This window comes from Sphingomonas sp. SUN019, assembly GCF_024758705.1.
In the GTDB taxonomy this organism is placed as follows: Bacteria; Pseudomonadota; Alphaproteobacteria; order Sphingomonadales; family Sphingomonadaceae; genus Sphingomonas.
Genome location: NZ_CP096971.1, coordinates 3,299,662 through 3,415,004, shown reverse-complemented (window position 1 = coordinate 3,415,004; position 115,343 = coordinate 3,299,662). Strand labels below are relative to the sequence as shown.

At 66.4% G+C, this 115,343-nt stretch carries 102 protein-coding genes (1 of these 102 running past the window's edge); 51 read left to right on the top strand and 51 right to left on the bottom strand.

The window, feature by feature from the left end; genetic code table 11:
* Positions 1-592 precede the first annotated feature (592 nt).
* The 6 genes from M0208_RS16415 to M0208_RS16390 are packed head-to-tail and all read left to right on the top strand — an operon-like array spanning position 593 to position 8,269.
* Positions 593-2,176: a hypothetical protein gene (locus M0208_RS16415; protein ID WP_258892741.1), complete on the top strand. Its 1,584-nt coding sequence runs from the start codon at positions 593-595 to the stop codon at positions 2,174-2,176.
* Positions 2,177-2,187: 11 nt separating this feature from the next.
* Positions 2,188-2,661, top strand: a complete 474-nt coding sequence (locus M0208_RS16410) for a biotin/lipoyl-containing protein (RefSeq protein ID WP_258892740.1) — start codon at positions 2,188-2,190, stop codon at positions 2,659-2,661.
* A 3-nt stretch (positions 2,662-2,664) separates the two neighbouring features.
* A complete protein-coding gene (locus M0208_RS16405) occupies positions 2,665-4,023 on the top strand; it encodes an acetyl/propionyl/methylcrotonyl-CoA carboxylase subunit alpha (protein ID WP_258892739.1) in 1,359 nt (452 codons plus the stop codon).
* A 3-nt stretch (positions 4,024-4,026) separates the two neighbouring features.
* The gene (locus M0208_RS16400; protein WP_258892738.1) at positions 4,027-5,481 is read left to right on the top strand and encodes a pyruvate carboxylase; all 1,455 of its coding nucleotides are present in this window, start codon (positions 4,027-4,029) and stop codon (positions 5,479-5,481) included.
* Positions 5,482-5,483: 2 nt separating this feature from the next.
* Entirely contained in the window at positions 5,484-7,040 is a 1,557-nt protein-coding gene (locus M0208_RS16395; protein ID WP_258892737.1) for an AMP-binding protein, read from the top strand.
* On the top strand, positions 7,040-8,269 hold the full coding sequence (locus M0208_RS16390; protein WP_258892736.1) for a thiolase family protein: 1,230 nt from the start codon (positions 7,040-7,042) through the stop codon (positions 8,267-8,269). The genes M0208_RS16395 and M0208_RS16390 overlap by 1 nt, the downstream gene beginning before the upstream one ends.
* 3 nt (positions 8,270-8,272) lie before the next feature.
* Here the strand turns inward: M0208_RS16390 and M0208_RS16385 are convergent, their stop codons facing one another.
* Together M0208_RS16385 and surE are read right to left on the bottom strand one after the other, a co-directional pair.
* The gene (locus M0208_RS16385; RefSeq protein WP_258892735.1) at positions 8,273-8,971 is read right to left on the bottom strand and encodes a GntR family transcriptional regulator; all 699 of its coding nucleotides are present in this window, start codon (positions 8,969-8,971) and stop codon (positions 8,273-8,275) included.
* On the bottom strand, positions 8,972-9,739 hold the full coding sequence (gene surE, locus M0208_RS16380; protein ID WP_258892734.1) for a 5'/3'-nucleotidase SurE: 768 nt from the start codon (positions 9,737-9,739) through the stop codon (positions 8,972-8,974).
* Between the two features lie 160 nt (positions 9,740-9,899).
* On the opposite strand from surE, the gene M0208_RS16375 reads away from it, so the two are divergent.
* From M0208_RS16375 to M0208_RS16350, 6 genes are read left to right on the top strand one after another with little or no spacing between them, the layout of a single operon-like run.
* Positions 9,900-10,652: a PEP-utilizing enzyme gene (locus M0208_RS16375; RefSeq protein ID WP_258892733.1), complete on the top strand. Its 753-nt coding sequence runs from the start codon at positions 9,900-9,902 to the stop codon at positions 10,650-10,652.
* Complete coding sequence (locus M0208_RS16370; protein ID WP_258892732.1) at positions 10,649-11,254, top strand: hypothetical protein; 606 nt, start codon at positions 10,649-10,651, stop codon at positions 11,252-11,254. Before M0208_RS16375 ends, M0208_RS16370 begins: the two co-directional genes overlap by 4 nt.
* A gap of 2 nt (positions 11,255-11,256) precedes the next feature.
* On the top strand, positions 11,257-12,723 hold the full coding sequence (locus M0208_RS16365) for a pyruvate, phosphate dikinase (protein WP_258892731.1): 1,467 nt from the start codon (positions 11,257-11,259) through the stop codon (positions 12,721-12,723).
* Entirely contained in the window at positions 12,716-13,099 is a 384-nt protein-coding gene (locus M0208_RS16360) for a hypothetical protein (protein ID WP_258892730.1), read from the top strand. Before M0208_RS16365 ends, M0208_RS16360 begins: the two co-directional genes overlap by 8 nt.
* Entirely contained in the window at positions 13,096-13,674 is a 579-nt protein-coding gene (locus M0208_RS16355; RefSeq protein WP_258892729.1) for a nuclear transport factor 2 family protein, read from the top strand. The genes M0208_RS16360 and M0208_RS16355 overlap by 4 nt, the downstream gene beginning before the upstream one ends.
* Positions 13,671-14,486 carry a glutathione S-transferase family protein gene (locus tag M0208_RS16350; protein ID WP_258892728.1) on the top strand — a complete coding sequence of 272 codons (816 nt, stop codon included), beginning with the start codon at positions 13,671-13,673 and terminating at the stop codon, positions 14,484-14,486. The genes M0208_RS16355 and M0208_RS16350 overlap by 4 nt, the downstream gene beginning before the upstream one ends.
* Here the strand turns inward: M0208_RS16350 and M0208_RS16345 are convergent.
* From M0208_RS16345 to M0208_RS16325, 5 genes are all read right to left on the bottom strand, one after another.
* On the bottom strand, positions 14,479-15,405 hold the full coding sequence (locus M0208_RS16345; RefSeq protein ID WP_258892727.1) for a glutathione S-transferase family protein: 927 nt from the start codon (positions 15,403-15,405) through the stop codon (positions 14,479-14,481). The genes M0208_RS16350 and M0208_RS16345 overlap by 8 nt on opposite strands.
* Before the next feature lie 147 nt (positions 15,406-15,552).
* Positions 15,553-16,521 (bottom strand): zinc-binding dehydrogenase, encoded by a 969-nt coding sequence (locus M0208_RS16340; RefSeq protein WP_258892726.1) that lies wholly within the window; start codon positions 16,519-16,521, stop codon positions 15,553-15,555.
* Positions 16,518-17,330: an enoyl-CoA hydratase/isomerase family protein gene (locus M0208_RS16335; RefSeq protein ID WP_258892725.1), complete on the bottom strand. Its 813-nt coding sequence runs from the start codon at positions 17,328-17,330 to the stop codon at positions 16,518-16,520. The genes M0208_RS16340 and M0208_RS16335 overlap by 4 nt, the downstream gene beginning before the upstream one ends.
* Before the next feature lie 17 nt (positions 17,331-17,347).
* Positions 17,348-19,846: a TonB-dependent receptor gene (locus M0208_RS16330; RefSeq protein WP_258892724.1), complete on the bottom strand. Its 2,499-nt coding sequence runs from the start codon at positions 19,844-19,846 to the stop codon at positions 17,348-17,350.
* Positions 19,847-19,878: 32 nt separating this feature from the next.
* A complete protein-coding gene (locus M0208_RS16325; protein WP_258892723.1) occupies positions 19,879-20,871 on the bottom strand; it encodes a phosphotransferase family protein in 993 nt (330 codons plus the stop codon).
* Between the two features lie 430 nt (positions 20,872-21,301).
* On the opposite strand from M0208_RS16325, the gene M0208_RS16320 reads away from it, so the two are divergent.
* On the top strand, positions 21,302-22,039 hold the full coding sequence (locus tag M0208_RS16320) for a helix-turn-helix transcriptional regulator (protein ID WP_258892722.1): 738 nt from the start codon (positions 21,302-21,304) through the stop codon (positions 22,037-22,039).
* A 132-nt stretch (positions 22,040-22,171) separates the two neighbouring features.
* Here M0208_RS16320 and M0208_RS16315 read toward each other — a convergent pair whose 3' ends face one another.
* Positions 22,172-23,356, bottom strand: coding sequence for a hypothetical protein (locus tag M0208_RS16315; protein WP_258892721.1), 1,185 nt, complete (start codon positions 23,354-23,356; stop codon positions 22,172-22,174).
* Positions 23,357-23,371: 15 nt separating this feature from the next.
* On the opposite strand from M0208_RS16315, the gene M0208_RS16310 reads away from it, so the two are divergent.
* Both M0208_RS16310 and M0208_RS16305 read left to right on the top strand, forming a co-directional pair.
* The gene (locus tag M0208_RS16310; RefSeq protein ID WP_258892720.1) at positions 23,372-24,541 is read left to right on the top strand and encodes an NAD-dependent epimerase/dehydratase family protein; all 1,170 of its coding nucleotides are present in this window, start codon (positions 23,372-23,374) and stop codon (positions 24,539-24,541) included.
* A gap of 8 nt (positions 24,542-24,549) precedes the next feature.
* Positions 24,550-25,335 carry a glutathione S-transferase family protein gene (locus M0208_RS16305; protein ID WP_258892719.1) on the top strand — a complete coding sequence of 262 codons (786 nt, stop codon included), beginning with the start codon at positions 24,550-24,552 and terminating at the stop codon, positions 25,333-25,335.
* Here the strand turns inward: M0208_RS16305 and M0208_RS16300 are convergent, their stop codons facing one another.
* The 3 genes from M0208_RS16300 to M0208_RS16290 are packed head-to-tail and all read right to left on the bottom strand — an operon-like array spanning position 25,336 to position 27,911.
* The gene (locus M0208_RS16300; protein ID WP_258892718.1) at positions 25,336-26,454 is read right to left on the bottom strand and encodes a hypothetical protein; all 1,119 of its coding nucleotides are present in this window, start codon (positions 26,452-26,454) and stop codon (positions 25,336-25,338) included.
* A 9-nt stretch (positions 26,455-26,463) separates the two neighbouring features.
* Positions 26,464-26,901 carry a hypothetical protein gene (locus tag M0208_RS16295; protein ID WP_258892717.1) on the bottom strand — a complete coding sequence of 146 codons (438 nt, stop codon included), beginning with the start codon at positions 26,899-26,901 and terminating at the stop codon, positions 26,464-26,466.
* Positions 26,898-27,911 (bottom strand): phosphotransferase family protein, encoded by a 1,014-nt coding sequence (locus M0208_RS16290; protein ID WP_258892716.1) that lies wholly within the window; start codon positions 27,909-27,911, stop codon positions 26,898-26,900. The genes M0208_RS16295 and M0208_RS16290 overlap by 4 nt, the downstream gene beginning before the upstream one ends.
* A gap of 37 nt (positions 27,912-27,948) precedes the next feature.
* Here M0208_RS16290 and M0208_RS16285 point away from each other — a divergent pair, with 37 nt between their 5' ends.
* From M0208_RS16285 to M0208_RS16265, 5 genes are all read left to right on the top strand, one after another.
* Entirely contained in the window at positions 27,949-28,770 is an 822-nt protein-coding gene (locus tag M0208_RS16285) for an SDR family NAD(P)-dependent oxidoreductase (RefSeq protein ID WP_258892715.1), read from the top strand.
* Positions 28,767-29,510 (top strand): SDR family NAD(P)-dependent oxidoreductase, encoded by a 744-nt coding sequence (locus M0208_RS16280; protein ID WP_258892714.1) that lies wholly within the window; start codon positions 28,767-28,769, stop codon positions 29,508-29,510. The genes M0208_RS16285 and M0208_RS16280 overlap by 4 nt, the downstream gene beginning before the upstream one ends.
* Before the next feature lie 229 nt (positions 29,511-29,739).
* The gene (locus M0208_RS16275) at positions 29,740-32,073 is read left to right on the top strand and encodes a TonB-dependent receptor (RefSeq protein ID WP_258892713.1); all 2,334 of its coding nucleotides are present in this window, start codon (positions 29,740-29,742) and stop codon (positions 32,071-32,073) included.
* Between the two features lie 160 nt (positions 32,074-32,233).
* Positions 32,234-32,971 carry a LuxR C-terminal-related transcriptional regulator gene (locus tag M0208_RS16270; protein ID WP_258892712.1) on the top strand — a complete coding sequence of 246 codons (738 nt, stop codon included), beginning with the start codon at positions 32,234-32,236 and terminating at the stop codon, positions 32,969-32,971.
* A 68-nt stretch (positions 32,972-33,039) separates the two neighbouring features.
* Positions 33,040-34,104 (top strand): alcohol dehydrogenase catalytic domain-containing protein, encoded by a 1,065-nt coding sequence (locus M0208_RS16265; protein WP_258892711.1) that lies wholly within the window; start codon positions 33,040-33,042, stop codon positions 34,102-34,104.
* Here M0208_RS16265 and M0208_RS16260 read toward each other — a convergent pair.
* Positions 34,096-35,331: an N-acetylmuramoyl-L-alanine amidase gene (locus M0208_RS16260; RefSeq protein WP_258893288.1), complete on the bottom strand. Its 1,236-nt coding sequence runs from the start codon at positions 35,329-35,331 to the stop codon at positions 34,096-34,098. The two genes, M0208_RS16265 and M0208_RS16260, sit on opposite strands and share 9 nt — an antisense overlap.
* A gap of 467 nt (positions 35,332-35,798) precedes the next feature.
* On the opposite strand from M0208_RS16260, the gene M0208_RS16255 reads away from it, so the two are divergent.
* The 5 genes from M0208_RS16255 (at position 35,799) to M0208_RS16235 (ending at position 42,632) form a co-directional block, all read left to right on the top strand.
* Positions 35,799-38,444 (top strand): ribonuclease E/G, encoded by a 2,646-nt coding sequence (locus M0208_RS16255; RefSeq protein ID WP_258893287.1) that lies wholly within the window; start codon positions 35,799-35,801, stop codon positions 38,442-38,444.
* A gap of 370 nt (positions 38,445-38,814) precedes the next feature.
* Complete coding sequence (locus M0208_RS16250) at positions 38,815-40,149, top strand: M48 family metalloprotease (RefSeq protein ID WP_258893286.1); 1,335 nt, start codon at positions 38,815-38,817, stop codon at positions 40,147-40,149.
* A gap of 10 nt (positions 40,150-40,159) precedes the next feature.
* Positions 40,160-40,882: a DsbA family protein gene (locus tag M0208_RS16245; protein WP_258892710.1), complete on the top strand. Its 723-nt coding sequence runs from the start codon at positions 40,160-40,162 to the stop codon at positions 40,880-40,882.
* Between the two features lie 62 nt (positions 40,883-40,944).
* The gene (locus M0208_RS16240; RefSeq protein ID WP_258892709.1) at positions 40,945-41,874 is read left to right on the top strand and encodes an ABC transporter ATP-binding protein; all 930 of its coding nucleotides are present in this window, start codon (positions 40,945-40,947) and stop codon (positions 41,872-41,874) included.
* Complete coding sequence (locus tag M0208_RS16235; RefSeq protein ID WP_258892708.1) at positions 41,871-42,632, top strand: ABC transporter permease; 762 nt, start codon at positions 41,871-41,873, stop codon at positions 42,630-42,632. The genes M0208_RS16240 and M0208_RS16235 overlap by 4 nt, the downstream gene beginning before the upstream one ends.
* A 162-nt stretch (positions 42,633-42,794) precedes the next feature.
* Here the strand turns inward: M0208_RS16235 and M0208_RS16230 are convergent, their stop codons facing one another.
* The 4 genes from M0208_RS16230 to M0208_RS16215 are packed head-to-tail and all read right to left on the bottom strand — an operon-like array spanning position 42,795 to position 45,965.
* A complete protein-coding gene (locus M0208_RS16230) occupies positions 42,795-43,490 on the bottom strand; it encodes a CPBP family intramembrane glutamic endopeptidase (RefSeq protein WP_258892707.1) in 696 nt (231 codons plus the stop codon).
* Between the two features lie 2 nt (positions 43,491-43,492).
* Positions 43,493-44,461 (bottom strand): class II fructose-bisphosphatase, encoded by a 969-nt coding sequence (gene glpX, locus M0208_RS16225; protein WP_258892706.1) that lies wholly within the window; start codon positions 44,459-44,461, stop codon positions 43,493-43,495.
* A 26-nt stretch (positions 44,462-44,487) separates the two neighbouring features.
* The gene (gene dapD / locus M0208_RS16220; protein WP_258892705.1) at positions 44,488-45,303 is read right to left on the bottom strand and encodes a 2,3,4,5-tetrahydropyridine-2,6-dicarboxylate N-succinyltransferase; all 816 of its coding nucleotides are present in this window, start codon (positions 45,301-45,303) and stop codon (positions 44,488-44,490) included.
* On the bottom strand, positions 45,300-45,965 hold the full coding sequence (locus M0208_RS16215) for a pyrimidine 5'-nucleotidase (RefSeq protein ID WP_258892704.1): 666 nt from the start codon (positions 45,963-45,965) through the stop codon (positions 45,300-45,302). The genes dapD and M0208_RS16215 overlap by 4 nt, the downstream gene beginning before the upstream one ends.
* Positions 45,966-46,222: 257 nt before the next feature.
* Here M0208_RS16215 and M0208_RS16210 point away from each other — a divergent pair, with 257 nt between their 5' ends.
* Complete coding sequence (locus M0208_RS16210) at positions 46,223-47,221, top strand: LLM class flavin-dependent oxidoreductase (protein ID WP_258892703.1); 999 nt, start codon at positions 46,223-46,225, stop codon at positions 47,219-47,221.
* Between the two features lie 144 nt (positions 47,222-47,365).
* Here the strand turns inward: M0208_RS16210 and M0208_RS16205 are convergent, their stop codons facing one another.
* Complete coding sequence (locus M0208_RS16205; RefSeq protein ID WP_258892702.1) at positions 47,366-48,730, bottom strand: sensor histidine kinase; 1,365 nt, start codon at positions 48,728-48,730, stop codon at positions 47,366-47,368.
* Between the two features lie 63 nt (positions 48,731-48,793).
* Here M0208_RS16205 and M0208_RS16200 point away from each other — a divergent pair, with 63 nt between their 5' ends.
* Entirely contained in the window at positions 48,794-49,048 is a 255-nt protein-coding gene (locus tag M0208_RS16200) for a hypothetical protein (RefSeq protein ID WP_258892701.1), read from the top strand.
* A 4-nt stretch (positions 49,049-49,052) separates the two neighbouring features.
* Here the strand turns inward: M0208_RS16200 and M0208_RS16195 are convergent, their stop codons facing one another.
* The 3 genes from M0208_RS16195 to M0208_RS16185 are packed head-to-tail and all read right to left on the bottom strand — an operon-like array spanning position 49,053 to position 51,160.
* Entirely contained in the window at positions 49,053-49,718 is a 666-nt protein-coding gene (locus M0208_RS16195; protein WP_258892700.1) for a response regulator transcription factor, read from the bottom strand.
* Between the two features lie 43 nt (positions 49,719-49,761).
* Positions 49,762-50,046, bottom strand: coding sequence for a hypothetical protein (locus tag M0208_RS16190; RefSeq protein ID WP_258892699.1), 285 nt, complete (start codon positions 50,044-50,046; stop codon positions 49,762-49,764).
* 58 nt (positions 50,047-50,104) lie between these two features.
* Positions 50,105-51,160: a mannose-1-phosphate guanylyltransferase/mannose-6-phosphate isomerase gene (locus M0208_RS16185; RefSeq protein WP_258892698.1), complete on the bottom strand. Its 1,056-nt coding sequence runs from the start codon at positions 51,158-51,160 to the stop codon at positions 50,105-50,107.
* A gap of 177 nt (positions 51,161-51,337) precedes the next feature.
* On the opposite strand from M0208_RS16185, the gene M0208_RS16180 reads away from it, so the two are divergent.
* The 5 genes from M0208_RS16180 to M0208_RS16160 are packed head-to-tail and all read left to right on the top strand — an operon-like array spanning position 51,338 to position 58,913.
* Positions 51,338-52,726, top strand: coding sequence for a TIGR03013 family XrtA/PEP-CTERM system glycosyltransferase (locus M0208_RS16180; RefSeq protein WP_258892697.1), 1,389 nt, complete (start codon positions 51,338-51,340; stop codon positions 52,724-52,726).
* Positions 52,727-52,730: 4 nt separating this feature from the next.
* Positions 52,731-54,779 carry an XrtA/PEP-CTERM system histidine kinase PrsK gene (gene prsK, locus M0208_RS16175; RefSeq protein ID WP_258892696.1) on the top strand — a complete coding sequence of 683 codons (2,049 nt, stop codon included), beginning with the start codon at positions 52,731-52,733 and terminating at the stop codon, positions 54,777-54,779.
* The gene (gene prsR / locus M0208_RS16170; protein ID WP_258892695.1) at positions 54,776-56,119 is read left to right on the top strand and encodes a PEP-CTERM-box response regulator transcription factor; all 1,344 of its coding nucleotides are present in this window, start codon (positions 54,776-54,778) and stop codon (positions 56,117-56,119) included. The genes prsK and prsR overlap by 4 nt, the downstream gene beginning before the upstream one ends.
* Complete coding sequence (locus tag M0208_RS16165) at positions 56,103-58,097, top strand: tetratricopeptide repeat protein (RefSeq protein ID WP_258892694.1); 1,995 nt, start codon at positions 56,103-56,105, stop codon at positions 58,095-58,097. Before prsR ends, M0208_RS16165 begins: the two co-directional genes overlap by 17 nt.
* Positions 58,098-58,106: 9 nt before the next feature.
* Positions 58,107-58,913 carry an ATP-binding protein gene (locus M0208_RS16160; RefSeq protein WP_258892693.1) on the top strand — a complete coding sequence of 269 codons (807 nt, stop codon included), beginning with the start codon at positions 58,107-58,109 and terminating at the stop codon, positions 58,911-58,913.
* A 1-nt stretch (position 58,914) separates the two neighbouring features.
* Here M0208_RS16160 and M0208_RS16155 read toward each other — a convergent pair whose 3' ends face one another.
* Positions 58,915-60,147: an acyl-CoA dehydrogenase family protein gene (locus M0208_RS16155; protein WP_258892692.1), complete on the bottom strand. Its 1,233-nt coding sequence runs from the start codon at positions 60,145-60,147 to the stop codon at positions 58,915-58,917.
* Between the two features lie 95 nt (positions 60,148-60,242).
* On the opposite strand from M0208_RS16155, the gene lpdA reads away from it, so the two are divergent.
* A complete protein-coding gene (gene lpdA / locus M0208_RS16150) occupies positions 60,243-61,637 on the top strand; it encodes a dihydrolipoyl dehydrogenase (RefSeq protein ID WP_258892691.1) in 1,395 nt (464 codons plus the stop codon).
* Positions 61,638-61,908: 271 nt separating this feature from the next.
* Positions 61,909-62,592 carry a GPI inositol-deacylase gene (locus M0208_RS16145; protein WP_258892690.1) on the top strand — a complete coding sequence of 228 codons (684 nt, stop codon included), beginning with the start codon at positions 61,909-61,911 and terminating at the stop codon, positions 62,590-62,592.
* 76 nt (positions 62,593-62,668) lie between these two features.
* On the opposite strand, the gene M0208_RS16140 is transcribed toward M0208_RS16145, so the two are convergent.
* Entirely contained in the window at positions 62,669-62,950 is a 282-nt protein-coding gene (locus tag M0208_RS16140; protein WP_258892689.1) for a hypothetical protein, read from the bottom strand.
* Positions 62,950-63,933 (bottom strand): glycerophosphodiester phosphodiesterase, encoded by a 984-nt coding sequence (locus M0208_RS16135; RefSeq protein ID WP_258892688.1) that lies wholly within the window; start codon positions 63,931-63,933, stop codon positions 62,950-62,952. Before M0208_RS16135 ends, M0208_RS16140 begins: the two co-directional genes overlap by 1 nt.
* 115 nt (positions 63,934-64,048) lie before the next feature.
* On the opposite strand from M0208_RS16135, the gene M0208_RS16130 reads away from it, so the two are divergent.
* The 5 genes from M0208_RS16130 (at position 64,049) to M0208_RS16110 (ending at position 69,343) form a co-directional block, all read left to right on the top strand.
* Positions 64,049-64,540 (top strand): 2Fe-2S iron-sulfur cluster-binding protein, encoded by a 492-nt coding sequence (locus M0208_RS16130; RefSeq protein ID WP_258893285.1) that lies wholly within the window; start codon positions 64,049-64,051, stop codon positions 64,538-64,540.
* Positions 64,537-65,505, top strand: a complete 969-nt coding sequence (locus tag M0208_RS16125; protein WP_258892687.1) for a xanthine dehydrogenase family protein subunit M — start codon at positions 64,537-64,539, stop codon at positions 65,503-65,505. Before M0208_RS16130 ends, M0208_RS16125 begins: the two co-directional genes overlap by 4 nt.
* On the top strand, positions 65,502-67,703 hold the full coding sequence (locus M0208_RS16120) for a xanthine dehydrogenase family protein molybdopterin-binding subunit (RefSeq protein ID WP_258892686.1): 2,202 nt from the start codon (positions 65,502-65,504) through the stop codon (positions 67,701-67,703). Before M0208_RS16125 ends, M0208_RS16120 begins: the two co-directional genes overlap by 4 nt.
* A 121-nt stretch (positions 67,704-67,824) precedes the next feature.
* Complete coding sequence (locus M0208_RS16115; RefSeq protein ID WP_258892685.1) at positions 67,825-68,745, top strand: XdhC family protein; 921 nt, start codon at positions 67,825-67,827, stop codon at positions 68,743-68,745.
* The gene (locus M0208_RS16110; protein WP_258892684.1) at positions 68,732-69,343 is read left to right on the top strand and encodes a nucleotidyltransferase family protein; all 612 of its coding nucleotides are present in this window, start codon (positions 68,732-68,734) and stop codon (positions 69,341-69,343) included. Before M0208_RS16115 ends, M0208_RS16110 begins: the two co-directional genes overlap by 14 nt.
* Before the next feature lie 207 nt (positions 69,344-69,550).
* Here M0208_RS16110 and M0208_RS16105 read toward each other — a convergent pair whose 3' ends face one another.
* The 15 genes from M0208_RS16105 to M0208_RS16035 form a co-directional block, all read right to left on the bottom strand.
* Complete coding sequence (locus M0208_RS16105) at positions 69,551-70,759, bottom strand: ABC transporter permease (protein ID WP_258892683.1); 1,209 nt, start codon at positions 70,757-70,759, stop codon at positions 69,551-69,553.
* Between the two features lie 169 nt (positions 70,760-70,928).
* A complete protein-coding gene (locus tag M0208_RS16100; protein WP_258892682.1) occupies positions 70,929-71,645 on the bottom strand; it encodes an ABC transporter ATP-binding protein in 717 nt (238 codons plus the stop codon).
* Positions 71,635-73,041, bottom strand: coding sequence for an efflux RND transporter periplasmic adaptor subunit (locus M0208_RS16095; protein ID WP_258892681.1), 1,407 nt, complete (start codon positions 73,039-73,041; stop codon positions 71,635-71,637). Before M0208_RS16095 ends, M0208_RS16100 begins: the two co-directional genes overlap by 11 nt.
* Positions 73,041-74,495 carry an efflux transporter outer membrane subunit gene (locus M0208_RS16090; RefSeq protein ID WP_258892680.1) on the bottom strand — a complete coding sequence of 485 codons (1,455 nt, stop codon included), beginning with the start codon at positions 74,493-74,495 and terminating at the stop codon, positions 73,041-73,043. The genes M0208_RS16095 and M0208_RS16090 overlap by 1 nt, the downstream gene beginning before the upstream one ends.
* Before the next feature lie 231 nt (positions 74,496-74,726).
* A complete protein-coding gene (locus M0208_RS16085) occupies positions 74,727-76,796 on the bottom strand; it encodes an acetyl/propionyl/methylcrotonyl-CoA carboxylase subunit alpha (protein WP_258892679.1) in 2,070 nt (689 codons plus the stop codon).
* A 7-nt stretch (positions 76,797-76,803) separates the two neighbouring features.
* Entirely contained in the window at positions 76,804-77,010 is a 207-nt protein-coding gene (locus M0208_RS16080) for a hypothetical protein (protein WP_258892678.1), read from the bottom strand.
* On the bottom strand, positions 77,007-77,267 hold the full coding sequence (locus tag M0208_RS16075) for a DUF2442 domain-containing protein (RefSeq protein WP_258892677.1): 261 nt from the start codon (positions 77,265-77,267) through the stop codon (positions 77,007-77,009). The genes M0208_RS16080 and M0208_RS16075 overlap by 4 nt, the downstream gene beginning before the upstream one ends.
* A complete protein-coding gene (locus tag M0208_RS16070) occupies positions 77,251-77,484 on the bottom strand; it encodes a DUF4160 domain-containing protein (RefSeq protein WP_258892676.1) in 234 nt (77 codons plus the stop codon). The genes M0208_RS16075 and M0208_RS16070 overlap by 17 nt, the downstream gene beginning before the upstream one ends.
* A 1-nt stretch (position 77,485) precedes the next feature.
* On the bottom strand, positions 77,486-78,511 hold the full coding sequence (gene bioB / locus M0208_RS16065; protein WP_258892675.1) for a biotin synthase BioB: 1,026 nt from the start codon (positions 78,509-78,511) through the stop codon (positions 77,486-77,488).
* Positions 78,499-78,942, bottom strand: a complete 444-nt coding sequence (locus tag M0208_RS16060) for a lysozyme inhibitor LprI family protein (RefSeq protein WP_258892674.1) — start codon at positions 78,940-78,942, stop codon at positions 78,499-78,501. The genes bioB and M0208_RS16060 overlap by 13 nt, the downstream gene beginning before the upstream one ends.
* Positions 78,939-81,080: a methylmalonyl-CoA mutase gene (scpA, locus tag M0208_RS16055; protein WP_258892673.1), complete on the bottom strand. Its 2,142-nt coding sequence runs from the start codon at positions 81,078-81,080 to the stop codon at positions 78,939-78,941. Before scpA ends, M0208_RS16060 begins: the two co-directional genes overlap by 4 nt.
* Before the next feature lie 135 nt (positions 81,081-81,215).
* The gene (locus M0208_RS16050) at positions 81,216-82,004 is read right to left on the bottom strand and encodes an enoyl-CoA hydratase-related protein (protein ID WP_258892672.1); all 789 of its coding nucleotides are present in this window, start codon (positions 82,002-82,004) and stop codon (positions 81,216-81,218) included.
* 137 nt (positions 82,005-82,141) lie between these two features.
* Positions 82,142-82,561, bottom strand: a complete 420-nt coding sequence (mce, locus tag M0208_RS16045) for a methylmalonyl-CoA epimerase (protein WP_258892671.1) — start codon at positions 82,559-82,561, stop codon at positions 82,142-82,144.
* Positions 82,562-82,732: 171 nt separating this feature from the next.
* A complete protein-coding gene (locus M0208_RS16040; RefSeq protein ID WP_258892670.1) occupies positions 82,733-83,320 on the bottom strand; it encodes a TlpA disulfide reductase family protein in 588 nt (195 codons plus the stop codon).
* Positions 83,301-84,827 carry an acyl-CoA carboxylase subunit beta gene (locus tag M0208_RS16035; RefSeq protein WP_258892669.1) on the bottom strand — a complete coding sequence of 509 codons (1,527 nt, stop codon included), beginning with the start codon at positions 84,825-84,827 and terminating at the stop codon, positions 83,301-83,303. Before M0208_RS16035 ends, M0208_RS16040 begins: the two co-directional genes overlap by 20 nt.
* A gap of 103 nt (positions 84,828-84,930) precedes the next feature.
* Here M0208_RS16035 and M0208_RS16030 point away from each other — a divergent pair, with 103 nt between their 5' ends.
* Positions 84,931-86,283: a short-chain fatty acyl-CoA regulator family protein gene (locus M0208_RS16030; protein WP_258892668.1), complete on the top strand. Its 1,353-nt coding sequence runs from the start codon at positions 84,931-84,933 to the stop codon at positions 86,281-86,283.
* Positions 86,284-86,403: 120 nt separating this feature from the next.
* Here M0208_RS16030 and M0208_RS16025 read toward each other — a convergent pair whose 3' ends face one another.
* A complete protein-coding gene (locus tag M0208_RS16025; protein WP_258892667.1) occupies positions 86,404-87,420 on the bottom strand; it encodes an NAD-dependent epimerase/dehydratase family protein in 1,017 nt (338 codons plus the stop codon).
* A gap of 107 nt (positions 87,421-87,527) precedes the next feature.
* On the opposite strand from M0208_RS16025, the gene acs reads away from it, so the two are divergent.
* Complete coding sequence (gene acs / locus M0208_RS16020; RefSeq protein WP_258892666.1) at positions 87,528-89,465, top strand: acetate--CoA ligase; 1,938 nt, start codon at positions 87,528-87,530, stop codon at positions 89,463-89,465.
* A 7-nt stretch (positions 89,466-89,472) separates the two neighbouring features.
* On the opposite strand, the gene M0208_RS16015 is transcribed toward acs, so the two are convergent.
* The 4 genes from M0208_RS16015 to M0208_RS16000 form a co-directional block, all read right to left on the bottom strand.
* Positions 89,473-90,309, bottom strand: coding sequence for a hypothetical protein (locus M0208_RS16015; RefSeq protein WP_258892665.1), 837 nt, complete (start codon positions 90,307-90,309; stop codon positions 89,473-89,475).
* 59 nt (positions 90,310-90,368) lie between these two features.
* Positions 90,369-91,154 carry a DUF1206 domain-containing protein gene (locus tag M0208_RS16010; protein WP_258892664.1) on the bottom strand — a complete coding sequence of 262 codons (786 nt, stop codon included), beginning with the start codon at positions 91,152-91,154 and terminating at the stop codon, positions 90,369-90,371.
* Between the two features lie 178 nt (positions 91,155-91,332).
* Positions 91,333-91,761: a CoA-binding protein gene (locus M0208_RS16005; protein ID WP_258892663.1), complete on the bottom strand. Its 429-nt coding sequence runs from the start codon at positions 91,759-91,761 to the stop codon at positions 91,333-91,335.
* An 87-nt stretch (positions 91,762-91,848) separates the two neighbouring features.
* Positions 91,849-92,790, bottom strand: coding sequence for an Mrp/NBP35 family ATP-binding protein (locus M0208_RS16000; protein ID WP_408988113.1), 942 nt, complete (start codon positions 92,788-92,790; stop codon positions 91,849-91,851).
* 66 nt (positions 92,791-92,856) lie between these two features.
* On the opposite strand from M0208_RS16000, the gene hflK reads away from it, so the two are divergent.
* The 4 genes from hflK (at position 92,857) to M0208_RS15980 (ending at position 98,282) form a co-directional block, all read left to right on the top strand.
* Complete coding sequence (gene hflK / locus M0208_RS15995; RefSeq protein WP_258892662.1) at positions 92,857-93,984, top strand: protease modulator HflK; 1,128 nt, start codon at positions 92,857-92,859, stop codon at positions 93,982-93,984.
* Complete coding sequence (gene hflC, locus M0208_RS15990; RefSeq protein WP_258892661.1) at positions 93,981-94,853, top strand: protease modulator HflC; 873 nt, start codon at positions 93,981-93,983, stop codon at positions 94,851-94,853. The genes hflK and hflC overlap by 4 nt, the downstream gene beginning before the upstream one ends.
* Before the next feature lie 139 nt (positions 94,854-94,992).
* Complete coding sequence (locus tag M0208_RS15985; RefSeq protein WP_258892660.1) at positions 94,993-96,528, top strand: Do family serine endopeptidase; 1,536 nt, start codon at positions 94,993-94,995, stop codon at positions 96,526-96,528.
* A 110-nt stretch (positions 96,529-96,638) separates the two neighbouring features.
* Complete coding sequence (locus M0208_RS15980; protein WP_258892659.1) at positions 96,639-98,282, top strand: DUF853 domain-containing protein; 1,644 nt, start codon at positions 96,639-96,641, stop codon at positions 98,280-98,282.
* 37 nt (positions 98,283-98,319) lie between these two features.
* Here the strand turns inward: M0208_RS15980 and M0208_RS15975 are convergent, their stop codons facing one another.
* Positions 98,320-99,996 (bottom strand): amidohydrolase, encoded by a 1,677-nt coding sequence (locus M0208_RS15975; RefSeq protein ID WP_408988112.1) that lies wholly within the window; start codon positions 99,994-99,996, stop codon positions 98,320-98,322.
* A complete protein-coding gene (locus M0208_RS15970) occupies positions 99,993-100,832 on the bottom strand; it encodes an NAD(P)-dependent oxidoreductase (protein WP_258892658.1) in 840 nt (279 codons plus the stop codon). The genes M0208_RS15975 and M0208_RS15970 overlap by 4 nt, the downstream gene beginning before the upstream one ends.
* A 58-nt stretch (positions 100,833-100,890) precedes the next feature.
* Between M0208_RS15970 and M0208_RS15965 the strand changes: the two genes are divergently transcribed.
* Together M0208_RS15965 and M0208_RS15960 are read left to right on the top strand one after the other, a co-directional pair.
* Positions 100,891-102,135, top strand: coding sequence for a threonine ammonia-lyase (locus tag M0208_RS15965; RefSeq protein ID WP_258892657.1), 1,245 nt, complete (start codon positions 100,891-100,893; stop codon positions 102,133-102,135).
* Between the two features lie 176 nt (positions 102,136-102,311).
* Positions 102,312-103,097 (top strand): arginyltransferase, encoded by a 786-nt coding sequence (locus tag M0208_RS15960; RefSeq protein WP_258892656.1) that lies wholly within the window; start codon positions 102,312-102,314, stop codon positions 103,095-103,097.
* A 114-nt stretch (positions 103,098-103,211) separates the two neighbouring features.
* On the opposite strand, the gene M0208_RS15955 is transcribed toward M0208_RS15960, so the two are convergent.
* The 4 genes from M0208_RS15955 to M0208_RS15940 form a co-directional block, all read right to left on the bottom strand.
* Positions 103,212-104,009 (bottom strand): transglutaminase family protein, encoded by a 798-nt coding sequence (locus M0208_RS15955; RefSeq protein WP_258892655.1) that lies wholly within the window; start codon positions 104,007-104,009, stop codon positions 103,212-103,214.
* Complete coding sequence (locus M0208_RS15950; protein WP_258892654.1) at positions 104,009-104,944, bottom strand: alpha-E domain-containing protein; 936 nt, start codon at positions 104,942-104,944, stop codon at positions 104,009-104,011. The genes M0208_RS15955 and M0208_RS15950 overlap by 1 nt, the downstream gene beginning before the upstream one ends.
* Positions 104,944-106,416: a circularly permuted type 2 ATP-grasp protein gene (locus tag M0208_RS15945; protein ID WP_258892653.1), complete on the bottom strand. Its 1,473-nt coding sequence runs from the start codon at positions 106,414-106,416 to the stop codon at positions 104,944-104,946. The genes M0208_RS15950 and M0208_RS15945 overlap by 1 nt, the downstream gene beginning before the upstream one ends.
* Positions 106,417-106,483: 67 nt before the next feature.
* Entirely contained in the window at positions 106,484-108,505 is a 2,022-nt protein-coding gene (locus tag M0208_RS15940) for a protein-disulfide reductase DsbD (protein ID WP_258892652.1), read from the bottom strand.
* A gap of 46 nt (positions 108,506-108,551) precedes the next feature.
* Between M0208_RS15940 and M0208_RS15935 the strand changes: the two genes are divergently transcribed.
* A complete protein-coding gene (locus M0208_RS15935; protein ID WP_258892651.1) occupies positions 108,552-110,192 on the top strand; it encodes an alkaline phosphatase family protein in 1,641 nt (546 codons plus the stop codon).
* Between the two features lie 131 nt (positions 110,193-110,323).
* Here M0208_RS15935 and M0208_RS15930 read toward each other — a convergent pair whose 3' ends face one another.
* Positions 110,324-111,256 carry a right-handed parallel beta-helix repeat-containing protein gene (locus M0208_RS15930; protein WP_258892650.1) on the bottom strand — a complete coding sequence of 311 codons (933 nt, stop codon included), beginning with the start codon at positions 111,254-111,256 and terminating at the stop codon, positions 110,324-110,326.
* 218 nt (positions 111,257-111,474) lie between these two features.
* Between M0208_RS15930 and M0208_RS15925 the strand changes: the two genes are divergently transcribed.
* Positions 111,475-112,899, top strand: coding sequence for an aldehyde dehydrogenase family protein (locus M0208_RS15925; RefSeq protein WP_258892649.1), 1,425 nt, complete (start codon positions 111,475-111,477; stop codon positions 112,897-112,899).
* A 61-nt stretch (positions 112,900-112,960) separates the two neighbouring features.
* The gene (locus M0208_RS15920; RefSeq protein ID WP_258892648.1) at positions 112,961-113,263 is read left to right on the top strand and encodes an EthD family reductase; all 303 of its coding nucleotides are present in this window, start codon (positions 112,961-112,963) and stop codon (positions 113,261-113,263) included.
* A gap of 3 nt (positions 113,264-113,266) precedes the next feature.
* Here M0208_RS15920 and M0208_RS15915 read toward each other — a convergent pair whose 3' ends face one another.
* Complete coding sequence (locus M0208_RS15915; protein WP_408988111.1) at positions 113,267-115,081, bottom strand: SLC13 family permease; 1,815 nt, start codon at positions 115,079-115,081, stop codon at positions 113,267-113,269.
* Positions 115,082-115,128: 47 nt separating this feature from the next.
* Here M0208_RS15915 and M0208_RS15910 point away from each other — a divergent pair, with 47 nt between their 5' ends.
* Positions 115,129-115,343 carry the 5' portion of a hypothetical protein gene (locus M0208_RS15910; RefSeq protein ID WP_258892647.1) on the top strand. It continues 46 nt past the right edge of the window, so 215 of the gene's 261 nt are visible here — the first part of the coding sequence; the start codon lies at positions 115,129-115,131; its stop codon lies off the right edge, out of view.

Below are 115,343 nucleotides of genomic sequence, written 5' to 3'. Positions count from 1 at the left end.
TCCGGCAATGCATATCGCAAGCCAAGGTAGGAACGATTGAACCTGGACTCGAAGGCGCTACACACTCGCTACGCAGAGTGATGAACCCCTCGTGTTCGGCGCCACGAAAGTTCCCCGAGCCATGTCTTGGGTATATGCCAAACTAAGTCACGCTGCATCGGCAAATGCGGCGCGATAGCGCTCGACTATTTTGTGAGATTCTATCGAAGGAAGTTGGAAAAAGTTCGAGACGCTTTCAATCCAGGTCACCAGGCGATTTCAATGACTGCGCGAGCGATTTGGCCCTCGCTACTGGCGGTCAGTTCGAAAATTATCGATCGACTCAACTTGATCAACGCTGCCGCCCTCGATCGTCCAACGCTTACCGGCCAGGACTTGAAACCGGCAAGTGCTTCGATGACGCAGCGCTGCATGCGGCCGTTGCGCGCATCGTGGCGCTACTGATTTCTGTCTCTTGCGAGAATCGGTGCGGAGAAGGCACGCCGTGAAGCTGCGGCGTCGCAAATATCCGCCAATATTGTCCAACAATACCGATTGACAATATCGGTAAAAAGAAGGCAGTTTCCGGCATCGGTTCGCAGGAGATGGATGGATGGGCGCAGAAGAGGGACCACCAGACGCATCGCCTAGGCGCATCACCTATCGCCAGGTGCTGGAGGCGAACAACGCGCTGCAGACGATCGGCGACGACACCTATTGGCTGTGCGTGACGCGGACGGTGCAGGAATCGAAGCTGTTCCCCGTCCCGGCGTATATGCTGCTGTCCTACCTCAATTGCTTCTACCGCTACCCGACGCTTCTCAGGAAGATCGAGGCGGTCATGCCCGCCGAGGAGATCGGCGACCGCGCGCGGATGATGGCGGGGAAGTTCGGCAATCTGCCCGGCTGGGCGCTGCCGTGCTTCTTCCTGCTGGGGCGCGAGATGCTGATCAATTTCGGCGCGCTGCGGCCAGAGGATGCAGCGGCGGACACGATCTACGTGCTCGATTTCTGGCGGCGCTTCAAACTGGCGCAGCAGCGTGAGGACGGGCATCTGAACGCGCGTGAATTCGGCCAGCGCGTGCAGTTGCTGCCCGAACGCCGCGTGCAGGTTTTCCACGCCGACCTCAACGCCTGCGCGCCGGGCGATCGGCTGCACAAGGCGGCGCACGCATTCCTGGCCGCCGCATCGCAATACGGCTTCATGATTTCCTGCGAGAGCCGGGTCACGCTCAACAATTCGGGACCATACAAGCTCGCGCCCGACCGCGAACTGATCGTGCGCGATTTCAACGATCTGGCGCAGGGCGATTTCCCGTGGCTCGACGGCGTGGGGGACGACATCGCGCACAACAATCTGACCGTCACGATGGAAGTGAAGGACTGCCACTTCTACCTGATGGACGATTGGGGCAGTTTCGAATCGCGCCCCGAATTCACCGCCGACAAACTGGTCGGGGTCGGCCTCTACACCTCGGACGTGTTGAGCGAAGGGTATCAGCCGGTCGGCATGGGCTCGGCGGACGAACTAACGGAAACTTTCGAGGCGCTGACCGAGCAGATCCGCACCGCGATCGCCGCGCTGTGGCGGCGCGTCGCCACTTGGTCGCGCGATCAGATGATGGACGCGGGCGCGATCGTCTATTTCTCGATCGTGAAGGATTTCGCCCACGTCGCGGGGGTCTATGACGTCGGCGACTGGATGACGATCGACGAACGCGCCGATCGTTTCCGCCCGCTGCTGAACGACGAATTCGGCCGCGATTTTCTCGGCTCTCTGGTCGGTCTCGTCGATCAGCAATCGCAGCAGCTGCAGGGCTATGCGATGATGCAGCACAACAACCAGCCTGCGCGTTACTGCACGCAGGTGCCCCCGACCGTGATCGACGGCGACGGTGTCGCGCAGCCCGACGGCATCGCGCCGGGCGTGTCGAGCCTGGGCGGCAAGGTCGATCGCTACACCACCACCGCGGGCGCGCTGACGCTGGCCGATTACAATGCGCAGGCGCGCGCCTTCCGCCCGGCGCAGCTCGACCCGCAATATGCGCATCTGTCCGACGGCTGGCTGAAATGGAACGCCGGCGATCCGCGCGCCGACGCGCTGTACCGGATCGAACAGGCCACATCACGCACGCTGAAGGATCGCGGCATCGGGCTGACCCCGGCGGCGATCGAGGCGCTGCGCGCGGCGCGCTGAGGAGAACGGGGATGAGCGACACCGTCCGCACCGACGACATCGCGGCGCTGCTGCAACAGTTCCGCGCGTCCGACCTCACCGAACTTCACCTGAAGACCGAAGGGTTCGAACTGTTCGTATCGAACGACCCCGCCGCCGCTGCGCCGCAGTCCGGCACGGCCGCGAAGCCCGCGCAAACCGCGCCGAAGCCGCCCGCGGTTTCGCCGACAGCGGAACCCGCCGCAGCCGAGATACCCGAGGGTTTCGACGTGGTGCGCGCCCCGTACCTCGGCCATTTCTACCGCGCCCCGAAACCGGGCGAACCGAATTTCTGCGAGGTGGGCGATACGGTCGAACCCGGCGCGGAGCTGTGCCTGGTCGAGGTGATGAAATTGTTCACCGCGGTGCGCGCCGAAACCCGGGGCGTGGTGCGGAACGTCTATGCGGTCGACGGACAGATGGTGGTCGAAGGCCAGCCGTTGTTCGCGCTCGAACCCGCACGCTGACCGATGGCGTTGAAACGGCTCTTCGTCGCCAATCGCGGAGAGATCGCGCTGCGCATCGTCCGCGCGGCGCAGGCGCTGAACATCGAAACGGTGATCGGTGTATCCGACGCCGACCGCGACAGCGCCGCTGCCCGGATGGCGGATCGCGCGATCGTGATCGGTCCGGGCGCGGCGGGGAAAAGCTATCTCGACCCGCGGCTGATCGTTCATGCCGCGCGCGCGAGCGGGTGCGACGCGGTGCATCCCGGCTATGGTTTCCTGTCCGAACGCGCCGCACTGCCGCGGCTGTGCGCGCAGCACGGCCTGATCTTCGTCGGGCCGGAAGCCGACACGATCGAGGCGCTGGGCGACAAGCTCTCCGCCCGCGCGATGGCGCGCGACGCAGGCGTGTTTTTGGTCCCCGGCAGCGACAAGATCGCGAGCGCCGCCGACGCCGCGCGCGTGGCGGACGACATCGGCTATCCCGTGCTGCTGAAGGCCTCGGCCGGGGGCGGCGGGCGCGGCATGGTGATCGCAAACGACCGCGCCGAGGTGGAGGCGGGATTCGCAAAGGCCAGCGCGGAGGCGCAGGCCGCGTTCAACGACGGTACGCTCTTCATCGAACGCTTCGTACCGCGCGCGCGCCATGTCGAGGTGCAGCTGATGGGCGACGGCCACGGCAAGGTGCTGCATTTCGGCGAGCGCGACTGTTCGGTCCAGCGCCGCTACCAGAAACTGGTCGAGGAAGCGCCGTCGGTCGCGATGCCCGACGACCTGCGGCGGAAACTCCACGACAGCGCGGTCGCGCTGGCGGCGAGCGTCGATTATCGCAGCGCCGGGACCGCCGAATTCCTGTTCGACGTCGACCGCGGCGAAATCTATTTCATCGAGGTCAACGCGCGCATTCAGGTCGAACATCCGGTTACCGAACAGGTCACCGGCGCGGATCTGGTCGGGTGGCAATTGCGGATCGCGGGGGGCGAGGCGCTCGACCTCGACCAGTCCGCAATCCGCCTTTCCGGCCATGCGATCGAATGCCGCATCAACGCCGAGGATCCGGCGCGCGATTTCCTCCCCTCCCCCGGCACGATCCGCCGCTGGCACGTGCCAACCGGCGACGGCATCCGCATCGACACGCACATGACGGAGGGCGCGACGATCCCGCCGTACTACGATTCGATGGTCGCCAAGTTGATCGTCACCGGCGACACGCGCGACCACGCGATCGAGCGACTGGAGCACGCGCTCGCCGCGTTCGAGGTGGAGGGCGTGCCGACCACGATCGCGCTCCACCGCGCCATCGTCGCGCATCCCGATTTCCGCGAAAACCGCATCCACACCCGCTGGCTGGAGCAGGTGCTGCTCCCGACGTTCGGAGCCTGACCCATGACCCACATCAGCTTCCTCGATGAAACGATGCGCGACGGGCAGCAGAGCCTGTGGGGGATGCGGATGCAGGCCGGGCAGGCCTATCCGGTCATCCCGACGATCGATCGCACGGGATATTCGACGATCAGCCTGGCGGGATCGTCGCTGTTCGAGGTGCTGGTGCGCAACTGCCGGGAAGACCCGTGGGCGGGCTTCGACCTGATGATGAGCCAGATCAAGCGAACGCCGGTGCGCGGCGGCATCCGCTCGAACGGGTCGGTGACCTTCGGCTTCACCCCCGACGTGCTGATGGATTTGTGGATGGAGCGCCTGTGCGTCCACGGCGTCAGGTCATGGTGGATCTACGACGTGCTGTTCAACATCGACAAGATGGCGCGGCTGGCGAAACTGGCGAAGACATACGGCTGCAAGGTCGCGGGGACGATGCTGTTCACGCTGTCGCCGGTGCATGACGATGCATTCTGGGCGGACAAGGCCGACAAGCTTTCCGCGCTGCCCGACGTCGACAGCCTGCTGCTGTACGATACCGGCGGCGTGCTCGATCGCGAGCGGATCAAGACTTTGGTCCCGGCGATCGTCGCGAGGGCGCGCGGCAAGCCGATCGAGATGCATTCGAACAACATGCTCGGGCAGTCGGCCAAGGCCTATTGCGATGCGGTCGAATTCGGCGTGACGGTGCTCCACACCGCGGCGCGATCGATGGCGAACGGCCCGTCGATCCCGTCGATCGACATCATGGTCAAGAACATGGAGACGCTGGGCCACACGCACGACATCGACACGTCGTTGCTGCAACCCGTCTCCGACCATTTCCGGCAGGTCGCGAAGGCCGCGGGCTACCTTCACGACCAGCATTACGAATACGATATCACCTCGCTGACCACGCAGATTCCCGGCGGCATGATGGGGACGTTGCGCAACCAGCTGATCCAGCAGAACATGCTCGACAAATTGCCCGAGGTGCTGACTGAAGTCGCCGAGGTCCGCCGCGAACTCGGCTATCCGGGGATGGCGACGCCGTTCGCGCAGCTGGTCGGCACGGTCGCGGTGCTCAACATCGTCACCGGCAAACGCTATGGCACGGTCCCCGACGAGGTGATCCAGTACGCCGCTGGCTATTACGGCGACCCGCCCGCGCCGATCGACCCGCAGGTGATGGACCGCATCATGGCCGCGCCGCGCGCGAAGGAGATCGTCAACAACCCGCCGCCGCAACCCGACGTCACCGACCTGAAACGCCAGCACGGAACGGATGACGAGGACGAACTGATCCTGCGCGCCCTGGTCCCCGCCGCGGATATCGAGCGGATGCGGCGGACCGGCCCGCCCGCGCGCGATTTCCCTACCCTGTCCTCCCCCGAACTCGATCAAGTCGCGCGCCTGATGACGATTGCCGCCGCCCCGGTCGTGCGGCTCAAGACCGAGACGCTCGACATGACGCTCAGGCGCTGACCATGCGAATGATCGATTTCTTCGATCGCGGCGCGCGCAACGCCCCCGACCGCGCGTGCATCGTCACGGATACCAGCGTCAGCAATTACGCCGCGGTGCGCGCGCAATCCAACCGCATCGGCCACGCGCTGATCGCCGATGGTTTCGGCCCCGGCGCACACGGCGCAGTGCTTTCAGGCAACTCTCCGATCGCGTTCGAGGCAGTGCTGGGCATCCTGCGCGCCGATGGCGTGTGGACGATGGCCAACCACCGCGCGAGCGTCGATGAGAACGCCTATCTGCTCGACCTGCTCGACGTCGACACATTGTTCTTCGCGACCGAAGTCGCCGATCGCATCGCCCGGTTTCGCGCCGATTGCCCCAACATCCGCCGCTACGTCTCGATCGACGCGCCACACCCGGCAGCCGACACGTACCTCGGCGACTGGATCGATCGGTATCCCGACAGCGAGGTGCCGCAACGCCGCGACGGCAAGCCCGACGAACTCGCCTTCCTCGCCAATACCGGGGGCACGACGGGGCGATCGCGCGGCGTGATGCTGACCAACCTCGTGTGGCAGTCGCTCGTGTCCAGCCTGGTCGCGTCGATGCCGATGAAGACCCCGCCGGTGAACCTCGTCGCCGCGCCGATGACTCACGCCGCAGGGCCGCTGGCGCTGGCCAGCATGGCGCTGGGCGGGACGGTGGTGGTGCTGCCTGCGTTCGATCCGGGCGCGGTGCTCGACGCGATCGAGCTGCACCGCGTGACGTATATGTTCCTGCCGCCCACCGCGATATATATGCTGCTTGCGCATCCCGACGTCCGCCGGCGCGACCTCTCCAGCCTGGAGTATATCTCCTACGCCGGCGCGCCGATGTCGCTCGATCGGCTGCGCGAGGCGATCGCGGTGTTCGGCCCGGTGATGAACGCCAGCTTCGGCCAGACCGAGGCGCCGATGTGCGTCACCGCGATGCCGCCGCACGCGCATCTGAACGAAGCGGGCGACCTCGCGCATTCCGGTAGTTGCGGGCAGGCGAACCTGTTGTCGCGGGTCGAGGTGATGGACGACGACGGCCATCTGCTGCCGCCGGGAGAACGCGGTGAAATCGTCGTGCGCGGGCCGCTGGTGATGGCGGGCTATTACAAGAATCCCGAGGCGACCGGTGACGTTTCACGCTTCGGCTGGCATCATACCGGCGACATCGGATATCGCGACGACGGCGGCTGGTTCTACATCGTCGACCGCAAGAAGGACATGATCATCTCGGGTGGATTCAACGTCTATCCGGCCGAGGTCGAACAGGCGCTGCAGGCGCATCCCGCGGTGCAGGACTGCGCGGTGTTCGGCGTGCCCGACGACAAATGGGGCGAGGCCGTGACCGCGGTGGTCGAATGCCGCGCGGGAACCGAACCGCCCCCAGCCGTTGACCTGATCGCCTTTGCCCGCGAACGATTGGGGGCGGTGAAGACGCCGAAGACGCTGACCTTCATCGACAGCCTGCCGCGCAGCAACGCGGGCAAGGTGCTGCGCGCGGCGCTCCGCAAACCCTATTGGGAAAACCGCGGGAGCGCGATCTGATGCGCGGCGTCGACGTGATCGGCACCGCGATGACGCCGTTCGGCCGTCATCTCGATCGCACCCATACCGATCTGGCGCAGGCCGCGGTGCGCGGCGCGCTGGACGATGCCGGGATCGCGCCCGGCCGGCTCGATACGACGATCTACGCCAATGTCACGCAGGCGTTCGTTGCGGGAGAGATGTCGATTCCCGGCGAATATGTCCTCCGCCCGCTCAGCATCACCGGCGTGCGGACATTCCGGGTCGAGGCGGCGTGCGCCAGCGCGACGATGGCGTTCCACCTCGCCTTCGACCTGATCCGCAGCGGTCTGGCCGACGTCGTGCTCGCGGTCGGTGCGGAGAAACTCTACACGCAGGACCGAGAGAAGCGTTTCGCGGTGTTCCAGCAACCGCTCGATATCGGTGTCGCGGCAGATTATCTGAAACGGACCGAAGGCCGTCTGGCCGCCATACCGCCCGGCCTCGACACCGTCAGCCCCAACGTCCTGATGGAGGCCTATGCCGCGCAGGCGCGGCTGCACATGGCGACCTACGGTTCGACGCAGGAGCAGTTCGCCGCGGTCGCCGCCAAGAACCACATGCATTCGGTCGACAACCCGCTGTCGCAATACCGCAACCCGATGACCGTCGCGGAAGTGCTCGCCGCGCCGGTCGTCGCCTGGCCGCTGACCAATCCGATGTGCGCCCCGATCAGCGACGGCGCGGCGGCGGCGATCCTGTGCGCCGCCGATCTGACGGCGGCGCTCGGCGCGACCGACCGCGCGATCCGCATCCTCGCCTGCCGATCGCGCACCGGCAGCGACCGCGATCCTGCCGACTACGCCGCGCACGTCACCCGGCAGGTGTCTGACTTGGCCTACGTCGACGCGGGCCTCGGGCCAGCCGACGTGGACGTAGCCGAGGTGCATGACGCGAGCTCCTCGGGAGAGGTCGTGCAGGTCGAGGCCTTGGGTCTATGCAAACCCGGCGAAGGCGGCGCGGATGCCCTGAACGGCGCGACAGCGCTCGGCGGGCGGATACCGGTCAACGTATCGGGCGGGCTGGTGTCGAAGGGCCATCCGCTCGGCGCAACCGGCCTCGCGCAGATCCATGATCTCGTCCTGCAACTCCGCGGTACCGCAGGGAAGCGGCAGGTGCCCGACGCCCGCATCGCGCTCGCCGAGAACAGCGGCGGTTTCTACGGTGTGGAAGACGCGATGTCCTGCGTCACGATCTTGGCTAGCCGCTAGCCGCTAGGCGCTAGCCGCAAACGCATAACCGGGCAGCGCCTCGACCGTCTTGCGCGTCGCCGCGAAATGCTTGCGCACGGCGCGTTCGGCCTTTGCGGGGTCGTTCTCGGCCACCGCCTCCGCGATCTTCGCATAGCCGTTAGCATGACGCTTGCGCTGGTCCTTCGTCTGCGCGGTCTCGAACTGCGCACGGAACAGATCCGTGCGCGCCAGCGGGATCACCTTGCCCAGTTCGCTGTTGCCGCCGATCTCGATCAGCCGGTCGTAGAACAGCCGCCGGTTCTCGAGATAGTTCGCGCGCGCGCCCCCGTCGGCGATCGCGCCGAGTTCGGCCGCGATCCGCTTCAGTTCAGCCTTGTCGCGATCGTTGCGGCATTCCTGCGCCGCCAGCTTTGCGGCAAGTCCGCACAACGGCTCCAGCACGTCGAGCAGGTCATGCACGCTCTTGCGATCCAGCGCGGCGATGAACGCGCCGCGAAAGCGCGTCAGTTTCACGATGCCGATCGACGACAGCTGTTTCAGCCCCTCGCGCAGCGAGCCGCGGCTGACGCCGAAGCGCCGCGTCAGGTCGCCCTCGACCAGATGCTGCCCCGGCGCCATCTGGCCCGACCGGATGCAGTAGATCAGCCCTTCGGTGACCCGCTGGATGATGTCGCCCTCGGGCGGCGGACCATCGTCCGCTTCTGCAGTTCGTGCGGTCATTCAGGCAAACCTTCGCGACAAATCCTCAACCAGCGATTCGCAGGTCATGTCCAGATGCATGGGCGTGACTGATACAGCATTGTTCGCGGTGGCGTAGAGGTCGGTTCCGGCCGCCGGATCGGCCGCCTGCGGGCTGATCTTGATCCAGTAATAGGGCACGAAGCGTTCGTCCTCGCGCCGCACCGGCACGAACCCGCCCGCCGGACGCCGCCCCTGCCGCGTGACTTCGATGCCGGTGATCGCCTCCGGCGCGACGTTGGGCACGTTCACGTTGACGAACGCGCCCGGCGGCCAGTCCATCGCCAGCAGCCGGTCGATGATATCGGGCAGGTATGCCTCCGACGCGGCCCAGTTCGCCGGATTGCCATAGGATCGCATCTGGCTGAGCGCGACCGAAGGAATGCCCAGCACCGCGCCTTCCTTCGCCGCCGCGCATGTGCCCGAATACAGCACGTCCTCGGCCAGATTGGGGCCGTCGTTGATCCCCGACAGCAGGATGTCGGGCCGCCGCCCGTCGCCCATCAGTTCGTAGATGCCGAGCAATGCGCAGTCGGTCGGCGATCCGCGCACCGCGAAATGACGCTCGTCGCGCCGCCTGGCGCGGATCGGGTGGTTGATCGAGATCGAATGGCTCGCGCCGGATCGTTCCTCGTCGGGCGCGACGACCCAGATGTCGTCGGTGAAGCGTCGCACCATCTGTTCGAGCAACTGGATCCCACGGCCGTCGATTCCGTCGTCGTTGACGATCAGGACGCGTTGTTGCGCCATCGGCGATTCTCCCCTTCATCCTGCCGCATATCATGCCACGATATCCGCAAAACAGTCCAATCATATCGTTCGACGAAATCATCCGGTCACGAGTTGACAATCCAGGCCTCTTTGCGGATGATGAGATTACAAAACCGCTCGTGGAATCGAGGGAGAGGCCATGGCGTATCTGCCGATCGACACCATCCGTCACGCCCGCCCGCCCGCCAGCCCGATCGTTGAAGCGACGCTGGCGCTGGTCCGCGCGCGCATCCGCGACGCTTATGGCGAACATCTGAAATCGGGCGGCGCGGGTTTCGACGATTTCGTCTTCGCCGCGCCCAATGCCGGGATCACTCGCGCCGATTTGGAGGCGGTCGAACAGGCGCTGCTCGACGCCGGACACCGCTTCGACTGGTCCGCCGCGATCTCGGTCGCCGAACGTCCCGACGCGTACAAGGGCGGCGCGGATTCGGGCGCGGACTTCATGTTCGATCATGCCGAGGCGGTGACCGAAGCAGCGGACAGCGACGGCCGCACGCGCGTGGGTCAGGGCGACAACGTCGTGCGCCACGACGCCGACGTCAGCGGCACTGCGCGCTATATCCGATCGAACGACCGCGTGCTCGCCTATCTCACCGACGGCGTGCCGGCGGGCACGATCGCGATCATCGACGATTCGGGCGGTACGCTGACCGCGCCGATCATCGACCAGTTCGCCGGTATCCTGTGCGCCGGCGGCACGGTGCGATCGCATCTCGGCATCCTGGCGCGCGAATTCGGCATACCCTGTTTCATGAACGCCAAATTGAGCGGCATCCGGGACGGCGACCGCGTGCTGATGGAGACCACCGCCGCCCCGCGCACGACCGAGGATTATCAGACCGCGACCGAACGCACCGGGCGCGTCTGGCGACTGGAGGGCGCGGCATGATGGACGACCGCACGCTCGCCTTCCACGGCCTCGCGATCAAGCGCCACGCAGACGCCGCGGCGGTCGCGGCGCTGACCGGGCAATCGATCGACACGGTGACGCAGGAACTGGCCGCCGCGGTCGCGACCGGCCGCGCGATCGAGGCGCGCGGCGGTTACACGCTCACCCCGCTCGCCCGCGTCGCGCTGCAGGCGAATTACGCGCTGCACTTCGCCGCGCCGCGCGCCGACGACGCGTTCATCCAGGCGTACCACGGGTTTGAACGGATCAACCCCGACCTGAAACAGATCATCACCGATTGGCAGACGATGGAGGTGCGAGGCGAACGCCGCACGAACGACCACAGCGATGCGGCGTATGACGACAAGGTCATCGACCGGCTCTCCACCTTGCACGAACGCGCCGAACCCGTCCTGACCGGCCTGTCGCGCGGCATCCCGCGGCTGAAGATCTACGCCGATAAACTGGAAGCCGCGCTCGACAAGGCGGAAGGCGGCGACCCCGCGTGGGTCAGCGACATCCACCGCGACAGTTACCACACCGTCTGGTTCGAACTGCACGAGGAACTGCTGCGCATCATGGGGCGGGAGCGCGAGGAGTGACGATGCGCTGGACGCTGCGGCTGGACGGCGCGACCCTGCCCGATCGCGCGATGGTCGGCGGGAAGGCGTGGTCGATCGCGCGGATGCTGTCGTTCGGCCTGCCCGTTCCGCCCGCGTTCGTCGTCACGACCGAAGCGTGCCGCGCGTATCAGGAGGGCGCGATGCCTCCGGGTCTCGAAGCCGAGATCGACGCCGGACTGGAGTGGCTGGAGGAAGAAACCAGGCGGACGTTCGGGCGCGGGCCGTCGCCGTTGTTGCTGTCGGTGCGGTCGGGAGCGGCGATCTCGATGCCGGGGATGATGGACACAGTGCTGAACCTGGGCGTCGGCGACGCGGTGGAGGCGGCGTTGGCGGCGGAGACGGGGCTGCCGGAATTTGCGCGCGATACGCACCATCGCTTTCTGGACCTGTACAGGACGATCGTGCTGAAGGGCGAAGACGCGCCGCTTCCCGAGAGCCCACGCGAACAACTGATCGCGGCGGTGCGGGCGGTGTTCGACAGCTGGAACAGCCGCCGCGCGCGCAAATATCGCCAGCACAACGGGATCGACGACGCCATCGGCACCGCCGTGACCATTCAGGCGATGGTCTTCGGCAACCTGGACGACGCCAGCGGGACCGGCGTCCTGTTCTCGCGCAACCCCTCGACCGGCGAGCGCGTGCCGTTCGGCGAATATCTCGCGCGGGCGCAAGGCGAAGACGTCGTATCGGGTAAGTTCACGCCGCAGCCGCTGAGCGCGATGCAGGCGCAATCGCCGACCGCTTACGAAGACCTGCTGCGCGCATCAGAGAAACTGGAAACCGAGGCGCGCGATATTCAGGACATCGAATTCACCGTCCAGCGCGGGAAATTGTGGCTGCTCCAGTCGCGTAGCGCAAAACGCGCGCCGCTGGCGGCGGTGCGGGTCGCGATCGAAATGACCGACGAAGGATTGATCGATCAGACCGAGGCGGTCGCCCGCGTCACGCCCGAACAGATCGCAGAAGTGCTCCGTCCGCGTCTGACCGCCGACGCCACCGACGGACTGACCCCGGTGGCGACCGGCGAAGGCGCGTGCCCCGGCGTGGCGAGCGGCGTCGTGGTCGCCTCCTCCGACGAAGCCGAGCGCCGCGGCGAAGCGGGCGAGGACGTCATTCTGGTCCGCCAGACGACCAGTCCCGAGGACGTCCACGGCATGATCGCGGCGCGGGCCATCGTGACCGCGCAGGGCGGCGCCACCTCGCACGCCGCGGTCGTCAGCCGATCGCTCGGCCGCCCCTGCGTCGTCGGGTGCGGCGACGGGGTGATGGCGTTGGCGGGAACGGTCGTGACGGTCGACGGCGACGGTACGGTGTGGCCCGGCGCGCTGGCGATGGAGGTGCCGACGATCGATGATCATCCCCTGCTAAGACGGCTCGCCGATTGGGCGCGCGCGGCTGGCGATGCGCGGTTCGACCGACAGCCAGCCAGACAAGCTGCGCATGGCTGACCCGGTCACCGAGGCGCGCGCGCTGCTGTTTCAGTTTCAGCGGTCGTCGCTGAAGGCGTGTCACGTCGTTACGCAATCGTTCGAACTGTTCGCGTCGCGCGATCCTGCGATCCGCGCGCCGTCAACTTCGATGGAGCCGACGGTCGAGGCGGCCCCGGTCGCCGAAACGATCGTAGAGGCACCGCACGTGGCGACGCTCGTCACGCTCGAAGCGCCGGGCACGATCGTCGCGGCGGGGGGCGCGGTCGGGCGGATCGCCTTGCTCGACGAGACGATCGATCTGGTCAGCGACACTGGCGGCACGATCGTCGCGCATCGCGCTGCGCCGGGTACGCTGGTCGAATATGGCGAGCCGATCTTGACGATCGCTGCATGACCGTCGACGATCTGATCGCGCGCGAGGAAATCCGTCATTGCCTGCTACGTCATTTTCGTGCCGCCGACCGGCTGGATATCGAACTCGAAAAGGCCGCCTTCTGGCCGGACGGCCATTTCATCGGCGGGCCGCTCGACGGGCCGATGACCGACTTCGCCGGGCCGCTGTTCGAGGAAATGCTGCCGAAATCATTCGACCGCGTGATGCACTACATCGCCAATATGCTCATCACGCTGGACGGCGACCTTGGCCGCGTCGAACTGTACGGCGTCGGCTATCACCTGCTGGCCGACGACGCCGCGACGATCGAGGGCGTTATCGGCGCTGCGCGGTTCGACGACTTCGACCGCGACAGGAGCAAACGGTACGAACTGCTCGTCGGCGTGCGCTATGCGGTCACGATGCAGCGCCGCGACGGCGAATGGCGCATCCTGACGATGCAGCCGATCGTCGAATGGACGCGCGTCCAGCATCATGCCGGAATCGTCGACGGCGGTCTGCCCTCGGCGATGCCGACGATCCCGATGCGTGACCGCAGCGATGCGAGCTATTTCGGCGGCGACTGGCGGCCGTGACGCTGTTCCTTTGGGAAACGCCGCTTTCCCCGTTCGTGGAGAAAGTGAAACTCGCGCTGCGCGAAAAGGGCCTGCCATTCGAAGGGCGCATCCCCGGCGGAATCGGGGTCGGCGTGTCTGCAGAACTGGTCGTCGCGAATCCGCGATCGGAGGCCCCGGCGCTGGTCGACGGCGACGTGACGATCTTCGATTCGAGCATCATCCTCGACTATATCGAGGACAAATGGTCCGATCCGCCGCTGCGCGCCGCGACGGCAGCGGGCCGCGCGCGGGCGCGGATGATCGAGGAGGTGTGCGACACGCATTACGAGGCGATCAACTGGGGGCTGTACGAACTGAACTTCTTTCGCCGCGGACAGGCGCAGGGCATCGCCGGCGAACTGCTGGCTGCGGCACGGGCGGACACCGCGATCCTGCACGACTGGCTGGAGCGTCAATTGGGCGAGGACGACTGGTTCGGGGGCGCGGCGTTCGGAATGGCGGACATTGCGGTCGTGCCATTCGTCGCAGGATCGGCGCTGCATGGCATCCGGCTTGATCAGGGTCGCCCGCTCGGCCGCTGGTATGCGCGGATGTTCGAGCGGCCGTGCGTGGCGGAGACGTTCGCGCAGTCGCATGGCGATCTGTCGCTGATCAACAGCGTGGCGGACGTGCTCGATCAGGGCCTGCTGAAACGCCACTACCGCGACCATCGCTTGGAATGGATGATCCGCGCTGGGGGGCTTTCGGTGGTGACCGATGGGCTGGCGGCGGACAATGTGCGCTTTACGGACCTTTCGCGGCTGCAGGATCAGTCGCGCCTGGCTAGGTGAGTTCCCCCGCGCTGCGCGGCAGATGCACGACGACGTCGCCGACCTCGGGTGCGGACCACAGCACCGCGATCCTGCGCGGGTGCGCTTCGATGAGTTCGCCCGCCAGCTCGATCGGGCTGTACGCCGCCCATTTCACGCGCACGCGATCGCCGGGTTGCGGTCCTTCCGCAATCGTGGATACCGGCGCGATCGTCGGTGTCGCAGCGCGGGCGACGGCCAATGCCCCCGCGCGATCGATCGGATGCCGCCGTCCATGCCCGATCGCGGCGACACGGATCATCCATGCGGCGATCGCCGGATAATCGTCCGGAATGCGTTCGTTCCCGTTGCGGCAGTGGCGCAGGAAATCGAGCGGGAAGTAGAAGGAGATGTCGGCGAGATCGGGCGCATCGCCGAACAGGAAAGATCGACCGTCGGCCAGCTGCCGTTCGAGCAGATCGAGCTGCGCGCGCAACAGCGGCACGTTGACGGACAATGCGGCGCGCATTTGCTCGACGTCGTAGATGCCCGGCAGCATCTGTTTCCGGTCAGCGTCGAAATCCGGCCGCGTCGTCGATTCGAACCCCGATCCGCAGACAATCTGCACGATCAGCCAGAACAGATTGTCCTCCGCCCAATAAGCGAGCCCGCGTCCGATCCCTGGGCCGCTCGCACGCGTCAGAGACGGTTGAGGGACGCGCGCCTCCAGCTGGTCGAGCACGAGCTCGCTGCCGCAATAGATGTCGGCCCCGACCTGCAGCACGGGGATCTGCCGATACCCGCCGGTCAGTGCGGCGAGTTCGGGTTTGGGCAGGATCGTCGAATGATCGCAGGCGAACCATTCGGCGCTCTTGAACCCCAGCATCAGCCGCGTCTTGACCGAGAAGGCGGGCTCGCGGCTGTATTGGTGGACGATCAAATCGGTCGGGCCGGCGAGCATGAAAATCACTTCCTACGGCAGATGCTTAACAAAGGCCCTCCCCTTCAGGGAGGGGTTGGGGTGGGGTCCATCCACGAGCGATCCGCCAGCGGAGAGACCCCACCCCCGGCCCCTCCCCTGAAGGGGAGGGGAGCAGCGCGGCGCGTGTCATGGGATCAGCAGCACGCGTCCGAGCGGTCGGTTTTCCTCGACGAAGCGATGCGCCGCTGCCGCCTCGGCCAGCGGGAAACTACGCTCAATCGGCATCGTCAGTTCGCCCGTCGCGGCGCGCGCGAACAGCTCTTCGATCATACTCCGCCCGCGCGGCGTCCCCATTTCGATCCCGAACAGGACGCCGCGGACGGTCATGTTCTTCGGCACGATATCCCAGAACGCAACCGATGGGGCCGATCCGCTTGCAAGCCCGACCACCGACAGCCGTCCCTTGTACGCGACGGTCGAGATCAGCTTGGACACCGCCGCCGCATCGCCGCCGACGAGGTCGACGACTAGGTCGGCCCCCCTGCCCTCGGTCAGCCGCAGCACCTCCGCCGCATAGTCGGTCCGGTCATAGGTGATGACGTGGTCGCACCCCAGCGCCTGCAACCGCGCGGGATCGACCGACGATGGCGCGGTCGCGATCACGGTCGCGCCGGCCGCCTTGGCGAGCTGGATCGCGGCGATCCCGACGCCGCCAGCGCCGCCCTGGATGAATACGGTCTCCCCGGCCTTCAGCCCGCCAGCCTCGAACAGCGCTTCGTCCGCGGTCCCGAACGCGACCGGCATCGTCGCAGCGATGCCGATGTCGAGCCCGTTGGGCACGACGAAGGCTGTTGCCGCAGGAGCCAGAAACTTTTCCGCGTGTGATCCGGCGAAGTTGAACGCCGCGACGCGGTCGCCAACCTTCAACTGCGTGACCTTCGCCCCCACCGCTGCGATCCGCCCCGCCGCGCCATAGCCAACGATATGCGGAAACGTTTCGACCGGCAGGATCGAGCGGTTGAGCAGGTCGCCGCCCTCCAGACTGATCGCCTCGACGTCGATCACCACGTCGTCCGGCCCCGCGACCGGATCGGGCATGTCCTGATACTGCAGAACCTCGGGCGCGCCCTGTTCGTGGATGACGGCGGCCTTCATGGCGAGATCGCCGCGTTCTTCGTATAGTCCCAGCCCTTGCCTTCGAAGAACGCGGCGGTCGGGCCGAACCACGTCTGCGTCGCCATCGCCTCCGGCACCGCGATCGCCTCCACCGCCTCACCCTCGGTCAGGCTTTTCTGCCAGATCGCGCGGAGGCATTCCTTGTGCCATTTGACCGACACGGGCGCGCAGCGCTTCAGCCGGTCGGTGACGTTCTGCACCTGCGCATCGAGCGCGGCGCGATCGGGCAAGGATCGCGTGACGAGGCCCCATTGCTCCGCGGTGCGCCCGTCGATCTCTTCGCCCAGCAGCAGGAATTCCTGCGCCTTGCGATGCGGAATCAGCCGCCCGGCCCATTGGGTGCCGCCCCAGCCCGCGACCAGCCCCAGCGTCACCTCGGGAAAGCTGAACCGCGCCGCATCGGTGGTATAGACCAGGTCGGACCGGCACAGCAGTTCCAGCCCGCCACCCAATCCTCCCGCCGCCGCGACGCCGATCACCGGCACGTCGAGCGAGGCGATGTTGCGCCCCAGCCCGTGCCCAAGGTCGATGATCCGGCGGTAATCGGCGCGCGTCAGGTCGGGCCAGTCCTTCCCCATCTCCCCCAGCATCACCGCGCCGTTATGAAAGCCGTCGCCGCCCGCATCGATCACGACGCAGCGGATCTGCGGATCGTCACGCACGCGGTCCATCGCCTCGCCCAGTTCGGCGATCACCGCCATACTGACGCCCTGCCGCGTGTCGGTGTTGACCTTCGTCAGGCGCAGGATGCCGTCGTCCAGATGTTCGTCGATGTGACGATCAGCCATCGTCCGCTGCTCCCGCCTTAGAAATCGTAGCCGAAGGTGATGCCGTAGGTGGCCGGCCGCTGCGGATAGCGCACCAGTTGGTCCTGCCCGGCGACGACGTTGGTCCAGTAATATTGGTTGGTCAGGTTCTTGCCCCAGACCATCGCGCGCCACCCGGCGTCGGAGCGTACGCCGACCTGCGCATCGACCGTGACGTAGTCGTTGATCTCGAACCCGCGCGCCAGATTGCGCTGCGGATCGAAACTGCCGCCGATCGCGGCGAAGGTCTTGCTGCGGTGGTTGACCTGCCCCGCCAGGAAGAAGCTCATGTCGCCCGAGAGCGGCGTTTCGTAGCGGCCGTTCGCGCCAATCTGCCACTTCGGGGTGAACGGGATGACCGTACCCTTGAAATCGGCGACGACGCCGCCCGCGTTGATGCCGGTATATTCGTCGATCTCGGATTCGATATAGGTCACCGCCGCGCCGAAATTCCACCCGCGCGCGGGCGTCACGTTCGCCTCCAGCTCGAACCCCTGGATGTGAGATTTGGGCACGTTGTTCAGCGCATCGATGATCCCGAAGATGGGATTGATATCCTTCGTGCGGAGCTGCTTGTCCTTGTAATCCAGGTAGAAAGCCGCGCCGTTGATCGTCAGGCGGCGATCGTCCAGCTGCGCCTTGAACCCGGCTTCATAGGCCAGGATCGATTCCTGCACGACCGGCCTGAACTGGAAATCGATCGCGGCGTTGATGTTGCCGAACCCGCCCGCCTTATAGCCCTTCGACACGTTGGCGTAGAGCAGCAGTGTCTCGGTCGGCTTGAAGTCGATACCGCCGCGCCACGAGATATTGTCCTCGTTGATCTCGGAGGTGAACAGCCCCGGCTGCCACGGGCCTTGCTGATTGAGGTTGGGGTTGCGCGGATCGGGATCGTTCAGGTTGAAGCAGCCGCCGGGCAAGATGTCCGGGTAGGTGTTCCCCGGCGCGAACAGGTCGGCGAGCAGATCGAACAGCCGGTTCGCGCCGCCGACCCGGAAATTGCGGTTCGCGGGGCCGCCGTCTGGGGTCAGCGTGCCGTCCACGTTGCAGATGTCGGCGCGGCGTTCGGCCTTCGTGTAGCGCACGCCGCCCTTGATCGAGAATTGGTCGCTGAGATCGAGTTCGCCGTTTGCGAAGACGGCGTAATTGCGCATCTTCTGGTCGCTGAAATTCTCGCTCGATTCGATCTGGAACGGCGGCACCTGATTGTTGCCGCCCGATCCGTCGCCGTAGACGATGTTCTCGCGGTAGAAGACCTTGTCGCGGCTGTAGTTCGCACCGACGATCCAGCGGAAACTGCTGGGACCGACGTTGGCCAGCCGCAATTCCTGCGAGAAACTGGTGATCTTGCCGCGGAAGAAACGCAGGTCGATGTCGTCGAAATTGATCCCGTCCTGATCCAGCGCGCCGCGCTGCTTGAAATCGACATACGACGTGATCGAGGTCAACTGGACGCCGGGAATGAATTCCCAGTCAGCCCGCAGCGACGCCTGCGCGAAGCGCAGGTTGCGGAACATCCGGTTGTTTTCGCTCCAGTCCGCCGCACGCGGTTTGTTCGGGGAGAGCGGGTAATTGCGCACGTCGTCCGAGACGTTGGTGATCGCCTGCTGATTGAACTGCGAATATTGCACCGCGGTCGGCTGGTTCTTGTCCTTCCAACCATTCAGGTTCAGCTCGAAGCTGATCGTGTCGGTCGGCGCCCAGTCGACCAGCAGGCGGCCGGCGTAATTCTCCATCCGGCCGTTGCGATCGCCGGGGCGCGTGTAGCTGTATTGCCACGGCCCGCCGTCCTCGACCCGTGCCGCCAGACGCGCGCGCAGCGTGCTGGACAGCGGCCCGCTGACATAGGCGTTGCCGATGATCTGGTCGAACCGGCCATAGGTGGCGTCGAACCCGGCGTGGAATTCCGCGGTCGGCTTGTTGGCAATATAGTTGATCGCGCCGCCGGTGGAGTTCTGCCCGAACAACGTGCCCTGCGGACCCTTCAGCACCTCGACCCGCTCCAGATCGAACGCGGTCAGGTTGGTCAGCACCGGAAACGGCAGCGGCACCTGATCGAGATAGACGCTGGTCGTCGGATACGATCCGAGCGAGGTGTCGTAGAAGCCGACGCCGCGGAGGTTGTACACCGGCGTGTTGTTGGCGCTGTTGACATAGGACAGGCCGGGAACCGCGGCGGCCAGGTCGGAGAGCGACTGGATGCTGCGTTCGGCCAACGCCTCGCTGCCGATCGCGGCGATCGTCAGGCCGACCTTGTTGATGTTCTCCTCGCGCTTCTGCGCGGTGACGATGACGTCGGCGCCGAGATAGTCGGGCGAGGTGCTGGTCGTGCTCTGAGGTTGCGGCTGCACCGGCGCGCCCGCCAATGGCTCCGGGCTGGTCGGGGTCTGCCCGCCGCCCGCCGGATCGTTGTTGGTCTGCGCCGCCACCGGTGCGGCCGCCGCGATCAGCAGCCCGATCGCGGAAATCGAACCGAGCAACATGGTCTTGCGTGACATGGTTTGTACCCCCTGTGTCGGCATGGTTCGCGCTAGAGCCTGTCGGCGCGCGCGAAGAGTATCGCGAGCAGTTGCGCCATCCCGCGGCCCCAGGCGGCGTAGCGTTCGTCCTTCGTCTGGCCGGATTCGTAGAGGTGGATGCCCCAAGTATTGATCGCGCAGATCTTGGCGAAGGCGAGCACCATGTAGCGGTCGAGCCCCGCGGCCGATCGCCCGGTCTTCGCCTCCCACCGCGCCGCCATCTGTTCCGGCTGGAGCCAGCCCGGCAGGTCGAGCCCGGCCGACGCCAGCGGCTGGTTGTAGAGGCACAATGCCCAGCCGAGATCGTGCAGCGGCTCGCCCGTATGCGCCATCTCCCAGTCGAGCATCGCGACCAATGTCCCGTCGGGCCGCCACATCATGTTGCCGATCTTGGGATCGCCGTGCACCGGGGTCGGATCGCCCGAGGTGGGGAGCGGATCGTTCACGAAATTTTCGAGCAGCGCGATCAGCTTGGCGTCGCCGTTCGGCACCTGCGTCATCTTCAGGCACGCCTCGGCATAGTCGCGCGTGCTGACGTGCGGTTCGGGCATCTCCGCGGCGGGGCGATCGTGGAGCGCCGCAATGGCGTTGATCCACTGCGTGCTCATGGCGGTGCGCTGTTCGTCGGATGCGTCGACCAGCCACTGCGGCGGGGCGTATTCATATTCCTCGCCCTTCAGCGCCTCCATGACGAAGAAGGGATCGCCCGCCACCGCGGGATCCTCGCACAGCTCGTACACGGCGGGGACGGGCGGGCCGTCCTTCATCCGCCCGACCGCGGCCAGCACGCGATGCTGTTTCGCCATGTCATACGGCGGCAACAGCCCACCCTGCGACGGCGGCATTCGCAATACGCGGTCGATCCCTTCGAGGTAGAAAGTCTCGTTCGAATGCCCCGCCGACAACACGCGCAGCCCGGTCATGTTGTCGCCATCGGGCAGCCACGCCGCGATCTGCTGTCGCAGCTGATCGAGATCGCGTTTGATATAGGCGTGCTTCGACATTCGACCCTCTCCACTCCGACCGCGCTGACCCCGAGTCGCAATCGATCTTCTTATTTCGACGGACAGAATTGTCTTACACCTTTGGCCTATTCTCCGCGTGAGATCGCCATCGGCTCATTTCGCCATCGTTACTATCGTCGTTTCGCATACACTGTTGTTATATAGTGTTTTTATATATCATATTCGCCCTGCAGGCGTTGCAATGAACCATTTGACTGCAATCCGCGCTGGCGGGATATCGACGGATTTCCGTCAGGTTTTTCGAGGTAGAACGCGCACGGAAACTTTACTTGCCGCATCGTTTCCCACATGATCCGTCCGTCAGCCGTAAGCTGCGCACGGCCATAAAGGCCGGCGCAGCGGCATCGCGGTGATGGCGTCGTTCCCCCCGATCCGGGAGCCGCGTCCGGAGGAGAGGACCGATATGCAGATGAGCGACGCCATCGGCGACTATGCGCGCAACCTGGCGCACGATTGCGATATCGACAGCACCGTCGCGTTCATCGCCGACAAGACCACGCCCGCCACGCGATTGTTCTACCTCGGCAATTACGGCGTGCAGGACGAGGTGCTGGATACCTATCTCGGGCACCGCATCTGCGACGTCGATCCGTTCACCGACACGCTGATCAACGAAGCCGACAGCGTCGGCGATGCCGGGTTTCGCGTGCCCAATCAGCCGGAGATCATGCGCTGCGGCGCGCGCGCGGACGATTACTGGCGTTTCGTGTCGCACCGCGACATCGACGTCGTCGGCGCCTCGACGCTACGGCTGCAATCGCGGCTGTATCTGACGATCGGCGTGCATCGTTCCGGCCATCGCAAGCGCCGCGCGGGCGTCCCCACCGAACGGCTGGGCCACCAGATCGGCGTGCTGCAGGACAAGATCGCCACGAACCTTTTGTCTTCGCTGTTGACCAGCGGCGCGGGCTATCGCTCGCTCGTCGCGCTGTTCGCGCCGACCGTGAACAAGGAGAAACCGAACCTGTCCGCGCGCGAAACCGATATCGCCCGACTGGTATGCGAAGGCCGCCAGAACAAGGAGATCGCCTGGCTAGCCAGTCTGTCCGAATATACCGTCGAGAACCATCTGCGGCGGATCTACCAGAAACTCGGCATCCACAACCGCGCCGCGCTGGTCGCGCGGATGAACCATCTGGTGGTGTAGCGGGCGCACTCTTTTCCAATCCTCCCCTGCAAGGGGAGGTGGCAGGCGAAGCCTGACGGAGGGGTGTCTGCCTATCGAGAGGTCGACACCCCTCCGACGCTACGCGCCATCTCCCCTTGCAGGCGAGGATTGTCAGACCAGCGAGTTTTCTCGCGTCAGGCCCAGCGCCGGGTCCGCGCCGTGGATGATCGTTTCCATGATGCCGTGTCCGGTCATGTCGCCTTCGGTCACGCGGATCGGGCAATCGCGGAGCTGGTGGATGCGTTGCAGGGTCGGGATGTCGAGCGTGTCGGCCACCGCGTCGCCCTCCACCTCCAGCGGCCCCTTCCACGAGCCGTGCTTCTTGCCTTCATACCCGAGGTATAGACCCGGCCCGAGGTGAACCGCGGACGGCCCTGCGACCTCGACCTCGACCGTGCGCGTCCCGCCCTGCAGCATGTCGAAATGCACGCGGCCGCCCTTCAGCCGTCGGGTGCGGTCGTCGAAGGCCAGTTCGGGGCGGACGCGCCCGACCTTTTCCTGCGTGCCGTCGGGCAGGTTGCGATAGCCCGACGAATAGAACACGTGCCCGCGCTTCGACATGTAATAGAAATGATACGCGACCTGCTCTCCGTTCGGATCGGTCAGCAGGAACGGGCTCCAGATCAGCACGAATTCGTCCTTGCCGAACGCCGCGCCGCCGAAATCGGTGGTCGGCTTGATGTCCGCCGAATGCTGCCCGACGTCGAGCCGCGTGCCCCAGCTATGATCGCGCACCTCGCACCATTCGTCGGGGACGATGTCGATCCGCTCGCCCTCGATCTCGATCCACCCGCTCGGGCGGCCAAACTGGTGATATCGGATGACGTCCGATCCGATGCGAAAACCGTCGGGTTCGCGCTGGCGGTGGCGATCCTCGAAGAACGGCGGGAACGCGGCGTCGAATACGATGTCGTACGCGATCGGCTGCACGTCGTTCTTCGCCAGGCTGAAGCGCAACCGCTGGAACGGCTCCTCGATCGCATAGGTCAGCGGCCCGACGGTCAGCTCCATCGGATCGTCGCGCAGTTCGCGGCTGGCGCGGACGGTCCATTGCTGCGTCCCGCGCGCGACCGCGGCCCAACCGTCCATCACCCCACGGTTGTGGTACCGCCCCAGCCCGAAATCGACCGCCAAGCTGCCGTCCTTCTTGACCAGCGCGGTCCAGATCTTTTCGGTCCAGCTATGTTCGGATGTTGCAACCGCGGTGAAGGTGTCGGCGATCTGATGGTTGAGATGTTCGTCGAGCGCGATCAGCTGCCCGATATCCTCCATGCCGTGCCGACCGAAATTGCGCATATCCGGGTCTCTCCAATGATCCGGATCGGTGATGCCGCGCTGGCCGGGGGCGGGCGACGGACGGAATTCCGTCCCTTGGGTTCGGGCAGCCTGAAAGCGCATCGATTGAGGCATGGCTCGATGGGGGTGACGATGAAGGTGCTCGTGATGGGCGGCAATCGCTACATCGGGCTCCAGCTCGTGCGCGAACTGGTCGCGCAGGGCCACGACGTGACCGTGTTCAACAGCCACGAAGCGCCGCTGCCGCCGGGGGTGCGGCGGTTGCACGGCGATCGCCATGCACCGGGGGTGCTGGACGCGGTGCTCGGTCCGCTGCGCGACGATTTCGACGCGGTGTTCGACAATACGTCCTATACGCCGGAGCATCTGGTTCCGATGATCGATCTGTTCCGCGGGCGCGTGCGGCATTTCGTCTTCACCAGCTCGATCGCGGTATATGAGATGGCCGCCGCGCAGCCGATCGACGAAAGCAGCGCGGTGGGGCGCGATGCCGCGACCGCGCTGTACGGGGCTTACGCCGCGGGTAAGGTGCAGTGCGAGGATTTGCTCGCGCGCGAACACGCCGCGAACGGATTTCCCTTCACCAGCCTGCGCGTCAGCCACAGCTGCGGCCCGATGAGTCCCGCGGTGTCGCGCGAGCCCGGTACGTTCAAGCGGCTGGAGGAGGGCCGCCCGCTGCTGATCGCGGGCAAGGTCGAGGCGATGGTCCATTTCATCAACACCCGCGACGTGGCGCGCGCGCTGGTCGCGGTGCTGGGGAAAGAGGCCGCGGTTGGCCAGATCTACAATGTCGCGGGCAAGCAATTCTGCAGCATCGTCAATTACATGCGGCTGATGGCCGAGGCGGTGGGCGTTGCGCCGGACATCATCGTCATGCCGAACGACCTGCCCGCCGATATGCGCTCCCCGATCGTGCATTGGCTGGAGGCGAGCCGTGGCAGCATGGTGTTCTCGATCGACAAGGCGCGGCGCGATCTGGGGTGGGAACCGCAACTGACGCTGGCCGAGGGGCTGGCCGATTCCTACGCATGGTTCGTGGACGGCGGACGCGAGCGGTACGAATACGACTTCTCCGCCGACGATGCGGTGCTGGCCGAACTCGACCGGCGCGGCGGCATTCCCATGGAGGACGGCCCCGAACGCACCGTATTCCGCGCGCAGCTGTCGACGCTGAAGAACATGTGAGGTCCGCGATGATCCTCTACGATCACCCGTTGTCACCCTATGCGCAGAAGGTGCGCATCATGCTGCGCGAGAAGGGCGTGGCGTTCGATGCGCGCATCCCCGATGGTCTCGGCAGCGGCGACGGCCGCGGATATGCTGCGCACAACCCGCGGCTGGAGGTGCCTGCGCTGGTCGTCGGCGACACCACGATCTACGATTCCAGCGTCATCCTGGAATATCTGGAGGACGTTCATCCCGAGCCTGCATTGCGCCCAGCCGACCCGCTCCGCGCCGCGCAATGCCGGATGATCGAGGAGGTGTGCGACACGCATTTCGAGGCGATCAACTGGGGCCTGGGCGAACTGCGCTTCTTCGGGCGCGGCAACGGCATTGCGGAGGATTTGCGGCGCGTGGCGGCGGAGGAGACCGCAGTCCTGCACCGCTGGCTGGAACGGCAGATCGATGCCAGCGGCTGGCTGAGCGGCGACGCTTATGGCTGGGCCGATCTGGTCGCGGTGCCCTATGTCACGATGTCGCAGATCTTTGGCGTCGGCCCCGCGCCGGATACCGCGCTGAACGCCTGGATCGACCGCGTGATGGCGCGCCCCGCGGTAGCGACGACGATCGGCGAGGCGGCGGCATCGGTCGCGGGGATGGAGCATTACGTCGGGCTGCTCGACAGCGGCGCGTTCCGCCGCCAGTTCCGCGATCACCGCCTGGAATGGATGATCCGCGCGGGCGGGATGCAGGTCGTGCTGGACGGGATCGCGAAGGACAATGTCCGGTTTACCGACCTGGCGATGTTCGACCGGTAGTCACGTCGGATCGAGGAACCCCGTCAGCCCGTATCGCGCGTGCGGGCCGGTGATGTATTGCTCCAGCGCCCCTACCCCGACCTTGTCGCCGCACGTCGCGCGGACGACATGCTGGACGTGCAGGTAACGCGGCGCGTTCAGGTCCAGGTCGTCGATATTCCAATGTTCCAGCGTGTGCGCTTCCTCGCCCTTGTAAAAGCCGTGGCCCCATTCGGGATGATTATAGCCGGTGCCGATCATGTGATAGCGCAGCAGCGGTTCCAGCACGAACGTCTCGGTGCGCCCGTCGGGATAAAGCGTGTCGATCTCCGCCCGCTCGATCATCCGCGATCCTTTAGCAAAGGTCAGGCGGTGATCGCCGCACACCACTTCCTCCACTTCGTCGGCCAAGGGATCGAAGCGGGTTTCGACCGGGTGCGTCGGAAAGACCTGCGCGAATTCCTTCCAGCGCTTGCCGTCGGCATATTCGTGCTGCCCCCAATGCGTGCAGCGATCCTGCCAGTGGAGCGGGGCCCACAGCCAGAAGAATTGTTCGGGCTGGTCGCGCGCGATCCCCTGTTCGCTCTCCCCGGTCCAGCGCCAGCCCCATGAGCGGTCTTTGGTGCCATAGGTCGTCGCGGGGTCGATCTCCTGGCGTTTCCCGTTCACCTCGATCCAGCCCTCCCACCGGCCGAACTGGCTGAACCTTTTCATCTGCGCGACGGTGCGCACACCCTGCTTCATGTGGTCGGCGGGCTCCTCGTGCGTCACGGTGCTGGCGTGGAAGGTCAGGTCACAGGTGAAGCCGGTGTCGTTCTTCTCCACCGTCACCCGCACCGTCCGCATCGGCTCGACGATCTCGTGCCGCATCGGCCCGGCGTACAGGTCGGTGCGGTCCCCACGCAGCCGGCGCGAGGCGCGGAAGCTGTCCTGTGTACCATCCTTGCGCACGATCGACACCGCGCCATCCATCACCTCGCGATTGGGATAAGCCGCAAAGGCGACGCCGATGTAGAACTCGCCGTCGAAATCATAGCCGTTGTACCAGTAACGCGCGTACATATTGCGCTCGCTGGACGCCATATACGACAGCGGCTCGGCGGTCTGGTGGATGGGATAATCGTCCATCAGGATCAGCATCGAACGCTCCTAAAAATTGGCCGAGGCGATGCGGCGGCGGTCGGTCGAGCGGCGCAGCTCGGCCCAGATCGCATCGTTGATCGCCGCCGCATCGGCGCATTGCTCGACCGTCGCGTGCAGTTCGATCAGCGCGGCGCGCAGCGCGTGGTTCGTCGCCTCCAGCGCGTTGAGGTGCAGGTCGTCGTCCTCGCCCGCCGCCAGTTCCGCGATCCGCGCGCCGAGGTCGCTCCCCTCGACCAGGGCCGCCGCATCGCGAAACAGTCCGCGGATCGCGCGGTTTTCCTCGACGCGCATCGCCGCCGCGCCGTCCCACTGGTCCGCCACCATCTGCAGCATCAGCCCGATCATCGACACGCTGTTGGCGTCGAACCCGGTCAGCTGCGGCGCGATGCGGGTCAGCAGCCGCTGCGAATGGTCCGTGAGGACCGCGGCGATGGCCGGGCTCACAACCGCCCCATCGTTTCGAGCATCGCGCGGTTCTGCGTATTCTGCAGCCACCAACTGGCGTAGCCCAGGATCACGTCCTTGTTCTCCGACGTCGTCCACACGTTCGCCGCCGACACCCAGAGCGCCTGCGCCTTCACGTCCGAAAACAGCTCGTACCAGCGCAGACGCGCCGGATCGGCGGTCAGGCCGCTGGCTTTCTCCCAGATCGCGATCACCTGTTCGCGCGGGGCGATGCCCGACCGGCGATCGTCCTTGCCGAAGCAGAAACCGCGGTTGATGCTCCACGCCAGATCCTCGAGCGGATCGCCGAGGTGGGCCATTTCCCAGTCGAGGATCGCGCGCACCGTTGCGTCGTCGTCGTAGAGGAAGTTTCCCGCGCGGAAATCGCCGTGGACCATCGCCAGTTTCTGCGCAATCGGCAGCGTCCGCTCCAGCTCGCGCGCCGCCGCTTCGAAGATCGGGTCGGGTCCGCTCGCATTGGCGCGGAACTTCGCCACCCACAGGTCGAGCTCCTGTTTCGCCGCGCCCTCGATTGTCGCGGGCGGCATGAAGGACAGGTCCAGCGTCGCCACATCGACCGCGGCGAGCGTCCCCATCATGCCCCACATCTGTTGGGCGATGCGCGGCAGCCTGTCGGCCCAGGCGGGTTCCTGCAGCTGATATTCGCTGTTGTGGAACCCGCGCAGATCCTCCGCGATCATCACCGCGCCGCCCAGCTTGGCGGTATCGGTCTCGAAATGGATCATACGCGGGACGGGGACGCCGTGGCCGTGAATCGCGCGGTAGCTTTCGTATTCGGTGCGCGCGTCGGTGCCGACCAGGCTGGCCGGGGGATCGCGGCGCAGGATCAGCGGCAGCGTTTCCGCGCCGTTCACGCGCACGTCGAGCCGGTAGGTTTCGCGCGACGCGCCGAGCGGCAGGCGGTCGAGCCGCGTCACCTCCGCCGCGGTCCACTCCGGGATGGCGGTCGTCAGGTAGCGTGAGAGCAGGTCTGGCGTCAGCTCGATCATCTCGGCGAGAGGATCGCGATGCGGACACGCGTGTCCAATGGACGGAAACTCGTCCCTGTCGGCGCGCGCACGCGAAATCCATTTCCCGGTATTATTTCGGGAGATGGGGCCGATGGAGGGCAAGGTCGCGCTGGTGACGGGCGCGCTCTCGGGAATCGGACGCGCGACTGCGGTGGCGCTCGGCGCGCGCGGCGCGAAAGTCGTCGTGTCGGGCCGTCGCGATGCCGAGGGTGAGGCGCTGGTCGCGGAGATCGCCGACGCGGGCGGAACCGCGTCGTATTGCGGCTGCGACGTTCGATCGGAGGACGAGATCGCCGCATTGGTCGCGCACGCCGTCGACCGCTTCGGGCGGCTCGACATCGCGGTCAACAACGCCGGAACCGACGGGATCGCGGGCCCGATCACCGAACAGACCGCGGAGAATTATGCCGACGCATTCGACATCAACGTGCGCGGCACGCTGCTGGCGATGAAGCACGAAATGCTGGCGATGCAGGCGAGCGGCGGGGGCAGCATCGTCAACCTGTCGTCGACGATGGCGTTTCGCGGGCGGCCGGGCCTGGGGCTTTATTGCGCCAGCAAGCACGCGGTTGAGGGGCTGACGAAGGTCGGCGCGATCGAGGGCGCGCCGATGAACATCCGCGTCAACGCGATCGCGCCGGGACAGATCGACACGCCGATGCTCGACCGCGTCGCGCTGAAGGTCGGCGGCAAGGATCATATTGCGGCAGGGCCGCCGATGAAGCGGCTCGGCACGTCTGAGGAAGCCGCCGAACTGATCCTGTTCCTCGCGTCCGACGCCGCATCCTACATCACCGGTCAGTCGGTCGCGATCGAGGGCGGGCGGTTGGCGCTATGACGCTGGTGGGGATGCTGGACGGCAAGACCGCGTTCGTCACCGGCGGCGGCAGCGGGATCGGCCGCGCGACGTGCATCGCCTTTGCGCGCGAGGGGGCGAAGGTGCTGGTCGCCGACCTCGACGGTGCAGAGGAGACCGCAACCGCGATCGGCGGCGACGCTTATGCGGTCACACTCGACATCACCGATCACGTAGCGGTCGACGCGGCGGTGGACGGGCTGGTCGCGCGCTGGGGACGGATCGACATCGCGTTCAACAACGCCGGCATCAATATCGAGAACAAGCGCGATCACTGGGACCGGCTGGACCTGTTCGACAGGACGATGGAGGTGAACGTGCGCGGCATGATGATCTGCATGATCGCCGAGTTGCGCCACATGGCGCCCGCGCGATCGGGCAGCATCGTCAACACCGCGTCCACCGCCGGATTCTCGGGGATAGCCGGGCCGGGCTATGTCGCCAGCAAGCACGCCGTCGTCGGCCTGACGCGGTCCGCCGCGCTGCGTTATGCCGAGGAAGGCATCCGCGTGAACGCTTTGTGCCCCGGCGCGACGTTCGGGGGCATGATGAGCAAGCGCCACGATCCTGAATCGCTCAAGGTGAAGGCGCGCGCGAACCCGGTGAACCGCATCGCCGATCCCGAGGAGTTGGCCGAGGCGGTCGTCTTCATGGCCTCCGACCGGGCGAGTTACATGACCGGGCATCCGATGGCGGTCGACGGCGGCTTCCTCGCCGCCTGATGTCAGAGGCCCGGGCGAGGTTCCTCAATCCTCCCCCGCAAGGGGAGGTGGCTCGCGTAGCGAGACGGAGGGGTGTCACCCTATCGAGAGCGCGATACCCCTCCGGCGCTTCGCGCCACCTCCCCTTGCAGGGGAGGATTCCGGTTGATTAGCCAGATTCCGCCCATCGCTGACCCCTGCCCCGCTGGCGTATTTTCTCTTGCTGGCGAAAATCAGGGGAGGACATACGATGCGCAAGGGATGGCTGACCGCATCCGCCGCCGCGGTGATCGTCGCGGCCGGATCGGCGCAGGCGCAGGACGCGCCGCCCGCACCTGATGCGACCGCGGCGCAGGCGACTCAGATCGCGCCCGACGACATCATCGTCACCGCCAACCGCCGCGAACAGAATCTGCAGTCGGTCGGCATCTCGATCAGCGCGCTGACCGGCGAACAGATGCGCGCGCTGAACGTCAATACCGCGCTCGACATCGCCAACACCTCGCCCAATATCGAGATCATCCGGTCCTACGCCGCGCCCGGTTTCAACACCCAGATCACGATCCGCGGCGTCGGCCAGCCCGATTTCCAGGACACGACGGAGGCGACCGCCACCGCCTATGTCGACGATTTCTACATGATCGGCGCGGGGCAGGCCGATTTCCTGTCGTTCGACATCGCGCGCACCGAGGTGGCGCGCGGGCCGCAGGGCACGGTGCAGGGGCGCAATTCGACCGCGGGGTCGATCAACTATTACACCAACCGCCCCGAATTCGACGACACCAGCGCGCGCCTGCTGGGCACGGTCGCGATGTTCGGCACGTTCCGTAGCGAAGGAATGGCGAATTTCGCGATCAGCGACAGCTTCGCGATCCGCGGCGCGTTCTCGTTCGATCACGGCGACGGATATCTGCGCAACATCAACCCGGAATCGACGTGGCGCGACGGCGGCAAGAGCAAGTTCTGGGCGGGGCGACTGCAGGCCTATTACAAGCCGAACGAGGATTTCTCGCTGTTGCTGAAGGCCGAATACGGCCGGATGGGGCCGGTCGCGGCGGGCAATGAAAAGGCCTATCCGGTCGGCGCGATTCCCGGCCTGCCCGGCACCTATGCGCTGGCGACCGATGCGTTCGGGCAGAACCAGGCCAATATCGGCGCGAGCGAGACCGACGTCACCAACGCCAACGGCGCGAACGAAATCTCCAGCAAGATGCAGCATTATCTGGCGACGATGACGTTCCGCGCCAGCGATACGCTCAGCTTTACCGCGCTGGGCGGGTATCTCAAATCGAACAAGTACAGCGTCGAGGATTGCGACCATACGCCGCTAGCGATCTGCAATTTCTCCAACCAGTCGCGCTCGACGCACTGGATGACAGAGGCGCGCGGATTGTTCGATTCGGGGCCGTTCCGGTTGACCTTCGGGGGCAATTATCTCGACCACAAGATCCGCACGACGTCGGGCACGCCGTTGTTCTTCAGCCCCGACATCACGCCGTTCGTCACCAGTTACTACGGACAGGGCTTCCTCGACCGGCAACGGCTGAAAAGCTACGCCTTCTTCGGGCAAGGCGAGTTCGACATCGGCGATCGCGTCACGCTGATCGCGGGCGTGCGCTACACGCATGACGACAAGGTGCTCGACAGCATCGACGCGTTCACGCTCGACATTCCGCTGACCACGCCGCTGCCGCGCACGATCGAGGCGTTCGAGGCGTTCCGGCAGCAGGTGTTCGCATCGCCCGGCGCGGTGTTCACCATCCTCAACCGGCAGGCGAACGGCGACCTGGCGGTGTTCAACAAGGGGCTGTTCAACGCCAACGCGCAGGTCAATTTCAAGCCGAGCGACGACGTTCTGCTCTACGCCGGATACCGCCGCGGGGTGAAGAGCGGCGGGTTCATCACCGGCAACGTCGCAGGCACCGATCCCGCGCTGCGCCCGTTTAAGGAGGAAACCAACAACGCTTACGAGGTGGGCGTGAAATCGACCTTCGCGAACGGCGTCGTCCGCTTCAACGCCGCGCTGTTCTACTATGATTATCAGGATATGCAGAACACCAGCCTGATCGGCATCACCAACGTCATCACCAACAACGATGCGAAAATCTACGGCGGCGAGGCCGAACTGACGCTGCGCCCGATGCCGGGGCTGAACATCTTTGCGGCGGGCGGCTATGTCCACACCAAGGTGCAGGACATCTTCAACCCGACCGGCGCGGTGCCGATCCTGTCCGACAACCGGCTGCCGCTCGCGCCGCGCTTCACCGCCAACGCGCGCGTCCGCTACGAATGGGATTCGCTGGGCGGCGGGTTGTTCGTGCAGGGCGCGGCACGTTACCGCACGTCGATGTTCCGAGATTCGCTGAACAATCCGTCGACGCGTATCCCGTCGATCTTCGTCGCCGACGCGCTGGCCGGGTATAATGCGCCCGACGATCGTTGGGGGCTTAGCGTGTACGTCAACAACATCTTCGACACGCGCCGCCCGATCAACCTGTTCGACGTGTCCGCGGTCGGCAACAGCGGGGAGGTCGTCTATAATTTTCCGCGCTGGGCCGGGGCAACGCTGTCCGTCCGTTTCTGAACGATACTTCCCACCTGACCGGCCGCGCCCTTCAAAAATGGGCGCGGCCGGGCTTGTTTGATCTATGCTCCACTTCGCGATATAGTCGGGCAGTATCGTCCGACAATATTGGACGACGGGAAAGCGCCCGTAAAGCGGCGCGCCTGGGAGGAGAGCGACCATGCGGCCACGCCCCGACATCGTTTCGCTGACCGGTCAGATCGTGGCCGACTGTACCCTCGATACCGCGTCGATCTTCTTCTACGACGAAACGTGCGGCGTCCCCGCTTTGTCGTACCTCCATCACGTCAACGTCAGCGAAGAGGCGCAGCATTGCTATGCCGAGCGCGTGTTCGAATCCGATCCGTTCACGCGGTCGTTGCTGGTCGATGACAGCGGCGGACGCGGCCGGTTCGTGCGCTGGGGCGAACGGTCGCTCGCCGCGCGCGCCGATCATGCGCCCGATTATCGCGCGTTCCTGTCGCAGCATGGGATCGACGTCGTCGGGGCGTGGACGCGCCGCCTGACCCCGCATTTGTGCCTGATCGTCGGCACCCACCGTGCGCGCACCACGAAGCGAAGCGGCGACGTGCCGGTCGCGTTGCTCGAACACCGGCTCGGGACGCTCGCCGACCTGGTGGCGACGCAATTGTTCGAGGAGGTGACGGCGCGCGAGAGCGGTTGTCTCGCGTTGCGCCATGCACTTGGTGGCGCGGACGAGCCGCCGACACTGGGCCTCACCGCGCGCGAGGCGCAGATCGCGAACCTGATCTGCGCGGGCAAGCAGAACAAGGAAATCGCCTATCTGGTCGGCCTGTCGCAGTTCACGATCGAGAACCATTTGCGCCGCATCTACCGCAAGCTTCACATCCACAACCGCGCCGCACTGGTCGCGCGAATGTCGCGCCAGCTCCACTGACGGAGATTTGTCCCTGAACGCGTGCGCGCCGCCCGCGTAGAACCGCCGCTGGTCGGGAGGAGCGGGACATGAAGGCGGCGGTGCTGAGGAATGCGCGGATCGCGGTCGAGGACGTGCCAGAACCGCAGCCGCAGCCGGGCATGATGATGGTCCGGCCGCTCGCCTGCGGTATCTGCGGCAGCGACCTGCACGCGCGCGACCATGCGCCGCATCTGTGCGGGCTGCTCCACCGCGCCGGTTTCCGCGGCTTCATGGACCCCGCGCGGCCGGTGGTGATGGGCCACGAATTCTGCTGCGAGGTGCTGGAAAAGGCGGGCGATTTCCGCAGCGGCGACCGCGTCGTCGCGCTGCCGTTCCTGACCGGCCCGACCGGCGTCGAACTGCTCGGCTATTCGAACAGTTTCTACGGCGGGTTCGCCGAACGGATGCTGCTGCAGCCCGAGGCGAGTTTTCGCGTGCCGGACGATGTGCCCACGCCGGTCGCCGCGCTCACCGAGCCACTGTCGGTCGCGGTTCATGCGGTCGCGCAGGCGCAGCCTGGCCCCGACGACGCCTTCGCGGTGATCGGTTGCGGACCCGTTGGGCTGTTCGTGATCGCACGGCTGCGCGCGTTGGGCCTCGCCCCGATCCTGGCGATCGAGCCCGATCCCGTCCGCCGCGCGATGGCCGAGCGGATGGGCGCCGACCTGGCGGTCGCGCCGGGGCCGGAGGGTGCGGCATGGTGGAACGATCTCGATCTGCCGCTCGGCCTGTCCGACGCGATGGCGATCGATCCGGCGGTGCGCCGCAAATCGCGCGCAGTGCTGTTCGAATGTGTCGGGAAACCGGGGATGCTGATGCGCATCGCGACCGACGCGCCGGTCGGCGCGGTGATCGTCGTCATCGGGACGTGCATGGAAAGCGATGCGATCGAACCCGCCTTCCTGATCCAGAAGGGACTCAGGCTGCAGTTCGTCTTCGCCTATGACGCCGCCGAATTCGCCGACGCCTTTGCGATGATCTGCGCCGACCCCGACGCGCTCGCGCCGATGGTGACGGGACAGACCCGCCTGTCAGGCGTGAACGACGCGTTCGACACGCTGATCGGCGGAGGCGCGATCAAGCTGATGGTGACGCCGTCACTTTCACCGTGATGCCATTCGCCGCGCGAAATAGATTTCCACCGCGCGCTTCACGCTCTCCGCGATCTTCCCCCGCCCCTCGCGGCTGTCGAGAAACGCGGCGTCCTGCGGGTTCGAGATGTATCCCGTCTCGAACAGGATCGACGGCGTATCGGGGGCTTTCAGCACCATCAGCGAGGCCATGCGGTGGAAGTTCGGCTTCACCGGGATCAGCGGTCGCGCCTCGCGTCCCAGCAGTCGCGCGAAGCCCGCGCTGGCGTTCATCGTCTCGCGCTGGGTCAGGTCGATCAGGATCGACGACACATCGGTCGCGGCGTCCAGGTCGATGCCGTTGATGATGTCGGACTTGTTCTCGCGCGCCGCCAGTCGAGCGGCTTCCTTGTCCGATGCGACCTCCGACAGGGTGTAGGCGGTCGCGCCCGATGCATCCCCCGCCCCGACACTGTCGCAGTGGATCGAGATGAACAAATCGGCCTTCAGTTTCCGCGCGATGCCGTAGCGTTCGCGCAACACCAGATAACGGTCGTCACCCCGCGTCAGCGCCACGCGCACCCGCCCGCTGGCCAGCAATTCGTCGCGGATCGCCTGCGCGACCTTCAGCGTCACGTCCTTTTCGCGCAGGCCGCTCTCGGGATTGATCGCGCCGGGATCGACTCCGCCATGCCCCGCGTCGATCACCACCAGCGGCCGCGTCTCGTCACCCTCGACCCGCGGCAGGACCGATTTCCGCGCGGGCGGGACGGGTACCGAAATCTTGTACTTCGGCCGCGCGCTGCCCCAGTTGATGCCCAGGAATGACAGGGGCGACGCGGCGCTGGCCGCGGCGAAGCGGCGTTCGTTCACCGGCTTCAGGTCTAGCGACAACGACCGCCCGTCCGCCGCGAACTCACCCCCCGACACGATCATCGGCTGGATCAGGTCCAGCACCACGCGCGCGCCGTCGGTCCCGCGCCACCCCTGTCGCACCGCCGATACCTCGCCGCCCGGCTCGCCGTGCCGCCCCGGCTTCGCGCCGTCGACGTCGATCGCGATCCGTTGCGGCCCGTCCAGGATGAAACTCGACGCCCGCGCCACCGCCTCGTCGAAGCGGATGACGACGCGGCCGTCCGCGATCTCGACCCGTTCGATCGTCGTCGCCCAACCGGGCGCGCCGAACAACACACCGACCGCCATGAGGATCACCGCCGACACGGCCCGACCATGCCGCGCACCACCCCCGTCGGTCCAGCGAAAAGCCATCTTACGCACTACCTTATACCCTGCGTGACCGTCGTAGCGGTCAGGGTTTCAAGGCGTGGTTGCCGGGCGCGGTTAATCGCGCGGTAGGCAAGTTTTTGCCGGTGATCCGGCAAGGTTCTGCCAGTTGATGCGGGTCGCGTCCGGTGCTAGTCGTGACGATAACCGGAAAGGTGCGTGTTCTCGCACCTTGTTCCCCGGCCCACCGCCCGCCCGGCGTTCAATCGGGACGGGCCTTCAGGTTGACGTTCGAATGTCGCATTTTCCCCGCCCGCTGATCCGCCCGGCACGTGCCGGCGGTGCGGTTGCGGGGCTGTCCGCGGGCGATGCGCCCCGGCGTGCGCGGCGAGCGAAGGCATTTTTCGTACTCAGCGTGACCGGCCATGTCTGGCCGTCAGCGCCCCCTTATCGCGTGAGCCCGCCGCCCGGCGGCGTGTGCCGCGCCCGGAGAATAACATATGACAACGCGTATGCTGATCGACGCACGCCACCGGGAAGAAACCCGTGTGGCGGTGGTCAAGGGTAACCGGATCGAGGAATTCGATTTCGAGAGTGCCGAGCGCAAGCAGCTCAAAGGAAATATCTACCTAGCCAAGGTCACCCGCGTCGAGCCGTCGCTGCAGGCGGCGTTCATCGACTACGGCGGCAATCGCCACGGGTTCCTGGCGTTCAGCGAAATCCATCCTGATTATTACCAGATCCCGAAGGAGGATCGCGACGCGCTGCTGCGTGAGGAGGCCGAACACGCCGCCGAGGAAGCCGAACTGCGCGCGGCGCAGGACGACGACGAGGATCACGACGATCACGACGAGGCCGAGGACGCTGGCTTCGAGGATGATCGCGGTCACGGCGACGAGGACGACACGCCCGATGCCGAGGGTTCGGCCGACGCCGCGCCGCGCCGGAAGTCGAACGGTAACGACGATCAGGTCGAGGCGCTGCGCCAACGCCGCATGAACCTGCGCCGCCGCTACAAGATTCAGGACGTGATCCGCCGCCGTCAGGTGCTGCTGGTGCAGGTCGTCAAGGAAGAGCGCGGCAACAAGGGCGCGGCGCTGACGACGTATCTGTCGCTCGCCGGCCGTTATTGCGTGCTGATGCCCAACACGTCGCATGGCGGTGGGATCAGCCGGAAGATCAGCAACGCGGGCGATCGCAAGCGGCTGAAGACGATCATGGCGGACCTGAAGCTGCCGCCGTCGATGGGCTGCATCGTCCGCACCGCGGGCCTCCAGCGCACCAAGGTCGAGATCAAGCGCGACTTCGATTACCTCGCCCGGCTGTGGGACGAAATTCGCGAGAAGACGTTGTCGTCGGACGCGCCTGCCTTGGTCTATGGCGACAGCGATCTGATGAAGCGCGCGATCCGCGACATCTACAACAAGGACATCGACGAGGTGATCGTCGAGGGCGACGACGGTTATCGTCAGGCGCGCGAGTTCATGAAGCTGCTGATGCCCAGCCACGCGCGTCGCGTGAAGCATTACAGCGATCCCGTACCGCTGTATCAGCGCGCGGGCGTCGAGGATCAGCTGGCCGCGATGTACCATCCGGTCGTGCAGCTGAAATCGGGCGGCTATCTGGTTATCAACCCGACCGAGGCGCTCGTTTCGATCGACATCAACTCCGGGCGTTCGACCCGCGAACACAATATCGAACAGACCGCGACCGCGACCAACCTTGAGGCCGCACAGGAAATCGCGCGCCAGCTGCGGCTGCGCGACATGGCGGGCCTGGTGGTCATCGACTTCATCGACATGGACAATAATTCCAATGTCCGGAAGGTCGAGAAGGCGATGAAGGAGGCGCTGAAGGACGATCGCGCGCGCATTCAGGTGGGTCGCATTTCGTCGTTCGGGTTGATGGAGATGAGCCGCCAGCGTCTGCGCACCGGGGTGCTTGAGGCGTCGACCCGCGCCTGTCCGCATTGCGAGGGCACTGGCCTCGTTCGCACCGCATCGTCGGCGGGGCTGTCCGCGCTGCGCCTGATCGAGGATGAGGCCGCTCGTGGCCGCGGCTCGCTGCTGACGCTGCGCGCGTCTGTCGAGGCGGCGGTCTACGTGCTGAACCGCAAGCGCGCCGACATCGCCGAGATCGAGGATCGCTACGGCGTGCGCGTCGAAATCCTGCCCGACGGTGAGCAGGAAGGCGCACGGATGAGCGTCGAAGCCTCCGGTCCGCCGCCCGCCTACGCCCCTAAGTTCGAGGCGCTGGTCGAGGAGGAAGAGGAGGATTTCGACGAGGTCGAGATCGAGGAAGAGGACGAGGCCGAAGAGGAAGAGGCGCAGGAGGCGCGCGCGCCGCGTGCGGAACGCGCCGAACGCCCCGAGGGTGATCGCGAAGAACGCGAGGGCGGCCGTCGCCGCCGCCGTCGTCGCGGCCGTCGCGGTCGTGCGCGGACTGAGGGTGAAGAGCAGGCCGAGCGCGGTGAAGCTTCCGAAGGCGATGCCGAGGTCGAGACCGACGGCGAACAGGACGAGGTCGAAGCGACCGGCGAAGTCAGCGCCGACGCCGAACGCGAAGGCCGTCGTCGCAGCCGTCGCGGACGCCGTGGTCGTCGTCGTGAGGGTGGTGGCGAAGGGGCGAAAGCTGGCGAAGCGCCTGCGAGCGACACGGCCGAAGCCGAGGCAGCGCCGGAGTTCGTCGGCGAAGCGCCCGTCGCAGTCGAGGAAGCGCCCGCCCCACGGACGCGCCGTCGTCCCGGCGCCCGCGCCAATGCGCCGGTCGTGGCGGCCCCGGTAGAGGCCGCTCCGGTCGAGGCTGACGCCGAGGCGTCCGCACCGGTCGCCGAAGATGCGCCGAAGCCCAAAAGGTCGCGCCGCAAGAAGGCCGACGTCGTTGCCGAAGAAGCGATTGCTCCGGTGATCGAGCCGGTCGCGGAGGAGCCGGTCGCCGAGGACGCGCCCGCCAAGCCGAAGCGCACCCGCCGCAAAAAGGCCGACGCGCCGGAGGCGGCGGTAGCCGAGGTGGCTACGCCTGCTCCCAGCGTCGCTCCCGCAACTGCGGCACCGGCGAACGACGCTGCGGAAGGAGCGGCCGACGGCGAAGAAGGCGGCGGCACCAACGCCGACGGCTCCCCCCGCCGCGGCTGGTGGCAGCGCACCTTCGGGGCGTAAGCGGCGGTAAATGCGCCGCATCGAAGCACAGGCTTCCAGGCCTGTCCTTCGATGCGGGCGTTTCCGGCTCTCTGGCACCCGATCTCCCAACCATCACCCAGCCTCCGCTGGGGTGATGGTTTTTGAGGCTCGACCGCGGCCCCGACCCCGTTCGTGCTGAGCGAAGTCGAAGCACACGGGCCGTGGATCATTCCACACCGGTTCATGCAAACCGCCGCATACCCCCGGCTACCGCGTCGGACTGTCCTACACGGTCACGTTGTGCTGTAAGGCGTTCATGGCGTTGAACATCACCACCCTGCGGTCCGGCAAAACAGCGCCAGCGTCTCAACATTCTCAACATTCGCCGTTCTGGCGGCACTTGCTGGCGATGATCGCGGTCGCGATTCTCGTGCTCGCCCAGCCCGCGCGCGCGCAGTCGGTGCTGCGCGATGCCGAGACCGAGGCGCTGCTGGCCGACATGACCGCGCCGCTGATCACCGCCGCGGGCCTCAGCCCCCGCGACGTGAAAGTCGTGCTGATCAACGACGATTCGATCAACGCTTTCGTCGCGGGTGGGCAGGTCGTCTATATTCATTCCGGTACATTGCAGGCGGCAAAAACCGCCAATGAGGTTCAGGGTGTGATCGCGCACGAGCTGGGCCATATCGCCGGTGGTCACGTCGTCCTTGGCGATCGCGGAACTAAGGCTGCGACCGGCATCTCGATCCTCAGCCTCGTGCTCGGCCTCGCGGCGATGGCGGCGGGCGGCGGAGAAGCGGGAATGGGCGTCCTCGCCGCGGGGCAACAGGCGGCGATGAGCAATTATCTCTCGTTCTCGCGCGCGCAGGAGGCGTCGACCGATGCGGCGGGCGCGCGCTACCTCAACGCAGCCGGGATCAGCGGCAAGGGTTATCTGAATTTCTTCAAGCAATTGCAGCAGATGGAATATCGCTACGGCATCTCGCGCAAGATGGAATTCATGCTCGACCATCCCGTATCGAGCGAGCGCGTCGCCAACCTGACCGAAACGATGGAGGCATCCCCCGCCTGGAACAAGCCGCTCAATCAGGATTGGGAAGAACGGTTCAAGCGGGTGAAGGCGAAGCTCGACGGTTACCTGATGCCGCCCCCGCAGGCGCTGCAGAAATATCCCGACAGCGACCAGTCGATCTACGCGCATTACGCGCGCGCCTACGCCTATCACCGCGCCGGCTATCCCGACAAAGCCAATGCCGAAACCAACGCGCTGATCGCCGCCAAACCGAGCGACCCCTATTTTCTGGAGATAGAGGGGCAGATACTGCTCGAGGCGGGCAAGCCGAAGGATGCGCTTCCCCCGTTGCGCAAGGCGTTTCAGGGGTCGGGCAGCAACCCGCTGATCGGCACCACGCTCGGCCACGCCCTGATCGCGACCGAGGATCAGGCGAATTTCCCCGAGGCGACGAAGGTGCTGCGCACTGCGGTCGCGCGCGACGATCAGAACCCGTTCGCCTGGCTGCAGTTGGGCACCGTCTATGAACGCACCGGCGACACCGCCCGCGCTGCCCTCGCCAGCGCCGAACGCGCCAGCATGGTCGGCGACAGCCCGACCGCCGCGCTAAGCGCGCGCGCCGCGCTCGCCGGGATTCCCCCCAACACCCCCGACTGGATTCGCGCGCAGGACATCGCGATCACCGCGCAAAACGACATCCAGGACAATCCGAAGAAGTTTAAACGCAAATGAATCCCCTCTTATGAACCAACGCATGATGATGCTCGCGCTCGTCGTGATCGGCGCGGCGTTCGGCGCGGGCGGGATGTGGCTGGCCGCGCGCGTCGCGCCGGGCGACCTGACCACCGCCAATCGCGCGCAGGTGGAACGCGTGGTGCGCGACTATGTCCTCGCCAATCCCGAGCTGATCCCGCAGGCGATGCAGAAATTGCAGGAGCGCGAGACGGGCAAGGCGGTTTCCGCCAGCCGTGGCAAGATCGAACAGCCCTATGCCGGGGCGTGGATCGGCAACCCGAACGCCGACGTCACGCTCGTCGAGTATTTCGATTACAATTGCGGGTATTGCCGCGCCAGCCTGCCGGTGATCGAGCGGTTGGTGGCGGGCGACAAGAACCTCCGCGTGGTGTTCCGCGAGCTTCCCGTCCTAGCGGAATCGAGCCGCAGCGCCGCGCGCGCCTCGCTCGCCGCCGCCGCTCAGGGCAAATACAAGGCGTTCCACGACGCGCTCTATGCCGCCGGTCCGGTGACCGACGCGACGATCGCCGCGACCGCGCGCAGTACAAGTGTCGACATCGCACGTTTGCCTGACGATGCGGACGCGGAGATCGCGAAGAACCTGTCGGTCGCCGCCACGCTCGGCATAACGGGCACGCCGAGCTGGGTCGTGGGCGACCGCGTCCTCTCCGGCGCGGTGCCGATCGAGCAATTGCAGGACGCGATCGCCGCAACGCGCGCCAAATCCTGATAAGGGGGGTTGCGGCACAGGCGTCGCGCACCGACCTTTGCGGTAACAAATCCAGGGGCCGCATGACCGAAACGATCCTGAGCGTCTCCGGCGTCTCGAAGACCTACGCCGGCGGCGTCACCGCGCTTCACACCGTCGACCTCGACATCCGCAAGGGCGAGATTTTCGCGTTGCTCGGGCCGAACGGTGCGGGCAAGACGACGCTCATCTCTTGCATTTGCGGCATCGTCACGCCGTCCTCGGGCACGATCACCGTCGCGGGGCATGACGCGCAGCGCGATTACAAGGCGGCGCGCCGCGCGATCGGGCTGGTGCCGCAGGAATTGTCGGTCGACATGTTCGAAAGCGTGCTGGCGACCGTCACCTTCAGCCGCCGCCTGTTCGGGCGGTCTGGCCACAGCGACTACATCGAACAGGTGCTGCGCGACCTGTCGCTGTGGGACAAGCGCCACGCCAAGATTATGGAATTGTCGGGCGGAATGAAACGCCGCGTGCTGATCGCGAAGGCGCTGGCGCACGAACCTGACGTGCTGTTCCTCGATGAACCCACAGCAGGCGTCGACGTGTCGCTGCGCCGGGATATGTGGAAATTGGTCCACAAGCTGCGCGACCGCGGCGCGACGATCATCCTTACGACGCATTACATCGAGGAAGCCGAGGAAATGGCCGACCGCGTTGGCGTCATCAACGGCGGGAAACTGCTGCTGGTCGACAGCAAGGCCGCGCTGATGACGAAGCTGGGGAAGCGCGAACTGGACCTGACATTGGTCGAGCCGATGGACGCGGTGCCCGACGGGCTTGAACAATGGAGCCCCGCATTGGTCAACGACGGTCACACGCTGCGCTACGTCTTCAACGCGACCGAGGAACGTACCGGCATCCCGTCCTTTCTCCAGCGCGTCGGCGAACTCGGCATCGCGTTCAAGGATCTGGAGACCTCGAAATCGAGCCTGGAAGACATCTTCGTCGACCTGGTGGGGGAACGCGCATGAACCTGCATGGCATCTGGGCGATCTATCGCTTCGAAATGGCGCGGTTCGGGCGGACGATCTGGACCAGTCTCGCCGTCCCGGTCATCACCACGACGTTGTATTTCGTCGTCTTCGGCACCGCGATCGGCAGTCAGATGAGCCAGGTGTCGGGCGTGCCGTACGGCGCGTTCATCGTGCCCGGACTGATGCTGCTCGCGATCTTTTCCGAAAGCATCATGAATGCGAGTCTGGGCATCTACATGCCCAAATTCACCGGCACGATGTACGAACTGCTGTCCGCGCCGCTATCGCCGATGGAGACCGTGCTGGGCTATGTCGGTGCGGCGACGACGAAATCGGTGCTGATCGGGCTGGTGATCTTCGCCACCGCGCATCTGTTCGTCGACCTGCCCGTCGCGCATCCGGTCGCGATGCTCGGCTATCTGGTGTTGATCGCCGCGACCTTCTGTCTGTTCGGTTTCACGATCGGCATCTGGGCGAAGGGATTCGAGCAATTGCAGGTCATCCCCCTGCTCGTCGTCACGCCGCTGACGTTCCTCGGCGGGGCCTTTTATTCGGTGTCGATCCTGCCCGAACCGTGGCGGACGATCACCCTGTTCAACCCGGTCGTGTACCTCATCAACGGCTTCCGCTGGACCTTCTTCGGGACCAGCGACGTAGCGCTGGGCGTGAGCCTGACGGTGACGATCGCGTTTCTGTTCGCCTGCCTCGCCGCGATCTACGCGATCTTCCGTACCGGCTGGCGGCTGAAGGCCTGATCTCAAGCCGCGATCAGGGTAATCGCTGCGGTCCCGGCAAACGCCAGTACCGCGAAAAACCCCGCCGTGACGTATCTCAAGCGCATCCGACGTCCCATCGCAGCGTTTCTGTGCGGTGCAGCATAAGCCTGATACGAACGAAAAGCTTGGACGGATGCGACGTCAGTCGCGTCGCCACGCCCCCGTCACGGCGGGACGGATCACCAGACTGTTAAGATCGACCAGAACGTGCGCCAGAATCGCCAGCCAGAGGCTGCCGCTGGCGAGGTACAGCGCCGCGAACACCGCGCCGAGCGCGGTCGTGGCAAGTACGCCGGCCGGTCCCTGATAGCGGTGCGCCGCCCCGAAGATCGCCAGCGCGACCAGTTGCCCAGCAAGCAGACTGCCGGTCGCCAGCGTAGCGAGCAACGGGAGAACCAACCGGAAGAACATCTCCTCCGACACGCCCGCCAACACCGCCAGCAGCGTCGTCCAACCAAGCTCCCGCCGGTTGCGGGGATTGAGCCAGCCGATCTCCCCCAGCACAGGCCCTCGCCGCCCGGTGCGCCGCCATCGCCGCCGGGCCAGGAGCGCCCCGATCACCGTCCCGCCAGCGACACCGACCGCCAACGCGGGCAACAGGTCGGCGGCATCGCCGGTCCATCCCGCCACGACGAACTCGCCCGGCATGACGACCAGCGCCCCGCCCCGCCCGATCAGCAACAGCGCCGCCAGCGCAGGCACCGCAAACCCAGCGACCTGTTTCACCGCCGCGGTCGCATAGGCCGCATCCCGCCCCTTGCCGGGCAAACGGAGATGCGTGCGGACCAGCCAGCTCGCCGCGACGAGAGCGATCACCAGCGCCGCGGGAACCAGCATCGTCAGATGCGGTGTTCGCCCTTCACCCAGCGCACCGTGCCCGACGACGCGCGCATGACGACGCTCTCGGTCGTCATCTTGCCCACGCGCCGCTTGACCCCCGCCAGCAGCGACCCGTCGGTCACGCCGGTCGCCGCGAAGATGCAGTCGCCGCGGGCCAGTTCGGTCAAATCATACTGCTTGTCGAGATCGGTCACGCCCCATTTGCGGGCGCGCGCGCGTTCGTCGTCGTTGCGGAACAACAGGCGGCCCTTGAACTGCCCGCCGACGCAGCGCAGCGCCGCGGCCGCCAGCACGCCCTCCGGCGCGCCGCCCGATCCCATGTAGATGTCGATCGTGGTGTCGGGGTTGGTCGTCGCGATCACCCCCGCCACGTCGCCGTCGCCGATCAGCATGATGCCGCAGCCAACCGCACGCAGTTCGGCGATCAGCTTTTCGTGGCGCGGGCGATCCAGCACGCAGGCGATGATGTCGCGCGGCTCGACGCCCTTGGCCTTGGCGACCGCCTTCACGTTCTCGGTGGGGGAGCGATCGAGGTCGATGATGCCGTCGGGATACCCCGGCCCGACCGCGATCTTGTCCATGTACACGTCGGGCGCGTTGAGCAGCCCGCCCTCTTCCGCGATCGCCAGCACGGCCAAGCTGTTCGGCCCCGCCGTGGCGCAGATCGTGGTGCCCTCCAGCGGATCGAGCGCGATATCGATCTTCGGCCCCTTGCCGATCGCGGAGCCGACCTTTTCGCCGATGAACAGCATCGGAGCCTCGTCCCGCTCGCCCTCGCCGATCACGACGGTGCCGTCCATATACAGATCGTTCAGCGCGGCGCGCATCGCCTCCACCGCGGCGGCGTCGGCAGCCTTTTCGTCGCCGCGCCCGACGAGCGTGGAGGCGGCGATCGCGGCGGCCTCGGTCACGCGGACCATTTCGAGCACGAGCACCCGGTCTAGCACCTGGCTGGCGGTTGTTGGCATCTCTATCCCCTTTTCATTCGCGCAGATCAGTCGCGCAGCAGTTCGTTGATGCTGGTTTTCGAGCGGGTGCGTTCGTCGACGCGCTTGACGATCACCGCGCAGTAAAGTCCCAGATTTCCGCCAGTCGAGCCGGGCACCACTACGGCGTACGGCGGCACTTCGCCGCGGAAGATTTCGCCGCTCTCACGATCGATGATCTTAGTCGACGCGCCGAGATAGACGCCCATCGACAGCACCGCGCCTTCGCCGACGCGGACACCCTCCGCCACTTCGGAGCGTGCACCGATGAACGCGCCGTCGCCAATGATGACGGGGTCGGCCTGTAGCGGCTCCAGCACGCCGCCGATCCCAGCGCCGCCCGAGATATGGACGTTGCGGCCGATCTGCGCGCATGATCCGACCGTCGCCCAGGTGTCGACCATCGTGCCTTCGCCGACATAGGCGCCGATGTTGACGAAGCTGGGCATCAAGACCGCGCCCTTGCCGACGAACGCGCCGCTGCGGACGACGCTGCCGGGCACCGCGCGGAAGCCCGCGGCTCGGAATTCGGCCTCGGACCAGCCGCTGAACTTCGACGGCACCTTGTCGTACCAATGGCCCGCGCCGGGGCCGTTATCGATAAGAGAATTGTCGTTGAGACGGAAGCTGAGCAGCACCGCCTTCTTGAGCCATTGGTTGACCCGCCAACCACCCTGCCCGTCCGGTTCGGCGACCCGCGCGGTCCCGGCATCAAGCTGCGCTAGCGCCGCATCGACCGCGCTGCGCACCGCGCCGCCGGTGTTCAGGCCTATGTCGGCACGGTCTTCCCAGGCGGCGTCGATTGTTTGCGGAAGTTCACTCATACCCGCTCCGTTATTGTCTGTAGCCACGTCGTAAGGTCGTGGATGTGGTGATCGACGTAACTGCGATCGGCGTCGTGATGCTGTTCGGAACCGTTGTCGACCCACACCGTCGTCATCCCGATCGCCTTGGCCGGTTTCAAATTGCGCGCCATATCCTCGAAGAAGATCGCGGTGTGCGGATCGATGTCATACGCCGCGCAGAGCCCGGCATAGGCGCTTTCCGCGGGTTTGGGCTTCAGGTCCATCGCGTGGATGTCGTGGACCGCCTCGAAACTGCCGCTCAGGCCGAGCCGGTCGAGCACCTTCAGCGCATAGGGCGCATCGCCGTTGGTGAAGACAAGTTTGCGCCCCGGCAGCGTCGCGATCGCGGCGGCGAGCGGCGCGTCATGTTCGAGCACGTCCATCTCGATATCATGGACGTAGTCGAGGAAGGCGTGCGGATCGACCTCGTGCTCGGTCATCAGCCCGGCGAGCGTCGTGCCGTGGCCGAGGAAATATTCCTTCTGGATGCGGTGCGCTTCCTCCGGCGAAACCTGCAGGAAATCGCCGATGAAGGCGGTCATCTTCGCATCGATCCGCGCAAACAGGTTCGCGCTCGCGGGGTACAGGGTATTGTCGAGATCAAAGATCCAGGTGCGAATGTGATCGAGACCGGGCGGCATGGTGCGGGGCTGTAGGTCGCGGGGGTGATGGGGGCAAGGCGCAACCCAATTCCTCCCCGGCACGGGGAGGGGGACCGCGACGCGCAGCGGCGTGGTGGAGGGGCAGCCACGCGCGCTGGTCCTGCTTGGCTGCCCCTCCACCGTCTGCGACGGTCCCCCTCCCCGTGCCGGGGAGGATTTGGGTGGTAGCTTTGATTGCCGCGCGCAAAGCCCGAACCGGGTAGCGTTCCGCAACCCTTGCCCCCACATCTCTTTCCATGACCGCATATTCCCTGCTCGATCTCGTGCCCGTCGTCGAAGGCGGTTCCGTCCCCCAGGCACTGGCCAATGCCGCCGACCTTGCGCGCCACGCCGAAAGCCTCGGCTTCAACCGTTACTGGGTCGCCGAACATCACGGCATGGCTGGGATCGCGTCGGCCGCCACCGCGGTGGTGATCGCGCACGTCGGTGCGGCGACCAATACGATCCGCGTCGGCGCGGGCGGGATCATGTTGCCGAACCACGCTCCGCTGCAGATCGCGGAGCAGTTCGGGACGTTGGACGCATTGTTCCCCGGCCGGATCGACCTTGGCCTCGGCCGCGCGCCGGGATCGGACCAGCGCGTCGCGCAGGCGATCCGCCGGACGCTCGACAGCGATCCAAACGCTTTCCCGAACGATGTGGTCGAACTGCAGAGCTATTTCGCCGACGACGGCCGCACCGGGATCGTCGCGACGCCGGGTGCAGGCGCTAACGTCGACCTGTGGATTCTGGGGTCGAGCACGTTCGGTGCGCAAGTGGCCGCGATCGTCGGCCTGCCCTACGCCTTCGCCTCGCATTTTGCGCCCGATGCGCTCGATCAGGCGCTGGCGATCTATCGCCGCGACTTCCGGCCCTCGGCGCAATTGGACAAGCCGTATGCGATGGCCGGGTTCAACGTGTTCGCCGCAGACACAGACGCGGAAGCCGAGTTTCTCGCCAGTTCTCAGCAGCAAGCGTTCGTTGCGCTCAGGACCGGCAATCCGGGCAAGATGAAGCCGCCGGTCGAGGGCTATCGCGACAGCCTGCCGCCGCAGCACGCGGCGATCCTGGATCATGTGCTGCAATGTTCGGCGGTTGGCGCGCCGGCGAAGGTCGCGGCCGGCATCGCGGCGTTCGTCGAGCGGACCGGCGTGGACGAGGTGATGCTGACGAGTTCGGTCTTCGACCATGAGGCGCGGAAGAAAAGCCTGACGGTCGCGGCGGGGGCGATGCAGGAGTTGAGGGTGGCTGCCTGAACAGATCCTCCCCGGCACAGGGAGGGGGACCGCGACGCGCAGCGGCGGGGTGGAGGGGGCTCTCCGCGAGCGAGTCTGCTGTGGCACGCCCCCTCCACCAGCCTGCGGCTGGTCCCCCTCCCCGTGCCGGGGAGGATTTTTAGCCTACCCCGCCGCCGGCAACCTTAACCGGACCAGCAACCCGCCCAGATCTTCGCTCTCCTCCAGCGACACCGTGCCGTCGTAGATTTCCGCAACGTCACGCACGATCGCCAGCCCCAGCCCCGTCCCCGGCTTCCCCGAATCGAGCCGTACCCCCCGGTCGAAAATCCTCTGGCGGTCTTCCTCCGGGATGCCGCGTCCGTCGTCCTCGACCATGATCTCAACGAACCCGGCCTGCACGCCGACCGTGACGAACACGCTGCCGCCGCCGTATTTCGCGGCGTTTTCGACCAGATTGCCCATCATCTCGTCGAGATCCTGCCGCTCGATATGCGCGATGGCGGTCTTCACGCCGTCCATGTCGATGCGGACGTGCGGATAGAGCCGGGCGACGGCGCGATCGACCGATTCGACCGAGGGCCACACCTCCGCGCGGCTGTGCGCCGACCCCCGCCGGCCGACGGCGCGGGCGCGGGCGAGGTGGTGGTCGACCTGCCGCCGCATCGTCCGCGCCTCGCGCACCACGGTGTCGGCCAGATCGTCGCTGCCCGCGGTAGCGGCGTTCATGATGACGGTCAGCGGGGTCTTCAGCGCGTGCGCGAGGTTGCCCGCGTGACGGCGGGCCTCTTCCGCCTGCGTCTCATTGTGCGCGACCAGCCCGTTCAGCTCCTCGACCATCGGGGCGACCTCGATCGGCATCTTGCCCGCGATGCGGTTCGCGCGGCCGGCGCGCATCAGCGCGATTTCGTCGCGGAGCTGACGGAGCGGCCACAGCCCGTAGAAGGTCTGCAGCGCGGCAAGGATCAGCAGCCCGATACCGAGCAGCAGGAAACTGCGCACCAATGTCCGCCGCAATGTCTGTATCTGCGCGTCGAGGCCGTCGCGGCTTTGCGCGACCTGGAAGCGCCAGCGCACAGTCGAGCGCGGCAGCGTCACGTCGCGTTCGACGACGCGGATCTTCTCGTCGGCGAATTGTTCGCTGTCGTAGATATGGACAGCGCGGTCGTTGTGCGCCGCGCCGAAGCCGAGCTGGCGATCCCATAAGGAACGCGACGGAAAAACCTCATGCCCCTTTGCCGACACCTGCCAGTAAAGCCCCGAATAGGGTTCGAGGAAGCGCTGATCGGCGGGCTCGCGATTGAAACTCACCTCACCGATCGGGTCGATTTCGGCCGAGACAAGCAGGGATCGCAGGACATATTCGAGCTGATCGTCGAAATTCTGCGTGACCGCGCTGGACAGCACGCGATCGAGCGCGAAGCCGCCGCCCGCCAGCAGCACGACGATCCACACCGCCGCGATACCGATCATCCGGCGGCTGAGCGAACCGCCGCCTTTGACGGGCCGTATCGTCGCATCTGCGCTCATCCCGCCGCGTCCGGGAACCGGGTGGTCGCGGCGACGTTCACGCCAAGGGCAAGGGGATCAGCGATGTCGCGACCGAAGACAAACCACGCCGCGCTAATCGTCGCCGGGCTGTCCGGCGCGCTGGCGAGCATGGCTGGCGGTTTTCTCATCGCTTCCTATACCATTTCGGGGATCACCCCGGCCTATGCCACGCCGCCCCGGCCCGAACGCATGACGGCGCGGGTCGTGCCGCCGTCGGACGACTGGCGCGAGGCAAACTATCGCCACATCGGATTGTGGGACGAACCGGTTCCGGACGCGAGCGACACAAGCCTGTAACGCATCAGGCCGCGGGATCCTCCAGGCTGTAGCCGAGGCCGCGGATCGTGGTGATGACGTCCTGCCCCAGTTTCTTGCGGATACGCGTGACGAACACCTCGATCGTGTTCGAATCGCGATCGAAATCCTGATCGTAGATATGTTCGATCAGCTCGGTGCGGCTGACCACTTTGCCCTTGTGATGGAGCAGGTAGCTGAGCAGTTTGTATTCCTGCGCGGTCATCTTCACCGGTTCGCCCGCGCGCGTCACTTTGCCGCTGCGCGTGTCGAGCCGGATGTCGCCCGCGGTAAGTTCGGACGACGCATTACCCGATGCGCGGCGGATCAGCGCGCGCAGGCGGGCGATCAGTTCCTCGCTCTGGAATGGTTTGGCGACATAATCGTCCGCCCCCGCGTCCAGTCCGGCGACCTTGTCGGACCAGCTGTCGCGCGCGGTCAATACCAGCACGGGCATCGTCTTGCCCTCTTTGCGCCAGCGATCGAGCACCGTCAGTCCGTCGATCTCGGGCAGGCCGAGGTCGAGCACGACCGCGTCGTAATTCTCGGTCGAGCCAAGAAAATGCCCCTCCTCACCATCGGTGGCGAGGTCGATCGCATAGCCTGCGCCCTCCAGCGTGTTCTTCAACTGCTGACCGAGATTGGGTTCGTCCTCGACGATCAATACCCGCATGAAACTCTCCGTGTTGCCGCAGGCATCGCCCGGCGAAGGAACTCTATCGGCCGCTCCGGCCGATCACCTGGCCCGATCGTCCGTCGACCTCGACCCAGATGACATTTCCATCGCGCAGGAACTTCAGCGTGTAAACGCCGCTCGGCATTTCGAGGTCGAACCCAAGATACTGCGCGTCGCCCATCGTGGGGATGATCCGGCGTTCGACCTCGCGGATTTTCATCACGCCCTCGCGCCGCGCCTGCGTCGCGGCCAGCCCGTCGCGACGCTGGTCGACAGGCGCGGCGGCGGCGAGCGCGATCAGCGAGAGGGCGGCGAACATCGTCATGACGGGTCGCATAGGCGGCGGCTATTGAACAGCCTGTGAATAGCGGAGAAGTGGCGGATTAATCGTCCTTCATCGCCTCGAGCAGCTTCTTCACGTCCTGGCTGCGGCCGCGCGGCAGGATCAATATGTCATCGCCCGACGCCACGACGATCAGGTCGCTGACCCCAACGATCGCGATCCGCGCGCCGTCGGACTGGATCAGGCAGTTGCTGGTGTCGAGCGCGACGACGCGGCCGCGCGTGGTGTTGCCCGCCCCGTCCGCGGCGCTGATCGCGTGCAATGCGTCCCAGCTGCCGACGTCGTTCCAGCCCATCGCGACCGGAACCACTGCGACGCGTGCGGCCTTTTCCATCACCGCATAGTCGATCGATTCGGACGGTGAGGCGGCGAAGGCGGCGGCGTCGGGGGTGATGCGGTTGCCGGTGCGGTCTGCCGCTTCCATCGCACCCTGCGCGGCGTCCAGCATCGCGGGGGCGTGTTCGGCGAGCGCGTTCAGGAACGCGTCGGCGCGGAACAGGAAGATGCCGCCGTTCCACGCATGGTCGCCGCTGGCCAGCATCGTCTCCGCGATCGCGCGCGGCGGTTTCTCGACGAAGCGTTTGACCGCGTGGACGCCCTCGCCCAACGCTTCGCCGATCTGGATATAGCCATAGCCCGTTTCGGGCGCGTCGGGGGCGATGCCAAACGTCACCAGCCAGCCGTCGGCGACCAAGGGCAGCGCGGCGACGATCGCGGCGTGGAAGGCGTCGATGTCGCCGATGACGTGATCCGACGGCATCACCAGCAACGGCGATGCGCCGTCCGTCGCCGCCAGTGCGGCGAGCGCGATGGCGGGGGCGGTGTTGCGCGCGACCGGCTCCAGGATCAGCGCCTGCGGGGCGCATGTCGCGGCGGCGAGCTGTTCGTCGATCATGTCCGCGTGGCGCACGTTGGCGACGACGATCGGCGCGGCATAACGTTCGCCCGCGGTGCGCTGCGCAGTCAATTGCAGCATCGTCTGTTCGGCGGTCAGCGCCAGCAACTGCTTGGGCCTTTCGGGGCGCGACATCGGCCACAGACGGGTGCCCGATCCGCCCGACAGGATGACGGGGACGATCGGCGCGGCATTCGACATGGATTTCCCCCGGTATGACGGCCGCTTACCCGCGACGCTCCCGGTGCTCATACGGGCTGCGCGTGCAATGTGCGAGCGGCAGATCGCGATCCCGCGCATTCACGCTTCGTTTGCCAATATCTGCGACAGCGTGTGTCGGATTACCTTACACCAGCGCGATCGGACCCGCCTCAAGCCATGATAAGGGTGTTCAAGCATTATGTGCCGAACGCGGTGCTGTTGCTGGCGGCGATCGACCTGATCCTGCTGCTGCTGTCGGCGGAATTGGGCTGGCTGCTGCGCGCGTGGCAGATCGACATGGGCGTCGAGCCGGTGTGGACGCGTATCCCGCAATTACTGTCGTTCGCCGCCCCGCTGCAGATCGCGATGGTCGCGGTCGGGGTGTATGGGGCGGACGTGCTGGTGTCGGTGCGGCAGGCGACGATGCGGCTGATGGTGGCGGTGTCGCTGGGCGTCATCTTCCTGAGCGTGCTGTTCTTCCTGTTTCCCGCCATCACCTTCTGGCGATCGACCCTGTTCTTCGCGATGCTGATCGCGGTCGCCGCGCTGGTGCTGGTGCGCGCGGTATTCGGGCGCATGCTGGGCAGCGAGCGCCTGCGCCGCCGCGTCGTCGTGCTGGGTGCTGGAGCCCGCGCGGCACGGTTGCAGGCGCTGGCGGCGTTGCCGGGGGCGAGCTTCGTCGTTGCCGGGCACGTCGCGATGGGCGAGCCGACGATCGAGGTCCGGCAATCGGTTCCGCGTGGCGCGATCGACAATCTAGCCGACCATGTCGTGTTCCTCGGTGCGACCGAAGTGGTGCTGGCGATCGAGGAACGGCGCAATTCACTGCCGCTGAAGGATCTGCTGCGGGTGAAGACGACCGGGGTCCACGTCTCCGATTTCTCCAGCTTCATCGAACGCGAGACCGGGCGGATCGACCTGAAGAGCGTCAATCCGTCGTGGCTGATCTTTTCCGACGGCTTTTCGTCGGGCCGGATGCTGTCCAGCGCCTTCAAACGCGCGTTCGACATCACCATCAGCCTGCTGCTGCTGGTCTTAGCTCTGCCGCTGATCCTGTGCACCGCCGTCGCGATCAAGTTGGAGAGCAAAGGGCCGGCCTTCTACCGCCAGCGCCGCGTGGGGTTGTTCAACGAGCCGTTCGATATCCTGAAACTGCGATCGATGCGGCAGGATGCGGAGGTCGCGGGGAAGGCGGTCTGGGCGGCCGAGGACGATCCGCGGATCACGCGCATCGGGCGCTTCATCCGCAAGGTGCGCATCGATGAACTGCCGCAATGCTGGAGCGTGCTGAAGGGCGAGATGAGCTTCGTCGGCCCGCGCCCCGAACGCCCGCAATTCGTCGACGATCTGGAACGCGAACTGCCGTTCTATGCCGAACGCCATATGGTGAAGCCCGGCATCACCGGCTGGGCGCAGATCAACTATCCCTATGGCGCTTCGATCGAGGATTCCCGCAACAAGCTGGAATACGACCTGTATTATGCCAAGAACTATTCGCCGTTCCTGGACCTGCTGATCCTGCTGCAGACGTTGCGCGTCGTCCTGTGGCCGACGGGGGCGCGGTGACGGCATGGAGTTGACCCAACCGACGATGACGTTGTGGACCCACGCGCTGGCGGCGTTGCTGTTCGGAACGCTGGCGCTGATGCGGCTGCGGCACGACGGTGGCGGCCTGCCCCGCATCACCTTCGTCGTCGCGCTGGCGGCGACCGCCTTGTGGGCGCTGGCGGTAGCGGGAATCGATGCGCGCGACGTCGCGACCCGCGTGGCGGAAAGCATCCGCAACCTTGCCTGGCTCGCGTTCCTGTTCGCGATGCTGCGCCGCGATCATGCGGCGTCCAGCCGCGCATGGGTGACGGCGGTCTATGCCGCGACGGCGTTGGTCTTCATCGGTGCGGCAATCCTGTCGGTCGCAGGCGCAATGACGGCCGAACCTGTCGCGCGCCTGGCGATCAGCAGCGCGCGGATTGCCATCAGGATGCTGGGTGCGGTCGGCGGGCTGATCCTGGTCCATCATCTCCAGTCGCACGCGCGCGATGACAACCGCGGCGGATTGCGCATGGCGGCGCTGGCGCTGACGCTGATGTGGTCGGTCGATCTGGCGATCTACGTCGCGGGCTGGGCCTCCGGGCGCTGGCCCGGCGGGCTGGTCGATGCGCGCGGCGTCGCGCTGATTGCGGTTGCGCCGATGCTGGGCATCGCGGTGCAGAAGGACGGCGCATGGTCGCTGCAATTGTCGCGCACGGTCGCGTTCCAGGCGCTGACGGTGATCGTGATCGGGCTGTACGTCGCGGTGACCGGAGTGGCGGCGGCGTTGCTGGCGGAATTCGGCGGGCAGAACGCGCGACTGGTGCAGACCGCCTTCGTGTTCGGCACCACCGCCGCCCTGCTGACGATCGTATCGACGCCCTGGCTGCGCGCCTGGGCGAAGGTGATGGTCGCCAAGCACCTGTTCCGCCACCGGTACGATTATCGCAGCGAGTGGCTGCGCTTTACCGAGACGCTGGGTACGCCGGGGGGCGACGCCGCGTTGGATGTGCGGGTGGTCAAGGCGATCGCCGACCTGACCGATTCGCCTGGCGGCCTGCTGCTCGACGGTGCGGCGCTCGATTCGGGCGCGGGGTGGAATTGGGACGGGACCGCGGAAGCCGGCGGCGAGCCGCTGGCGCAGCATCTGGCGGCGACGCGACGGATCATCGAGCTGGACGCGGTGCGCGCCGGAACAGCCGACGCGGGCGACATTGCGGCAGTTCCCGGATGGCTGCGCGACCGGGCCGACGCGTGGGCGGTCGTGCCGCTGGCGCATATCGACCGGTTGGCGGGGGCGATCGTCCTCACGCGCCCGCCGGTCGACCGCGCGCTCGATTGGGAGGATTTCGACCTGTTGGGCGTCGCGGGGCGGCAGGCGGCGAGTTATCTGGCGGAGGATCGCGCGCACGATGCGCTGGCCGACGCGCAGCGCTTCGACGAATTCAACCGCCGCTTCGCGTTCATCATGCACGATCTGAAGAATCTGGTGAGTCAGTTGACCTTGGTCGCGCGCAACGCCGAACGCCACGCCGACAATCCCGAATTCCGGGCGGACATGGTCGCGACGCTGAAGGATTCGGCCGACCGGATGAACCATCTGCTCGCGCGGCTGTCGCAGCACCATAACGGCCGCGCCGAACCGGTGCGTGCGGTCGCTTTGCTGGAACTCGCCGAACGCGTCGCCGATTCACGCCGCGCGCAGCACCGCGTGGTGGCGGAGGGCGATGCGACGGCCGTCGCGGTCGCCGATCCGACGGCGCTGGAGACATTGCTCGGCCACCTCGTCCAGAATGCGATCGAGGCGAGCGCGTCCGATGCGCCGGTGACGATCAGCGTGCGCGGTGACGCGGGCGCGGTGTGCGTCGCGGTGTCCGATCGCGGGTGCGGCATGTCGCCCGGGTTCGTGCGCGACCGGCTGTTCCGCCCGTTCACCTCGTCCAAGCCCGGCGGCTTCGGGCTGGGCGCGTTCGAGGCGCGGCAGCTGGCCGAGGCGATGGGGGGCAGGTTGAGCGTGGAGAGCCGCGAGGGCGACGGCACGGTCTTCACCGTCACGTTGCGCGCATCGAACAATGTGGCGGAGGCTGCGTGACCGAGATCAAAAAACTGTTGATCGTCGAGGACGATCCAGGTCTGCAGCGGCAGTTGCGCTGGGCCTATGACGGATACGAAGTGATCGTCGCGGGCGACCGCGCAGGCGCGATCGAGGCGTTGCGCGCGCACGAACCCGCGGTAGTCACGCTCGACCTGGGCCTGCCGCCCGATCCCGACGGCACGACCGAGGGCTTTGCGACGCTCGCCGAAATCCTTGCGTTGAAACCCGCTACGAAGGTGATCGTCGCATCGGGGCATGGCGCGCGGGAAAGCGCGCGGACCGCGATCGCCGACGGCGCGTGGGACTTCTACAGCAAGCCGATCGACATCGATCAGCTCGGCCTGATCGTCGCGCGCGCATTCCATGTGCACGCGCTGGAGGCGGAGAACCGGCGGCTGGCGGCGAGGGGCAATATTGGTCTCGGAGGACTGATAACCGCCGCGCCCGAGATGCTGAAAGTGATGCGCACGATCGAGCGGGTCGCGCCGGCCGACGTGTCGGTGATGCTGCTGGGTGCGAGCGGCACGGGCAAGGAATTGCTCGCGCGCGGACTGCACGACGCCTCGCGCCGCCGCCACGGCGCATTCGTCGCGATCAATTGCGCGGCGATCCCCGAGACGTTGCTGGAAAGCGAGCTGTTCGGGCATGAAAAGGGCGCGTTCACGGGGGCGGTGAAGACCACCGAAGGCAAGATCGAACAGGCCAGCGGGGGGACGTTGTTTCTCGATGAGATCGGCGACGTGCCGCTCCCGCTGCAGGTGAAATTGCTGCGATTCCTGCAGGAACGCGTGATCGAGCGAATCGGCGGGCGCAAGGCGATTCCCGTCGACACGCGGATCGTGTGCGCGACGCATCAGGACATCGACACGATGGTCGCCGAGGGGCGGTTCCGCGAAGACCTCTACTATCGCCTGGCCGAGATCGTCGTGCGCATCCCGACGCTGGCCGAGCGGGCGGGCGATGCGGCGCTGCTCGCGCGGCATTTCGTGACGAAGTACGCGCACGCGATGAAGACCGGCGTCACCGGCCTGTCGCCCGATGCGCGCGCCGCGATCGACGCGTGGCGCTGGCCGGGGAACGTCCGCGAACTGGAAAATCGCGTGAAGCGCGCGGTCATCATGGCCGACGGGAAACTCGTCACTGCCGCCGACCTCGATCTCGCCGCGCCCGAGGACGGGCCGATCAACCTGCGCGCCGCGCGCGAGGCCGCCGATCGGCATGCGATCCGCCACGCGCTGGCGCGGGCGGACGGCAATATCTCGAACACCGCGAAGCTGCTCGGTGTCAGCCGCCCGACGCTGTACGACCTGCTGAAAAGCTATGACCTTCATGGGTGAGGCGACGCATACCTATCCGTTGCTGCGCGGACGGCGGAAGCGGCGCGGCGCGCGGATGGCGCGCCCGGCGTGGCTTGGCGCACGGACGGTGCGGCTGGCGGGAGTGCTGCTTGTCGCGGCGGCGCTGGTCGGCGGGATCGTGCTGCTCGCGCAGCGCGCGTCCGCGCCCGATCCGCGCGCGGAACTGGCGACCGGGCTGCGGATGCTGGAGCGCGGCAACTACACCGCGGCGCGAACGCACGTCCAGGCGGCGACTGCGGAGCGCCCCGATTGGGAACTGGCGCAGGCAGTGTTGGGGCGCGTCCATCTGGCGCTGCGCGAAGGCGTGGCGGCGGAGGGGGCGTTGAACCGAGCGGCGGCGGGCGGGATGCCTGCCGCGCGGTTGCATCATTTGTTCGCCGATGCGTGGCTGCAACAGGGTGATGCCGATCGCGCCGCCGATGAAACGGCGCGCGCCGCCCCGGCCTATGCGCGATACGCGGCGCGGGTGCGGTCGCGGACGCTAGCGGCGATGGGTGACGCGCCCGCGGCGACGCATGGATTGCAGGCGTTGGTGACGGACGCGCCGCGCGATGCCGACGCGTGGACCGATCTCGCGCAGGTCCGATTCGACGTGGGTGACGTGACGGGCGCGGATCAGGCGGTGCAGCGGTCGCTGACGATCGATCCCGACGCACCCGAAGCGCTGACGTTGCGCGCACAAGTGATCCGCAGCCGCTACGGCCTGATCGCGGCGCTGCCGTGGTTCGAGGCGGCGCTGAAGCGCGATGCGCATTACTATCCGGCGCTGATCGAATACGCTGCGACATTGGGCGACGCCGGGCAGAGCCAAGCTATGCTCGATACGACGCGGCGCGCGCTGGAGGCGAAGCCGGGCGATCCGCGTGCGCTGTATCTGCTGGCGGTGCTGGCGGCGCGCGCCGACCGGTTCGATCTTTCGCGCGCGATGCTGGGCAAGATCGGCGGCAGCGGATCGATACCGGGCGTGCTGCTGCTGGGCGGCGCGCTGAACCAGGCGGCGGGCAAATACGAACAGGCGGTGCTGCAATGGCGCGAACTGGTCGCGCGCCAGCCGATGAACATCGTCGCACGGCGGTTGCTGGGCGCGGCGCTGCTGCGGTCTGGCGACGCGCAGGGCGCGCTCGACACGCTGGAGCCGATCGCGACGCGGCCCGATGCCGACAGCTATACGTTGGCGCTGGTGGGCCGCGCGTTCGAGGCGAGCGGACGGCGCGCGCTGGCGGCGGGATTGCTCGATCGCGCGGCGCGCCAGCCGGCGAGCAGCGCGCCGTCGTTCGGCGAGGATGTCGGGCTGGCCGCACTGGCGCAGGCGGCGGCCGCAGCGCCGGGCGATCCGGGCGTGGCGGTATCCTATGTCCGTGGGCTGATCGACGCGGGCGACGGGGCGGGCGCATACGCGCGGGCGCAGGCGATCGCGGCCGCTTCGCCGGGCGCGCCAGGGGCGCAATTGATGGTCGGCGACGTGCTGGCGACGCGCGGCGATTTTCGCGCTGCCCTTTCGGCTTACGCCCGCGCGGCGGACCTGCGTTTCGACGCACCTACCTTGCTGCGCATGGCCGAGGCGAGCGAGCGTGGCGGGCGTTCTCGCGCGGGCGCGCAGGCGCTGGCGCTGTATCTGTCGCAGAACCCGGACAGCATCGTCGCGCGGCGCGCGCTGGCGAACCTGCAGATCGATGCGCGCGACTGGACCGGCGCGATCGATACGCTGGAGGGACTGCGCGGCGCCCTAGGGCCGCGCGATGCGGTAGTGCTGGCGCAACTGGGTTACGCTTACACCGGCGCGGGCGATCCCCAGACGGGGAAGGCGTATGCGCGCGCCGCCTATCGCCTCGCGCCGATGAACCCCACCGCGGCCGACGCCTATGCCCGCGCGTTGCATGTGGCCGGTGACACGCGCGCGGCGCGACAGCTGGCGCGGAAGGTTCAGGCGTTGCTGAAGGTGCCGCCGCGCGTGTAGCAGCGGGCGATGGACCCGATCGACCGTATCGCCGCCGCGCTCGAACGCCTCGCCCCGCCCCCGCCCGCCGCGGCCGACCCGCTGGCGCACCCGGCCTATGTCTGGCGTGACGACGTGCTGGTCGCAGCGCGCGCCTTCGCGCCATTGCCGCTGGAGCTGTTGCACGGGGTGGATGCGCAGAAAGCGGCGCTGGTCGGCAATCTGGAGCGGCTGGCGGCTGGCCATGCGGCGCAGGACACGTTGCTATGGGGCGCGCGCGGGACGGGGAAATCGGCGCTGGTGAAGGCCGCGGTCGCCGCGGTGCAGGCGGCGGGCGGCGCGCTGGCGCTGATCGAGGTTTTGGCGGAGCGGATCGACACGCTGCCGAGACTTTTCGCCGATGTCGCGGGTGTTGCCCGCGCGTTCGCGATCTTCCTGGACGATCTGGGCTTCGACGCCGCCGCGGATGCGCGGACGCTCAGATCGCTGCTGGAGGGCGGCGCGGAAGCGCGGCCGGCGAATGCGCGGCTGATCGTCACCTCCAACCGCCGCCACCTGATCCCGCGCGACATTCATGACCAGGAAAACGCCATCAACCCGCGCGACGCGATCGACGACCAGATGGCGCTGGCGGACCGCTTCGGGCTGAGCCTGGGCTTCCACGTCGTCGATCAGGAGGCGTATCTGGCGATCGTGCGCGGCTATGCCGAGCGGCACGGCCTGACGTTCGACGCGGCCGACGCAGTGCAATGGGCGACACGGCGCGGCAGCCGGTCGGGGCGGGTCGCATGGCAGTATGTCGTCGATCTCGCGGGGCGGGCGGGCCGCTCGCTCTGAGCTACAAACCCAGCACCATCTTCGCGATGATGTTGCGCTGGATTTCGTTCGACCCGGCGTAGATCGGCCCCGCGCGCTCATTCAGGTAACGCAAGGGGGCGAGCGCGTGCCATTCCTCGCCCGCGACGTACCCATCCGCGGGTGGCGTATAACCCGGCACATCCCCGCCCGGCATCGTCGCGTGCGGCTGGTACACCGTGCCGTACGGCCCCGCCGCCTCGACCGCGAGTTCGGTCAGCGTGCCCGCGAGTTCGGTGCCCATGATCTTCATCATCGACGACAGCGCCCCGACGCTGCCGCCATCCGACGCCGAGGACAGCAGGCGCAGCTCGGTGATCTCCAGCACGTCGGCGCGAATCCGGGCGCGCGCCAGTTTCGCCGCGAAGACCGGATCGTCGATCAGCGGCGCACCGTCGTCACCGATCGTTGCCGCGGCATGGGCCGCGATCTGGTCAGCGCGAATCTTGAGCGCAGGGCCGTAGGCCTGACCGCCGCGTTCGAATTCCAGCAGATATTTGGCCACGCCCCAGCCCTGCCCGATCTGCCCCATCACATTCACCTGCGGCACGCGCACGTCGGTGAAGAACACCGCATTCTGGATCTGCTCGCCAGAGGTCATCGTGAACGGCCGCAACTCGACGCCGGGCGTGGTCATGTCGATCAGCACGAAGGTGATGCCCTGCTGCGGGCGCCCCTCCTTCGACGTGCGCACCAGAGCGAAGATCCAGTTCGCCTCGTTCGCGTGCGTGGTCCACACCTTCTGCCCGTTGACGATCAGGTCGCCTCCATCCTCCACCGCGCTGGTCTGGAGCGAGGCGAGGTCACTGCCGCTGCCGGGTTCCGAATACCCCTGGCAGAAGAAAATTTCGCCCGACAGGATGCGCGGCAGGAAGAACGTCTGTTGTTCGGGCGTGCCGAATTTCATGATGACGTACGCCACCATGCTGATCCCCATCGGCGACAGCGCGGGTGCGCCCGCGGCGATGCGTTCGCGGTTCCAGATGTAATGCTGTGCGACGCTCCAGTCGGTGCCGCCATGTTCGGCCGCCCAGTGCGGCGCGGCCCAACCCTTTTTACGGAGGATTTCCTGCCACGCCATCGACGCGTGGTGATCGGGATAGACACTGGTCGACAGCGTCCCCGCACGACGCAATTCGGGAGTCAGTTCGGTGTCTAGAAAGTCCTTCACCTCGGCCTCGAACGCCAGCTCCTCCGGGCTCCAGTTCAGGTCCATCGCCGTCCCTCCTGTTGTGCGTGCGGGGTTGTTTGCCCGTCGCCAGCGGCTATGTCCCGCTTCGATCCCGGAATCCAGAAACGAAGCGAGCGGACATGGCTGACGACAATTTCGACGTGCTGGTGATCGGCAGCGGTCCCGGCGGCTATGTCGCTGCGATCCGCGCCGCGCAGCTCGGGTTGAACACCGCGTGCGTCGAATCGCGCGAGACATTGGGCGGCACGTGCCTGAACGTCGGCTGCATCCCGTCGAAGGCGCTGCTCCACGCGTCGGAATTGTTCGAGGAAGCGAGCCACGGCGCGTTCGCGAAGTTCGGCATCGACATCCAGGGCGCGACGTTGAACCTCGACCAGATGCACGCCGAAAAGGCGAAGGCGGTCAAGGAACTGACCGGCGGCATCGAATTCCTGTTCAAGAAGAACAAGGTGACGTGGCTGAAGGGCCGCGGCGAATTCGTCGATGCGCATACCGTCAAGGTCGGCGAACAGACCGTCACTGCGAAGAACATCGTCATCGCGACCGGATCGTCGGTCACGCCGCTGCCCGGCGTCGAGATCGACCAGGCGGTGGTGGTCGATTCGACTGGCGCGCTGGCGTTGCCGAAGGTGCCCGAGCATCTGGTCGTGATCGGCGGCGGCGTGATCGGGCTGGAGCTGGGCAGCGTGTGGAAGCGGCTGGGCGCGAAGGTGACGGTGGTCGAGTATCTCGACCAGATCCTGCCCGGCTTCGACGGCGAAGTGCGCAGGGAATCGGCCAAGCTGTTCAAGAAGCAGGGCTTCGAACTGAAGACGAGCACAAAGGTGACCGGCGTCACGGTGCAGGGCGGCAAGGCGAGCGTGCAGGTCGAACCCGCTGCGGGCGGCGAAGGCGAAACGCTCCAGGCCGACGCGGTGCTGGTGGCGATCGGGCGCAAGCCCAACATCGACGGGCTGAACCTCGAGGCGGCGGGCGTGAAGCTGACCGAACGCGGGCAGGTGGCGATCGATCACGACTTCCGCACCAATATCGACGGCATCTGGGCGATCGGTGACGTCGCGCCAGGCCTGATGCTGGCGCACAAGGCCGAGGACGAAGGGATCGCGGTCGCCGAGAACATCGCCGGGCAGACCGGCATCGTGAACCACGATGTCATCCCCAGCGTCGTCTATACCACGCCCGAAATCGCGGGCGTCGGGCTGACCGAGGAAGCCGCGAAGGAACGCGGTGACGTGAAGGTCGGAAAGTTTCCGATGATGGCCAACAGCCGCGCGAAGACCAACCGCGACACCGACGGCTTCGTGAAGGTCATCGCGGACGCGAAAACCGACCGCGTGCTGGGCGTGTGGGTCGTCGCGAGCCTGGCTGGCACGATGATCGCCGAGGCCGCGATCGCGATGGAATTCGGCGCGACCAGCGAGGACATCGCCTACACCTGCCACGCGCACCCGACCCACGCCGAGGCGCTGAAGGAAGCCGCGATGGCAGTGACGGGGAAACCGATACATATCTGATCGCGCCAAGTTGCAGCGAAGTTGCAACTTGGCCGCACGCGATCAGATCGGTCGGCGGTGCTACAGCGCCGTCCGACGACGCGGCTTTGCCGCGGCGCGATCGCTCGTGCGTCCCTCCCCACCAAATCTCCCGCAACTGGGCCCCGGCTTTCGCCGGGGAGGTGACAAGAGGCGAGCTCAAGCGTTAGCTTCGGGGAGAGGAGCATTCTTCATCCACTACCACCACCTCCCCCCACCTCCGCTCCTCCGCTGGGCCGCCGAACCCGCACGGATGGCGATCGGCGTCGCCTCGCTTGCCGTCGCGCGCCGCGACCTGGCCACTACGCCACACGGCGACGGACGTGCGGTGATGCTGCTGCCGGGCCTGTTCAACAGCGACCGGTCGAACGTCTTCCTCCGCCGTTACCTGCGCCAGATCGGCTATGATGCGAACGGCTGGGGCCTCGGCCGCAATTTCGGTGCGCGGACGATCGGTGCCGAGGGCGAGATACTGTTCGCCGCTATCGAAGCCACGGCCGCGACCGCAGGCCCCGTCACGCTGATCGGCGTCAGCCTGGGCGGGGTCATGGCGCGCCTCGCCTCGCACCGCATTCCGGGCGCGGTGCGGGAGGTCATCACGATCGCATCGCCCTATGCGGGCGATCCGCGCGCAACCAACGTGTGGCGCATCTTCGAATGGCTGACCGGCGAACGGATCGACAGCGACGGCGTGATCGCACGCCGCGCCGAGATCGCCGCGCCACTACCCGTCCCCGCCACCGCGATTTGGAGCGCGAGCGACGGCATCGTCAACGGCCTGATCTGCCACGCGCCGGATGAAGCGGGGTGTCGCGCGATCGAGGTCCGCGCGAGCCACATGGGGGTCCAGCACCGGCCGCAGGTTTTGCGGGCCGTGGCGGAGGTGTTGGCGGGAACACAAGACTTCCGTCATTCCCGCGAAGGCGGGAATCCATAAGCACTGACGTTGCCGCACCTGCTGCGAGACCAGCGACTATGGATTCCCGCCTTCGCGGGAATGACGGTGGAGAGTTTTAATCGTCGACCGCCGCCTGATAGCCTTCATACCCTCGGCATTCGTCCGGATTTTTGCGGCATTTCTTCTCATAATCGCGGCGTTCGCGGCCTTCCTGCGCTTCTTTCTTGCGCATCTTCCGCCCGTAGTTGCGGTCGGCCTCATCCTGGCTGGTCGTGGTCCAGTCGGCGACTTGCCCCGCGGCCTTGAACGGCGCGGTCACCACGCTGCCGACCGTGCGCACGCACGCGCCGGTCGCGAGGAGCGGCAGCGCCGCCAGTATGATTTCAACCTTACGCATCACTTCACTCCCCGCGCTTCGTTTCGCGCCTTTACGCCAATTGCCGGATAATCGGTGAAGAATCCGTCGATTCCAAGGCGGAGCGCGGCGGCGATCTCTCCTGCGACATCGCCGTGCCCACGCGGGTTCAGCCCGTCGCGAAAGCGCGAAGGCAGGAAGTAGTTTTCCGCGCGAAAGGTCCACGGGTGAACGCGCAGCCCCGCGGCGTGCGCGTTGCGGACCAAGCCGGTCGGCAGCTTCCCGTCCCACAGCATCGCCTTGTCGGGGCCGATGCCCCACGCGTAGCTTGCGACCTCTCGCAAGCCCGCGGGCGTCATCATCGCGGCATAGCTGGGCGCGGCGCCATCGGCCGGACCGCCCTCCCCTGCGACCAGCTGGATCAGCCGCAGCTTCGTCGTGCGTGCCAAGCGTTTCAAATTTGCGACCTCGAACGACTGGATGAACACCGGCGCATCCGGCGAATCCCACCCTGCCGCCTTCAGTTGCGCGACGAGCGGCGCGTCGGTCGCGTGGCCGATCGACGCGAAATAGCTCGGGTGCTTGGTTTCGGGATAGATGCCGACCTTGTGCTTCTTCGCCAGCGCGATGATTTCGGCCAGCGTCGGAATGTCGTACTTCCGGTCATAGGCCGTGTTGCCGGGGCGCAGCAGCGGCAGGCGTTCCTTCGCACGCAGCGTCTTCAGCTCGGCGAGCGTGAAGTCCTCGACGAACCAGCCGGTCATTTTCTGTCCGTCGATCGTCTTCGTCGCCTTCCGCCCCGCGAATTCCGGGTGAGAAGCGACGTCGGTCGTCTCCGAAATCTCGTTCTCGTGCCGGGCAACCAGCACGTCGTCCTTCGTCGGCACCAGATCGGGTTCGATCACGTCCGCGCCCTGTGCGATCGCCAGTTCATACGCCGCGATCGTATGTTCAGGGCGTTCGCCGCTGGCCCCGCGATGTGCGATGACGATTGGCGGCGACAGGGATGGTTGTGCGTCCGTCATCGGCCTATCCTGCGCGTCGGCGCACGCGCTGACCAGCAGGACCGACATGAGAATGGTTCGCACGGATATCGTCACTACCGAAAGCGTTACCCCCACCGACAGCGAAGGGCGACCCATGCATTTCACGATCAACGGCCAGAGCCGCGAGGCGAACCCCGACATTCGCGCTTCGCTCCTCGACGTATTGCGCGAACATCTTGCGCTCACGGGCACCAAGAAGGGTTGCGACCACGGGCAGTGCGGGGCGTGCACCGTGCTGGTGAACGGGCGGCGGATCAATGCGTGTCTCACGCTGGCGGTGATGCATCAGGACGATGACATTACGACGATCGAAGGTCTTGGGCAGATCGGTAATCTCCACCCGCTACAGGACGCGTTCGTTCGGCACGACGGATATCAATGCGGCTATTGCACGCCGGGGCAGATCTGCTCCGCGGTCGGGATGCTGGACGAGGTCGCGAAGGGCTGGGGCAGCCACGTATCGGGCGACCTGACCGAGGTCGATCTGAACGACGATGAGATCAGCGAACGGATGAGCGGCAATCTGTGCCGTTGTTCGGCGTATCCCAATATCGTCGACGCCATTCGCGAGGTCGCCAAGGCATGAAGACGTTCGATTATGCGAAGGCCGACAGCCCCGAGGCCGCGGTCGCCGGCGGCGGGCGGTTCATCGCGGGTGGCACGAACCTGCTCGATCTGATGAAGCTGCAGATCGAAACGCCGGAGAAATTGATCGACATCAGCCGGTTGGACCTGGCCGATATCGAGGAGCGCGACGACGGCGGGCTGACGATCGGCGCTTTGGTGCCCAACAGCGACCTCGCCGCCGACCCGCGCGTGATCGCGAAATATGAGGTGCTGAGCCGCGCGTTGCTGGCGGGCGCGTCGGGGCAGTTGCGCAATAAGGCGACGACCGGGGGCAATCTGCTCCAGCGGACGCGGTGCTATTATTTCTACGATACCGCGACGGCCTGCAACAAGCGCACGCCGGGGTCTGGATGCGATGCACGCGGCGGGTTCAACCGTATCCTCGCGGTGCTGGGGACAAGCGAGCACTGCATCGCGACGCATCCGGGCGATATGCCGGTCGCGATGCGCGCGCTGGATGCGACGATCCTGACGCTGAAGCCCGATGGCGATCGGCGGCGCATCTCGATCCACGACTTCTATCGCCTGCCGGGCGACACGCCCGAGATCGAGACGGTGCTGGAGCCGGGCGAACTGATCACCCACGTCGAACTCCCCGCGCCGGTCGAGGGCGCGAAGCACATCTATCGCAAAGTGCGCGACCGGGCGTCTTACGCCTTTGCGCTGGTGTCGGTGGCGGGGGTGGTGAAGGTGGAAGGCGGCAAGATCGCCTCTGCCGCGCTGGCGTTCGGCGGGCTCGGCCCGATGCCGTGGCGCGATGCGGCGGTCGAGGCGGCGCTAGTCGGGAAGGCCCCCTCGAGCGAGGCGTTCGCCGCCGCCGCGGAGGCGCTGGTCGCCGACGCGCGCGGCTTCGGGCACAATGACTTCAAGATACCGCTGGTCAAGCGGACGCTCATCGCCTGTTTGAGGGATCTGACCGCGTGACCGAATATCGCATGGACGAGGCGCACGGCGAAACCGCGCTCGATCGCGGGACGCAGGGGTTGCTGGGCGCGGGGCTGGACCGGATCGACGGCCCGGCGAAGGTGACGGGCGCGGCGACCTATGCCGCCGAATTCACCTTCGATCGCCCGATGGCGTACGGTGTCGCGATCACAGCGACCATCGCCAGCGGCACGATCGCATCGATCGACAAGGCCGCGGCGGAGGCGATGCCTGGCGTGCTGGCGATCATCACCGACGATCCGCGCCTGCCGCGTGAATCTCCGCTGATCCGCGTCGAACGGATGAACCGCGTCGAAGGCGAACTGGCCAGTTACGGCGAGATCGTCGGCGTCGCGGTGGCGGACAGCTTCGAGGAGGCACGCGCCGCGGCAAGGGCGGTGATCGTCACGTGTACGCCCGCAGACGGCCGCTACGACATGATGGTCGACGCTGACCGCGCAAACGGACCGGCCAAGGGCGCGATGCTGCCCGACGTGGTGAAGGGCGATGTCGATGCCGCGATGGCGGACGCCGCGGTCGCGATCGACGCCACCTACACCACGCCGCGCCAGGTCCACGCCGCGATGGAGCCGCACGCCGCGATCGTCGACTGGGACGGCGACACCTGCACTTTGTATGGCAGCATCCAACTGTTCGGCTTCGCGCAGGGGATGATCGCGAATTCGCTGGATATCCCGCGCGATAAATTGCGCATGATCTCGCACTATATCGGCGGCGGGTTTGGTGGGAAGATCGGTGGGCCGGAAACGGTTCTGGCGGCGATCGCGTCGCAGGCAACCGGTCGCCCGGCGAAGGTCGCGCTGACCCGCCAGCAATTGTTCCATTCGGTCTATGGCCGGTCGGACACCAGCCAGCGGTTGCGCCTCGCGGCGGACGAAGACGGCGTGCTGAGCGGGATCGGACAGGACAGTTACGTCAGCCAGAAGCCGGGCGGCGGGTTCTTCGAGCCGGTCGCTTTGGGGTCGGTAGGCCTCTATTCCGCGCCTGCGCGCAGCTTCACGACGAAGATCGTCGAACTGAACCTGACCCCCACCGGCGCGGTGCGTGCGCCGGGCGAGGCGGTCGGGATGATCGGGCTGGAATGCGCGATGGACGAACTCGCGCGCGAACTCGGCATGGACCCGATCGAGCTGCGCCGCCGCAACGAGCCGGAGAACGACCCGACCAGCGGCAAGCCCTTCTCCTCGCGCCGCCTGATCGACTGTTTCGACGAAGGCGCGGAAAAGTTCGGCTGGGCCACGCGCGAACGCCGGATCGAGGGCGAATGGCTGGTCGGACACGGCGTCGCGACCGCGGCGCGGGTGAACTTCCTCGCCGATTCCTCGGCGCGCGTGCGCCTGTCGCCCGATGGCCGCGCGACGGTCGAGACCGACATGACCGACATCGGCACCGGCACCTATACCATCCTGGCGCAGGTCGCGGGCGAGGCGCTGGGGCTGCCGATCCACTGTATCGACGTGAAACTGGGCGACAGCGATTTCCCGACCGGCGCGGGATCGGGCGGATCGTTCGGCGCCGCGTCCAGCACGTCGTCGGTGGTGCTGGCGTGCGAGGATATCGTCGCCGAACTGGCGAAACGGATGAACGCGAAGCCCGCCGACATGACGCTGAAGGACGGCCACGCCATCGCCGGCAACCACCGCGTGCCGTTGTCCGAGCTGGTCGGCGATGCCCCGCTGGAGGCGATCGGCACGATCCATCCCGGCAAGAACAACCAGAAATACAGCCAGGCGACGCACGGCGCGCAGTTCGTCGAGGCGTGGGTCAACGGCGTCACTGGCGAGGTGCGCGTGAAGCGGATGCTCGGCGTGTTCGATTGCGGGCGCATCCTGAACGCGAAGACCGCGCGCAGCCAGGCGATCGGCGGGATGATCTGGGGCATCGGCTATGCGCTGCACGAACATGCCGTGGTCGACCCGCGCACCGGCGCGTACGTGAACCGCGACCTGGCCGAATATCATATTCCGGTGCAGTCCGACGTGCCGCAGATCGAGGCGTATTTCGTCGAGGAGATCGATCGCCACGCGAACCCCGTCGGCGCGAAGGGGATTGGGGAACTCGGCATTTCGGGCGCGACCGCGGCGGTGGCGAACGCGATCTTCGATGCGTGCGGGGTCAGGGTGCGGGATTTCCCGATCACGGTGGATAAGCTGCTGGCTGGGTTGCCGCCCGTTTGAGCAAGCCCCTCCCCTTCAGGGGAGGGGTTGGGGCGGGGTCTATCCACGTGCGAACACTCGGTGAGACTGAGACACCCCACCCCCACCCCTCCCCTGAAGGGGAGGGGCTTTAGGAAGAAGAATGGCCGAAAACGATTCCGTCCTGACCGCCGCCACCGCTTGGAAAGGCGCGCCGCTCGCGCTGGCGACCGTCGTCTCAACATGGGGTTCCGCCCCCCGCCCCCGCGGCAGCCATATGCTGGTCCACGCCGACGGCCGCTTCGAAGGCTCCGTCTCGGGCGGCTGCGTAGAGGGCGACATCCTCGACACCGCGGCGCAGGTGATCGCGGGCGCGCCGTTCGCGGTGAAGACTTACGGTGTGGAGGACGCCAGCGCGTGGGAAGTCGGCCTCCCCTGCGGCGGCGAGATTTCGGTGCTGGTGCAGCCTGTATCGGCGGAAGGCTTCGACCCCGAACTGTTCGACCGCATCACCGAAGCGCGCGACGACGGCCGCGCGCTCAGCGTCACGACCGACCTAGACACCGGACAAAGCTCGCTCCGCCCGGCGGAGGGCGCGGCGTTCGTCAATCGCTACGACCCGCCACGCCGCCTGATCATCGTCGGCGCGGTGCAGATCGCGCAGGCTTTGGTCGGCCTTGCCGCAACGCTGGGCATCGAAACCGTCGTCGTCGATCCGCGCGGACGTTTCCTGACCGAGGAACGCTTTCCCGGCACCACGCTCGACGATCGCTGGCCCGACGAGGCGATCGCCGCCTACAGGCCGGGCCCGTCGACCGCGGTCGTCACGCTCAGCCACGATACCAAGATCGACGATCCGGCGCTGATCGCCGCGCTCAAATCCGACGCCGCTTACGTCGGCGCGCTCGGCAGCCGCCGCAGTCACGCCGCACGCCGCGAACGGCTGGCCGAAGCGGGGCTGACTCCGGGGCAGATCGACCGTATCGATGCCCCGGTCGGGATCGACATCGGCGCGATCGGTCCGTCCGAAATCGCGCTGTCCGTCGCCGCCGCGATGATAGGAGCGTTCCGTGATCGAGGTTGAGACCTGCGTCCTCATCCTGCTCGCCGCGGGCCGGTCGGAACGGTTCGGCGACGGCAACAAGCTGGAGGAGGAATTCCTCGGCAAGCCCGTCGGGCTGCACGTCGTCACTGCGCTGGAGGAGATGCCGTTCATGGAACGCGTCGCGGTGATCGACGGCTGTTCGCTGGATTTCGCAGGCCGCGATTTCACGGTTCTGCGCAACGAGGATGCCGCCAGCGGGATGTCGGGATCGGTGCGGATCGGAGTCGCATACGCCAGGGAACGCGGCGCGGCGGCGGTGGTGATCGCGCTGGCCGACATGCCGCGCGTCACCGCGACGCATATCTATCGCTTGCTGGACGCGGCGGAATCGTCAGACGCGGTGGTCGTATCGAGCGACGGGGTGCAGCCGATGCCGCCGGGCGTGTTCGGGCGGGACCGGTTCGATTTCCTGATGGCGCTGAAGGGCGACAAGGGCGCGCGCGATCTGGTGAAGGCCGGGCGGCATGTCGTCACGACGCCGGCGGAATTGATCGACATTGACACGCCGGAGGATCTCGAACGGCTGCGGCGACTGATCCGCGCACCGAAACAAACGGCGACGCGGCCGGTGGTCTGACCAAGAGATTCCCACCCCCCGTTCGTGCTGAGTAGAGGCTGAGTAGCTGCGTCAGCAGCGTATCGAAGACTCGTATCGAAGCAGCGTTCCGCGCTCCAACCTGTCCTTCGATACGCCGCTTCGGCCAGGGTCCCATGAAAATGTCATTTTCATGGGTGCCCGACTTGCTCAGCGGCTACTCAGGACGAACGGGAAGACAGTGCGGACCTATTCGTGCCGCAGCGCGTCGATCGGGTTCAACGCCGCCGCGCGCCGCGCCGGGAAATAGCCGAACACCACCCCGATCACCGCCGAGATCGCGAACGCGATCAGGTTGATCTGCAGGTCGAACGTCCACGGCACCTGCATCAGCGGGGTGATGATGACGATCGCCAATTGCCCCAGCACCAGCCCGATCAATCCGCCCAGCATCGACAGTGCGATCGCCTCGACCAGGAACTGCAGCAGCACCTCGTTCGCGACCGCGCCGATCGCCAGGCGGATGCCGATCTCGCGCGTGCGTTCGGTGACCGACACCAGCATGATGTTCATGATCCCGATCCCGCCCACGACCAGCGAAATCGCCGCCACCGCCGCGACGATGCGGGTCAGCAGCGTCGTCGTGCCGGTCAGCGTGTCGCTGATCTGCTTGGTGTCGAAGATGTTGAAATCGTCCTGTTTCGCCCCGGTGATGTTGCGGCGTTCGCGCAGCAAGGTGCTGATCGAACTCTGCACGCTCTCGGTGGAATAGGCCTGATCGACGCCGACCAGCATCAGGCGGATGTCGCGGTTGCCGGTGAAGCGGCGTTGCACCGCGTTCAGCGGCATGACGACGGTGTCGTCCTGATCGCCGCCGAACCCGGCCTGTCCGCGCGTAGTGAGCACGCCGATCACGTCGCAACTGATCGCGCCGAGCCGAAAACGCTGGCCGACCGCGCGGCCGCCGCGGAACAGGTTCTGCCGCACGGTATTGCCGATGATGCACACCGCCTTGCCCGACTGCTCCTCCGCCGCGGTCCAGATGCGGCCCTGCGCCAGCGGCCACGGCTGGACGACGAACACGTCGGCGGTCGTGCCCTGGATCGTCGTCGACCAGTTCGCACCTTCGTAGATCGCGGTCGCGGTGGCCGACGCCTGCGGTGCGACCGCCTTCACGCCCGCGACCTGCTGCCGCACCGCCTCCACGTCGCCCATCTCGAAATCGGGCGGGCGCGGACCGCCGCCGCCGCGGCCGAAGCCCTGGCCGGGACGGATCTGCAGGATGTTGGTGCCCAGCGCACTGATCTGCTGCTGCACCGCGGCGGTCGTCGCCTTGCCGAGCGTGACCATCGTCACGACTGCGCCGACGCCGATGACGATGCCGAGGATGGTCAGGAACGACCGCAGGAGGTGACGCCGGATCGAGCGCAGCGCGAGGATGAGGGTGGTGCCGAACATCAGCGAACGCCTTGGCCACAATCAAGGAAAGGAGCACCTCCCCGGCGAAAGCCGGGGCCCAGCTGCAATGAACTTCGTTGGCGCGCGACGACCTTCGTTACTTCGTTCGATGCCACTGGGCCCCGGCCTCCGCCGGGGAGGTGCATTCTCGCAAGGCGAAGACTCGACATCACGCCACAACCTCGCCTTGCGCGTGCTGCGTGTCGACCCGCTCGACCAGCCCGTCCTTGAAATGCACCACGGTGCGCGCGAACGCCGCCATGTCGGCTTCGTGGGTGACCATCAGCACGGTGATCCCGCTCTCGCGATTGAATTCGGTCAGCAATTGCATGATCTCGATCGAACGTTCGGAATCGAGATTTCCGGTCGGCTCGTCCGCCAGCAGCACGTCGGGGCGCGTGACGATCGCGCGGGCGATGGCGACGCGCTGCTGCTGCCCGCCCGACAATTCGGCCGGGGTATGATCCCACCAGTCGGCCAGCCCGACGCGGTCGAGCGCCTCCATCCCCGCCGCATGCCGCGCCTTCTTGTCGTCGCCGCGGTACAGCAATGGCAGCTCGACATTCTCCAGCGCGGACGTGCGGCTGAGCAGGTTGAAGCCCTGAAACACGAAGCCGAGATACTTCCGGCGCAGCAACGCGCGCTGATCGCGGTCGAGCGTCTCGACACGGTGCCCGCGGAACAGGAACGTCCCCGCGCTCGGCACGTCGAGGCAGCCGAGGATGTTCATCGTCGTCGACTTGCCCGACCCGGACGGCCCCATCACCGCGACGAAATCGCCGCCCGTGATGTCCAGATCGATGCCCTTGAGCGCCTCGAACGCGGTCGGCCCCGAACCATAGACCTTGGTGACGCCGCGCAGCGAGATGATGGGTTCACTGGCCACCGCCACCACCCTGCCGCTGCGCGCCACCCTGACGCGCCTGACCACTCCGCTGGCCACCCGAACGCTGGCCGCTCGCGCCTTCTTCGCCCGACAATTGCCCGGTGATGACCTGCATCCCCGGCTTCAGATCGCCTGAGAGCACCTCGGTCTGCGTCCCGTTGGTGTCGCCGGTCGTCACCTGGATCGCGCGCGGCGTACCGTCCTCGTTCTTCACATACACCGTCTGGCGCGCGCCGCGCGCCAGCGTCGCGGTGCGTTCGGGGCGGTTTCCGCGCTGCGGGCGGAAGGTCAGCGACCCCGCGATCCCGCCGCCGCTCTGCCCCGCCGCCGCGCCCGTATCCGGCTTGAAGCGCAGCGCGGCGTTGGGGACCAGCAGCACATTGCGCTTGTCCGACGTCACGATATCCGCGGTCGCGGTCATGCCCGGCAGTAATTGCAGCGTCGGGTTGGCGACGGTCAGGTCGGCGGCATAGGACACCACCTGCCCCGTCGTGCTGGTAGTCGTGGTGGAGGACGATGCGGTCGCCGAACTGACCGTCAGGTTCGATCCCAGATCGACCCGCGTGATCTCCGCCGGAAACGTCCGCCCCGGAAACGCGTCGACCGTGAAGTCCGCGCGCTGCCCGATCTTGACCGATCCCACGTCGGCCTCGTCGATCGCCACCTCCAGCTTCATCTTGCTCAGGTCTTCGGCGATCACGAACAGGGTGGGCGTGTTGAACGACGCGGCGACGGTCTGCCCCGGATCGACCTGCCGCGCGAGCACGACGCCGTTGACGGGTGATCGGATGATCGCACGTGCGCGCTGCGTCTGGCTTTGCGACAGCGACGCCTTCGCCGCGGTAACGTTCGCCTCTGCGACCCGCAGCGCGGCGACCGCGCGCTGGGCGTTCGCCTGCCCGGTCTGCAGCTCGGTCTTCGACGGAACGCGGCCGTTCGAGAGTTTGTAGACCTCCTGCAATCGCGCGAGCTGCGCATTCGCCTCGCTGACCGTCGCGCGCGCCTGATTGACGCCTGCGACGTTCGCGGCAAGCTGCGCGTTACCCTGACGGATCTGGTCGTCGAGCTGCTCGGGATCGATCAGCGCCAGCGGCTGACCCGCGCGCACGGTGTCGTTCACGTCGACCACGACCTGCGTCACCAGCCCCGACAATTGCGACCCGACCGTCACCTGATTGGTCGGCGCCAGCTTGCCCGTCGCCGACACCGTCACGGTCAGGTTCCCGCGCGACACCGGCGCGGTGGCATAGCCCGCCGCCGCGGTCGGCCCGAACAGCCGCCAGCCGAGCAACGCGAGCAGGATCACGCCGATCGCGATCGCCACCCACTTTACATAGCGCCGCCACGCGGGCGCTTCCTTCACGCCAAGGAATTCGTCGAGATTCTGGTCGGCCATCAGCGGTTTCCGGATCTGTCTGGAGCGGTCGGGACAACAGCGGAATCCCATCCGCCGCCGAGCGCGTTGTAGAGTTGGACGAGCGCGCTCGCGGCGTCGGCGCGCGCCTGCGTCGCGCCGTTCTGCGCCGACAGTAGGCTCGATTCCTGCTGGCTGAGCGTCGTGAAGTCGGTCAGTCCGGTGCGGTATTGGCTGCGGCTCAGGATCGCAGAGTTGCGCGCGGCGTCCAGCGCGATCGCGAATTGCCGCTCGCGTTCCTGCGCCGCCTTCAGCGCGACGACAGCATTCTCGATATCCTCCAGCGCGAGCAGCACAGTCGACTTGTACGCGGCCAGCGCGCCGTCGGCCGCCGCCGCCGCCCCGCGCACCTGGCTCTTCAACCGTCCGCCCTGGAAGATCGCCTGCGTCAGCCCGGCGAACAAACTGCCGGTGATCGCGTCGAACAACGACGTGGCGGAGGGTGCGTTGGTGTTGATGTTGCCGCTAATCGCCAGCGCCGGATAGAGTTCGGCCTTCGCGATCCCGATCTGCGCGGTCGCGGCGGCCAGATTGCGTTCGGCGGTGCGCACGTCGGGCCGCTGGCGCAGCACATCCGCCGGGATGCCGACGCCCACGCTCATCGGGCCGCGCGGGATCGGCTTCGGCGCGGCCAGCGCGGGTTTCAACGCGCCGGGCGCTTCGCCGGTCAGCACGCCGATCCGCGAGACGGCGGCGTTATATTGCTGTTCCAGGCTGGGGATCGACGCCGCGGTCTGCGCCCGCTGCGCGCGGGCCTGTTCGGAATCGAGGCTGGAGACGAGCCCGGCCTGCACCCGGAAGCCCGCAATCTCGAGATTGTCGTCCTGCAGCGTCAGGCTGCTCCGCGCATTGGCGAGTTGCGCCTGATACAGCCGCGCGAGCACATAGTTACGTGCGACCTCGCTCTGCACCGTCAGCAGGACGTTCGCATAATCGTAGCCTGACGCCTCATATTGCGCCTGGCTCACCTCCACGGTGCGGCGAATCTCGCCGAACAGCCCGAGTTGGTACGACGCGTTCAGCCCGGCCGAAAACGTGTCAGACCCGTCCGCGCCGGTGGTGATGATCGATCCGTCGGGCAGCGTCGTCGTGCGCGATCCGACGATCGGTTGCGACCGGTTGTAGCTCGTCGACCCGCCGAGTGACGGCAGCAGCGACGCGCGGCTCTGCACCAGTCCCTCACGCGCCTGCCGCAACCGCGCGACTGCCTGCGCAATGTCGAGGTTCGTCGTGGCGGCACGCTCGACGAGTTGGCCGAGCACCGGATCGTCGAACCTTTGCCACCAGCGCGTCAGGTCTTCGGGCGTCGGCGCGGCGGTGACCGAATAGGCGTCGGGCACACCGAGTTCGGACGCCGGTCGCGGCCGGTAATCGGGACCGACCGAACAACCCGCGAGCAGGACGGGCAACAGCAAAAGGGCGCGGACGCGGTTCATGGTGGCGGAGATGGCCAACACACTGCTGATCGTCCAGCAATTTAGTGTCGCGAATTGTAACGTGAGTGCGATGAAAGGACGATCAAACCAAAATCGCTCATCCTGAGGAGGGCCTGAGCTTGTCGAAGGCCCGTCTCGAAGGACGCGCCAAGACCGCCCTTCGAGACGCGTCTTCGACTTCGCTCAGCCGCTCCTCAGGATGAGCGGGTTTTGGGATGCCCGGTTCGCGCCTTACTCCAACTCCAGAATCACCTGATCAACGCTCAGGCTTTCCCCCTGCTGCGCGCTGATCGCCTTCACCACCGCCGATTTCTCCGCGCGCAGGATATTCTCCATCTTCATCGCCTCGACCACCGCCAGCGGCTGCCCCGCCTCGACCCGGTCACCGACGCCCACGTCCAGCCGCACCAACAGCCCCGGCATCGGCGCGATCAGGAATTTGGACAAATCGGGCGGCACCTTGTCGATCAGGTGATTGGCATAAGGCGCGACCCGCGCGGGCAGGACGCGGGCGATGTGCGACGCGCCGCGGGTGGTCAGCCTGAACCCGGTGCGCGTCCTAGCGATGCGGACGCTCAGGTCCGCGCCGTCATCGGACAGGCTCTCCACCAGCACCATCCGGTCGCCCGGCGTATATTCCATCGCGGCCACGATCTCTTCGCCGTCCACGACGAGCCCATCGGTCGAGATCGTCACCGCATGATCGACCTTCCCGATCCGCACTACCCAGTCGGCGGGCGGCTGCAGCTTGTCGCCAAGCTGTCCGTCGACCCGCCGCGCCCGATCCGCCTCTGCGGTCGCCGCGAACGCCGCGACGCCCGCCAGCGTGCGGACCAGTTCGTCGGACGCGGGCGCGCCGTGGAAACCGTCGGGATATTCCTCCGCGATGAAGCCGGTCGTGATGTTCCCCGACCGGAAACGCGGGTGCTGCATCAGCGCGGACAGGAAGTCGATGTTGTTGCCCGGCCCGTCGATCTCGAACGCATCGAGCGCCGCAATCTGCGCATCGATCGCCGCCTCGCGCGTCGGCGCCCAGGTAATGAGCTTCGCGATCATCGGGTCGTAGAACATCGACACCTCGCCGCCCTCGGTAACACCGTCGTCGACGCGGACCACAACATCGTCATTGCGAGCGGAGCGAAGCAACCCAGAGTCACGCGGTCCGTCACTGGCTTGCTTCGCTTCGCTCGCAATGACGGAGGAGGAAGGAGGATTATACCGAACCAGCCGCCCGATACTGGGCAAAAACCCGCGATACGGATCCTCGGCATACACCCGGTTCTCGATCGCCCAGCCATTGATCCCGACATCATCCTGCCCAAACGGCAGCTTTTCCCCCGCCGCGACGCGGATCATCAGTTCGACCAGATCGACGCCGGTGATCTCCTCGGTCACCGGATGTTCCACCTGCAGCCGGGTGTTCATCTCGAGGAAGTAGAATCCCTCGCCCGTGGTATCCGCACCCGACACGATCAGCTCGACCGTTCCCGCCGAATAATAACCCACCGCCTGCGCCAGCGCGACCGCCTGTTCGCCCATCGCCTTGCGCATCTTCGGCGTCACGAACGGCGACGGCGCTTCCTCGACCACCTTCTGGTGGCGGCGCTGGATCGAGCATTCGCGTTCGTTCAGGTACACGACGTTGCCGTGCTGATCGCCGATCACCTGGATTTCGATATGGCGCGGGCTTTCGATGAACTTTTCGATGAACACGCGGTCGTCGCCGAAGCTGGCCAGCCCCTCGCGCTTGGTCGCCTCGAACCCTTCGTGCACGTCCTGTTCGCTATATGCCAGCCGCATCCCCTTGCCGCCGCCGCCCGCGCTGGCCTTCATCATCACCGGATAGCCGATGTCGGTGGCGATACGCACCGCCTCGTCGGTATCGGCGATCTCGCCCAGGAAGCCCGGGACGACATTGACCCCCGCGGCCTTGGCGAGCTTCTTCGATTCGATCTTGTCCCCCATCGCCGCGATCGCATTCGGCGGCGGTCCGACAAAGGCGATCCCCGCCTCCGCGCAGGCCCGCGCGAAGCTCTCGCGCTCGGACAGGAAGCCATAGCCGGGATGAATACAATCCGCCCCCGTCTCCTTCGCGGCGAGCAGGATCAGCTCGGCCTTGAGGTACGAGTCAGCCGCGGGCGCCGGCCCCAGCCGCACCGCCTCGTCCGCCATCAGCACGTGCGGGGACCGCGCATCGGCATCCGAATATACCGCGACGGTCTTCAGCCCCATCTTCTTGGCGGTGCGAAACACCCGACACGCGATCTCGCCGCGATTGGCGACCAGGATTTTTTTGAACATCTCTAATCTATGCCCTGTGCCTGTACGAAATAATGAGAAAAACGATCAGGTAGAGCAACGCGCCGCCGCACCAGACAAACGTCGATTCGAACGCAGCGCCGTTGTCGTTGCAGGCTCCAATGACACCGGCGCACCGCGTCGCGATCAAGAAGAAACCGGCTGTCAGCACTGCAAAATACAGCAACGAACCAACAATAATCGAAGCACGCTTCACGCCGCTTTCGGCGACGGCGCGCCACGGAGCAGTCCCTCGCTATTCAGGTCTTCGTCGATCTCGGGCCAGTGGATGCCGTAACCTGCCCCGGCCTTTTCCCACCGCAAGCGTTGGTCAGGCGTCGCGTGCAACAGGCGCGGATACCAGGCGAGCGGGGCGGAGATCGTCCGTCCGTCCATCAGATCGACGATCAGGCTGGCGTCGTCGAACCGCACGTCGAGAATGCGCTCGTCGGTCACCCTAGCCGAAATATTCATGCCACGCCTCCAGCAGACGCTCGCGATGCTCCGCGACCATCGCGACAATGCCATTGATCTCATGCGCGCGGAACCCGCGGCTCTTGGCGACCTCGACCGGCTCAAGCCAGACCTTCATCGTCGCCTCGCCGCGATCAACATGCACGTGCGGCGGCTCGTTCGGCTCGTGGCTGTAGAAATAGAAACGGAAAGCCCCGATCCGCAGCACAGTCGGCATATCACGCGCCCACCCGCATCGGCTCATCCGCCGTCATCGGCCGCAGCCCCAGCTTCGCCATCAACGCCGCGTCCGCGCTGTCGCCGCGGTTGCCGGTCGTCAGCAACTTGTCGCCGGTGAAGATCGAGTTCGCGCCCGCCATGAAACACAACGCCTGCGTCGCCTCGGACATAGACTCGCGCCCCGCCGACAGCCGCATCATGCTCAGCGGCATCGTGATCCGCGCGACCGCCACCGTCCGGACGAATTCGATGTCGTCGATCTTGGCCAGCGGCGTGTCGGCGAGCATGTCGCCCAGCACCGTGCCCTTCACCGGCACCAGCGCATTGACCGGCACGCTCTCGGGATGCCGCGGCAGCGTGGCGAGTGCGTGGACGAAACCGACGCGGTCGGCGCGCGTCTCGCCCATCCCGACGATCCCGCCGCAGCAGACGTTGATCCCGGCCTCGCGCACATGCTCCAGCGTCTCCAGCCGCTCGCCAAAGGTCCGCGTGGTGATGACGGACTCGTACCGCTCGGGCGAGGTGTCGATATTGTGGTTGTAGTAATCGAGCCCCGCATCGGCGAGCATCCCCGCCTGTTTCGGCGTCAGCATCCCCAGCGTCATGCAGGTTTCCATGCCCATCTGGCGCACGCCCTTCACCATCTCGACGATGGCGGGCATGTCGCGGTCCTTCGGGTTGCGCCACGCCGCGCCCATGCAGAAGCGTTGCGACCCGCTGTCCTTCGCCTGCGCCGCCATCTGCAGCACCGCGCGCGGGTCCATCAGCTTCGTCGCCTTGACCCCGCTGTCGGCGGATTTGGATTGCGAGCAATAACCGCAATCCTCCGGGCAGCCGCCGGTCTTGATCGACAGCAGGGTGCAAAGCTGCACCTCCCCCGCCGCATGATGCGCGCGGTGGACGGTCTGCGCGCGGAACATCAGATCGTCGAACGGCAGGTCGAACAGCGCGGCGATTTCTTCGCGGGTCCAATCGGTGCGCACCGCCTCTCGCTCCACAGCCTCGCGCTCGATCACCGCTTCCACAACAAATTCTCCAATTGCTTCGTCCGTTCGCGCGTCAGCCGCGTCAGGCAGTTCCCGCGCACCATCGGCTGCAGCGATCCGCCGGCGAACTCGCCACCCTCGATCACGCACTGCGTATCGCGGAATTTGAGCCACGCGCGCTGGCTTTCGAGCAACGCCGCAGCATAGCCGAACCCGCCGCCACGCGAAGTGTCCTGCGCATCGCGCCGCTTCATCGCCGCATAAGTCCGCTTCCACTGCGCGGTCATCGTGGCGTCGGCGGCGCGTAGATCGTTGCCCGCGCCCGCGTTCATCTGTGACTGGGTTTGCGCGATGGCGGGCGCGCAGCCCAGAAGAAAAACTACCACCCCGGCGAACGCCGGGGTCCAGCATCGGGCTGCTCGCAACTGGACCCCGGCGTTCGCCGGGGTGGTGGCAAGATGGACGTTCATTCAGCAGCTTCCTCTTGCGGCGGCATATTGTGGCCGAGCAGCCGCAACACCTCCTCCGCCGCCTGGATCAAATTGGTGCCGGGGCCGAAGATCGCCTGCACCCCGGCGTCACGCAGCGCCTGGTAATCCTGCGCGGGGATCACCCCGCCCGCGATCACCTTGATATCGGCGCGACCGGCGTCCTTCAGGTGACCGATCAGCTCGGGGATCAACGTCTTGTGCCCCGCCGCGAGGCTGGACGCGCCGACGACGTCGACGTCCTTTTCGAGCGCCAGCTTCGCGGCTTCGGACGGGGTCTGGAACAACGGCCCCGGCACGATCTCAAACCCCAGATCACCGAACATCGACGACACGAGGTTCGCGCCGCGATCGTGCCCGTCCTGCCCCATCTTGGCGACCAGCATCCGCGGTTTGCGCCCCAGCCGCCGTTCGGTCGCCTCCACGCCGTCCTCAAGCCGCGCCCAGCGCGCGTCGTCGACATATGCGCCGCCGTAGATACCCTTCACCGGCGTCGGCTGAGTCCCATAGCGGCCGAACACATCCTCCATCGCCTGCGAGATTTCCCCGAGCGTGGCGCGAGTGCGGGCGGCGTCGACGGCGAGCGCGAGGAGATTCCCGCTACCCTTCGCACCCTCGCGCAACGCATCCAGCGCGGACTGGCACGCCGCCTCATCCCGCGTCGCCTTCACCCGCTCGATCCGCCGGATCTGCGATTCCCGCACCGCGAAGTTATCCACGTCGAGGATCTCGATAGCATCCTGCTGCGCGAGCTTGTATTTGTTGACCCCGACAATCACGTCCTCACCGCGATCGACCCGAGCCGCGCGAGCCGCGCTCGCTTCCTCGATCATTGCCTTGGGCCAGCCGGCGGCCACCGCCTTCGCCATCCCGCCTTCGGCCTGCACGCGCTCGATGATCTCCCACGCGCCGTCGACCAGGCTTTGCGTCAGGCTCTCGACGTAATAACTGCCGCCCAAGGGATCGACGACCTTCGTCATGCCCGTTTCTTCCTGGATCACGATCTGCGTGTTGCGCGCGATGCGGGCGGAGAAATCGGTGGGGAGCGCGATCGCCTCGTCCAGCGCGTTGGTGTGAAGCGACTGCGTACCGCCCAGCATCGCCGCCATCGCCTCAATGGTGGTGCGCATGACGTTGTTATACGGGTCCTGCTCGGTCAGCGACACACCACTGGTCTGGCAATGCGTCCGCAGCATCTTGCTGCGTTCGTCCTTCGCGCCCAATTGCGTCATCACGCGGTGCCACAGCACCCGCGCGGCGCGCAGTTTCGCGATCTCCATGAAGAAATTCATGCCGATCGCGAAGAAGAACGACAGCCGCCCGGCGAACTTGTCGATGTCGAGGCCGGAAGCAACGCCGTATTTCACATATTCCATGCCGTCGGCGATCGTGAACGCCAGCTCATGCAGCTGCGTCGCCCCCGCCTCCTGCATATGATAGCCGCTGATCGAGATGCTGTTGAACTTCGGCATCTCGCGGCTGGTGTAACCGAAGATATCGCTGATGATGCGCATCGATGGTTCGGGCGGGTAGATATATGTGTTGCGGACCATGAACTCCTTCAGGATGTCGTTCTGGATGGTTCCGTCGAGTTTGGCGCGGGGCACGCCCTGTTCTTCCCCCGCGACAATGAAGAAGGCGAGGATCGGGATGACCGCGCCGTTCATCGTCATGCTGACGCTCATCTGGTCGAGCGGGATGCCGTCGAACAGGATCTTCATGTCCTCGACGCTGTCGATCGCGACGCCCGCCTTGCCGACGTCGCCGGTCACGCGCGGGTGATCGGAATCGTAGCCGCGATGCGTCGCGAGGTCGAACGCGACCGAAAGCCCCTTCTGCCCCGCAGCCAGGTTGCGGCGGTAGAAGGCGTTCGATTCCTCCGCAGTCGAGAAACCCGCATATTGCCGGATCGTCCACGGCCGCCCCGCATACATCGACGCGCGCACCCCGCGCGTGAACGGCGCGAAGCCGGGCAGGCCTGGGTCTTCGGTCACGTCCTCGGCAGTGTAGAGCGGCTTGACGTCGATCCCCTCCGGCGTCGGCCACGTCAGGTCCGCGCCCTTCACCTCCTTCGCGGCGGCGGCGGCCCAGTCGTCGAGGGTGGGTTTCGTGTCGGTCATTTCTTACTCACCTCCCCGGCGAACGCCGGGGTCCAGTTGCAAAGGTCGTCGGAACGGAGCGAAGTCCTCAGTCACAAGATACCTCGACACTGGACCCCGGCGTTCGCCGGGGTGGTAAAGCTGTGGGGGCAGAGCTCACTTCCCCGCAAACACCGGCTTGCGCTTCTCGAGGAAGCTCCGCCCCCCCTCGCGCGCATCGGCCGATCCGCCCGCGATCCGCTGCCCCGCGGCCTCCGCCGCCAACACCTGTTCGAACGACCCGTCCAGCGCCAGCTTGATCGTGCGCCGCATCGATCCCAGCGCCACGGTCGGCCCCGCCGCCAGCCGCGTCGCCAGCGCCAGCGCCTCGTCCATCAGCGCCGCATCTTCTACCGCCTTGTAGATCAGGCCCCAGCTTTCCGCCTGCTCGGCCGAAATCCGTTCGCCCAGCATCATCATCTGCGTCGCGCGCGCCTTGCCCAATGTCTTGGCGAGAATCCACGTCGATCCGCCGTCCGGCACCAGCCCGATATTAACGAACGCCTGCAAGAAATACGCGCTCTTTCCCGCTACGACGAAATCGCCGCACAGCGCGATCGAACACCCCACACCCGCCGCCGGACCATTGACCGCAGTGACGATCGGCACGTCGAGTTCGCTCAGCACCACCATCGTCGGGTTATAGTGCCGCGACAGCGCCTGATGACTGACATCGCCGCCGCTGACCGCGCTCGCGCCGCCACGCGCCTGCAGGTCGGCCCCCGAACAGAACGCCCGCCCCTGCCCGGTGATCAGCACCGCGCGCGCGCCGTCCAGGTTGCGCAGCGCCACCGCCAGATCATCCGCCATCTGCGGCGGCGCGGCGTTCAGGCGCTCGGGGCGGTTCAACGTGATGACCATCACGTCGCCGCGCTTCTCGGTCAGGATCGTCTCGTATTCGGGCATTCTTCTCTCCTAGATTCGTTTCCCTGCCCGCTCATGGTGAGGAGATGCCGAGCTTGTCGAAGCATCGTCTCGAACCACGATCCTTCGAGAAGGCATTTCGACAAGCTCAATGCCTCCTCGGGATGAGCGGGCTGTGGTCAGTGCGCCTCCCTCGGCGTCTCCATCAATTCCACCAGCACGCCGCCGAAATCCTTCGGATGGACGAACACGATCGGCGTCCCGTGCGCGCCGATCCGCGGTTCGCCCAGCACCGTCGCGCCGTTCGCCTTCAGCTCGAAGACGGCTTGCGTGATGTCGGGCACCTCGAAACAAACATGATGCTGCCCCCCCGCCGGGTTCTTCTTCAGATACCCCGCGATCGGCGAGCTCTCGTCATACGGCTCGATCAACTCGATCTGCGTGTTCGGCGCATCGATGAAGCAGACTTTGACGCCCTGCGCAGGCAGATCGAACGGCGCCCCGATCGCCTCCGCGCCGAGCAGCGTGCGATAGGTCGCGATCGACTTCTCGATCGACGGCGTCGCGACGCCGACATGGTTGAGGCGGCCGAGGTTCATCGGATCACCGTATCATCCACGCGGAGACGATCTTCAGCAGTAGCTCGACGAATGAGTTCGCTCAGCGACATCCCTTGCGCCTTTGCTATTTTTTTCCATCGTGCCTTAGTACCGGTGGGTACGGTGAAGCTCATTCGAGCAGTGTAGGTCCGCATCAATTGTCTCCAACGGTCATCGACTTACCAGCTCTTTGATCCGTGCGAGCGCCAAAGGCTTGTAGCCGGTTATGGTCGCAATCGGCGTCCCGGATCCATCAAAGACAATGGTGCGGGGAATGAGACTGTTAGCGGCACTGGTCAGTTCGCCAATCCGTCCGTCATCCAAGACTGCATAACTCGAAGAAGGCAGCCCGACAGCAGTGAGAAAATCGGCGCGGTCCTGCGCCGATGACGCCGCGTCCCTGACGTTAAGATGTACAAGATTGAGTTGATTGCGCCCGTACCGCCGCAACTCGGCCAAGCGTGGCGCTTCACTCCGGCAGGGGCCACACCAGCTTGCCCAAAGGTTAATGACGGTCGGTATCCCCGGCCGGATCATGTCGCGCAAGTGTGCACGTCGACCATCCGGCAACGTAATCGGAAGTTGCCCCGACACCGCAAGAGACGGTGGTGGTGGACCGCTGTCGAAAGATCGCGCTCGCAACACCCCGGCCGCTACAAGCGCAAGAAGCACCAGCGCCAAGCCACCGGCAATCCGCAGCCAGACCTTGCGCCGCTTCGATGATCGGCTTGCGACCGGATCAGAGAGGGATATTGTCATGCTTCTTCCACGGATTCTCCAGCTGCTTCCCGCGCAGTTTCCGTAGCCCCAGCGCGATCCGCCGCCGGGTGGAATGCGGCTGGATCACTTCGTCGATGAACCCCTTGCTCGCCGCCACGAACGGGTTGGCGAACCGGGCTTCATATTCCGCCGTCCGCTCAGCGATCTCGTCCGTCGTTTTGCCGCGGAAAATGATCTCCACCGCGCCCTTCGCCCCCATCACCGCGATCTCGGCGGTCGGCCAGGCGTAGTTCAGATCGCCGCGCAGATGCTTCGACGCCATCACGTCATACGCGCCGCCATAGGCCTTGCGCGTGATGACGGTGATCTTGGGCACGGTCGCCTCGGCATAAGCGAACAGCAGCTTCGCGCCGTGCTTGATGATACCGTTATGCTCTTGCGCCGTACCCGGCAGGAACCCCGGCACGTCGACGAAGGTCAGGATCGCGATATCGAACGCGTCGCAGAAGCGCACGAAGCGCGCCGCCTTCTTCGACGAATTGATGTCCAGCACCCCAGCCAGCACCATCGGCTGGTTCGCGACCACGCCGACCGTCCGCCCCTCGATCCGCCCGAAACCGATCAGGATGTTGGCCGCGTGCTTCGGCTGCACCTCGAAGAAATCACCCTCGTCCAGCACCTTCCGCACGACCTCGTGCATGTCATACGGCTGATTGGCGCTTGCTGGAATCAGCGTGTCCAGGCTGTCTTCGATCCGGTCCCACGCATCGGCGGTCGGCCGCTCGGGCACGCCCGCGCGGTTGGACTCGGGCAGGAAATCGAAGAAATCGCGCGCCGCCAGCAGCGCCTCGATATCGTCCTCGAACGCATTGTCCGCGACGCTCGTCTTGGTCGTGTGCGTCACCGCGCCGCCCAGCGCCTCCTGCGTCACGACCTCATTCGTCACCGTCTTCACTACATCGGGGCCGGTGACGAACATGTAGCTGGAATCCTTCACCATGAAGATGAAGTCGGTCATCGCGGGCGAATACACCGCGCCGCCCGCGCATGGCCCCATGATGAGGCTGATCTGCGGTACCACGCCCGACGCCAGCACGTTGCGCTGGAACACCTCGGCATAGCCGCCAAGCGAGGCGACCCCCTCCTGGATGCGCGCGCCACCACTGTCGTTCAGCCCGATCACCGGCGCGCCGACCTTCAGCGCCATGTCCATGACCTTGCAGATTTTCTGCGCGTGGCGTTCGCTGAGCGACCCGCCGAAGACGGTGAAGTCCTGCGAGAACACGAACACCAGCCGCCCGTTGATCGTGCCCGATCCCGTGACCACGCCGTCGCCCGGAATGACCTGATCCTGCATCCCGAAATCGACGCAATTATGCTCGACGAACATGTCGAGTTCCTCAAACGAATTCTCGTCGAGCAACACATCAAGCCGTTCGCGCGCGGTCAGCTTGCCCTTGGCGTGCTGCGCGGCGATGCGCTTCTCGCCGCCCCCCATCCGGGCGGCGTCGCGGCGGCGTGCGAGTTCGGCGATCGTCGACGACATCCATATCTCCTGAGCGTGCACGCCTCCTGCCCTCGGGGAGCGCGCGTGGCAAATGTGAACTTGCGAAGTTGCGAAAGGCAGATTTGCGAACTAGCCTGGCTTGATGGGTCGCACTCGTCTCTACGCTGGCGATCAGCTTCGCGCGTTGCGTCGCGCCACGGGCCTTAACCAGCGCGCGATGGCGGCGCGGCTCGGTCTGTCGATCAGCTATCTTTCGCAACTCGAAGGCGGCGAGCGCCCGCTGACCGCCGCCGTCGTCGCGGCGCTTGCGCGACATTATCCGCAAACGCTGGCGGCGATCGAGGGCGAGGCCCCCGCCCGCCGCCTGACCGCGCTCGCCGCGGCGCTCGCCGATCCGTCGCTGACGCCATTGCCTGCCGAGGACGCCGCGCGACTGGCGGAGGAACGCCCCGAGATCGCCGATCGCCTGGTCGCGCTGCACATGGCGAAGCGGGCTGCGGAGGACCGGCTCGCGATCGCGGAGGAAACGATGACAGCGGGCGCTGGTGCGCGCTTGCCGTGGGAAGCGGTGCGCGACTGGTTCCACGAGGCGGGTAATTACGTCGACGTGCTGGACCGGGCGGCGGAGGATTTCCCCTCCGACGTGGAACAGGCGCTCTCTCGGTTCGCGATCACACTCGCCACCGACCAGCATGAAGACGCCCCGCTCGCCCGCTTCGATGGCGCGACCCTCACCCTCAACGCCGCGCTCCCGCCCGAAAGCCGCCGCTTCCTGATCGCGCACCGCCTCGCCGCGACCGCCTTCGCCGATCCGATCGCCGACATCGTCGCAGGCGCAGACCTTTCCAGCCCCGAAGCACGCCGCCTGCTGTCGGTCGGTCTGGCCAATTACGCCGCGGGTGCGCTCGTCATGCCGTACGCCGCGTTCCGCGCCGCCGCGCGCGATGTGCGGCATGACATCGACCGCCTGTCGCGTCGCTTCGGGGTGAGTTTCGAACAGGCCTGCCACCGGCTCTCGACGCTGCAGCGCCCCGGCGTGGAGGGCGTGCCGTTCTATTTCTGCCGCGTCGACATGGCGGGCAACATCACCAAACGGCACAGCGCCACGCGGCTGCAATTCGCGCGCTTCGGCGGTGCGTGTCCTTTGTGGCACGTCCACGAAGCGGTCGCGATCCCCGACCGCATCCTGGTCCAGCACGCCGAGACGCCCGACGGGGTGCGCTACGTGTCGATGGCGAAGGGGCTGGTGAAGCCGTCGGGCCGCTTCGCCCGCAGCCCGCGGCGCTATGCCGTGGCGCTGGGCTGCGAGGCGATCCACGCCAGCGATTTCGTCTACGCCGACGCGATCGACAGAACCGGCCCGCCGACCCCGATCGGCATCTCCTGCCGCCTGTGCCCGCGCGACGACTGCGACCAGCGCGCCTTCCCGCCCACCGATCGCGCGATCGTGGTGGAGCCGGAGGTGCGGCGGGTGGTGCCGTATCGGGTGGTCTAAAATCCTCCCCTGCAAGGGGAGGTGGCAGGCGAAGCCTGACGGAGGGGTGTCGACATCAGTAACGGAGGGTGACACCCCTCCGTCGCGCTAACGCGCGCCACCTCCCCTTGCAGGGGAGGATTAACCCCGCACCACCCCGTGCTCCACGAGGCTTCGCGCCGTCTCCAGGATCGTCCCCTCCACAGGCCGCGCTTCCCATCCCAGCACCGCCTTCGCATGGGACGCGTCCATCCCGCGGGTCTTGCCGATCTCGCCGGTCAGCTGCCGCACCGCCGGATCGAATATCGCGAAGATCCGTACAGCGAAATCGGGCAGCCGCCGCGTCGGAACCTTGCGCGCCGCCGGTCCCATCCCGGCCTTCACCACCCGCGCGACGTCGATCATCTTCATGAACGGCCCCGACGCGATGAAACGTTCGCCCGCCATGCCTTCGGCCGTCAGCGCGCGGACGTGCAGGTCGGCCACGTCGCGCACGTCGACGATGCCGAAACCGATGTCGGGGCACGCCGGAATCGATCCGTCCATCAGCCGCTTCACGATCTCGACCGAAGCGGCGTAATCGTCGCCCAGCACCGGCCCGAGGATCGCCGCCGGGTTCACCGTGCAGAACTCGATCCCTCCGCCCTCGCGCGCCACCCACTCGCGCGCGGCGCGCTCGGCGATCGTCTTCGACTTGATGTACGGCTGCACACCCGCAGCATCGACGTTGGTCCAGTCGGCCTCGGTGAAGCTGGTCCGGCTGCGATCGTGCCCATAAGCGATCGCCGCCGCCGAACTGGTCATCACGAACCGCTTCACCCCCGCATCACGCGCGAACCGCAGCGCGCGCAGCGCCCCTTCGCGCGCCGGAACGATCAATTCGTCCTCGTTCTTTGGTACATCGACCGGGAATGGCGAGGCGAGATGCGCGACGTGCGTACAGCCCGCCACCGCCTCCGCCCAGCCCGCATCGTTCTCCAGATCGGCGGCGAAGAAGCGCACCTGCTCCGCCGGCACCCCCAGCCGCTGCACCACCGCGGCTTCCTTCGCGAGACTCCGGATCGTGGTGTTGATCGTCCACCCCGCCGCGGCCAGCTGCCGGATCAGGAACCCCGCGATGTACCCGCTGCCGCCGGTCACCAGAACATTGCCCGCCATCGTCATTCTCCCTTGGTACGATAAGTTTTAACCTGAAACCCATCGCGCGCCAACCGTCTTGCAAACCCGCTTGGCGACCGCCATCACGCCCGCAACAGGAGAGCTTCATGGCCGACAGCGACGTCTATCCCGTCCCCGCCGAATGGGCGTCGCACGCCAGGGTTGACGCCGCGCGCTATGAAGAAATGTACGCCGTGAGCATCGCCGATCCGCAAGCCTTCTGGCTCGATCAGGCGCAGCGGCTGGATTGGGTGAAGGAGCCGACGATCGCGGGCGACTGGTCGTTCGACGAGGCCGATTTCCATATCGAATGGTTCAAGGACGGCGTGCTGAACGTCAGCGCGAACTGCCTCGACCGCCACCTCGCCGAACGCGGCGATCAGACCGCCATCATCTGGGAACCCGACGTCCCGACCGAGCAACCGCGCCGCTTCACCTACCGCGAACTCCACGCCGAGGTCTGCCGCTTCGCCAACGTGCTGAAGGCGCAGGGCGTGGCGAAGGGCGACCGCGTCACGATCTATCTGCCGATGATTCCCGAAGCGGCGTTCGCGGTGCTGGCCTGCGCGCGGGTCGGCGCGATCCATTCGGTCGTGTTCGGGGGCTTCTCCGCCGACGCGCTCGCCGGGCGGATCGTCGATTGCGATTCCAAACTGGTCGTCACCGCCGACGAAGGCCGTCGCGGCGGCAAGCGCATCCCGCTGAAGGCCTGCGTCGACGAAGCGCGCGGTAAAGCCCCCAGCCTGCAGACCGTCATCGTCGTGAAGGCGACCGGCGGCGATGTGCAGATGGGCGACGGCGACCTCTGGTATCACGACGCGGTCTCGAACGTCCCAGCGGACTGCCCGCCCGAACCGATGAACGCCGAAGACCCGCTCTTCATCCTCTACACCAGCGGATCGACCGGCAAGCCCAAGGGCGTGCTCCACTCGACCGCGGGTTACCTGTTATGGGCGGGTTTCACGCACGAACTGGTGTTCGACTATCGCCCCGGGGACGTCTTCTGGTGCGCTGCCGACATCGGCTGGGTCACCGGCCACACCTACATCCTCTACGGCCCGCTATCGAACGGCGCGACGACGTTGATGTACGAAGGCCTGCCGACCTGGCCCGACGCCAGCCGCATCTGGCAGGTGGTCGACCGGCACAAGGTCCATACGCTCTTCACCGCCCCCACCGCGCTGCGGGCGCTGATGAAGGAAGGCGACGCGTTCGTCACCGCCACCGACCGGTCGAGCCTGAAGCTGCTCGGCACCGTCGGCGAACCGATCAACCCGGAGGCATGGCGCTGGTATCACGAGGTCGTCGGCGAAGGCCGCTGTCCGATCGTCGACACCTGGTGGCAGACCGAAACCGGCGGCGCGCTGATCGCCCCCCTCCCCGGCGCGACCGCCCTTAAACCCGGCAGCGCGACGAAGCCGTTGCCCGGCGTTCGCCCGCAACTGGTCGACGAAACCGGGCAGGTGCTGGACGGCGCGACCAGCGGCAATCTGTGCATTACGCACAGCTGGCCGGGGCAGATGCGCACCGTCTGGGGCGATCACGACCGCTTCTTTCAGACATATTTCACCACCTACCCCGGCAAATATTTCACCGGCGACGGCTGCCGCCGCGACGAGGACGGTTACTACTGGATCACCGGCCGCGTCGACGACGTCATCAACGTCAGCGGCCACCGTATGGGCACCGCCGAGGTCGAAAGCGCCTTGGTGTTGCACCCGAAAGTCGCCGAAGCCGCCGTCGTCGGCATGCCGCACGACGTGAAGGGCCAGGGCATCTACGCCTATGTGACGCTGAACGCCGGGGTGGATTCGGGCGAAGACCTGCGCACCGAACTCCGCAACTGGGTGAGAAAGGAGATAGGCCCCATCGCCACCCCCGACGCCCTCCAGTTCGCGCCGGGCCTGCCAAAGACCCGCTCAGGCAAGATCATGCGCCGCATACTGCGGAAAATCGCGGAAGGGGATGTGTCGAGTTTGGGGGATACGTCCACGCTGGCCGACCCTGCGGTGGTGGAGGATCTGGTGGCGAACCGGGTTACTTAATGCCCTGCTAAACCCGACCCGCGATGTGAAAGAGCGTTGTCCATGATTTCCGTCTGACGGCGGTCGCTTTATCGGCGAGACAGAACGGAAAGAACTCTACCATGTATGGGACCGTTAGATTGTCTATTCTCTCCCGCATTTCAATTTCGTGAACCTCTTGGGTAAGTCGATCGATAAGGCTGTAGATTGGCTTTAAAATCTCGACGATAGTCCATACACAGTGACCACGACTCAAGCGCGCAACCTCAAGCTGATACGTTACATCCACGGTTAAATCGTATTGACCCTTCGGCCCCATTTCCCATCCGAACAATTTTCGTGCATCGCAATATCTTTGCGCTCGTTCCATAATTACACTCAACCGCCTGTAACTGAAGACAGATTCCGCCACTCTCATGTGAACAGCAAACCATCGGTGTAGTGGGTCTGGATCATCCCGCCCATTGGTGAGCTGATCAGTATTGTAATAGCGGGAAGCGCGAGAAAATTCTGAAAGTATCGTAATAATTTCACCGTGTTCACTACTTTTTTCAAACCAGCCGTCAGTAATTGACCGAGGTAGAGCTGCCTCTCTCATTTTATCGTAGAGGTCTGTTATCGAGTGACCGAGCTTGCGAAGGTGTTTATCGGTAGGATTTTTCAAACCGTTGCGAGCTTTGTAATCGAGAATGAATCCGATCTTCATTGTCCTTTCAAGACCGGTTGCGAGCAGAGAAAGCGTTGAGTAAACCGTCCCCGGTTTATCGTAGTCGATTTTTGCTAACGCCTCGAAGCCCGCCAAAAGTGATGTGCTTGCCAGATGACCCTCTTGGGCCATCATACGGAACTCATGTGAGAAAATCATGCGAGACGTTATGCCGTGCCGAATGGATAAGCCAACCGCTCAAAACGTCGATTTGTCCCTTAAGCCACCACCCGCTTCAGCCGTTCCACGACCTTCGGGTCGGTGATCCGCCGATATCGCGCCTCGACCAGGCTGAAGACCCCGAACATCGCGAGCCCTCCCGCGACCAATAGTTGCAGCGACCCCGGCATCGCGTCGAGCGCCTGGTCCAGCCCGCCCGCCGCCTCCGCGTCCGACTGGCGGCTGGCGTTCCACAGGAACCACGCCATCACGATGAACACCACGCCGCGCGCGAGATAGCCGAGCCGCCCGACCCACGCGACCCACGGCTTCCCCGCGACCGCTGGGTCGATGTGTTTCAGGAAACCGAGCTTCACCGCCTTCACCAATTGATACGCGCCGGTGCCGAGCAGCACCGCCGCAGCGACCATCACCCACGCCTCGCCGAACGGCAGGACCAGGGCGGTCGACGTGCCCTCCTCCGCCATATCGCCGCCGCCCGCGCGCAATCCCGACGCCAGCCGGAACGCGGCATAGGACAGCCCGATGTGGATCACCCCCGACACCACGCCGCCCAGCCGCTGGACGATGCCACCTGCGCCTGACCCCTGCCCCTCGCTGTCGATCGCCGCCTCCCCGATCCGCCACGCGGCGTAAGCAAAGAACCCGACGCCCATCACGAACAGGACGACCCGTCCGCCCGCGCTGTCGAGATATTCCAGCGCCCCCGTCTGCCCCTCGGTCCGCCCGAGCCGAACCGCGAGCCAGCCGATCAGCAGATACATCAATCCCCGAGCGGCAAAGCCCATGCGGGTCGCCAGCTCGATACTGTTGGTACGCGTCACTCTTGGTCCCCTTCGATCGGGAAACGACCAAGTGTGAGGCGCGTTCCGCATCGCCCAATCCAGCGTCATCCCCGCGAAAGCGGGGACCCATGGCCGACGATCGCCTTCCATCCGAAGGTCGCAATTTGCTGCGAAAGCGCGCCATGGGTCTCCGCTTTCGCGGGGATGACGGCAAGAGTTAGGAGGCCTTCGCCACGCCTAGCCGCGGGATGTCGATCGCCGGACAGCGGTCCATCACCACCTTCAGCCCCGCCGCCTCCGCACGCGCTGCGGCGGCTTCGTCGATCACGCCAAGTTGCAGCCACACCGATTTCGCGCCGATCGCGATCGCCTGATCGACCACCTCGCCCGCGGACGACGAGCGGCGGAAGATGTCGACCATGTCGATCGGGTCGCCAAGCTGAGCGAGATCACGGAACACGAATTCGCCGTGCAGATGCTCGCCGGTGATCTGCGGGTTGACCGGGATGACGCGATACCCATGCGCCTGCAGCTTCGCCATCACGCCATAGGACGGGCGATCGGGCCGGTCCGATGCGCCGACCAGCGCGATCGTGCGCGTCTCCTCGAGCAAAGCCTTGATCTCGGCATCAGTCGTCAGCGGCATTGGAAACGCCCCTTCAAAAACTGGTCCGCTCGTGCCGCGGGCTGTACGCGCCGGGCACGACCGGTAATTCCTTAACGTGTTACAACCTCAACGGTTTCCCAGCCACAAAATGATTTGATCGGCTAACGCGGCGAACACCGTATCGCCCGGATCGGCAGCCGGCGGCGTCCCCGCATCCGACGCACGACGGATCGCGATATCGAGCGGAACGCGACCCAGAAACGGCACGCCCAGTTCCTTCGCGGTCGCCTCCGCCCCGCCGTTCCCGAACGGATCGGACGCCTCGCCGCAATGCGGGCAGACATAGCCCGCCATATTCTCGATCACGCCGATGATCGGCACGCCAGCCTGCGTGAACAGGTCGATCGCGCGCGTCGCGTCGATCAGCGCCAGATCCTGCGGGGTAGAGACGATCACCGCGCCCGCTGGGCGATGTTTCTGAATCATCGTCAACTGCACGTCGCCCGTCCCCGGCGGCAGATCGAGCACCAGCGTATCGGTCGCGCCCCAATCGGCGTCGACCAATTGCCCCAGCGCCCCCGCCGCCATCGGCCCGCGCCACGCGATCGCCTTGCCCGGCTCGATCAACTGCCCCATCGACAGCATCGGCACGCCGTAGCGCGTGGCGATCGGCATCAGCACCTTGTCACGCGCCTGCGGCCGGATCCCTTCCGCCGCCATCAACCGCGGCTGCGACGGTCCATAGATATCGGCGTCGACCAGCCCGATGCGCCGCCCGGCGCGCGCCATCGCGATCGCGAGGTTGGCGGAGATTGTGGACTTGCCGACCCCGCCCTTCCCGCTGGCCACCGCGATCGACCGCCGCGTCGTGCGTTCGGCGGTCACGACGACACGCGCGGCCGGCCCCGCGGCCATCTTCACAGCCGCCTCCATCGCCTCGCGCGCGACCGCATCCAGCCCGGTCGCGTCGAGCACCACGCCGACCTTGTCGCCCTCGATTCGCACCGTGGCGCGCGCGCCAGCGACCGCGGCGACCGCGCCCTTCACTTCATTCTCATCCATGGACATCGTTCGTTACGCGCGCCCGCGCCGCTTGCCACTGTTTTTCGGCGGCGCGGCCCTTATAAAGGAGGGATGAAGATCCTGCCGGCGTGGCTCAGGCGCCCCTCAATCCTGCCAACGACCCTCGCCGCCGATAATTCCAAGGGTCCGTGGGGGCCGGGGAACGACGACGAGAAAAGCGGCCCGCGCAATCCGTGGTCGGTCCCGCCGGGCGGCAAGAAGGCGGCGAAACCGACCGCGCTCGACGAATTTCTGAACCGCGCGAAGAACGTCGGTGGCGGTGGCGGTGGCGGCGGGATGCCGCAACTGCCCGGCGGCGCGAACGCGCGCGCGCTCTGGCTCATCGCGGTCGCCTTGATCGTGATCGTATGGGTGGTGTGGACGTCGTTCCATCAGATCGGCCCGCAGCAGCGCGGCGTCGTCACCTATTTCGGACGCTATTCGGGCATTCTCAATCCGGGCATCCGCCTCACGCTCCCCGCGCCGATCGTCAACGTCCAGAAGGTCGACGTGGAGCAGGTCCGCAACGACGAATTCCCGCGCGACGGCAGCGAAAACGTTCTGACCGGCGACCAGAACATCCTCGATCTCGCTTACACCGTGCGCTGGCGGGTCGAGAATCCGCGCGATTTCGTGTTCGAAATCCAGGATCCCGAGGAAACCGTCCGCGCCACCGCCGAAAGCGCGATGCGCGCGGTGATCGCGACGACCACCCTCAACGAGGCGATCGGCGCCGGCCGCACCACGATCGAGGCGCGCGTGGCGCAGACGATGCAGCAGATATTGAACGATTATCAGGCCGGCGTCCGCGTGCAGGGCGTGTCGATCAAACAGGCGTCGGCTCCGGCCAGCCTGATCGACGACTTCAACGCCGTCACCGCCGCTCAGCAACAGGCGGTCGGCGCACTGAACAACGCGCGCAGCTATTCGCAGCAGGTGATCGCGCAGGCGCAGGGCGAGGCCGCGCGCTTCGACAAGGTGTACGGCGAATACAAGCTCGCCCCCGAAGTCACCCGCCGCCGGATGTATTATGAGACGATGGAGGCGGTGCTGGCCAAGACCGACAAGACGATCGTCGAACCGTCGGGCGTGATGCCGTATCTGCCGCTCGGTCAGCAGCGAAAGCTGGAGGAGCCTCGCGCAGCGGCCCCCGCCACGCTGCCCGCCCAGCCCGCACCGACGACGGGAGCCCCGCGATGAACGCGCTGTTCCGCAATCCGGTCGCCGCGGGCTTCGCCGCGCTCGCCGCCGCTATCCTGACCGCCGCCACGTTCGCGATCGTGCCGGAAACCAAGCAGGCGGTGATCCTGCGCTTCGAAAATCCGGTCGCGACGATCAACCAGTGGCAGCCGGGACAGGTCTTCGGCCGCACCGGCGCGGGCATGATCGCGCGCATCCCGTTCATCGACAAGATCGTGTGGATCGACAAACGCGTGCTCGACGCCGATCTCGACAACACGCTGGTGCTGTCGACCGATCAGCTGCGTCTGAACGTCGACGCCTTCGCACGTTTCCGCATCGTCGATCCGCTGAAGGCGGTGACCTCGACCGGCAGCACCTCTAACACCGAGGAGCGCGTCGCGGATCAGCTTCGCCCATTGCTAGGCACCGCGCTGCGCAACGAACTCGGCAAGGTGCCGTTCTCCTCGCTGCTCAGCCCCGAACGTGGCCGGGTGATGGACGCGATCCAGGCCTCGCTCCAGCGCAACGCGCAGCAATATGGCGCAGAAATCGTCGACGTACGGATCAAGCACGCCGACCTGCCCGACGGCAGCCCGCTGGAAAGCGCGCTCGAACGGATGCGCACCGCGCGTCAGCAGGAGGCCAACACGATCCGCGCGCAGGGTCAGAAGCAGGCGCAGATCGTCCGCGCCGAGGCGGAGGCGCAGTCCGCCCGCATCTATGCCGAAAGCTTCAGCAAGGACGCGCAATTCTACGATTTCTACCGCGCGATGGAATCGTACCGCCGAACCTTCGGCGCCGACGGCGGCCCCGCGCCGACCGGTTCGACCAACATCATCCTCAGCCCCGGCAACGATTATCTGCGCGAATTTCGGGGGCAGAAGTAATCCGGGCGATGGAGCGTGAACAACGCGCCTGTCGAAACGTTCATATTCAAACGCCGTTCATCGCGGCGGACGCATTTTAATCCCGACCCGGCCGCGACCTGCTTGTCGTGGCCGAGTGATTGAGAGGAACACGAAGACCGTGCGATACGCTTACGCATTGACCGGCGCGCTGCTGCTGGGCGGCACCGCCGCATCGCTGATGCTCCAGAATCCCGCCACCGCGCAAAGTGCGCAGAACGAACCCGGCGCGATCGCCGCCGCCGCGCCGCGCGCGGGCGCGCCGATGAGCTTCGCCGACATGGTCGCGAAACTGCAGCCCGCGGTCGTCAACATCTCAACCGATCAGAAGGTGACCGTGCAAGCGCAGGCGAACCCGTTCGCGGGCACGCCGTTCGCCGAATTGTTCGGCCAGCAGCAGCGCGGTCAGGGCCAGAACGGCGCGCCGATCACGCGGGAGGCGCAGTCGCTCGGCTCGGGCTTCATCATCTCGCCCGACGGCTATGTCGTGACCAACAACCACGTCGTCGCGCCGGGCAATGCGCGGGCGACCGTTGAAGCGATCCGGGTTACTTTGCCCGACCGCAAGGAATATGTCGCCAAGCTGATCGGGCGTGACACCGCGTCGGACCTCGCGCTCCTGAAGATTTCCGCACCCGGTCCGCTGCCGTATGTGAAGTTCGGCGATTCCGCGCGTGCGCGTGTCGGCGACTGGGTCGTCGCGATCGGCAACCCGTTCGGGCTTGGCGGCACCGTGACCGCAGGCATTATCTCCGCGGTTCACCGCGTAACCGGACAGGGTGCGAACGATCGCTTCATCCAGACCGACGCCTCGATAAATCAAGGCAATTCGGGCGGTCCGATGTTCGACCTGAACGGCAACGTCATCGGCATCAACAGCCAGATCTTCTCGCAGTCGGGCGGAAACATAGGCATCGGCTTCGCGATCCCCGCAGAAGAAGCCAAGCCGATCATCGACACGCTGATGAAGGGCCGCGCGGTCGAACGCGGCTATCTCGGTGTCGGCATCCAGCCACTCAGCGACGATATCGCCGCCGCTCTCGGCCTGCCGAAGAACTCGGGTGAGATCATCGGCCGGGTCGAACCCGCCGGTCCCGCGGCGAAGGCCGGGCTTCGCGCCGGTGACGTGGTAACGCGCGTCAACGGTACGCCGGTGACCCCGGACAACACTTTGTCCTATCTCGTTGCGAACGTGGCACCGGGCGGCGCGGCGAAACTGGACCTGGTACGCGACGGTCGCCCGACCAGCGTGACCGCGACGGTCGCCAAGCGTCCGCCCGAGGAACAGCTTGCCGCCGCGACGGGCACCGATGGCGATGATGCCTTCCCCGACGATGATACCCCCGGCGCAGTCGCCCCGGCCGCGAACTCGATCGGCGTGACGGTACAGCCGTTGACCCCGGCCATCGCGCGCTCGATCGGGGTCGATTCGACCGTACAGGGCGTCGTTATCGCCTCGGTCGACGCGTCGAGCGACGCGGGGCAGAAACTGCGCCGCGGCGACGTGATCGTTTCGGTCAACAGCGTCCCTGCACGCACCGCTGCCGATGTCGCGCGCGGCGTCGCTGCGGCAAAGGCGGCGAACCGGCCGCAGGTGCTTTTGTCGGTTGTCCGCGGTCGCAATCCGGCGGCTTTCATCGCCGTGAAGATCAAGTAACCACGGTTCACGACTGACTGACAAAGGGCGTCGCGAGGCAACTCGCGACGCCCTTTGCGTGTCCGCCCAACCGCGTCTAGTCTCGGCACCCAAACGGCGGAGAGCGGCAGATGGGCGACGGAATCTTCATCGGTGCGGGCGCAGGCGGCGCGCAGCCGCAGACGCTGGAACTCAAACGCGCCAACCGCCACGGCCTCATCGCGGGCGCGACCGGCACCGGCAAGACCGTGACGCTTCAGGGCATCATCGAGGGGTTCAGCACCGCTGGCGTGCCCTGCTTCGTCGCCGACGTGAAGGGAGACCTGTCCGGCCTGGCGATGGCGGGCTCGCCACAGGCCAAGACCCACGCGATCTTCACAGCGCGCGCCGCGGAAATCGGCCTGACCGACTGGGCGTATGCAGACACGCCGGTGCAATTCTGGGATCTATACGGCGAACAGGGCCACCCGATCCGCACCACCGTCAGCGAAATGGGGCCGCTCCTCCTCGCCCGCCTGATGGACCTGAACGAAGTGCAGGAAGGCGTGCTGACGATCGCCTTCCACGTGGCGGACACCGACAAATTGCTGCTGATTGACCTCGACGATCTGCAGGCGATGCTGTCGCATTGCGCCGACCGCGCCGACGAACTGACCACCACCTATGGCAACGTCAGCAAGCAGAGCATCGGCGCGATCCAGCGTTCGCTGCTCCAGCAGCGCTCGCAGGGCGCAGAGCATTTCTTCGGCGAACCAGCCCTCGACCTCGACGATTTCCTTACCACTGACGACAAGGGCCGCGGGATCGTCAACATCCTCGCCGCCGATAAATTGATGGCCAGCCCGAAGCTGTATTCCACCTTCCTGTTGTGGCTGATGAGCGAATTGTTCGAAGCGCTGCCGGAGGTCGGCGACGCCGACAAACCCAAGCTGTGCTTCTTCTTCGATGAGGCGCATCTGCTGTTTGACGAAGCGCCCAAGGCGCTGCTGGAAAAGATCGAGCAGGTTGTCCGCCTGATCCGATCGAAGGGCGTCGGCGTCTATTTCATCACGCAGAACCCGATCGACATTCCCGATACCGTGGCGGGACAGCTCGGCAACCGCGTCCAGCACGCGCTGCGCGCCTTCACCCCGCGCGATCAGGCCGCGGTCAAATCCGCCGCCGAGACGTTCCGCGCCAATCCCGGCGTCGATGTCGCGACCGCGATCACCGAATTGAAGGTTGGCGAGGCGCTCGTGTCGCTCCTGCTCCCCGACGGCTCGCCCAGCCCGGTCGAACGCACGCTCATCAAGCCCCCCGCCAGTCGCGTCGGCCCGGTCACGCCGGTCGAGCGCGGCGTGCTGATCCAGACCGACGCGATCGGCGACAAATACGATACGCTGGTCGACCGTGAATCGGCCGAGGAATTGCTATCGGCCAAGACCGCCGAAGCCGCGGCAGCGGCCGCTGCCGAGCGCGCGCAGAACGACGCCGAGAAAGCCGCGGCCGTTCAAGCGAAGGCCGACGCGGTCGCCGCAAAGGAAGCCGAACGCGCCCGTATCGCCGCCGACAAGGAGGCCGTACGCCAAACCAGGGAGGCCGAACGCGCCGCCGCAAACAGCCCGTGGAACAAGGCCGTAACCTCCGCCACGCGTGCCGCCAGCTCATCGGTCGGCCGACAGGTCGCGAACGAAATCGGCAAGGCCGTCCTCGGCGGCGGTCGCGCCAGCAAGGCTGGCGGCGGACTGGTCGGGTCGGTCCTGCGCGGCGTCCTAGGCGGGCTGTTCCGCCGCTAGCGCACCGCCATGACGTCAACGCTGCACCGTTCGCGCTTCACTTCCGCTCGAACGCCTTCTTCCCGCCGATCCACGTCTGAAGCACCTGCGTCCCGCGCAATTCGCTCGGGCTGATGAGCATCGGGTCGCGGTCGACGATGATGAAATCGGCGCGTTGCCCGGGGGCGAGCGTGCCGAATTTCGTCTCGGCGAATCCGGCATAGGCCGCCGCGCCGGTCATCGCCCACCACGCCTGTTCGCGTGTGATCAGTTCCTGCGGTTGCCATCCGCCCTGCGGCTGGCCGTCCGCCCCGGTCCGCGTGAACGCCGCCGCCCAGGTCGCGAACGGATCGGGTTTCTCGACCGGGAAATCGGTGCCGAACGCCAGTTTCGATCCGTTGGCCAGCATTGATTTCCACGCATAGGCCCCGGTCAGCCGCTGCGGCCCCAGCCGCGCCTCCGCCATCGTGCGGTCGCTGGTCTGGTGAACCGGCTGCATCGACGCGATCGTGCCGAATTTCCCGAAGCGCGGCAGGTCTACGGAATCGACGATCTGTGCGTGTTCGATCCGCCAGCGCCGATCGCCGGTGTAGGTCTCGCTCTCCACCTGGATCGCGTCGAGCACCTGTTCGTCGGCCTTGTCGCCGATCGCGTGGACCGCGACCTGGAACCCGTCCATCGCCGCGCGGCTCATCTGGTTCTGCAACTGCGTGTCGGTCAAGAAGCCCAGGCCCGTCTGCCCCGGCGCATCGGCATAGGGCTTCTTCAGCCACGCGCCGCGCGACCCCAGCGCACCGTCGGCGTACAGCTTCACGCCCCCCAGCCGCAGCCGGTCGTCGTACAGCCACGGCGTCGGCCCCTTGCCGCCGATCCGCCCAGCGGTCTCGACGCCCAGCGCATAACCCATGATCCGCACCCGCAGCGCGCCGATGTCGGCCATCCGGCGATAGCTGAGCCAGTCGTCCAGCGTCGTGCCCATGTCGGCGACCGCGGTGACGCCGTAGCGCAACAGGATGTTCTGCGCGGTCAGGAAGGCGGCGTCGCGTTCCTTCGGCAGCGGCTGCGGCACGACCTTGTCGATCAGCGATTGCGCCGCGTCGACGAACACGCCCGACGGAGCTGCGCCGGTCTTCTCGATCCGTCCGCCCGGCGGCGAGACGGTGGCGGCGGTGACGCCCGCCTCCTTCATCGCGGCGGTATTGGCCCACCCCGCGTGACCGTCGGCACGCGCCAGCCAGATCGGATGCCCTGCCGAGACTGAGTCAAGATCGACGGCGGTCGGGAAACGGCCAAGGCCCCAGACCTCCTGATTCCACCCGCGCCCCAGAACCCATTTCCGGTCGGGATTGCCCGCGATATACGCCGCGATCCGCGCCTTCGCCTCGTCGAGCGATTTCGCCTCCGACAGATCGAGCGACAGCGCGCTGAAGCCGAGTTCGATCACATGGCCGTGCGCGTCAACGAAGCCGGGCAGCAAGGTCTTGCCCAGCATGTCGGTGCGCCATTCGTACAGCGGCTTGCCGGCGTTCTTCTTCAATTCCTTGCGGCTGAGTTTCGGCGGTTCCTCCCCCGCGGGGACCAGCCGCGTGACACGCCCGTCCTGGTCGACCAAGATCGCCCTGAACCGGACCACGCGGCCCCCTTCGGCGATGGTGATGCCGTTGACGTTGTCGACGATCCCGTCGGCGAGCGCGGGGGTGGGAAGGAGCGCCAACGCGGCAAACAGATACTTCACTTGCGTATTCTCCGCACCAGCGCGCTCGTGTCCTGCCGAGCACCGCCTATTGTTTGCACCTCGGCATAGAATTGATCGACCAGCGCCGCGACCGGCAGCACCGCGCCGTTGCGCTTCGCCTCATCCAGCGCGAGACCAAGATCCTTGCGCATCCAGTCCACCGCGAAGCCGAAGTCGAACTCGTCTCGCGCCATCGTCCCCCAGCGATTGACCATCTGCCAGCTCTGCGCCGCGCCACCGGATACCGCCTCGAACACCTTGTCGAGATCGAGCTCGCTCGCCTGCGCGAACCGCAGCGCCTCGGACAGCCCCTGCAGCACGCCGGCGATCGCAATCTGGTTGACCATCTTGGTCTGCTGCCCCGCCCCCGCCGCGCCGACATGGACCACGCGCGCCGCATAGGCCCGCATCACCGGTTCAGCCTTGGCCATCGCCGCGGCCGATCCGCCGCACATGATCGACAGCGCGCCCTTCTCCGCGCCCGCCTGACCACCCGACACCGGCGCGTCGACAACTAACGCCCGCGCCTCCGCCAATTCGCGAGCGATTTTCGCCGATACCGTGGTGTGGTCGATGAACACCGCATCGTCGCGCATCGCCGCGAACGCGCCGTCCACGCCCAGCGTTACCGCGGCGAGATCGTCGTCATTCCCGACACACGTCACCACCGCATCGGCACCCTGCGCCGCCGCCGCGGGCGTCTCGGCCACCGCGAGCCCGGTCGCCTCCGCCTTGGCGCGCGTGCGGTTGTACACCGTCACGTCATGCCCGGCCTTCGCCAGATGCCCCGCCATCGGCGCGCCCATCACGCCGGTCCCGATGAATGCGATCCTCATCGCGTGGGGCTTAGGCGGTGTTTCCAGCCCGCGCCAGATGGTCTAGGCGCGGGCCATCATGGCTACGCACGCGATCGACACCGCCCCCGCCCTCCCCGTCACGCTCGCCGACGTACAGGCCGCGCACGCGCGCATCGCGGACCAGATCGTCCGCACCCCGACGCTGATCAGCCGCACGCTGTCCGAAATGACCGGCGCTACCGTGTATCTGAAGTTCGAGAACCTTCAGTTCACCGCGGCGTACAAGGAACGCGGCGCGCTCAACACATTGCTGCTGCTGAGCGACGAGGCGAAGGCGAAGGGCGTCATCGCCGCGTCCGCGGGCAACCATGCGCAAGGGCTGGCCTATCACGCCAATCGCCTGGGCGTGCCGTCGACGATCGTGATGCCGACCAACACACCGACGGTGAAGGTGATGCAGACCGAAGGCCACGGCGCGACCGTGGTGCTGCACGGCACCACCTTCGACGCGGCCTATGCGCACGCGCGCCAACTGGAGTCCGAGCGCGGCCTGACGTTCGTCCACCCGTTCGACGATCCGCGCGTCATCGCCGGGCAAGGCACCGTCGCGATCGAGATGCTGGCCGACATTCCCGGCATCGACGCGCTGATCGTCCCGATCGGCGGCGGCGGCTTGATCTCGGGTATGGCCACTGTCGCGCGGGCGGCGGATCACCCGATCGAGATCGTCGGGGTGGAGGCCGAGCTGTTCCCGTCGATGTTCAACCGCATCAACGGCACCGACATGCCGTGTGCGGGCGATACGCTGGCCGAGGGCATCGCGGTCAAGGAACCCGGCGGGATCACGTCGAAGATGGTCGCTGAACTGGTCGACGACATCCTTTTGGTATCCGAACGCAGTCTGGAGGAAGCGGTCAGCCTGTTGCTGCAGATCGAGAAGACCGTGGTCGAGGGTGCGGGCGCGGCGGGGCTCGCCGCGCTGATCCAGCACAAGGGGCGCTTTACGGGCAAGACGGTCGGCGTCGTGCTGTGCGGCGGCAATATCGACACGCGATTGCTTGCGAACGTGCTGCTGCGCGACCTCGCGCGATCGGGTCGCCTCGCGCGGTTGCGCATCCGCCTGCAGGATCAGCCCGGCGCGTTGTTCAACGTCGCGCGCATCTTCGACGAACAACGCGTCAACATCATCGAAGTCTATCACCAGCGCGTCTTCACTACGCTGCCTGCAAAGGGCCTGATCACCGACATCGAATGCGAAGCGCGCGACCGCACGCACCTCGACCGGCTTATTGTCGCGCTGCGCGATGGCGGATATGAGGTGAGTACGGTGGAACTGGCGTAGCTTTGCGGTACGGAGAGGAATAACCGTACCGAAATCATCCTGAATCCAGTGCTGGAAAGACTCTATCGACCGGGTTAACCTTCAATCGTGGTAAAGACTCTTTTCACGACGAACCGCGCGATTCATATCGGCGTATCGTCGCGTATGACCAACGTGGCGGAGGGGACAGACCAAAGGTGACCGCGCCATTTCGCTTTCCGCGATTCTTCGTGACCAGTCCGGCGCCGTGCCCGTACCTGCCCGGTCGGCAGGAGCGGAAGGTCTTCACCGAACTGAACGGACCGCACGCCAATGAACTGAACGACGCGCTCGGCCGGATCGGTTTCCGCCGCAGCCAGGGCGTCGCTTATCGTCCTTCCTGCGCGGGCTGTTCGGCGTGCGTCTCGGTCCGCGTCGTGACGCATGAATTCGAGGCGAGCGCAACGCAGCGCAAACTCGCGCGCCGCCACGCCGATCTGGAGGTCACCGCCTGCCGTCCGTGGGCGACCGACGAGCAATTCCAGCTTCTCCGCAACTATCTCCGCTCCCGCCACCCCGGCGGCGGCATGGCGGGGATGGATGAGGAAGACTATTCCGACATGATCGAACAATCGCCGGTCAACTCGGTGATCGTCGAATATCGCGAACCCGGCATGAACGGTGCGCAGGGGCGGTTGATCGGCGCGTGCCTGACCGATCGGCAGGCGGACGGCCTGTCGATGATCTACAGCTTCTTCGCCGCCGACGTGCCCGACCGGCAGGGGTTGGGAAATCTCATCATCCTCGACCACATCCACCGCGCGCGCGCTGCGGGCCTGCCGTACGTGTATCTCGGCTATTGGGTGAAGGGATCGGCACGGATGGCGTACAAGACGCGCTATCGCCCGATCGAAATGCTCGGCCCGCGCGGCTGGACACGGATGCGCGACGAAGATGCGCTGCCGCCCGTATCGCGGGTCGTGCGGACGAGCGAATGGGCCTGACATAGAAACCGTCGTCCCCGCGCAGGCGGGGATCCATAGTCGCTGAGCGGGCGGTTCTATTCGATAGCGTCGTGATTATAGATTCCCGCCTTCGCGGGAATGACGGAGGTGGCCCTAATCCTCCCGCTGAACCGTTACATCAACATCCAGGGCCTCGCGCCCATCCCCCAGCCGCGTGCCAGCCACCGGTGCCGCGCCGAACGCGTCCAGCGCCACTGCGACGCGGACATGATGTTCGCCCGAATGCGTGCCGAGTGTCGGATCGAATCCAGCCCAGCCGATCCCCTCCACCCACGCATCCGCCCAGCCATGTGCGGTCGGACGGTGGTCGCCCTCCAGATCGCAATATCCCGTCACGTAACGTGAGGGCACACCCAGGCTGCGCGCGGCGGCGATGAAGATCTGCGCCAGATCGCGCGACGTGGCGGACGTGCGCGCAAAGGCCTCGGCCGCGGCCAAGCCCGGTTCGGGCCGTCCGCGATCGATCGCGGCGTGCGCGTGGATCGCGTCGTTCAGCCGGAGCAGCGCCGTCATGCCCTCCCCCGCCGCGGCCTCTTGCGCGAAGTCCGCGATAGCCTCGTCCGCCAGCGTCATCGGCGTATCGCGCAGGAACACGCGCGGCGGCAGCGGCTCGGTCGCACCGCGCTGCACGCCGTCGGAGCGGCTGGTCACCACTTCGCCCGACACCGAAACCTCGATCCGATCGAGCGGCCCCTCGCAATACAACATCGTCGTGCAATTGCCGAAGCCGTCGCGGTGCTGCGTCATGCGCGCATCGCAATCGACCGCGATATGCCACGCCGCGACCGTCTGATCGTCGGTATTTTCGGGCGTCATGCGCAGCAATTGCACCACGCGCGCCTGCGGACTGGTGAAACGATACGTCGTGCGGTGGTCGATCGAGATGCGCATCAGTGAAACTTGAACTGGCGGGCGATCGCGGTGTGGAGCTGGTCGTTCTCCGCGATTATCGCCTGCAAATGCTGGTGGAGGCCCGACGCGATGACCTCGCCGGTGCGGGTCTTGGCCGTTCGCGTCATCCGCGCGCGCGCCATGCGATCGGCCTCACCGTGGCTGCCAGTGCGCCGAGCGAGCGAATTGAGCATTTCGATCGTTTCCTCGATCGCGGCGGCAATGCTGCGCGGCAGTTCGGCGCGCGACAGCAACAGGTCGATGACGTTCGCGGGCCGCAGCCCTTCGTTGTACAGCCAGCGATAAGCGGTGACCGCGGACACGGTCTGCAGGATCGTCGTCCATTGATCGCGATCGACCGTGCCGCCGACCGGCTCGCCCTCGGGCAGCAGCAGATGGTATTTCACGTCGAGCAGGCGCGCGGTGTCGTCGACGCGCTCGGTCGCCTGCCCCAGCCGGATGAACGACGTCGTCTGGTTGCGCAGCATCCGGTGGATCGCGCCTTCGAACCCGCGCGTCTCGGCCTTCACCGCATCGACCAGAGCGAGCGCAGAATCGGGGTCGAGCCGCGTCATCCGCTGGTCGAAGATCAGCCACGCGCTGTTGATGGCCGTCCACGCCTCCCGTGTCAGCGCGGTGCGCACCGCACGCGCATTGTTGCGCGCCATGTCGAGGCAGCGCGCGATCGATCCGGGGTGCGACGGATCGCGGATCAGGAAACGCGCGACCTCCTCGCGCGTCAGCCGCGCGCCGCTGGCCTTGAACGCCGCCTCGGTATCGGTGACCGCCAACGCCGACTGCCACGCCGCCTCGCCCGCAGATCGCGTCGACAGCACATCCAGCCGGATCGTCGCCTCGACCAGCCGCGCGATGAAATCCGCACGCTCGATATAGCGCCCCAGCCAGTAGAGCGACGACGCGGTGCGTGAGAGCATCAGCCCTGCACCTGCGTCATGTTGCCGAGGTTCTGAGACTGGCTGAGGCCATTGTCCATCAGCACGAAACTGTCCTTCGTCCCCCCGCCCTGCGACGAATTGACGACCAGCGACCCTTCCTTCAGCGCCACGCGGGTCAGGCCGCCGGGGACGACCTGCACGCCCTTCGATCCGGTCAGCACGAACGGGCGGAAATCGACGTGCCGCGGCGCGAGGCCACTGTCGGCCAGCGTCGGGACGGTCGAAAGCGCCAGCGTTGGCTGGGCGATGTAGCGCTGCGGTTCGGCGACCAGCGCGGCGCGGAACGCCTCGATCTCGGCCTTCGTCGCGGTCGGGCCGACGAGCATCCCGTATCCGCCCGATCCGTCTACCAGCTTCACCACCAGCTCGCCGAGATTCTCCAGCACGTATTTCAGCGCCTGCGGCTCGCGGCAACGAAATGTCTCGACGTTCGGCAGCTTCGCCTCGCCGCCCGAATAATAGCGCACGATCTCCGGCATATAGCTGTAGATCGCCTTGTCGTCGGCGATGCCGTTGCCGGGCGCGTTGAGGATCGCTACGTTGCCCGCGGCATAGGCCGCGATCAGCCCCGGCACGCCGAGCGAGGAATCCGGCCGGAACACCAACGGATCGAGGTAATCGTCGTCGATCCGGCGATAGATCACGTCGACCTTCACCCGCCCGGCGATCGTCCGCATATAGACGATGTCGTCGTCGACCACGAGATCGGCCGCCTCGACCAGTTCGACCCCCATCGAATCGGCGAGGAAGCTGTGTTCGTAATAGGCCGAATTGTAGTGGCCCGGCGTCAGCACGACGCAATTGGGATTCTGCCCGCAGCCGCGCGGGGACACCGACCGCATCGTCTCCAACAGCCGGTCGGGATAGCTGTCGACCGCCGCGACGCGGAACTGCGCGAACAGTTCGGGGCACAGCCGCACCATCGCCTCGCGATTTTCCAGCATGTAGCTGACCCCGCTCGGGGTGCGCGCATTGTCCTCCAGGACGAAGAATTCGTCCGGCCCAGTGCGCACCAGATCGATCCCGCAGATATGCGCCCACACGTTATGCGGCGGCTTGATGCCTGCGATCTCGGGGCGGAACTGCGGATTGCCGAGGATCAGATCCTCCGGCAGCACCTTGTCCTTCAGGATGCGGCGGTCGCCGTAGATGTCGTCCAGGAACAGGTTGATCGCCTCGACCCGCTGGACCAGCCCCTCACTCAGCCGCGACCATTCGTCGGCCAGGAACACGCGCGGGACGATGTCGAACGGTATGATCCGCTCGCTCGCTTCGCTCTCGCCGTAAACCGCAAAGGTAATTCCGAGCTGCCGGAAGGTGCGTTCCGCCGACTCCTGCCGCTGGCGCAGTTCGCGCTGCGGCGTTTCGGCGAGCCAGCGCCCGAGTTCGGCGAGTTCGGGCCGCGCGGAACCCCCGGCCCCCATGATCTCGTCGAAAGCGCGTTCCCCCATCAGCCGCCTAACGCCCTTCTATGTGAATGGCTCCATGCTGCGCGAACTTGCTGCGCTGCACAAGGGGTCAGGAGGTTGTGAGGTCGGTCAGCGTGGCTGGCGTCAGGATTTGGGGCAAGATTTGCGGGGTCGCGCTGCCCGGCGCGTACCAGAGGTACAAAGGTACTCCGGCGCGATTGTGCCGTTCGATGAAGCGGCCCAGCGCGGGGTCGCCATCGGTCCAGTCGCCGACCAGCATCGCGACCTTGCCCTTGCCGAACGCGTCAGCGACCGCGGCGGTCTCGATCGCGGCTTTCTCGTTGACCTTGCACGTCAGGCACCAGTCGGCGGTAAAGTAGGCGAAGACCGGGCGACCCTCGGCGCGAAGCGCGGCAAGGCGCGTTTCGCTGAACGGTTCAGTCCCGGCGACGGTGGCGCGCGCCACGGCGGCCTCGGGCTTGAGCAGCACGACCGCAACCAGCGCCACCGCGACCAACGGAATCGCGGGCCACCATTGACGGTCACTCCCACCCGCCTGCCGCCGCCCGGTCCACCACAAGCCGAATGCGGCTAGCAGCACCGCCGCGAGGCCGATCGTCATCCCGTCGACCCCCGCTTGCCGCCCCAGCACCCAGGCGAGCGCCAGCGCGGTCAGGAACATCGGCACTGAGAGGATATTGCGGAACCTCTCCATCCACGCCCCCGGTTTGGGCATCCGACGCCGGAGCGCGGGGATGAATCCGATCGCGAGGAAGGGAAGCGCAATCCCCAGCCCAAGTCCCGCGAACACCGTCAGCGCCGCGGCCGGGGGCAACACCAGCGCCGCGCCCAGCGCCGCGCCCATGAACGGCCCGGTACACGGCGTCGCGACGAACGCGGCGAGCGCGCCGGTGACGAACGCGCCGCCATTACCCGATCGCCCGGCGAACGCCGGCGTCGGCAGTTCGAACAGACCGGCGAGGTTCAGCGCGATGCCGGTCACCAGCAGCAAGAGAACGCCGATGACACGCGGATCCTGCAACTGGAACGCCCAGCCGACCGTGCTGCCGCTCGCTCGCAACGCCAGCAGCAAGCCGCCGAGCGCGAGGCAAACGAGGATCACACCCGCCGAATAGGCCAACGCCTCACCCCGCGCCGCGCGTTCGTCGCCGCCCGATTTGGCGAGGCTCAAAGCCTTCAGGCTCAGGATGGGAAATACGCACGGCATGATGTTGAGCAGCAACCCGCCGAGCACCGCCCCCGCGAATGCGGTCAGCGCCAGAGCCCATTGGCTGCCCGCGGGCTGCGTGGCGGCGACCGCGCCGCGTTGCGCGCTCACCAGAAACCCGCGGCCGCCGCCGGTCGACAGCACGCCCTCAACCTTGCCGCTCGCAGGCGTCTTCGCCGCGACGGTATCGATCACGATCCGGTCGCCGTCGCGCGTCGCGGATTGCGGCGCGGCATAGTCCGCCGCGCCCGCCGCCAGCGGATAGAAATACAGGTCGCTGGCCGACGCATCCGCCGGATACGGCACCGACAGGCGGAAGCGCCCCCCCTCGATCTGCCATGTCGCAACCGAGCCGAGCGGTTTCGGCAATGCCTGCCGCCAGCCGTCGAACGTCGTCCGTGCGCCCGGATCGATCGCGCCATCGCCGACCGTCAACTCGGTCGACAACGTCTGCGTTTCGGGCACGCAAATCTCTTCGGTGCAGACCAGATAATCGGCTTTCACGCTGACCGGCAACCGCGTTCCGACGGCAAGTCCGGCGGGGATTTTCAGGTCGACAAGCTGCGCGAACGGCCCCTCGTAGACATAGTTCATCAGCCCCGCGACGAGCAGCCGCCCCGGCACCGGATACCTCAGTTCGCCCGCGCTCACCCCCGCGGGCAACGTCCACGCCAGCCGCGTCTCCACCCCCGCATCGCCGGGATTCTTCCAATAGGCGTGCCAGCCCTTTTCGGGCGTGGATTTGAACGCCAGCGTCACGGTCGATCCCGCCGCGGGCCGCGCGGTTTCCGGCGCCAGTTCGATCGCTACGTGGCGCGCCGCGGGTTGTGCCGCCGCCAACCCCGCCCACAGCGTCATCAGGGTGAAAAGGAACGCGCGCAACGCGGCTTGCCTGTGGCTCATACGCGGCACATACCGCGCCGCGATCCGCTTTGCATCAAGGATACCCATGAAAGCGCTGCTCGCCGCCTTGCTCGTAACCGCCACCGTCCCGGCAGTGGCGCAACAGATGCCCGTCCCCGCGGCACCTGCCCCATCGCCCGCCGCCAAGGCCCCGCCGAAATTGCTCGTCGTCATTTCGGTCGACCAGTTCTCCGCCGACCTGTTCGCGCAATATCGCGACAAGTTCACCGACGGATTCGCCCGGCTGCTGCAGGGCGCGGTGTTCCCCTCGGGCTATCAGTCGCACGCCGCGACCGAGACGTGTCCTGGCCATTCGACGATCCTGACCGGCGTGCATCCGGCGACCAGCGGGATCATCGCCAACACCTGGCTCGACCAGAAGGTCGGGCGCGCCGACAAGCTGGTCTATTGCGCGGAAGACGAGCGCGTCCCCGGCAGCAACCACGACGATTACACGCCGTCCGACCTGCATCTGAAAGTGCCGACGCTCGGCGACCTGATGAAGCGCGCCAACCCTGCGTCGCGCGTCGTGTCGGTCGCGGGCAAGGATCGCGCGGCGATCATGATGGGCGGGCACAACACCGATCAAATCTGGTTCTGGAATGGCAAGACGGTCGCGACGCTCGCCGGCCGGCCGGCCAATCCGGTCGCCGATCGCACCAATCAGGCAGTCGCGGCGCTGATCGCGCAGCCGCAGACGGCGCTCCCCGTGCCCGGCTATTGCGCGCGGCTGATGCAGGGAATCGCGATCGGCAGCCAGACGCTGGGCGCGGGCCGGTTCGAACGCGCGGCGGGCGATGCGAAGGCGTTCCGCGCCTCCCCCGCGCTCGATGGCGCGGTGTTCGCGATGGCGGCGGGGTTCATCCAGGACATGAAGCTGGGACAAGGTGCTGCGACCGACCTGATCGCGATCGGCGCGTCGGCGACCGACTACGTCGGCCACGCCTACGGCCCCGGCGGCGGTGAGATGTGCGTGCAACTGGCGCAGCTCGACGCGACGATAGGCGCGTTCTTCGCCACGCTCGACGGCTGGAACATCGATTATGAGGTGGTGCTGACCGCCGACCACGGCGGCCACGACGCGACCGAGCGCCAGCAAACGCGCGCAATGCCGATGGAGACGCGTGTCTCGACCGACGTGTCAGCGAAAGCGGTCGGCGCGGCGATCGGCAAGACGTTGGGTATCGCGGGACCGGTTTTGCTGTCGTCCGACGGCGATTTGTACGTGTCGAACGACGTGCCCGCCGCCAAGCGCGACGCGGTGATCGCGGAGACGGTCCGCCGGTTCAAGGCGATGCCGCAGATCGCCGCCGCGCTTACTGCGAAGGAGATCGCCGCAACGCCGATGCCGCACACCCCGCCCGAAACCTGGACGCTGACCGAGCGCGCACGCGCCTCGTTCTATCCGGGGCGGTCTGGAGACGTTCTGCTACTGCTGAAGCCGCGCGTCACCGGCATCCCGACACCCGGGCCGGGCTATGTCGCGACGCACGGCAGCCCATGGGATTACGACCGCCGCGTGCCGATCCTGTTCTGGCGCAAGGGGATGGCGGGGTTCGAACAGCCGCTGTCGGTGGAAACAATCGACATCGCGCCCACGCTGGCGGCGACGATCGGGTTGCCGGTGACGGGGATGGAGGGGCGGTGTCTGGATCTGGATGGGGGGTCGGGGGATAGCTGCCGCTAAATCCTCCCCGGCACGGGGAGGGAGACCGCGACGCGAAGCGGCGTGGTGGAGGGGAAGCCGCGGGCGACAGTCTTGCTGGGCTGCCCCTCCACCAGCTTCGCTGGTCCCCCTCCCCGTGCCGGGGAGGAATTTTAAGGCTCCCGCACTTCATACGCCCGCACGCCCGCGCCCAGCCGGTTCGCCCCCTGCACCAGCCGATCCCCTGAAACATTCGCCAGAAACGCCGGACTTTTCGTCTGCCCCGGCGCCAGCGTCGCGACGTTATCCGCCACCTTCAGCCCCTCCGACCGGAACTTCCGCTGCTCCGCCGCCACCACGATGAAGCCGGTCCAATTCTCCTTCTTCGTCCCTTGCACGAAGGTATTGCGCGCGATCTCACCGGTCGCGCCTTCGGGCAGGTCGATCATGTAATTCGTGCGGTCGCCCTGCGTGTCGTCGAAGCTGTTGTCGGTCACCCGCACATTCGGCACGCGCAGCTTCACATAATGCCCGCCGCGTCCGCGTTCGAAACGCGAATTGGTGATCGTCACGCTCGCGCCCGATCCGCCGAGATACACCGAATGCGCGCAATCCTCGGTCTCGTGGCATTGCCCCAGGCCCGAGAATGTCGAGCGGTCGATCATGATCCGGTGCGGATCGTCGCTGCTGCCCAGGATGCCCTCCTGACTGTCGAGAAACATCGAATTGACGACGGTCAGGTCGCCGATCTCGATCCGGATGCCAGCGCCATTGCCGTCGGGCACGCGGATACCGCGAAACACCAGGCCATCGACGGTCGATCCTTCCCCGCGCAGCACCAATGCCGCTTTCCCCTCGCACGCGCCCTCGAAGATCGCGGTGCCGGGTTGCGCCGCCTTGAACGTCACGCGTCCGGCCTGCTGGATCGCGCATTCGCGGTAGACGCCCGGCGCGATCGTCACGGTGAAATCCTTGCCGCGGTTCTGCATCAGCGCGTCGTCCAGCGTGGCGTAGCCCTGCCCGTTGACGGCGAACGGTGCGCTGGCCTGCTGCGCGGCGGCGGGTGCGGTCGTGGCGAGGGCGATCAGGATCAGGGCGCGGCGCATGGGAGGAAGTCCTTTCGGTCACGGCGTGCGCGCGCGTCGTTGCCGGCGGAAGCGACATTCGCGGTTAACGGCTGAAAATCGCGCGCGAGGGCGTTTCGCGCGCCCCCGAACGTCCCGCGGCGGGACGCATTCGCGCTATCGCGTTTCCTGTTGCAACCCATCTCGCGCCGCCGCATGAGCATACCGCAATCTCGAAACGAGCGGCGGAGAGGCCTGTCATGCAAAGCTACCTGAAACACTATATCGATGGCGCGTGGGTCGACAGCGACGGTGGCACGCGCCACGACGTGATCGATCCAGCGACCGAACAGCCGTGCAGTGAAATCACGCTGGGGTCGAAAGCCGACGCCGAAAAGGCGATCGCTGCCGCAAAGAAGGCGTTCAAAACCTGGTCGCAAACGACGGTCGAGGAGCGGATCGCGCTGCTTGAGCGGATCATCGCCGAGTACAAGGCGCGCATCCCCGATCTGGCCAAGGCGACCAGCGACGAAATGGGCGCGCCGATCAGCTTCGCGAACATGGCGCAGGCGCCCGCGGGCCTCAGCTATTTCATGGGGACGCTCGCCGCGCTGAAGGAATTCAAATTCTCCGAACAGGTCGGCAAGGCGCGCGTCGTGCACGAGCCGCTGGGCGTCGTTGCGATGATCACGCCATGGAACTGGCCGCTGAACCAGATCTGCGCGAAGGTCGCCCCCGCGCTCGCGGCGGGCGACACGATGATCCTGAAGCCGTCCGAAGAAGCACCGGGCAATGCGGTGATCCTGGCCGAAATCCTCCACGCGGCGGGCGTCCCCGCGGGCGTGTTCAATCTGGTCAACGGCGACGGTCCCGGCGTCGGCGCGACGCTCAGCAGCCACAAGGACGTCGACATGGTGAGCTTCACCGGTTCGACCCGCGCCGGAATCGCGGTCGCCACCGCGGCGGCGGCGACGGTCAAGCGCGTCCATCAGGAACTGGGCGGAAAGGCGCCGAACGTCGTGTTGGAAGGCGCGAAGCTGGGCGAGGTGCTGCCGCCCACGATGGCGGGCGTGCTCGCAAATTCGGGGCAAAGCTGCATCGCGCCGACGCGGCTGCTGGTCCACAAGAGCCAGGCCGCGGAGGCGAGCAAGGTCGTCCAGTCGATTATGGAAAGCGTGACCGTCGGCAGCCCGACCGAAGAAGGCGCGCACCTCGGCCCAGTGGTCAACAAGGCGCAGTATGAGAAGATCCAGGGCCTGATCCAGTCGGCGATCGACGAAGGCGCGACGCTCGTCACCGGCGGCACCGGTCGCCCCGATGGCCGGAATGCCGGGTTCTTCGTAAAGCCGACCCTGTTCAGCGACGTTACCCCCGACATGCGCATCTACCGCGAGGAAACGTTCGGTCCGGTCGCGACGATCACCACCTACGACAGCGGCGAACAGGCGATCGAGATGGCCAACGACACCGATTACGGGCTGTCGGCGACGATCTCGGGCGACCCAGCGGAGGCGTCGAGGATCGCGGGGAAACTGCGTGCGGGGCTGGTCACGATCAATTCGTGGGGACCGAGCGGGCCGATTCCGTTCGGTGGCTACAAGCAATCGGGCAATGGGCGCGAAGGCGGCAAATGGGGCCTCCTCGACTTCATGGAAACCAAGGCGATCGTCGGCGAACCCGCCTGATTTCCCTTTAGCGCCGCCCCGGACGAACCGGGGCGGCGTTTCGCTATCCAGGAGACATACGATGATCGTCACCGTGCTGTACCCGACCCACGAGGGCGCGAAATTCGACTCGGCCTATTACAGGGCGACCCACGCCCCGCTCGCGATGGACGTGTGGGGCATCGACCAGGCCGAACTGATCGAAGGCGTCGGCACCCCGACCGGCGAACCCGCGCCCTATGCGCTGATCGGTCACTTCCATTTCCCATCCGAAGAAGCATTCGCCACCGCCATGGCGAGCCCGCGGATGGGCGAATTGATGGCCGACGTCGCGAATTTCACCGACATCCAGCCGCAGATCATGATCGGCCGTCCGCTGGCGTAAGCGTCACGCCAGCGGCCAAAAGAACAGGATCAGAGGGGTGCCGAACAGCACCACCAGCACCGACAGCGGCGCGCCTAACCGGGCGTAGTCGCCGAACCGGTATCCCCCCGGCCCCATCACCAGCGTGTTGCACTGGTGCCCGATCGGGGTGAGGAAATCGCACCCCGCGCCGACCGCGGTCGCCATGAGGAACGCCTCGGGCCGATAGCCGAGATCGGTCGCGAAGGTCGCCGCGATCGGGGCCATCACCAGCACGGTAGCGGCGTTGTTCAGGAACGGCGTCACCGCCATCGCCGCGACCAGGATCAGCCCCACCGCGCCCCACGCCGGCAACGTCTGCGCGACGCTCGCCAGCCATGTCGCGATCACATCCGACGCGCCGGTCGTACGCAACGAGTCGGATACCGGGATCAGCGCGGCGAGCATGATCAGGATCGGCCACTCGACATGGTCGTACGCCTCGCGCAACGGCAGCACGCCGGTCGCCAGGATCAGTCCGGCGGCGGCGAAGAACGCGACTGCGACCGGAATCAGACCCAATGCCGTGCCGAGCATCGCGATGCCGAGGATGATGATCGGCAACCACGTCCGCCGCGAACTGCCCAGCCGCAATTCGCGCTCCGCGAGCGGCAGGCAGCCCAGATCGCGCAGCCGTTCGGGCAGCAACGCCAGCGGCCCCTGCAGCACCACCACGTCGCCCGCGCGCAATTCCGTATTCGCCAGACGCCGCGCCAGATGTTCACCTTGCCGTGAAATCGCGATCAGATTGACCCCGAAGCGGGACTGGAGGTCGAGCCGCCCCGCGGTCTGTTCGACCAGCGGCGATCCGACGTTGATCACCGCCTCGATCACACCAACCTCGTCGCCCTTCGACTCCGCGTGCGCCTCGCGGTCTTCGCCCTCCAGCTTCAGGCGGTCGCCCGCGATCACGCGTTCCAGCGCATCCGGCTCCCCGCCCATGATGAGAACGTCGCCCTCGCGCAAAACATCATGTTCGTACGGCGCGCTGCGCATCCCTGCGCGCAGGATCTGCGTGACCGTCACCTCCTGTTCGTGCCGGTCGAGGAAATCCGCGACGGTTTCGTCGATCGCGGGCGATCCGCCGGTGATCGTCGCCTCGGTCACATACCCCTTGATGTCCAGCGCCTCGCCCATCGTCGGCGCGGCGCGGCGGTCAATCGGGATCAGGCGATAGGCGAAGCGCAGGTAGATCAGGCCCATCACCAGCAGGAAAAATCCGACCGGGGTATAATCGAACATCCCGAACGGGTGCCCGGTCATATCCTCGCGCACGCGGCTGACGATGATGTTGGGCGATGTTCCGACCAACGTCATCAGCCCGCCGAGCAACGACGCGAACGCCATCGGCATCAGGAACACCGATGGACTGGCGTCGCTTTTCTTCGCCATCTGGAACGCCGCGGGCATCAGCATCGCCAGCGCACCGATGTTCTTCACCAGCGCGGAGGCGACGCCGACCGATCCGGTCAGCACCAGCAATTGTGACCGCACCCGCGTCACCCGTTTTGAGAGCGACCTAAGCGCACGCTCGATTACCCCCGACCGCTGCACCGCCGCCGATATGACCAGCGCCGATCCAACGATGATGACGATGTCGTCGGAAAACCCCCTGAACGCCTCCTTCGGCGCGACGATCCCGAGCAACAGGCTGGCCAGCAACGCGAGGATCGCCACCACGTCGTAGCGGAACTTCCCCCACAAAAAGAGCGCCATCATGCCGGCAAGCGTGGCGAGCGAGAGATATTGGGGAAGGGTCATCCGTGACGGGTGAACAGCGGCGTCGTCAGTGAGTTCCATTTACAAATTGATCGTGATGCGTATATCCCGTGCATACGGAGGCGTAGATGGGCGTGATCGAAACCAAGACGTTCAAAAGCGGCAACAGCGTGGCGCTGCGCTTGCCGAAAAGCCTTGGGTTCGACGCCGATATGCCGGTGACGATCGAACAGGTCGGAAACAGCCTGAGAATTACGCCCGTCAGTGATGCGGCTGAGGGGAAAAGGCGCGTTCGTGAACTTGTCGAGGCGCTGCTGGCAATGGATCCGGTGGGAGAAATCGA

Excerpts from the sequence above, each read along its gene's own strand:
- scpA (WP_258892673.1), bottom strand. The coding sequence starts at position 81,080 with ATGACCGACACGAAACCCACCCTCGACGACTGGGCCGCCGCCGCCGCG.
- acs (WP_258892666.1), top strand. The coding sequence starts at position 87,528 with ATGGCCGACAGCGACGTCTATCCCGTCCCCGCCGAATGGGCGTCGCAC.
- M0208_RS16335 (WP_258892725.1), bottom strand. The coding sequence starts at position 17,330 with ATGGCTGATCGTCACATCGACGAACATCTGGACGACGGCATCCTGCGC.
- M0208_RS16400 (WP_258892738.1), top strand. The coding sequence starts at position 4,027 with ATGACCCACATCAGCTTCCTCGATGAAACGATGCGCGACGGGCAGCAG.
- M0208_RS16140 (WP_258892689.1), bottom strand. The coding sequence starts at position 62,950 with ATGCGTAAGGTTGAAATCATACTGGCGGCGCTGCCGCTCCTCGCGACC.
- M0208_RS16160 (WP_258892693.1), top strand. The coding sequence starts at position 58,107 with ATGGACCCGATCGACCGTATCGCCGCCGCGCTCGAACGCCTCGCCCCG.
- M0208_RS16250 (WP_258893286.1), top strand. The coding sequence starts at position 38,815 with ATGATCGCGGTCGCGATTCTCGTGCTCGCCCAGCCCGCGCGCGCGCAG.
- M0208_RS16145 (WP_258892690.1), top strand. The coding sequence starts at position 61,909 with ATGGCGATCGGCGTCGCCTCGCTTGCCGTCGCGCGCCGCGACCTGGCC.
- prsK (WP_258892696.1), top strand. The coding sequence starts at position 52,731 with ATGGAGTTGACCCAACCGACGATGACGTTGTGGACCCACGCGCTGGCG.
- M0208_RS15980 (WP_258892659.1), top strand. The coding sequence starts at position 96,639 with ATGGGCGACGGAATCTTCATCGGTGCGGGCGCAGGCGGCGCGCAGCCG.
- M0208_RS16265 (WP_258892711.1), top strand. The coding sequence starts at position 33,040 with ATGAAGGCGGCGGTGCTGAGGAATGCGCGGATCGCGGTCGAGGACGTG.
- M0208_RS15945 (WP_258892653.1), bottom strand. The coding sequence starts at position 106,416 with ATGGGGGAACGCGCTTTCGACGAGATCATGGGGGCCGGGGGTTCCGCG.
- M0208_RS16075 (WP_258892677.1), bottom strand. The coding sequence starts at position 77,267 with ATGAATATTTCGGCTAGGGTGACCGACGAGCGCATTCTCGACGTGCGG.
- M0208_RS16315 (WP_258892721.1), bottom strand. The coding sequence starts at position 23,356 with ATGCGCAATTTCGGTCGGCACGGCATGGAGGATATCGGGCAGCTGATC.
- M0208_RS16135 (WP_258892688.1), bottom strand. The coding sequence starts at position 63,933 with ATGACGGACGCACAACCATCCCTGTCGCCGCCAATCGTCATCGCACAT.
- M0208_RS15915 (WP_408988111.1), bottom strand. The coding sequence starts at position 115,081 with ATGGAACTCACTGACGACGCCGCTGTTCACCCGTCACGGATGACCCTT.
- M0208_RS16355 (WP_258892729.1), top strand. The coding sequence starts at position 13,096 with ATGACCGTCGACGATCTGATCGCGCGCGAGGAAATCCGTCATTGCCTG.
- lpdA (WP_258892691.1), top strand. The coding sequence starts at position 60,243 with ATGGCTGACGACAATTTCGACGTGCTGGTGATCGGCAGCGGTCCCGGC.
- M0208_RS16025 (WP_258892667.1), bottom strand. The coding sequence starts at position 87,420 with ATGGCGGGCAATGTTCTGGTGACCGGCGGCAGCGGGTACATCGCGGGG.
- M0208_RS15930 (WP_258892650.1), bottom strand. The coding sequence starts at position 111,256 with ATGCGCCGCGCCCTGATCCTGATCGCCCTCGCCACGACCGCACCCGCC.
- M0208_RS15970 (WP_258892658.1), bottom strand. The coding sequence starts at position 100,832 with ATGAGGATCGCATTCATCGGGACCGGCGTGATGGGCGCGCCGATGGCG.
- M0208_RS16165 (WP_258892694.1), top strand. The coding sequence starts at position 56,103 with ATGACCTTCATGGGTGAGGCGACGCATACCTATCCGTTGCTGCGCGGA.
- M0208_RS16275 (WP_258892713.1), top strand. The coding sequence starts at position 29,740 with ATGCGCAAGGGATGGCTGACCGCATCCGCCGCCGCGGTGATCGTCGCG.
- M0208_RS16300 (WP_258892718.1), bottom strand. The coding sequence starts at position 26,454 with ATGCTGATCCTGATGGACGATTATCCCATCCACCAGACCGCCGAGCCG.
- M0208_RS16325 (WP_258892723.1), bottom strand. The coding sequence starts at position 20,871 with ATGTCGAAGCACGCCTATATCAAACGCGATCTCGATCAGCTGCGACAG.
- M0208_RS16215 (WP_258892704.1), bottom strand. The coding sequence starts at position 45,965 with ATGCCGCCCGGTCTCGATCACATTCGCACCTGGATCTTTGATCTCGAC.
- M0208_RS16370 (WP_258892732.1), top strand. The coding sequence starts at position 10,649 with ATGATGGACGACCGCACGCTCGCCTTCCACGGCCTCGCGATCAAGCGC.
- dapD (WP_258892705.1), bottom strand. The coding sequence starts at position 45,303 with ATGAGTGAACTTCCGCAAACAATCGACGCCGCCTGGGAAGACCGTGCC.
- M0208_RS16005 (WP_258892663.1), bottom strand. The coding sequence starts at position 91,761 with ATGCCGCTGACGACTGATGCCGAGATCAAGGCTTTGCTCGAGGAGACG.
- M0208_RS16180 (WP_258892697.1), top strand. The coding sequence starts at position 51,338 with ATGATAAGGGTGTTCAAGCATTATGTGCCGAACGCGGTGCTGTTGCTG.
- M0208_RS15965 (WP_258892657.1), top strand. The coding sequence starts at position 100,891 with ATGGCTACGCACGCGATCGACACCGCCCCCGCCCTCCCCGTCACGCTC.
- M0208_RS16395 (WP_258892737.1), top strand. The coding sequence starts at position 5,484 with ATGCGAATGATCGATTTCTTCGATCGCGGCGCGCGCAACGCCCCCGAC.
- M0208_RS16410 (WP_258892740.1), top strand. The coding sequence starts at position 2,188 with ATGAGCGACACCGTCCGCACCGACGACATCGCGGCGCTGCTGCAACAG.
- M0208_RS15950 (WP_258892654.1), bottom strand. The coding sequence starts at position 104,944 with ATGCTCTCACGCACCGCGTCGTCGCTCTACTGGCTGGGGCGCTATATC.
- M0208_RS16415 (WP_258892741.1), top strand. The coding sequence starts at position 593 with ATGGGCGCAGAAGAGGGACCACCAGACGCATCGCCTAGGCGCATCACC.
- M0208_RS16015 (WP_258892665.1), bottom strand. The coding sequence starts at position 90,309 with ATGATTTTCTCACATGAGTTCCGTATGATGGCCCAAGAGGGTCATCTG.
- M0208_RS16245 (WP_258892710.1), top strand. The coding sequence starts at position 40,160 with ATGAACCAACGCATGATGATGCTCGCGCTCGTCGTGATCGGCGCGGCG.
- M0208_RS16095 (WP_258892681.1), bottom strand. The coding sequence starts at position 73,041 with ATGGCCGACCAGAATCTCGACGAATTCCTTGGCGTGAAGGAAGCGCCC.
- M0208_RS16235 (WP_258892708.1), top strand. The coding sequence starts at position 41,871 with ATGAACCTGCATGGCATCTGGGCGATCTATCGCTTCGAAATGGCGCGG.
- M0208_RS16050 (WP_258892672.1), bottom strand. The coding sequence starts at position 82,004 with ATGCCCGAATACGAGACGATCCTGACCGAGAAGCGCGGCGACGTGATG.
- M0208_RS16070 (WP_258892676.1), bottom strand. The coding sequence starts at position 77,484 with ATGCCGACTGTGCTGCGGATCGGGGCTTTCCGTTTCTATTTCTACAGC.
- M0208_RS16185 (WP_258892698.1), bottom strand. The coding sequence starts at position 51,160 with ATGTCGAATGCCGCGCCGATCGTCCCCGTCATCCTGTCGGGCGGATCG.
- M0208_RS16330 (WP_258892724.1), bottom strand. The coding sequence starts at position 19,846 with ATGTCACGCAAGACCATGTTGCTCGGTTCGATTTCCGCGATCGGGCTG.
- M0208_RS15920 (WP_258892648.1), top strand. The coding sequence starts at position 112,961 with ATGATCGTCACCGTGCTGTACCCGACCCACGAGGGCGCGAAATTCGAC.
- M0208_RS16310 (WP_258892720.1), top strand. The coding sequence starts at position 23,372 with ATGATCCGGATCGGTGATGCCGCGCTGGCCGGGGGCGGGCGACGGACG.
- hflK (WP_258892662.1), top strand. The coding sequence starts at position 92,857 with ATGAAGATCCTGCCGGCGTGGCTCAGGCGCCCCTCAATCCTGCCAACG.
- M0208_RS16130 (WP_258893285.1), top strand. The coding sequence starts at position 64,049 with ATGCATTTCACGATCAACGGCCAGAGCCGCGAGGCGAACCCCGACATT.
- M0208_RS16205 (WP_258892702.1), bottom strand. The coding sequence starts at position 48,730 with ATGAGCGCAGATGCGACGATACGGCCCGTCAAAGGCGGCGGTTCGCTC.
- M0208_RS16090 (WP_258892680.1), bottom strand. The coding sequence starts at position 74,495 with ATGAACCGCGTCCGCGCCCTTTTGCTGTTGCCCGTCCTGCTCGCGGGT.
- M0208_RS16305 (WP_258892719.1), top strand. The coding sequence starts at position 24,550 with ATGATCCTCTACGATCACCCGTTGTCACCCTATGCGCAGAAGGTGCGC.
- M0208_RS16190 (WP_258892699.1), bottom strand. The coding sequence starts at position 50,046 with ATGACGATGTTCGCCGCCCTCTCGCTGATCGCGCTCGCCGCCGCCGCG.
- M0208_RS16270 (WP_258892712.1), top strand. The coding sequence starts at position 32,234 with ATGCGGCCACGCCCCGACATCGTTTCGCTGACCGGTCAGATCGTGGCC.
- M0208_RS16035 (WP_258892669.1), bottom strand. The coding sequence starts at position 84,827 with ATGTCGTCGACGATCGCCGAACTCGCACGCCGCCGCGACGCCGCCCGG.
- M0208_RS16040 (WP_258892670.1), bottom strand. The coding sequence starts at position 83,320 with ATGACAATATCCCTCTCTGATCCGGTCGCAAGCCGATCATCGAAGCGG.
- M0208_RS16105 (WP_258892683.1), bottom strand. The coding sequence starts at position 70,759 with ATGTTCGGCACCACCCTCATCCTCGCGCTGCGCTCGATCCGGCGTCAC.
- surE (WP_258892734.1), bottom strand. The coding sequence starts at position 9,739 with ATGGCGCAACAACGCGTCCTGATCGTCAACGACGACGGAATCGACGGC.
- M0208_RS16345 (WP_258892727.1), bottom strand. The coding sequence starts at position 15,405 with ATGCTCGCCGGCCCGACCGATTTGATCGTCCACCAATACAGCCGCGAG.
- M0208_RS16060 (WP_258892674.1), bottom strand. The coding sequence starts at position 78,942 with ATGAACGTCCATCTTGCCACCACCCCGGCGAACGCCGGGGTCCAGTTG.
- M0208_RS15955 (WP_258892655.1), bottom strand. The coding sequence starts at position 104,009 with ATGCGCATCTCGATCGACCACCGCACGACGTATCGTTTCACCAGTCCG.
- M0208_RS16365 (WP_258892731.1), top strand. The coding sequence starts at position 11,257 with ATGCGCTGGACGCTGCGGCTGGACGGCGCGACCCTGCCCGATCGCGCG.
- mce (WP_258892671.1), bottom strand. The coding sequence starts at position 82,561 with ATGAACCTCGGCCGCCTCAACCATGTCGGCGTCGCGACGCCGTCGATC.
- M0208_RS16115 (WP_258892685.1), top strand. The coding sequence starts at position 67,825 with ATGGCCGAAAACGATTCCGTCCTGACCGCCGCCACCGCTTGGAAAGGC.
- M0208_RS16085 (WP_258892679.1), bottom strand. The coding sequence starts at position 76,796 with ATGTTCAAAAAAATCCTGGTCGCCAATCGCGGCGAGATCGCGTGTCGG.
- M0208_RS16230 (WP_258892707.1), bottom strand. The coding sequence starts at position 43,490 with ATGCTGGTTCCCGCGGCGCTGGTGATCGCTCTCGTCGCGGCGAGCTGG.
- M0208_RS16385 (WP_258892735.1), bottom strand. The coding sequence starts at position 8,971 with ATGACCGCACGAACTGCAGAAGCGGACGATGGTCCGCCGCCCGAGGGC.
- M0208_RS16260 (WP_258893288.1), bottom strand. The coding sequence starts at position 35,331 with ATGGCTTTTCGCTGGACCGACGGGGGTGGTGCGCGGCATGGTCGGGCC.
- glpX (WP_258892706.1), bottom strand. The coding sequence starts at position 44,461 with ATGCCAACAACCGCCAGCCAGGTGCTAGACCGGGTGCTCGTGCTCGAA.
- hflC (WP_258892661.1), top strand. The coding sequence starts at position 93,981 with ATGAACGCGCTGTTCCGCAATCCGGTCGCCGCGGGCTTCGCCGCGCTC.
- M0208_RS16390 (WP_258892736.1), top strand. The coding sequence starts at position 7,040 with ATGCGCGGCGTCGACGTGATCGGCACCGCGATGACGCCGTTCGGCCGT.
- M0208_RS16000 (WP_408988113.1), bottom strand. The coding sequence starts at position 92,790 with ATGTCCATGGATGAGAATGAAGTGAAGGGCGCGGTCGCCGCGGTCGCT.
- M0208_RS16405 (WP_258892739.1), top strand. The coding sequence starts at position 2,665 with ATGGCGTTGAAACGGCTCTTCGTCGCCAATCGCGGAGAGATCGCGCTG.
- M0208_RS16340 (WP_258892726.1), bottom strand. The coding sequence starts at position 16,521 with ATGAAGGCCGCCGTCATCCACGAACAGGGCGCGCCCGAGGTTCTGCAG.
- M0208_RS16195 (WP_258892700.1), bottom strand. The coding sequence starts at position 49,718 with ATGCGGGTATTGATCGTCGAGGACGAACCCAATCTCGGTCAGCAGTTG.
- M0208_RS15940 (WP_258892652.1), bottom strand. The coding sequence starts at position 108,505 with ATGAGCCACAGGCAAGCCGCGTTGCGCGCGTTCCTTTTCACCCTGATG.
- M0208_RS16125 (WP_258892687.1), top strand. The coding sequence starts at position 64,537 with ATGAAGACGTTCGATTATGCGAAGGCCGACAGCCCCGAGGCCGCGGTC.
- M0208_RS16240 (WP_258892709.1), top strand. The coding sequence starts at position 40,945 with ATGACCGAAACGATCCTGAGCGTCTCCGGCGTCTCGAAGACCTACGCC.
- M0208_RS16210 (WP_258892703.1), top strand. The coding sequence starts at position 46,223 with ATGACCGCATATTCCCTGCTCGATCTCGTGCCCGTCGTCGAAGGCGGT.
- M0208_RS16360 (WP_258892730.1), top strand. The coding sequence starts at position 12,716 with ATGGCTGACCCGGTCACCGAGGCGCGCGCGCTGCTGTTTCAGTTTCAG.
- M0208_RS16280 (WP_258892714.1), top strand. The coding sequence starts at position 28,767 with ATGACGCTGGTGGGGATGCTGGACGGCAAGACCGCGTTCGTCACCGGC.
- M0208_RS16200 (WP_258892701.1), top strand. The coding sequence starts at position 48,794 with ATGTCGCGACCGAAGACAAACCACGCCGCGCTAATCGTCGCCGGGCTG.
- M0208_RS16255 (WP_258893287.1), top strand. The coding sequence starts at position 35,799 with ATGCTGATCGACGCACGCCACCGGGAAGAAACCCGTGTGGCGGTGGTC.
- M0208_RS16290 (WP_258892716.1), bottom strand. The coding sequence starts at position 27,911 with ATGATCGAGCTGACGCCAGACCTGCTCTCACGCTACCTGACGACCGCC.
- M0208_RS16155 (WP_258892692.1), bottom strand. The coding sequence starts at position 60,147 with ATGGACCTGAACTGGAGCCCGGAGGAGCTGGCGTTCGAGGCCGAGGTG.
- M0208_RS15935 (WP_258892651.1), top strand. The coding sequence starts at position 108,552 with ATGAAAGCGCTGCTCGCCGCCTTGCTCGTAACCGCCACCGTCCCGGCA.
- M0208_RS15925 (WP_258892649.1), top strand. The coding sequence starts at position 111,475 with ATGCAAAGCTACCTGAAACACTATATCGATGGCGCGTGGGTCGACAGC.
- M0208_RS16030 (WP_258892668.1), top strand. The coding sequence starts at position 84,931 with ATGGGTCGCACTCGTCTCTACGCTGGCGATCAGCTTCGCGCGTTGCGT.
- M0208_RS16375 (WP_258892733.1), top strand. The coding sequence starts at position 9,900 with ATGGCGTATCTGCCGATCGACACCATCCGTCACGCCCGCCCGCCCGCC.
- M0208_RS16320 (WP_258892722.1), top strand. The coding sequence starts at position 21,302 with ATGAGCGACGCCATCGGCGACTATGCGCGCAACCTGGCGCACGATTGC.
- M0208_RS16285 (WP_258892715.1), top strand. The coding sequence starts at position 27,949 with ATGGACGGAAACTCGTCCCTGTCGGCGCGCGCACGCGAAATCCATTTC.